The organism is Jeotgalibaca ciconiae (assembly GCF_003955755.1).
Classification (GTDB): Bacteria; Bacillota; Bacilli; order Lactobacillales; family Aerococcaceae; genus Jeotgalibaca; species Jeotgalibaca ciconiae.
This window is the reverse complement of record NZ_CP034465.1, coordinates 1,211,102-1,326,444: the sequence shown is the minus strand read 5'-3', so window position 1 is coordinate 1,326,444 and position 115,343 is coordinate 1,211,102. Positions and strand designations below refer to the sequence as shown.

Genomic DNA, 115,343 nt, shown 5'->3' with positions numbered 1-115,343 from the left:
CAACTTCAGGAATCCTCGCTTGTTTTTTCGGCTCTTGTGGCGCTTCTTCGAATAATTTTTCAGCGTCCCAAACATCAAATTGCTCTATTGTTTTTGTGGTTCCATCAGCAAAAGGAGCTACAAAAAGAGGCAGTGTTTTTTCAATTGACCGTTCACCGTCTACGATGCTCATTTCACTCTTTTGAACATTCTGAATATCGGGAATGACTGGCCGGACATGTTGGAATTGCAGCAGTGTCTTCGTTGCTTCTGCCATTGCTTTTTCCATATCTTCTTCATTTTCTGATTCAGATGTTTGTATGAATGTGACATCTTGTTCTTCTGACTTCAACTGTTCAGTTGGCTGTTCAAGAAACTGATGCAACAATTCTTGAAACTGATTGGCATCAGGAGACGGGATCACGGATACTTTTTCTCCTGAAAACTGAATAAACGGGTTTATCGACACACTTTCCAGTTTATTTCACCTCCTTTCAAAGGAAAAATCATACAGGTGAAGGTCTTTCGCTGTATTATTTTTCCTAGCCTACAATGCTCTTTGCTTATAATTCATCGTTGCGAATTCATCTAATTGCATTTGTTCAAGCCTTTTCATCGTTTCTTCGGCTGCAGTAAGCTCTTTTTCTTTTAATTTTTCCATTGCTCTACGATTTTTATGAGCATCAAGCAATTGTTCTTGTGCTTTATTTATTTGTGCTTGTGTAGAATCCATCTGATTTTTTTGCTGAACAATTTTTTCGTCAATGACCATTTTATAATAATCGTTATAGCGTAATGTTTGGATTTGAGTATTTTTCAAGTTGTCGTTCTTCACTTTGATATTCTCTTGAATCAAGCTTTGAAGTTGCAGGTTCTCTCTGTTCCATTTATCTTGTAGATTCGAAAGTTGTAACCTTGCTTCGTCCTCTAAATCAAAACGCCACCCTAATATTTTCTCCATGGAAAATTTATGACTTGCCAATTCTTTTCACCTCAACTGTTTTCTAAGCTAATGTCTTTGTTAAAAATTGCAGGGTTTCAGAAAAACGAAACGGTTCTTCTACTTGCTGTTTTAAAAAAGTCTTGATTGGATGGTGCAATTGAATTGCTCGATCTACAGAAGGATTCGACCCTTTTTGGTAAGCTCCTACATCAATCAAGTCTTTTGACTCAGCATATACAGCCATATTTTCTTTTAGTTTTCCGGCTGCTTGATAATGTTCGTCACTCACAATCTCTTTCATCAAACGACTGATACTATTTTGAATGTCAATGGCAGGGTATTGATTCTCGGAAGCAATCTTCCGGGAAAGGATGATATGACCATCCAAAATCCCTCGAACTGTATCTGCAATGGGTTCGTTCATGTCATCCCCTTCTACCAATACCGTGTAAAAAGCGGTAATAGAGCCTTTATCCGACATACCGCTTCGTTCTAATAAACGAGGCAAGGTGGTGAAAACAGAAGGTGTGTAGCCTTTCGTCGTTGGTGGCTCCCCAGTTGCCAAACCGATTTCACGTTGCGCCATCGCAACACGAGTAACAGAGTCCATCATCAAGACCACTTTTTTCCCTTGATCGCGGAAGTATTCAGCAATTGCTGTTGCTGTAAAAGAGCCTTTTAAACGAACCAGCGGCGGCGAATCAGATGTTGCACAAACAACAACCGACTTCTTGTACCCTTCTTCGCCCAAATCATTTTCAATAAACTCAAGCACCTCTCGCCCACGCTCACCAATCAAGCCGATGACAATGACATCGGCTTCACAATATCGTGCAATCATACCAAGCAAGGTACTCTTTCCAACCCCACTACCGGCAAAAATACCGACCCGCTGTCCTTCTCCGATCGTCAAAGCACCATCGATCGCTTTTATCCCGGTTGGAATAACCGTTTCTATTTTATTCCGCTTAAAGGGATCGGGAGCCTCGCCATTTACTTCCTGAAGCCTGCCATTTATCTGCCTATTATGAGACATGGGTCTGCCCAGTCCATCAATGGTTGTCCCTAATAATTCATCAGAAACTTCCACCTGAAGTGTTTTTCCAGTTGGCCTTACAAGACAACCTGGCCCAATCCCATCCAGATTATCTAGCGGCATGAGTAAAACGGTCTGTTCTACAAAACCCACAACTTCACTGAGGACGATTTTTTCAGTAGCTTTCAAAAAAATTTCGCAAACTTCTCCGATAAAAGCCTCTAGTCCTTCTACTTTAATGATTAATCCTGTGACTTCCGAAACTTTTCCTTTTGTTTGAAAGTAATTTTTCTTTTTTAGTTGCTTTTGATAGCAATCAAAAGGAATCTGGAACATTTTTTTCACCTACAACTCTTTCAAATCGGCAACCATTGCTTCTAATTGCTGCTTTATTTGTAAATCAACAATGGCATGAGAACTTTCAATCACACACCCATTTTTTTCTAAGGTTACATCCGCTAAAACAACAAAACGGAAAAGTGGGTATTCCGTTTCTAATTTTCCAAGATTTTTCTTCATCGCTTCCTGTAACTCAGGATTGACAGTGATCGTGATAAAGGTATCTTTTTGTTCCATTCGACTTAGAATGGGCGCAATTAATGCAATCAGCTTCTCATCAGAGCTATCAATTTTTTCATGGATAATTTTTTCAGCCATCTGTGCTGCCAGTTCAATCATTTCTTTTTTCTTCTCTTCATAAAACAACGCTACTTGTTTCTCTGCTTCTGCAAGGATTTGATTTGCGTTCTCTTTTACTTCTTTCGCTTCTTCTATGGCCGATTCCAGCCCTTTTTGATAGCCTGACCGGAATCCTTCTTGAACACCTTTTTTTTCGCCAATTTGATAACCTTCTGTTTCAGCCTTTGCTTTCAATTCTTCTGCTTCGGCTTTCGCAGCAGATAAAACTGCTTGTTTCTCTGCTCTTGTTTCTTCCATAATGGCTTCTATTTGTTGGCGTTCTGCCTGGTAAGCCTCTTTAACAGGATTTTTTTCCTCTGCTCGAGCAGCTTGTATTTTCGGCTGCCAAGTCGTTGTCACCGGCGCATGTTCAATAGGTGCCGACGAATTACCTGCCTTAATAATTCTATGAAATGATGGCATCTTGATCACCTCTTCTTATATAAATCTCACCCGATTCATCCAAGGTTCGAATAATCGCCACAATTTTTTGTTGTGCTTCTTCTACTGCGGATAGTCGAGCAGGTCCCATAAATTGCATATCTTCTTTGATTGTTTCTACTGCACGAGAAGACATATTTTGGAAGACGAAATTGCGGATTTCATCTGACACACCTTTCAATGCCAACATTAAATCATCATTATCAACGTGACGTAAGACTTTTTGAACATCGGATGCGTGCAGAGCAATGATATCTTCAAAGGTAAACAAGTTCGCCTTCACTTCATCTGCCAACTCAGGCTGTCTTTCTTCCAACACTTGAATAATATTTTTCTCCGTACTTCTGCCTACGGAATTCAAAATTTCTACCAGCGCATGAACTCCACCAACTGTTTCAGTGTCATTCTCTACATAAGAAGAGAATTTATTTTCAATTACTTTTTCGATTTTTTCAATAACTGCAGGAGAAGTACTGGTAATCGTACCAATTCGCTCTGCAATCTCTGTTTGCAGTTCTAAAGGAAATTGTGCTAAAATTTGCGCAGCTTTATCTGGCTGCATGTAGCACAATACTAATGCAACTGTCTGAGGCTGTTCACTTAATAATAAATTTTTCAGCTGCATGGGATCAGCTTTCCTGGCAATATTGAAAGGACGCTCACGTAATTGAATTTGATTCAATAAATCAATGACTTCTTTTGCTCGTTGTGCGCCCAATGCCCGATTCAGAATTTCACGGGCATAATCAACACCGCCATCTATGACATACTGGCGGGCTTGAGACATTTCTAAAAATTCATTTAGTATTTCTTCTCGCTCTGTTGGATTCACATAATCAATGTTGGCAATCTCATAACTTACTTTTTGGATATAGCTTTCCGGTAAAAGTCGTAGTATTTCGGCTGAAGTTTCTGCACCGAGAGAGATTAAAAGGATTGCCGCTTTTCTAATTCCAGACACATCTTCCATTACCTTACTCATCCTTCATCCACATTTTTATTAAATCCGCTACTATTTCCGGACTGTCTTTTGCTTGCTGGTAAGCTGTTGATTCTTTTTCAAGTTTTTCATTTTGAATTTTTTCTTTTAACATATTTTTCGTTTCTAGTTCAATATCACGTGTTGCTTCTTGCTTTTCTTCTGCTAAAAGAGCTTCAAACTCTTCTTCATTAGCTTTTCTACGGCGATTTCCACTAACAATAACGGAAATAATGAGTGTAAACAGAATCAAAGCCATACCCGCAATAATATACAACTGGTATTTCGCCCATAGACCTTCAACTGTATTGGAATCATCCGGCAGCCCGTTTTCTGTTACACCTGTTTGTTTATGGAAGTTTGTGGAAAATACTTGAATATTATTTGCATCGGGAGCCCCAATAATATTTTTGACTGTATCTCTCACTTGCCCTTCATTTAATCCCGGTATGCCTGTATTAAACAGCACTGAAGCAGAAATTTCTTCTACTCGGCCGGTTTCAAAAACGGTACGAGTCTTCTTTTGATCCAATTCATAGTTTTTGGTGCTGTTATAAGAAGCAGCATTACCGGCCTCTCCTTCAACAACACTATTAATTGCTAATTCATTTTCATTCAATTCCTCGGTAGTAATTTCTCCGCCTGCCGCATTCACGATTTCACTTCTTACTTTACTGTCGATTTCTTCATCGGTGTCGACCGCTTCTTGTCCATATAAAATAGTTTCTTCTTCGCCCACATCAAAATTCATTTTGACATTAACGGATACTGATAGATTTTCTACACCATAAATCGGGGCCAAGGTAGTCATTACTTTTTGCTCAAGTTCTTTTGCGTAATTTTTCTCAATTTCACGATTACGAGATGCTTCATCAGAAGCAAATAACGAACCGCCATCTTCTTGAAGGAAGGCACTTAGTAAGCTTCCATTTTCATCAATAATGCTTACATTTTCCATAGGCAGATTATCAACGGCCCCTGAAGCAAGTGAAGCAATTCCTTGAATGGAGGAAATAGGTAATTCTCTACTACCGCTCTTAACGAGCATGATGGAAGCAGTCGCTTGTTCTAACTCTTCCGGTCTAGTAAACACGCTATTCTCAGGAAAAGAAAGAATCACTTTGGCACTATCGATTCCTTCTAATGCACTAATTGCCCGTTCCAACTCGCCTTGAATTGCACGTTGCTTTTTAATTTCACGGTCCTTATCTGTATCCATCATCCCGGAATTATCAAATATCTCAAATCCGATTGAATTACTTGGCAGCATATCATTCACCGCTAATTCGATCCGATATTTATCTACATAATCTTTATCGATATAAATGCTTGTTCCATTATCTTCCAAACGGTAAGGAATCTTTTTTGCTTCTAAATCATTCACGATATTGCCTGAATCAGCTTCTTCCATACCACTAAACAGCAGTGCATATTCAACTCTTTGTGATGCAAAATAAACCACTAATCCAATGATTAAAGTAAGAACAGAAACACTTACAAGTCCAATGCGTTTCCCTCGAGATAAGCTGTTCCATCCCGATTTCATTGAATCCCCTATATTTTTTACAACATCCATTTTTCTTGTAGTATCTCCTTTTCTCTAATTGCTCATACAGTTAGAATTGCATATTTTTAATATCATTGTATGCTTCTAAGCATTTATTTCGTACTTGGATGGCTAGTTCCAAGGACAATTGAGCCTCCGTTGTTTGGATCATAATATTATGCAGCGCAACGTCATCTCCAACAACAAGAGACTCCACTGCTTGGTCACTCAGTTGTTGAGATGTCGTAAAACTATTCAGTGCATCATTAAATATAGAAGAAAATTCATCATTTTTTACTTCGGTTGTATTCGGTATACTCATGGAATCCAAAGTATTTACTTTATTTATTACATTGGTGTATGCTTCAATATTCAAAATCGATTTCTCCTTTCAAATCATTCGAGATTATTTCGCTGAAATGGTTAATGCTTGCTTCAACATGTCTTTCCCTGCTTCAAGAGAGGTAGCATTTGCTTCATAAGCACGGATTGTTGTCATTAAATTAATCATTTCGTCAGCCATGTTCACGTTTGACTGCAATACATATCCCTCTTCATCCGCGTCAGGATGTTCCGGATCATACTCACGAATTTCTGTATCATCTTCCACTAGTCCAGTCGCCCGAACTCCAAAACTTTTTCTGCTTATTCCAATATTTAAACTCTGGTTGCTTTGCTTAAAGGCTTCTTCAAAAACTACTTCCTTCTTTTGATAAGGTCCGCCTTCTTCCGTACGGGTGGTATTCACATTCGCAATATTGGTCGAAATCGTGTCTAGTTTCAAGCGTTCTAAACTCAAACCACTGGCACTAATATTCAATGAATTAAAAATAGTCATATCCTTCTACTCCTTTCTCTTATATAAGTCCTTATTATCCATTGATTACTGTGTTTAATCGTGCATATTGTGCATTTAACTGAGCAGTAAGTGCTTGGTATTGAAGATTATTTTGCGTTTGATTCACCATTTCCATATCGATATCAATATTGTTCCCATTTTCTTTAACAGCCGTTCCAGTATTTTTACTCAAAATCGGATTAATCTCCGTTAACTCATTCGCTCCACCCAAATGAGAAGCATGGGTAACCTTTAAAGAGCTTCCTTCTTTTGCTTGCTCCAAGAGTCTTTCAAACTCTAGTTTGTTTGCTTTGTAGTTAGGTGTATTGACGTTTGAAATATTACTTGCGATTAATTCCTGGCGCATGCCGACTACATCCAGCGATTTTTTTAACAAAGCAAGATTCATATTCTCCATTTCTTGAAAACCTTCTTTCTCTATGCAAAAACTATTTAAAATGTATAACATAATGAAATAAGTATATTGATTTTTGATAAAAAACTAAAAAACATAAGTTTATTTTTAGAAAAATTAGTGATATAGCTGTATTTTCCTTAATGACTTATGTTCTTCATTAAACATTAATTAACCTACGTTATACATTTTACACGAAGCATGTAAATTTAGTGAATAAAGTTTTATTAACATATATGTTAAAATTTATCTATATAAAATGAAATAAAAGCGTTCACCGATCTAAAAAAAGATCGACAAACACTCTTGTGGCAACACAAAATAGCGTTAAATTTGGTTCCAAGTATCCCGTAATTCTTCGATAAGTTTTTGAGAATTCTTTATTTTTGTGACATCTTTTTGAACATTTGCTTGTAAAGCTTCATTTGTCAAAAAGCTATACAGTGCATCTAGATCCTGAGCGATTTCTCCGCCCTCTTCTAAATTAAGTGTTCTTTGAAGTTCTCCTAAAATGTCTTGATGTTTAATCAAGGATTCATTGACTTTTTGATAATCACCTTTTTCCAGACTCAATTCAGCGATTCTTAAGTTTTTCAAACTACCTTCATAAAGAAGTGTAACTAACTTTTTAGGAGATGCTGTTAAAATTTGATTTTGTTGGTAAATATTTTTTGCTTGCTTGTTGTACATTTCATTACTCCTTCTTTACGCTGATCCAGTTTCATAGCTCTTGATTCACAAAAGTAGGCGTTTTTTGCGGATAGACATAATTTTGGACGATGGCCTTGTTCTTATTCATGCCTCTCAATTCTTGCGCAATCTCCTCTTTTGCTACTTCCATTACCGCTACGATTCGTGTTTCTTTCTTATAAATCTCTCTCAATAGCTGCTCTTCTTCTAATGTAAGAGGCAGCTCTTGCAATTGCTGTACTTCATGAATAAGAGTTTTCATTTGCGAAATGATTTCTGGACCGGTTTCGGGAGTTCCATTCCAAGAATCGAGAACAGTGTTCATTTCCTCAAATAAAGAGAAACGATTCTTTTTAAATTCTTGATTTTCTTGCATGGTTAGCCTCCCTTTTTATTGTTTATCCATTATTTGAACCTGAATTATTATTGAACTGGCTCATCATATAACTTAGTTGCGATTCTGCTTCCATCATCGCAATATCCAGTGCCGTAAACTTGGCAATGTATTGCTCACGCTTTACTGCTAAACGATCATTGAATTTTTCAATACTTCCTTTAATATCTTTGATTAACTTATCGTACGTTTTATTCTTTGTAGCGATAATTCCATCTTTTGAATCTGTAAAGCTGTTAATGAGCGTTTCGAATTTTTGTCCAATTCCAATATCTTCTTCTACCGTCTCACCAGCTTCATTAACTGATGTTTGTGTAAATTGAAATAATTCACGGACTTTATTGCTGTCTTTTTTTAAGGCTTCTTGAAGTTTTTGAGCATCCAGTGTAGCTACACCATCCCGATCTACTTCAATTCCAATCGATTCAACTGTATTGGCTCCCGTGTTCCCATTATCTATCGCATTGGTTAACAGGGAACGTAACTGTGTTTGCAGACGCATCAAGCTGCTATCTCCTGTTAAAGCACCTGTCTTATTGTCTTCTTGTGATGGATCGCCCACGTCCAACAATCCACTGATAAATGACATCGTAGAATTGTATTGATCTACAAATTCTTTAATTGCTTTTTCAGTAAACTCTAAGTCATCCGTAACTTCTACTTTGATTGGTTCTGTTGTGACAGCTTTTAAATCGAGGGTTACACCATCCATAACATCGGTAATTTGATTGCTGTCCCGTTCAATATTGATGCCATTTACAGTTAATTTTGCTGATTGTCCAGCTTTTATGTTTCCAGGATCGTTAAAGCCGAATTCTTCAGCTAGACTGCCTTCTACATCAATCGCATGGTTTCCATAAGCTGTGTTTTGTAGAACGATCCGGTCATCAATCGCAACTGCAGAAACGCCACTATCTTTTGTTTTTTCGTTAATTTTATTGATAATCTTTTCTAAATTATCTCCAGCGTCAATCTTTATCTCAATTGATTCTGGTTCACCATCTTCATTTTGGCCAGGGAATATAAGCGTTCCTTCTGTCTGCCAAGTTTTCTTGTCGTCTAGAGTTAATTTATTTCCCGTCACTTGTGTGCGTGTTGCAAGCCGTTCTACCTCTATCGAATAATCTCCAACGATTGCTTTTGTTCCAGCTGAAAAAGTAAGCTTTCCTTCTTTAGAAAGAACTACCTTCTTCGATTCAAATGTCTCTGGCTTTGCGATTGCTGTCATTTTATTTGATAAGCTTGTCAGACGTGTTTGTATATCTTTCCATGCAGTCTGTTCTTTTTCAATAGACGTCTGTTTATTCTGATAAGAAGTTATTTTAGTTGATTCTGCTTGAAGCAGTTGTTCGATCGTTTCCATGGTAATCCCTGAATAAGATCCCATGAAATTAATACTTGATGCCATGCCCTCACTCCGTTCTGTCGATCAAAATACCCGCTTGTTCCCAAATTTTAGCGATAACATCCAACATTTCACTTGGCGGGTATTCCTTAATCACTTCATCTGTCACCAAATCACGCATCTGAACAATCGTACGATTTGTACCTTCATGCGTCAATACTTGAAAGTTCACGTTTAAACCCAACACATATCCATTTGCTTCTTCCACGATGTTTTTTAATTCAGTATCTGAAATAAGATTCTCCTTGTAATCACCTTTGCTTACTTCAGTAATATTCCTGATTTTATTAATTATTTCTACGCGATCGTGGTTATTGGTATCAAAGACGATTCGATTTATTCCATGTATATCCATACACTACACCTCCAATGTCATTAATAGAAACCGAGAGCCGACCCAGTCGACTCTCCGGTTATGAAACATTTGAATAAGAATAAAATGAAGCTTATTGTAATAGTTGCAATACACCTTGTGGCATTTGGTTAGCTTGTGCCAACATTGCTGTTGCTGCTTGTGACAAGATGTTTGATTTCGTAAAGCTCATCATTTCTTCTGCCATGTCAACGTCTACGATACGTGAATTAGCTTCTGACAAGTTTTCTTTAGTTGTTGATAGGTTTGAGATTGTGTGGTCTAGACGATTTTGTACTGCACCTAGGTCTGCACGTTGTGATGATACTGAACTAATTGCATCATCAATTTTCGTCAATACTGCATCGAATGAAGTTGCATCTGCATCTTCTGCACTAACGTTAGCTGGATTAAATCCATCAACTTTTGCTTTGGCAGCTTCTAAAGTTGTTTCTAAGCCTTCAGTTATACCTTCATCTAATCCATCATCATCAGCTAATGCTTTTTCTGCAGTAGCAAGTTCCTCTTTAGCTGTATTTAATGCACCTTTGTCTACACCAAACAAGCCTGATGTACTCATATCCTTGATAGATACATTGATTTCTTGACCTGCATTTGCGCCAATTTGGAATGTAAATGATTTACCTGCGTCGCCACCATTTAACAATTCTTGCTTATTAAATTCAGTATCTCCAGCAATACGGTCGATTTCTGCTGTTAATGAATCCATTTCTTTTTGAATTGCATCACGATCTTCTGTTGTGTTTGTACCGTTTTTAGCTTGTAATGTCAAATCACGCATACGATTTAAAATTGTGTGTGTTTCTTTCAATGCGCCTTCTGCTGTTTGAATTAATGAAATACCATCTTGTGCGTTACGAGTTGCTTGAGTCAACCCTGATACTTGGTTTTTCATTTTTTCTGAGATTGCTAAACCTGCTGCGTCATCCCCCGCTTTGTTGATGCGTAGACCTGATGATAATTTTGCTAATGAACCAGATTTTGATGCATTAGCTGATGTTAGACGTGAGTATGTATTCATTGCTGAAATATTTGTGTTAATTCTCATTGTTTGTTTCCTCCTAATTTTTACTATTTTGTTAAGGCCTTGCCTCTATTTTAATTATCGGCTGCAGATAAACTTTGTTAAGTACTTTTGTCATTTTTTTTGTAATACTATCAACTTTTTTTATCATTGATTCTATAATTTTAATTGTTAGTGGATGCATACAACTGCATCGTTGGATTTTTTGAAGGAATAAGGATTGCTTATAACCATAAACAAGAATTCACTAGGAACTACAAAATATTAGTGTTTTAGCACTTGCTCTTTGTCCTAGACTTGAAAGCTTGAAGACTACAAGATTCAGCCGATTCCCTAAACCCGTCCATATCGAAAGAAATTTCATTTGAAGCCCCTACACCAGATAAAAAACAAAAAAAAAGACCACCTTTTTACAGGTAGTCCAAAATAGTCGTTTGCAATACTCTTGTTCCCATTTGCAGAGAAGCTTGGTAAGCGACAAACTCCATATTAAATTGCATATATTTTTCAGCAAAATCAATATCCTCTTTGGAAGATAGCATTTCACTTAAACCTAGCTCTTGGCTTTCATTTCGTGCTAGAGCTGACTTCATACGATTCGTAACTGCTCCAATTTCTGTACGGCTGGTTACCACGTTATCAATCTCTTTATCAAGCTTTCCAAGGCTGTCTCTCATAGCATCCGCATTATTATTATCCAAGCCTTGTAGAACATCTGACAATAACGAACCTAAATTCGTTCCATCTGCTTGTTCATTCAACAATCCGCCCCCACTTGATGGAATTTGGACTGTAACGCCAGACGCAATCTCGCGGCTAATGTTTTCATCTGTTCCCTGATAACTGATTCCAGTCATCTTGCCATCTGCATCTTTTTCAATGACAAATGGTACAGTCGTTGTTTCAGTTCCGCCAAAAATGTGGCGACCGCCAAATTCTGTATTCAAAGCATCCACAAATGTAGCAATTTCTGTTTCAATTTCTGCTTTTACTGCCGTACGGCCTTCTTCACTCATCGTGTCATTCGCTGCCGACTGAACAAGCGTTTTAATACGCATTAATGAATTAGATGCATTGCTTAATGCTGAATCTTGCATGCTTGTCCAGCTGATTGCGTCTTCAATCGTTGTTTGATATTGCTCATTTTGCGTAATACTTGTTTTTAAGTTCATAATTTCTGAAACGAGTAACGGGTTATCAGAAGGTTTTGATACTTCTTTCATGGAAGAAAGTTGATTTTGATATTTTTGGACGTTTTGTTGGTTTCGAGACAAATTTCTTAAATAGCTCGATGTCATCATACTATCTGTGATCCGCATCATTACACTCCTGTTCGATTAATCAATGTATCCAGCATCTCATCCACTACAGAAATAATTCGAGCGTTCGCTTGGAATGCACTGCTGAATTTCATCATATCTACGACTTCTTCATTCATTGAAACGCCAGAAATAGAACCTCTTCTATTTTCTAAAAAGGTTAATACTTCCGCCTGACTGGCAGTCATATTATCAGCTTGTTCTTTCATGATTCCCATACTCGTTACCATATCGTTATAAGCACCAGCTGTTGTAGAGCCGCCTGCTTGAGCGGTAAAGCTCATGGTATCTTCATTGTATTCGGCGCTAAAGGCATCGCTGAAATAATTAATTTTTGCAGTTGCTAAAGCAGAAATCGCTGTAGCTCTTGAACCATCTCCCGATGCAGAATTCTCTATTGACTTTCCCGCATTGATTTTAGATGAGTCAGCCATAATTTCAGCGTTTACTTTTAAGCTTTTTGCACTATCCGTTTGCGACACTTCAAAAAATGGAATTCCTTCTCCATCATTACTGTGGATTTGGTTTACTGCAGTTGCGAAAGAATAGACCATTTGATTCAATTCTTTCATTTTGTCATTTACGATTTCCAACGCTTCTTGAGAACCTTTGATACTGCCGTTTTCTACAGAAACTGAAGAGTAAGTTCCATCTTCCGAAGCAATAACTACTTGACCAATGGCAAAGTTCCCCGTTTGTTGAACTGTTTTGCCCGATCCATCCGTGATAACCATATTTCCATCCACATCGTGATCAGAAACCATTGCTAATTTTTGAACACTGTTTTCACCCAGCATTTCATGACCGTCCAATTTCACTTGGACACGTTGGAATGAATCATAGCTTAATTCAACATCTGCAATTCCTGCTAATTCTGTTGTTAAGCGATCACGTTGGTCTAGTAAGTCATTTGGAGTATCACCTTTTACGGTTACATTGAAAATCTGTTGATTCAATGTGTGCAACTGTTCCACTTTATTATTAAAATCCAACACATCTTTTTCAATGGCATAACTAGTATCTGTTTGAACATTTTCAATTTGATTCGACATATGTGTTAATGTATCAGCTAAGCTTTGTGCCTCTTGACTCACCATTGTTTTTGCAGTCGGTAATTCAGGGTTAGAACCGAGGTAATTCCATGAGGAATAAAAACGGCTAAAGCTGCTGCTCAGTCCTGTTTCTGATGGTTCATTAAAAATCATTTCCAGTTTTCCGAGTGTATCTGCTTTTTGTCCATATCGATTAAGTGAAGAATTTTCTTGTTGAATCTGTTTTGTAACGTAGTCGTCAATTACCCGGACAACTCCAGACAGTTTGACACCAGTTCCAATTTGTCCTACTCCACTTAATGTATAAGGATTTGCTGCCTCAAAATTTACGCGTTGGCGTGTGTAACCAATGGTATTCATATTCGCTAAATTATGACTCGTTGTTTGCAGTGCTGTCTGAGAGGCAGCCATACCCTTCGTACCTATATTTAATGTTCCAAATAATCCTGACATGGTCTTCCTCCTATAACGACTGGTTCAACAAGTTTGCTTGTGACGCGCCTGTATGATGTCCATCCTTAGAATATGTTTTGTTTGCTTTTTTTACCCCATCGTTAAAAGCATCCATTACACTTTCAATGAATCGAATGCTTTGTTTCGTTAGCAAAAGATTCGTTTTTTGTAGTTCCTGTATTTCAGCTACAGCCTGTTCCACTTTTTTGCGGTCTTCCTTACTAAAATCGATTGTTGGAAATACTTCTACAAAAACTTTTTTTTCTTCTATTATTTTCGAGATTTCTTTACTGTCGTTGTTCATTAAAGCTGCTTTTTCTGTTTCTAATAACGTAATAAAATCTTCTAAAAAAGCAATATTTTTATCTGCCATTATCGATTACCTTTTTTCTGTGCAGCCATTGTATCAACGATTCCGTTTGCTATCTTTTCAGCAGATACTTGATAACTGCCGTCTTGAATCGCTTTTTTAATTGCCTCTATCTTTTCAGTGGAAGCAATGCTCATCTTCGCTTCGGATAGTTTTTTGGCTTCGTCTGAAATTTCGACAGATACATATTCTTGATTGCTTGTTTTTTTAATCGATTGCTTTTGGCTCTCAGCAGATAAGTTTTGTGTGTTACGAACATTCCTTAAATAATGTTGGTGACCATTAGTAATTTTCATTTTGAAGAGCCTCCTTTTTTATATACTTCTCTACATTTTGAGGATAAAATCCCCGCTCTTTTATTATATCGGAACACTTTAATTAAATTTAATAGTTTTTTCTATTTTATTAGAAAAACAATTCCATTAGCAAGCTCTTCTGAATATAAACAAAAATATAATAAAAAGCACGCAGGAAATATCTCCCAGCATGCTTTCACCATCATAAATTATTTATACGGCTTTCTTTACTTAATATATTTGTAATTCGAATACCGAAGTTCTCGTTAATCACAACAACTTCGCCTTCCGCAATCATTTTCCCATTTACATAAATACTTAATGGCTCTTCTGTCATTTTATCCAATTCAACGACTGAACCGGTACCTAGCGACAAGATATCCCTTATAGTCTTCTTGCTTTGTCCCAACATGACGCTCAATTCTAACGGAACATCCATAATCAAATCTAGGTTTTTCGGGCGATGTTTTACATCGGAATCTTCCAACATTTGAAATTCAGGCTTTTTAACCGAAACTTTTTCTTCTTCCGCTTCTGGTGCTTGTACGACTACTTGGGATTCTTGTACAGTTACTTCCTCGATAACAGTAGCTTCATCTTCCAACATTAGACGTGTCATATCCCGCACTGCATCAAGTGTGAATACCTGCATAATCGTACTCTTGAGAATCGATTCAACTTCCAGTTCAAATGAAATCTCACAAACTGAAATATCTAATTGATTTTCATCAATCGAAACAGTATTTTTTTCATCCCATAAAGACACTTCTGGAGGAAAAATATCAACAGTTCTTCCAAACATGGTTGCCATCGCTGTAGACGCTGAACCGATCATTTGATTCATCGCTTCGGCTACGGCACTCATTTCAATCTCCGTCAAAGTCTCTGATTGAACCAGGCCATCGCCACCCATCATTAAGTTGGCAATTTTCCCAGAATCACTCACATCTAGCATCAACATGTTATTGCCAGTAATTCCTTTTTTAAATTCAATGGAAGTAATAACTTTTGGTCTATCTGATTCTGCTAAGATACTCTTCATATTGGTAGATTTTACCCGAGGCGTTGTAATACGGACCTTATATCCCAATATTTCAGATAAAGTAGTGGCAGCTTGTGACATAGAAATATTTCCAACTTCGCCAATGATATCTTTATCCATTTGGCTCAATTCTTCAGCCGGTTCTTCCGGAGCAGATGACAAACTTGCCATCATTTTATCGATTTCTTCTTGTGTTAACGCTGAATCGCTCATTCTTCTTGATTTCCTCCTATATCCTCTAGCACTTCTACTGCCATTTTATTCTCTATTATGCCCGGTTTTACTAAATAATATGGCTGCTTTTCAATCGAAAGAACAAGCGGATCATTTATTTTTTCTTCAAGCGGAATAATATCTCCTAACTCTAATTGAAGAAAATTATCCAGACTAATTTGTGTTTTTCCTAGTGTTACTTCTAAATCTAAACGAACACCTTGAATGTTTTTCGTTAACTGATCTTGATCAGAGGCATCTGTACCTTTTCCTGAATGAAACCAATTACGGAGACTTAATTTATCTAACAATGTTTCAAAGAAAACATAAGGAATACATAAATTCATAAAAGAAGAGTTTCCCATCATTTCAATTACGAAAGTAATTAACGTAACTGGTTCATTAGGAGAAATGGCTTGTATCATTTGCGAATTATGTTCCATTGAATCCATATTCACTTCAAGAGGAACGATGTCACGCCAAGCATTTTGAAAAGCAACTCCAAATTGACGAATAACATCTTCCAAAATAGCTAGTTCGATTTCTGTAAAATAATCTTTGGTGACTTCTTCTGAGAAGACTCTTTCTTCTGAACTTCCACAAAGTATTTCTATCAATTGGAAACAAATTTGAGGATTTAATTCAACAATTTGGATTCCCGGTTGCGGGTCAGCATGAAACATTCCCATCATTGTAAAACGAGGAACTGAATGTAAAAACTCATCAAAACTGACTTGTTCGATAGATTTTAATTCCAACGAAACGTTGGAGCGTAGTTGCGTCGTTAACAAATTACCAGCGGTTTTTGCATATTCTTCAAAAACCATGTTTAAAGTAGACACATATTCCTTAGAAAGGCGTATCGGTCTTCTAAAATCATAGCTTTTTACTTTTGGTTGCTCTTTTTCTTCTATCTCGGCTACATTAATTTGACCGGTCTTCATACCTTCCATCAGCGCATCGATTTCTTCTTGTGACAAGACTGGATTCACGTTTACCCCTCATTTTCAGAAAATAAAGTCGGTAAATTGATAAGATTTATAACACGATCGTTTCTTAACAATACTCCTTCAACTGCATCGTTGACTTGTTCATCCATTAATTGAATGTGACTTTCATCTACATCAACCACTTCTTCCACGTCTCCTAATGCCAAGGCTACTTTTCTTTTACCGCTTTTTATAATAACGGTATTATTGTAGCACAATTTCTCTTCTTGTTGAGTATTTCCGTGATTGTTCAGAAATTTGTCAAAATCGATTAGTGAAAGAATGTTTCCACGAAGATTAATTAATCCAAGTACCCATTGTGGGGCTTTAGGGACTTCTGTCCATTTTTGCGGCCCAGTAATTTCATCCACTTCACTTGATTGAACGGCGTATAATTTATCTTTTAGAGAAATTATCACAAGTTGCAAATGTATCCCTCCAATTAAATAGTAACTTTACTTAATGACTTAATCACTCGAGCTGTATCGAACGGTTTTACAATAAAATCGATGGCTCCCATTTTTATTGCTTCCATAACCATTCCTTGTTGTCCCATTGCGCTACACATAATGACTTTTGCATTCGAATCAAAGGCTTTGATTTGTTTTAGCGATTCAATCCCATCCATTTCTGGCATGGTAATATCCATTGTTACTAAGTCTGGTTTAACTTCTTTATATAAATCAACTGCTTCTATTCCGTTTTGTGCTTCACCCACTACTGTATAACCATTTTTCTCTAAAATATCTTTCAATTTCATTCTCATGAATGCTGCATCGTCTACAATTAAAATATTTTTCGCCATTTTTAAATACCCCTTTTACTATTTTATCTTTGAAATTATATTTTCTAATATTTCATCTTGAGGAACAAAATAAAGAGATGATTCCCATTTATTATCCTCAATCCAATATTCATTTTTAAAAACCCATAGATTTTCATCATACTGGAACTCTTCCAAATAAGCACTTGTTAATAACGATCCAAACATATCTTCCATAATGTATGGAACATCCGTTTGAATATCTAATTCTAAAAATTTCGCAATTGCATTAACAAAATTATTAACAAGAATATTAACCAACTCACAAACAGCTGACTCTGCTATCTCTTGGCTTTCTTCATAACCTCGAAGAAGTTCTGTCGTAATATCATTGAAACCAAATTCATTCAAAACGAATAAAAACATTCCTGCCATGTCTCCTGAAGTTTGAATCTGAACGGCTTTTACAATCGTATCAGCCGGCATGATTTTTTCGAAAACGACATCATAACTCATTTCTTGAATCGTTGGAACTTTCATGTTGACCTTTTTATCTAATAATTTTGAAAGACTTGTTGCAGCGTTTCCGCCGCCAATATTAATAACTTCTTTCAAAATATCTAACTGGTTTGCGGTATATTTCTCAGTCATTTGTCAACCGGTTCCTTTCTAAACAAATTGTTGTGGTATCAAGAATCAAGGTAATACTTCCATCCCCCATGATTGCTGCACCCAAATATATATTATTGTTACTGATTTCTGATCCTAATTCTTGAATCACAATTTCTTGTTGGCGAATAATGGAATCTACTGCTAATGCATACGTTTTTCCTTCAATCGTTACAAAAACAAGATGACTCGCTTCTTGCTCATCGTTCAACATCTCCAATTGTTCTTCCAACCGAATAACAGGTATCGCTTTATCATTTTCCATCAATACTTCACCATCATGGGTTTGTTTAATCGCATCTTTATTTATACGAACAACTTTATTGATCACACTCAATGGAATAGCTAAGGTATGTCGTTCAACTTTGACTAATAATGCTGGAATAATGGATAAGGTCAATGGCAGGCTTAAACGGAAGGTGCTTCCTTTATTCGGCTCACTGACAATATCAATTGTTCCGCCGAGTTCTTGAATCTTCGTTTTGACAACGTCCATTCCCACTCCACGTCCCGATACTTTCGTAACTTCTTGCTTGGTAGAGAAACCTGGATGGAAAATAAGTTCTTGAATCTGTTGATTGGATAAACCTTCTGTAGATAAGCCTTTTCTTTCAGCACTCGCCTTAATCGCTTGGGAATCCAAGCCTTTTCCATCATCAGATACAGAGATCAATACACGATTTCCTTCTTGGTAGGCCGTGATTTTTATCGTCCCTTTTGGATTTTTCCCTAATTCAATTCTGCGTTCGGATGGTTCAATTCCGTGATCCGCGCTATTTCGAATCAGATGAATTAATGGCTCCCCTAGCTCTGATACGATTGTTCGATCTAATTCAGTATCATCGCCTTCAATCACTAACTCCATCGGTTTACCGGTATCTGTACTTAAATCCCGCACTAAACGTGGAAAACGATTCGTTACAGTGTGAAGAGGCTGCATTCGTATGTTTATTACCAAGCTCTGCAATTCATTGGTAATTCTAGAAACATAGGACAACGTCTCTTCTAGCTTTTTATTGGCTGTTTTTTGACTGATATCTTCTAGCTGTGTCCGATAAACGACTAATTCTGACACGAGATTCATAAAGGAATCTAATTTTTCAATGTCAACCCGAATGGAGTGATTTGGATGGTGAGATGCAGTAACTGTCTTTTTAGTAACCATTTTTTCTTCATTTGTTAATTTTGTCGCTTCTTGTTTTTTTAATGGTTCAACAAGAGCAGCTTCCACTTCACTCACTAGGTGAATTGTTTCTAGAATTACCTCACTTTCTAATTCTGAAAGATAGAGACATTTAAAAATATGTTCGAAATCTTCTGCTTCCAAAATATCAGGTGAAGGTTCTGTTTTAATAATTTCACCAAATTCTTCTAGCTTACTCATCACTAAAAAGGCGCGAGCATTTGCCATCATACTATCTTCTTCTATCTTTACAGCTATTGCGTAAGCTTTATAGCCCTCTTTTTCAGCAGCTTCTGCAACTTCCCAATCTGATTCATCCAACGTCTCTAAAGTTGAATGGAAGGTATTAATTTCTGGTTTCTCATCTACTTGTGTCATTTCTTGAGAACCTTCTGCTGTAATTCGATCACACATTGCGGTGATATCTGAATAATCACGATTTTCTTCTTCACTGTTGCGAATATCTTCAACGATTTCAGCTAAAGCATCCAAACTTTTGAAAACAAGAGAAATAATTTCTTCATTTGCAGATTTATTTTTATCTTTCAAATAAGAAAACACATTTTCCAGTTTATGAGTTAATTCTGTCATAGTTGTAAATCCCATTGTAGCTGCCATTCCTTTTAAAGTATGGGCAGAACGGAAAATTTCATCAACGATTGTTGTATCGGTTGGACTTTGTTCCAAGTCTAAAACCAAGTCATTTAATTTCAGTAAGTGGTCATCTGTTTCTTCAAAAAACATTTCTAAATACTGAGTATTATCATCCATTTCTCATCCTCCTTTGTTCCTTTATTCAATCTTTTGATACAGAAAGGAACCGACTTTTCTTAATCCATACTTTGCAGGATTATAAATGGTTTCTGTCGCTCCAATAAAGAAAATCCCTCCTGGAACAAGTGCGTCGCTCATCTTTCGATATAAATTGTCTTTAATCTCATCATTAAAATAAATAGTAACGTTTCGACAAATAATAACCTGAAAATCGTTCTCGTATTTCCCCAAAATTAAGTCATGTTGCTTAAAGTTCACTAATTCTTTAATGTCTTTGTTTAAATGATAAAATGGTTCTTCCGCTTTAAAAAATCGCTGTAGATCAGTTTGATCGACATTCTTAATATCCGCGTCACGATAAATTCCTTCGCGTGCTTTTTGCAAAATTGTCAGATCGATATCTGTACCAATAATCTTACTTTTTTTCTCTAAATTTTTCTTTTTTAATGCAATTGCGACAGAGTAGGCTTCCGCCCCTGTTGAACACGCCGCACTCCATATTTTTAAATTCGGAAATTTTTGCGGTAATTCCTGCGTAAGAATGTGTTCAAACTCTGTGAAAATGTCCTTATTACGGAAAAACTCTGTCACGTTAATAGTAATATAATCCAAGAAATCATTTTTCACCTGTGCATCCGCCATTATTTTTTCAGCGTAGCTTGCTAAATCATTTGCGCCGCTTTTTTTCATGATGGTTGTAATTCGACGCTGCAGCTGCTTTTGTTTATACCCATCTAATTGAAGATTTAATTCTGATTTTGTCCAATCATAAAATTCCTCGAATCGCAATGTCATTTCCTTACCCTCGCAATTTTATTTATCATGTCAGAAATCCCTGTTAAATCCGTACATACATCTACAACGCCTGCATTAATAGCACTTCCTGGCATTCCAAATACAACACAAGATTCTCTATCTTGTGCTATTGAGAAGCCACCCATTTTTTTGATTGCTTTCATTCCATTTGTTCCGTCTTTTCCCATTCCTGTTAAGATAATTGATAACAGATTATTTTTGTATAGAAGCGCCGCTGATTCAAATAGATGATCAACAGCTGGACGGACACCGTTTCTTTTTTCTGTCTGCGTCAACATAATTTCGTCTCCATGTATCTGCATATGATAATTACCGGGGGCAATATAAACTGTTCCTGCTTTTATTTTTTCACGGTGTCTGGCCTCTAATACCGGTACTTTTGCGCTATCGTTTAATCTTTTGGCAAAGGACGCTGTAAATCCTTCCGGCATATGTTGAACAATAAAGACAGGAATCGCCAGTGATTGTGGTAACTTTTGAATCAGCTGCATCAATGCTCTCGGTCCGCCTGTTGATGCTCCAATGACAATCGCTTCCATGTCTTGATTGAGCATATCTTCTACCTCTCGTGGTTCACTATCCTTTAATTGAGTTACTTCATCATCGTTTTGAACCACTGATTTTAGATGATAGGCTAACTCTCTTTGGAAATCTGCCGCATTTTGCAGAAGGTTGCGTGGCTTTTCAATAAAATCAGTCGCTCCTGATTCTAAAGCAGCAATCGTTATCTCTTTTCCTTGAAGGGAACTCAACATAAAAACAGGTAAATCGCTTTTTTCTCTAATTTTTTTTATGGTTTGTAAGCCGTCCATTCCCGGCATTTCAACGTCTAATGTCATAATATCTGGTCGAAGAAGTTCCATTTTTCTTAACGCATCTTCACCGCTTCGAGCAGTTCCAATTACTTCAAAACCTTCAACAGCAGAAATTTGTTCCGTCAATATTTTCCGCATGAATGCAGAATCATCTACAACTAAAACACGTGTAGTCACCCTTTTCATCCTTCCTCATCTATAAATTGAGATATTGACGTTGAGCTGTTCGGATTCTAACTGTTAAGTCCTCTAAATCCAGCCACATCGTTCTACCATAATCTTCTCCAGTATGTTCACCGACAATCGGAATCTGCATTTCAGCAAGTACTTTCTTCACTGCAGCAATATTTCGTTGTCCGATTTGTTCTTTCGCGATGGTATTTTTCAACTTAAACATACTTGCGCCACCCGCAATTTTTGCTTCTAATTTAGAAGATGCGCCAATTTTTAACAGCTCTTCTACTAAAGAAGGTATGGCTAAATCAGCAAACTTCTCTACTTTTTTCTCTCCTCGAAAAGCAGTACTGTCCGGAAGCATAATGTGGCTAAGTCCTCCAACTTTTGAAACGGGATCATAAAGTGCAATCCCAACGCATGAACCTAATGCGACGGTAATTAATGAATGGGGAGAATTAGCTACTTTATAATCACCGATTCCCACTTTAATTGCTTCCTCTTGCATGGCTCTCTCCCCTTCATTTTTCTAGAACGGTAATAATCTCTCTAGAAGCTTCTTCTGAAAATAGGTTTTCAACATCCAGGTGAAGAACAATCTCTTCTTGTAATTGAAATGTCTCTACTATATATTTTGTTTTATTATCATCCATCTGCTTTTTATCTTGGCCCGATTCAAATTTTTGAACGGTCGTTACTTGATCTACTGCCAATCCTATTTTTTTGTCTTTCCAATCTACAACAATAATTTTACTGTCTTCAGTAGCTTCTATTGTTTTATTAAAAAGGCGGCTATTCATATCAATTAAGACAATATTTTCTTCATTGTAGCGATGTAAACCCATTAAATAATCAGAAGTATCCGGCATTGCGATTCCTTTATCGAATTCAATGATTCGTTCAACCACATGAATGGGCAAAGCAATTTTTTGATTATTAGACATAAAAAGAATAAACTGTTCCATCATAATCCTCCTTCTCGCTATGGGAATAATTGAAATTTTTGAACAATTTGGTTCATTTCTTCAGCTAATTTTGCAATTTGCCCTGCATTTACAGAGACTTCTTCCATTGTGCTATTAATTTGTTGAGAAGCTGCAGAGGTTTCTTCTACTCCAGCCGCAGACTCTTCTGATACAGACGCAATTTCAGAAATAGAATGATTCATTTCTTGTCCTGTTTCTGTTAATCCTTGTAGATTATTGCGAATATCGTTGATGTTTACAACAACATTTTGAAGCGAGTCAGTAATTTCATCGAACGTATCACTTGTTGCCTTGATTCCAATCAATCCTTCTTCAGCTTCTTTATAACCTTCTTGGAGTGAGTCGCTGACATCATTTGCTTCGCGATTAATATTTTCAACAAATAAAGTAATTTCTTTTACTGAATCAGCTACTTGTTCTGACAATTTACGAACTTCCTCAGCAACGACCGCAAACCCTCGACCATGTTCTCCTGCTCTAGCTGCTTCAATAGCGGCATTCAAAGCCAGTAAATTGGTTTGTTTTGACACACTTTGGATAATATCAACCAACTTGCTGATTTCTTTTGTCCCTTTGTCTAATTCACTCATTTTTAAAGTAGCATCTTGAACAATTTCATTGATTTTTTCCATTTGTTGACTGGAAGAATTCATCAATTCTTTCCCTTTTCCAGAAAGATTCAATACATCTTCAGAATACTCTGTTACCTTACCGCTGTTTTCATATACATCTGTAAATTTCTCATTATATGATTCCATATTAGCGGCTAGAGTACTTGCAGAATGAGCTTGATTTTCTGTACCGATTGACAATTCTTGCATGGTAATAGCAACTTGCTCTGAACCTGACTTTACTTCATTAGAGGATTGAGATAGTTCTTCACTTTGTTGTGCGAGATCCTCCGCTCCCAAGCTGACAATTGTCATAATTTCATATAAACTTTCTTGTAGTGCATTTGCCGAGTGTCCTAATTCGGCAAGTTCCCCTGCACCTTCCACCTCAAGTAATTCTTGATTTAGCAAACCGTCTTGGAGAGATTTCAAACGGATAACTACGCTGCTGATTGCTTTTGAAAAATAATTAGCAAAGAAAATAGCCACTGCTATGGACAAAAGAATAATTACGATTACAGCAATAATCATTGTATTTATGGAGCGATCTATCGTTTTCATAAGAGCATTGATTTCTAACCTTATTTCAGCCGATTTAGTGGTTGCTCTTCCTGCAATATCACTAATAATTTGTTCTGCCTTAGGATTCACATTTCCATTCATGTTTAACATTGCTTCCGCACGATTTCCATCCGCTACTAAATCAAATACATTCTCCTGAACGGTTTCATTCCAAGTATTCATTGTTGCAAATAAATTTTGGTTAGAAATTGAATTATCTAATTTGCTGATAAGTTCTTCATTTTCTTTGCTCCACTGCTTATAATTATTGAATTCTACAATATAGCTTTCTCTTCCAGTCAATAAATATCCTCTAACTGCCGAAATTCGCTGAGCCATGTAATAGGAAATTTTGTCATAGTTTTGCTGCAAAACAAAATCTTCTTCAACAATTTCTCCTATACTCTCATTTACACGATTAAAAGTAATATAATTTCCAATTCCCAATGCAATCATGAATACAATGACTAAGGAAAAACTAAAAAGCAATCTTACTCGAATCGTTTGGTACTTTAATCCAAACCTTCTCCATTCTAATTGTTTGAACTTATCTTTTATCTGACCCCAATCAATTTTTTTCTTTTCTTTTTTGATTTTTTCTGTTGTATCCAACCCTTACACTCCTTTATTGACTGCACTATATCAATAGTACAATGTTTTTCTACTAGCTTCTATATCGGTTCATTATTGAAAATATTTAGTTTTTATTCGCAAATAGTTTTAGATAATGAAATTTTTTTGACGAATGATCAGAAATAAAATATAGTTAGACTCATATTGAATAATGAAAGGCGGCTTCAAAACATGCTTGTTGTACTTTTACCGGGATTGCTGGTCAGTATCCTTATTTCGATCATCAGTCAATTCCTTGCAATTTATATACCAAATTTAGGGGCTGCTTTAATTGCGATTCTACTTGGAATGATTGTGGGTAATACAATATTGACTCATCCAAGATTAAATCCAGGTACACAATTTTCAGAAAAACGCTTATTGGAATTTGCGATTGTTTTAAATGGTCTTACCTTGGATTTTCAAATGATGAAAGGGATTGGCTTTATGGGTCTTTTATTTGTTTTTCTTCAAATGACGTTCACCATTATCGTTGCAATCCTGCTTGGCAAGTTATTTAAGTTCACCAAAGTTTTTTCTTTATTAATGGCTGCTGGGAATGCGGTCTGCGGAACAGCTGCAATCGGAACCGTTTCACCCGTTTTGGATGCAAACAGTAAAGAAAAAGGGATGGCAATCACAACTGTCAATGTAGTTGGTACTGTACTAATGATGATTCTTCCAGTCATCAGTTTACTTCTATATAATAACGAGACCATTGCAAGCTCCGCTTTAATTGGCGGTGTAGTTCAATCGGTTGGTCAAGTGGTTGCCTCTGCAAAACTAATTAATGATGATGTAGTGAACCTTGCGACAGTCTTTAAATTGATTCGCGTGCTAATGATTGCAGTAGTGGCTATTGTTTTTGGAAGATTAAACTTGGAAGAAGGCAAGGGACTTTTTAGTGAAACGAAACAAAAAGATAACTCTCAATCTGCTGTCAAAATAAAAATCCCGTGGTTTATTATTGGATTTCTTCTGTTATTTATTATTAGAAGTTTAAATATTTTACCAGCTGATGCTATTGTGACTACGAAAAGCATCAGCACACAATTTGAGGTCACAGCTTTAGCTGCGATTGGCATGCGTGTAAATTTTAAAGATATTGTCAAAGAAGGACCGAAAGTCATGCTATATGGGTCATTTATTGGCGTGCTTCAAGTAGTAATGGCTATTTCTTTAATTGCTTTTCTATTTTAATTTTTATCATATAAAAAACGTCCTCTTTGGAGGACGTTTTTGTATTTAATACTTATTACTTGCTAGCAGCAACTGCAGCACGAACCCCTAATAAATAACTTTCTTCTCCAAAACCAGAAATCTGTCCAGTTATAATCTCTGCAAAAACAGATTCATGACGGAATGCTTCTCGCGCGTGAATATTAGACATATGAATTTCAACAACGGGTACCGTTAAAATAGCTAAAGCATCCCGAATGGCATAGCTGTAATGGGTCCACGCGCCTGCATTGATAATGACACCATCCAATTTATTCAAGAAAGCCTCGTGAATTTTTTCAACCATCTCACCTTCATGATTCGTTTGAAAAGTTTCCACTTCTACATTTAATTCTTGCGCTAATTTTTGGATGCTTTCGTCAATCTCATCTAGCGTAATCGTCCCATATTGCTTTGGATCACGTTTTCCGAACATATTATGGTTCACACCATGCAACATAATGAATTTTTTCATAGGCTATTCTCCTTCAGATAGTATCGTATTCATTTCACTATTCGATTTCTTAAAGTATAACCTAAATAATTGATTCATAACGAGCGATTTTGATAGATTTGGAGAGTTCATTAGAATGTGTAAGCTTCAGATATATTTTACCCTTTGAAGCTTGCACTTTTTTAAAAAGAGACACCTTCACAATGTTTTTTAAGCTTGAAGCTTGCACTTAGGACGAAAGTGCCAGCTTCAGCAGCTTATATAGAATCGAAGCTTGCACTTTGTGTAAAAAGCGAGCTTACTGCGCAATCGGCGATTTACCTACTTTCCGAGAGGCAGACGTGGAAAGCTAGATATCGAGGGCAGAAAAAATTATATTACTCTCTCCATAAGAAAAGACCGAAATCAAAAGATTTCGGTCTTTTCTAACTTACTATTCTGCTATTTCAACTACTAAGTAACGATGTGGTTCTTTTCCTTCTGAGTGAGTCGATAGTCGATCATTTTTACTGATGCGAGCGTGGATTTGTTTTCTTTCAAAAGCAGGCAGCGGCTCTAAAAATACCGGCTGTTTCGTACGGAATACTCTTTCAGCCGTCCGATCTGCAATATTTTCTAGAATTTTTGCTCGACGCTCACGATAATCCCCAACATTTACTACAATAGAAACGCGTTTGCGTTCGTTTTGCTGGTAAACAGTTTGTGCCAATGTTTGTAAAGCATTGATAATTTTCCCATGCTTTCCAATAATGAGTCCTGGCTTATCGCTCTCAATATTAAACGTAATGATATTTTGTGTTTCTTCTACCGATACAGTTGCAGCGGCACCATATACCTCTACAGTTGTTGTTAAATAATCTATTACTTTGCTAATTGCTTCTTCTCGAGAAGATTCTGAATTCGAATCCTCTTCCTCAGAAAAATCTTCTTCAAAGTCTTCGTCGTCATCATTCTCAATCTCGTCTTCATCTACTGTTTCAAATTCAATCGAGTCTGAGTAGCCGTATCCTTCTTCTTCCGCATCCAGGTTCTCTTCCTCGATGTTTTCTGAAATGTAATCTGCACGTTCTTCATTCTCAAAAACAGAAATATTTCCTGGTTCTTTCATTTCGGGAAGATGTTTGGGTGTCAATTCAACTTCTGCATCTTTTTGACCAAAACCAAACAGACCTTTTTTTCCTTCAGAAATGATTTTGATGTCAACATCATGGGTTCCTAAATTAAGTTGAGCTAACCCTTTGCTGATTGCCTTATCAACCGTTGTATCTCTTACTACAATTTTTTCATTTTCCATTGTTGTTCCATCCTTCCATTTCAAAAAAGTTTATTTTCTTCTTTTCTTTTTCGGATTTTTTGCTTTTTCTAGCGCTTTTTGCAATTCTCGTTTTTTACGCTCTTCTTCCTGGCGCTCCTTAATAACTTTGTAAGGATTGTTCATCATTAATGTTTGACCAACTGAGAAAGCGTTACTTACTGTCCAGTAAAGAGAAAGGGCACTTGGTAAACTACTCCCCATAAATAAAATCATCGCGGGCATTGTATACATCATTGCTTTTCCTTGACCGCCGCCATCAGGCTGGGTCATCATCGTTAGCTTAGAAGTATAGAACGTTAGAATCGCCGCTAGAATTGGAAAAATAAAGTATGGATCTCGTTCCCCTAAGTTCACCCACAAAAATGTTCCCGAGCTTAAAACTTCTGTACGGCTGATCGATTGATACAATGCAATCATTACCGGCATCTGAACAATTGCAGGGAGACAACCCATATATGGGTTGACATCATTTTCGGCATATACTTTCGAAATTTCTGCTTGTAACAATTCTTTTGTTTGAGTATCTTTCGATGCATACTTTTCTTGCAGCTCTTTTATTTGCGGTTGTACAGTTTGCATTTTGCGGGTACTTTTTGTTTGAAAATAATTCAATGGAATTAAAATAACTCTTATAATGAGCGTAAAAACAATAATCCCCATTCCGTAACTTCCGAAGAAAATATCAGAAAGCCAGATAATCATTCGGGAAAAATTATAAATAATGATTCCATCCCAAAATCCAGTACTTTCAGAAGTAATTGGTTCAGTACTTCCACATGCTGACAATACCATTACAACAGCAACTAATCCGAGTGTTAAAAGTAATCGTTTTCGCTTTGACAACGATAGTTCCTCCTTAAAACTATTTAATAATAGTTACCTATATTACATGAGTTAATTTTAACACATGTATGAGACTTTTTTTAATCTCTTCTGTAGACATTTTTGAAGTGGGCGGGCGAGCAATTACAATAAAATCAATCTCTGCTTTAATATCTGGTTTTATTTCTAGTAAAGCCTGTCGAATTTTTCGTTTAATTGCATTACGCATAACAGCATTTCCCATTTTTTTCCCTACAGACAAACCGACACGAAAATGTGGTTGTCCTTCTTTTGGCAGAACATATACCACAAACTGCCGATTTGCTTTTGAAGAGCCATGATGGAATACACGCTGGAACTCTTTTTCTTTTTTTACTCGAAAAGATTTTCGCATCCTGTACCCCCACTTTCTTTGCATTTCTTTCTTTTTATCCAACATTTTGTAAAAAAAAAGACCACTGACGGTCAGTGATCTTATGCAGACAATACTTTTCTTCCTTTGCGGCGTCTACTTGCTAATACATTGCGGCCGTTTTTTGTACTCATACGTTTACGGAATCCGTGAACAGTTTGACGTTTACGTTTTTTTGGTTGGAATGTTCTTTTCATTACTCGTACACCTCCTGGCATTTCTTTTCTTCTATTATGGCAAATTAATATCCTATAGACAGTCTCCGATATTATAAAGAAACAAAGACATCTCTGTCAAGTAAAAAGTAATTTTTAAACTCACTTGAATATAATAGCATATTTATCCTCTAAGAGAAAGAATTTTCTACATTTATTTGTAATTTATTATCCACAGGCTTTTTATTTCTTTACACAAGCATTTGTATAACAAAAAAAGTGAAAACACTAATCCTCAAGTAATCCAGAAGTTTTCCACAAAGGAACATGATGTGTATTCCTATCTTTGGATAAACTGTTCAAGTTGTGCATAAGTATGCAAAGCCCTTTTAACACAATCTTTCCCTTACCTAACTTATCCACATTTTAATTTTAAATTATACTGTATTACTTTTTTGTCCACATCTGTTTTTCATCCTGTGGAAAACTTTTTACCCACCCTTTTATATGTTTATGCACAACAAAAACTCTTGTGGAAAACTTTTCTTTATAATGCTAAAATAATAAGGACCTGGTATTTTAAGTAAAAATTGTACCTTGATTAAAAAAAATTAGAAAAGGAGGAAGCTCCTATTGGAAGACATATATTCACTATGGCAATACCTGCAAGAAAAATTCAGAGAAACTCTCTCCAAAGTTAGCTATGATACATGGATCGATAGTGCTGCGCCTATTCGATTAACCGAAACGAATATCATTATTGAAGTGCCATCTTCTCTTCATAAAGACTATTGGCAAAATAATTTGGCTACGCGAGTAGTAGAAGGAATTTATGAATTTAGCGGCAGAGAAATTTCACCTATTTTTATGATTAAGAACGAAGAGATGCCTGCTCTATCTCAAGATTCACCCAAAAAAGATGGCAAAATTCCCTTTAAACAAGCACAGTTGAATACAAAATATACCTTTGATACGTTTGTTATTGGAAAAGGAAATCAGATGGCCCATGCTGCTGCGTTGGTTGTGGCCGAAGAACCTGGAACGATTTATAATCCGTTATTCTTTTATGGAGGTGTTGGGCTGGGTAAGACCCATTTGATGCACGCAATCGGCCATCAAATGCTTCAATTACGTCCCAATGCAAAAGTAAAGTACGTCAGTAGCGAAACTTTTGCCAATGATTTTATCAATTCCATCCAAAATCGTACGCAAGAACAATTTCGTAACGAATATCGAAGCGTGGACTTACTGTTAGTAGATGATATCCAATTTTTTGCAGATAAAGAAGGAACGCAAGAAGAATTTTTCCATACATTTAATGCTTTATATGATGAAAGAAAGCAAATTGTTCTAACAAGTGACCGTTTGCCAAATGAAATTCCAAAACTACAAGAACGATTAGTATCTCGCTTTGCGTGGGGTCTTTCAGTAGACATTACGCCCCCAGATTTAGAAACAAGAATCGCTATTTTAAGAAACAAAGCAAATAGCGAACGATTAGAAATTCCAGATGATACACTCAGTTATATTGCTGGTCAAATCGATTCCAACATTCGCGAGCTCGAAGGTGCTTTGGTTCGAGTCCAAGCTTTTTCAGCAATTCAAGGAAAAGATATTACTACCAGCCTAGCAGCAGATGCCTTAAAAAGTATTCTGCCTACCGATAAACCAAAAGCATTATCGATTTATACCATTCAGCAGACTGTTGCAAAATTTTATCATTTAACAATAGAAGAATTAAAAGGGAAAAAACGTACAAAAGGGATTGTTGTCCCGCGGCAGATTGCTATGTTCCTGTCACGAGAACTAACAGACAGCTCTTTACCAAAAATTGGTACTGAATTCGGCGGCAAAGATCATACGACTGTTCTTCATGCTTATGACAAAATTTCGAAAACCATAGGAAAAGACGTTACTCTCAAACAAGAAATTGATACAATAAAAGAAACACTGAAGAATATGTAGCAAGTTTCATAGTTGTGCCCATGTGGATATCTATGGCTAAACCCATAAAGTTACACACACCTTATCCACAAGTGGAAAACTTTATATTTCCAAGCGTTTTATTTGTTTTCCACAATATCAACATGCCCTACTACTACTACTAATCTTTATTAATATAATTTAAACGGAGGGAAGCAAAAAAATGAAGTTTACTATTAATCGTCCAGCTTTCATAAAATACCTATCAGATGTTCAAAGAGCTATTTCTTCAAGAACGACCATTCCAGTATTAACAGGAATAAAAATGGTTGCCGATAAAACTGGTTTAATGTTAAGCGGTAGTGACTCAGATATTTCAATAGAAATTTTTATACCGGCAAATGATGATATAAATGATTTGGAAATTTTAGAAGAAGGTGGAATCGTTCTTCCTGCTCGAATCTTCAATGATATCGTTCGTAAAATGTCAGATGAAAAAATAACCATTGATGTTGGAGAAAATTTTCAAACAAACATTACATCTGCAAATGCTTCATTTAAGATTAACAGTATCAATGTAGATAATTATCCAAATTTCCCAATGATTGATTCGAATGAGGTAATTACACTTCCAACAAACTTATTTAAACAAGTAATCCAACATACTGTTATTGCAACATCAACACAAGAAAGTCGTCCAATTCTTACAGGGGTAAATATAACCATTGAAAATAATACGTTAAAAGCTGTTGCAACAGACAGTCATCGTTTAAGTCAACGAATTATTCCGATTACAACACCTGATAATTTGAGAGAAAATAGTTATAAAGTTATTATTCCAGGAAAAAGTTTAGTGGAATTATCTCGTATTGTAGAGGACCAAGATACGATTGATATGATGGTCACTGAAAACCAAGTTCTTTTTAAAGCAGAGAATTTATATTTCTATTCGCGTTTGTTAGAAGGATACTATCCCGATACTAATCGTCTGATACCTACTAGTTCTTCGACAACGCTCGTTATGAATGCTGCTGATTTATTACAAGCAACTGATCGTGCTTCATTACTGTCACACGAAGGAAAAAATAATGTAGTAAAACTTTCAATCTCTGCGGATAAAGTGGAGTTGTCAGGAAATTCTCCAGAAATTGGAACAGTAGAAGAAGAACTGCAATATCAGGAAGCCACTGGAGATCCATTAGTTATTTCCTTTAACCCGGATTATTTGAAAGATGCATTACGTACTTTCGGACACCAAGATGTTTCTGTTAGCTTTACAGCACCTATTCGTCCCTTTACAGTAGTGCCTCTAGATGATAATACTGAAATCGAACAAGCGTTCATTCAATTAATCACACCTGTTCGTACTTATTAGACAGACAAATCTAAAAGGAAGTTGCACATTTTTTTGCAACTTCCTTTTTTTACTTCTCTTCAAATATCCCTAATTTTACACCTATATACTGTTTTTGAACTATTTAAAGGTATTTGTCGTTTATATATAAAAAACGTAGGAATGGCGTTTTTTTAGCATTTAGTTGAATTATTACTAAAAAAATAGTATAATATATAAGGAAAGTATACTTGCGTGGATTTTATTTATTCCACGCTTATTTTAATGGAAATGGGTGAAATCCTTGAAAAATATTGTTTATATTGATGATGATTTCATTACGCTCGGACAATTACTCAAGCACGTAAATGTTATTTCAAGCGGCGGAATGGCAAAATGGTATCTATCGGAGTATGCCGTATTGATTGATAATGAAAAAGAAAATCGCCGGGGGAAAAAAATATATCCAGGTTCTATGGTGGAAATTCCAGATGAAGGAACTTTTTTTGTCCAGAAAAACGAAGAAAAAGCGGATAATGGACCGATATCATGATTCTAAAAGAGATTACATTACGTAATTTCCGAAACTACTCTGATTTAGCTCTTTCTTTTTCGAATGGAATCAATGTTTTTTTAGGTGAGAATGCACAAGGGAAAACAAATTTAATGGAAGCAATTTACGCTCTTTCGATGGCGAGAAGTCCTCGTACATCGAATGAAAAAGAAATGATTCAATGGCAAAATGAAGGCGCTCGGATTTCAGGACAAATAGAAAGACGAAATGCTGATTACCCATTGGAACTTTTTTTTTCAAAAAAAGGAAAAATTGCTAAAATTAACCATATTGAACAAAAACGGCTAAGTGATTATGTAGGGACATTAAATGTTGTATTGTTTGCTCCTGAAGATTTAGAACTAGTAAAAGGTTCACCAAATAGACGTCGAAAATTCCTTGATATGGAACTCGGTCAAATGAGCCAGATTTATCTCCATAATTTGGTTGAATACCAGCGTTTGTTGAAGCAGCGTAATCTATATTTAAAACAATTGCTCATGAGAAAAGCGAACGATCTTGTTTATTTGGACGTTTTAACGGAACAAGTAGCCACTTTAGGTGCAACAATTATTGAAGCACGATTGCATTTTATCCAACAATTGGAAAAATGGGCGGATCCGCTTCATTATCAAATTTCAGATAATAAAGAACATTTACATATTCGCTATAAATCTCCTGTTCCCTTCGAAGAAATAATGAGTAAAGAGGAAATATACTTATTGTTGATGGAAGAACAGGAAAGAGTAAAACAAAGAGAACGTGAACAAGGCACAACTTTATTTGGTCCCCATAGAGATGATTTAGTTTTTTATGTAAACGACAAAAATATCCATCAATTTGGCTCTCAAGGACAGCAGCGTACGACTGTCTTGAGTTTGAAATTAGCAGAAATAGAATGTATGAAAGAGGTTTTGGGCGAGTATCCAATTCTTTTATTAGATGATGTTTTATCCGAACTAGATGATAATCGACAAACACATCTTTTAAAAACAATTGAGAAGAAAGTGCAAACCTTTTTAACGACAACAAGCTTAGATGGAGTGAAGCGAAATAAAATTGAAGAACCGACAGTTTTTCATATAGAAGCAGGTACGGTAGAAAAGGAAGGTGCGTAAAAGCATGGCAGATTATGAAAAAAATAAAGCAGAATTGGCTCAAGAATACGATGCAAGTCAGATTCAGGTTTTAGAAGGACTAGAGGCAGTTCGCAAACGTCCTGGTATGTATATTGGTGCAACGAGCGCTGCAGGACTTCATCACTTAGTATGGGAAATCGTTGATAACTCAATCGACGAGGCATTGGCTGGATTTGCTTCTACGATAAAAATATTCATTGAAAAAGATAACAGTATCAAAGTTTCAGATGACGGACGCGGAATTCCTGTAGATATACAAGCAAACACTGGACGCCCTGCTGTTGAAACCGTATATACGGTTCTTCATGCAGGTGGTAAATTCGGCGGGGGCGGCTACAAAGTTTCTGGAGGACTTCACGGTGTAGGTGCCTCGGTTGTAAATGCGCTTTCTAAAAAATTAGTGGTGCAAGTCTACAAAAATGGAAACATTTACGAGCAACATTACGAACGTGGAGCAATTATGACGGATCTTACTGTGGTTGGAGAGACTGAGGAACATGGCACAGTCGTTCAATTTTGGCCAGATCATGAGATTTTTACTGAAACAACGGAATTTGATTTTGAAAAATTATCCGTACGTGTTCGTGAATTAGCTTTCTTGAATAAAGGATTAAATATTTCAATAACAGACAAGAGACCGGAAGAAGAAGTGGTGAATAACTATCACTATGAAGGTGGTATTAAAAGTTATGTAGAGTATTTAAACCAAAATAAAAAACCGCTCTTTGATGAGATTATTTACGTAGAAGATATTCAAGATGATATTCAAGTAGAAGTTGCTCTGCAATATACTGATGGTTACCATACTAGTTTATTTAGTTTTGCAAACAATATTCATACCTATGAAGGTGGTACGCATGAATCCGGAGCAAAAACTGCCCTGACACGTGTAATCAATGATTATGCAAAAAAATCAAAAATTTTGAAAGAAAACGAAGAGAATTTAACCGGTGAAGATGTCAGAGAAGGATTGACGATGGTTCTTTCTATCAAACATCCGGATCCTCAATTTGAAGGGCAAACAAAAACGAAGCTGGGGAATTCAGAAGCTCGTACAATTACGGATCGGCTCTTCTCAAGCACGCTAGATAAGTTCTTAATGGAAAATCCCCAAGTCGGCCGTCAAATCGTCGAGAAGGGAATTTTAGCAGCGAAGGCGCGTCTTGCGGCTAAGCGTGCACGTGAAGTAACTCGTAAGAAGAGTGGATTAGAAATAAGTAACTTGCCTGGAAAATTAGCAGACTGTTCCAGCAAAGATCCATCGGTATCTGAATTGTTTATTGTTGAGGGAGACTCTGCGGGAGGATCTGCCAAACAAGGTCGTTCTCGTATTTTTCAAGCAATTCTACCCATTCGAGGTAAAATCTTGAACGTTGAAAAAGCATCGTTAGATCGTATCCTTGCAAATGAAGAAATTCGTTCTTTATTTACAGCTATGGGAACAGGATTTGGCGCTGAGTTCGATGTAAGCAAGGCACGTTATCACAAGCTGGTTATTATGACTGATGCTGATGTTGACGGCGCTCATATCCGTACATTGTTGCTTACTCTGTTTTATCGTTATATGCGTCCTTTAGTTGAAGCCGGCTATGTTTATATTGCGCAGCCACCTTTGTTCCAAATAAAACAAGGTAAAAAAGAAACGTATCTGCAAACACAAGAAGAACTGGATGAATTTTTAGCTACTATCCCTTCTAGTCCTAAGCCCTCTCTTCAACGGTATAAAGGTTTGGGAGAAATGGATGCAGAACAATTATGGGAAACTACAATGAATCCCGAAAATCGCCGTTTTGCTCAAGTAAGTGTAGAGGATGCAATTGAGGCAGATTCTGTATTAAGCATGTTAATGGGTGAAAAAGTAGAACCACGTCGTAATTTTATTCAAGATAACGCGGAATATGTAGAAAATCTCGATGTATAGGAAGGAGTACGAAGAATAAATGAGTGAAGATAATACAAATAAATTAGATTCTGGAATGGAAGTTCGTGAATTAAGTAAGGAAATGCGAACTTCATTCTTGGAATATGCCATGAGCGTTATTGTTTCTCGTGCCCTTCCAGATGTGCGTGATGGACTAAAACCTGTTCATCGTCGTATCTTATATGGAATGAACGAATTAGGAATTACCCCAGATAAATCGCATAAGAAATCAGCACGTATTGTTGGGGATGTTATGGGTAAATACCATCCCCACGGTGACAGTGCCATCTATGAATCAATGGTTCGAATGGCGCAAGATTTCAGCTATCGCTATCCTCTTATCGACGGGCATGGAAACTTTGGATCAGTTGATGGAGACGGTGCTGCGGCAATGCGTTATACCGAAGCGAGGATGTCTAAATTAGCATTAGAAATGCTGCGGGATATCAATAAAGATACAATTGATTACCATAATAACTACGATGGAAGTGAAAGAGAGCCGGATGTATTACCCGCTCGCTTCCCTAACCTCTTAGTAAATGGTGCTTCTGGTATTGCTGTTGGGATGGCTACCAATATTCCTCCCCATAACTTAACCGAAGTAATCTCTGCTTTACATATTTTGATGAAAGACCCCGATGCAACCACTGCTGATCTGATGGAAGCCCTGCCCGGCCCAGATTTCCCTACTGGCGGAATCGTTATGGGTAAATCCGGTATTCGTAAAGCTTATGAAACTGGTAGAGGTTCTATTATTGTTCGCGGACGCGTTGAAATTGAAACACTAAAAAATGGAAAAGAACGAATAATCGTTACAGAATTGCCTTATGTTGTCAACAAAGCAAAATTAGTAGAGCGTATTGCTGAACTCGCTCGAGATAAAAGAATTGAAGGAATTACCGATTTAGCAGATGAATCAGATCGAGAAGGTATGCGAATTGTAATTGATATACGAAGAGACGTAAGTGCCTCTGTTGTATTGAATAATCTGTACAAATTGACCCCTCTTCAATCTTCATTTGGCTTTAATATGCTTGCAATTGTTAATGGCGTTCCGGAAACATTAAGTTTGAAGAGTATTCTTCTTCACTATTTGGACCATCAAAAAGTAGTTATCCGCCGTAGAACTGAATACGATAAGAAAAAAGCGGAAGCACGTGCTCACATATTAGCTGGATTGAAGATTGCTTTAGATCACATTGATGAAATTGTAAATATCTTACGCAGTTCTCCAAGTGGAGATGTAGCGAAACAAAAATTCATAGATGATTATGGCCTTTCTGACCGACAAGCTCAAGCAATTCTTGATATGCGGATGGTTCGTCTTACTGGTTTAGAACGTGAAAAAATTGATGGAGAATACGATGGATTAATGGCTTTAATTAGCGATTTAACTGACATTCTTGCAAGTGAACAACGAATTTTCGAAATTATTGAAGAAGAATTGTTAGAAATTCAGACGCGTTTTGGAGATGAAAGACGTACAGAATTATTAATCGGAGAAGTACTTTCACTAGAAGACGAAGATTTAATCGAAGAAGAAGAAATTGTTATTACCTTGACCCATAATGGCTATATTAAACGTTTGCCTAGCAGTGAATTCCGTGCTCAACGTCGCGGCGGTCGCGGTATTCAGGGAATGGGTATACATGATGATGATTTTATTGAAACATTAATTACTGCATCAACTCATGACAACCTGCTTTATTTCTCTAATCAAGGGAAAGTTTATCGCAATAAAGGATATGAAATACCTGAGTACAGTCGACAAGCAAAAGGGTTACCAATTATTAACCTTCTGAACTTAGATGCAAATGAAAAAATTCAAACGATTATTAATTTACAGGGAAGCGTTCCGCAAGATGGAGAAAATCTCTTCTTCGCTACTCGACTCGGCGTTGTAAAACGTACAGAGACAACTGAATTCCGTAATATTCGTCAAAATGGTTTACGTGCGATTAATCTAAACGAAGGTGATGAGTTAATCAAGGTTGCTCTCACAGATGGAACGAAAAATATTATCATTGGAACGCATTTTGGTTATTCTGTCAGCTTCAACGAAAATGATGTCCGCGCAATGGGAAGAACAGCAACTGGCGTACGTGGAGCTAAACTACGTGATGGAGACTATGTGGTTGGCATGGATCTTCTTGAAGAAGGAACGAAAGTTCTTGCTATTACGGAAAATGGTTATGGAAAACGCACTTCCATCGATGAATATGCTATCAAAGGCAGAGGCGGAAAAGGAATTAAAACCGTGAACGTCACTGAGAAAAATGGTAACTTGGTTGGCCTTGCAACTGTTCGGGAAGATGAAGATATCATGATTATAACCGACTCTGGGGTCATGATTCGATTCCATGCTAAAGATGTATCGCAAATCGGAAGAGCTACCTTAGGAGTCCGTTTAATGCGTCTAGATGACGGTTCAACTGTTTCAACGATGGCAATTGTCGAACCAGAAGAAGAAAATGGAGAAAACAACGATGCAAAAGTTATTACAACGGAAACGGTTCAAAAAGATTCCGAACAAATAAATGCCGACATGAAAAATTTTGCAAATGAATTGTTTGAAGAAACAGAAGATAGTGAAGAATAAAATAACGTTCAAAAAAAGCTGGTTACGACCAGCTTTTTTTGATGATTTCATTTATTACGCCCTCTTTTAGTTTTTTTGAAAAATGTTTGCATTGTGCTAAAAAAGGTGCTATAATTTTAAGACGTGAGTATTTTAGAAATACTCTCCTTGCTCTTACAAGAGTAAGAGCCAAAGTCCATAAGGAGGTGACAGTCATAATGACTCAATACGAAATTAACTACATTATCCGTCCTAATATCGATGAAGCAGCTAAAGCAGAATTGGTTCAACGTTTTGACGCTATTTTAACTGATAATGGTGCAGAAATTATTGAATCAAAAGACTGGTCAAAACGACGTTTAGCATATGAGATTAACGATTTCCGCGAAGGTATTTACCATATCGTGAAAATCCAATCTGAAACTGCTGAATCGATTCAAGAGTTTGACCGTTTAGCGAAAATCAATAATGATATTCTTCGTCATATTATCGTTAAAGAAGAAGCATAAAATGTTCCACGTGAAACATTTTAAGGGGGTAAGCATTTAATGATTAATAATGTTGTACTAACAGGAAGATTGACTCGAGATGTAGATTTGCGCTATACGTCAAGTGGCACAGCAGTAGGTTCATTTTCTATGGCCGTTGATCGTCAATTTAAAAATCAACAAGGCGAAAAAGAAACTGATTTTATAAACTGTGTGATTTGGAGAAAAGCTGCGGAAAACTTTGCGAATTTCACTAGAAAAGGTTCTTTAGTTGGAATTCAAGGTAGAATTCAAACAAGAAACTATGAAAACCAACAAGGTCAACGTGTATATGTTACTGAAGTGGTGGTAGAGAACTTTACTCTGCTTGAATCAAGAAGTGTTACAGAACAAAGACCTAGAGGAGAATCTTCGGATAATTCTTATGGAAATAATTCTTTCCAATCTAACCAAAGTAACAACCAATCTAATAATCAATCTTACTCTAACCAATCTCAAAATAACTTTAGTGACTATAATTCGAATGAAGATCCATTCTTATCAAGCGGGCAATCCATTGACATTTCAGATGATGACTTGCCATTCTAATAAAACTTGAAAAAGATGGATAAAAAAGGAGGAAAACAACATGGCTCAACAACGTGGTGGCCGTCGCGGAGGACGTAGACGTAAAAAAGTATGTCATTTCTGCGCAAATCACATTGATCATGTAGATTACAAAGACATTGATCTATTAAAACGATATGTATCTGAAAAAGGTAAAATCTTACCTCGTCGTGTAACAGGTACATGTGCAAAACATCAAAGAACTTTAACAGTTGCAGTAAAACGTGCTCGTATTATTGCATTGATGCCTTTCACAATTGCAGAATAATTAAATTTAAAACTTTTCAAGAAGCTGAGATATCCTGTCTCAGCTTCTTTTAGTTTTAATATAAAAGATTTATAAGCTATTTTCTCTTGATTATATTGGTTCCATCGATTTTAGTGTTGGTACAATTCTAACATCACTAAAAAATAGAGAGGCAATATATTTTAATCACCTACCCTACTCTAATACATCTTATAGTTCTTTATGGTGTCAGTAGCTCAAAGAGAGAGTACACGCTGATACGCCTAATCTACCGATTGTAATGGTTGTGGTTGTTTTAGCAACTTACAAACATGAAACTCTTGGAATCCTGCCACTGTGTTTCTTTCGAACAACTCTTCCTGTGGCTACAAGCTATTCCTATTCAGTCAGAAATTTCAAAATGGTATTTGCACGATTCTACCTACACTAAAAATAGATACTGTGACGAATCGTAATCTCGTTTTTAACAGGAATCATAATAGTAGGATGTTTTTTTCTCTTAAAATTGAAATATTTCTGTAAAAGACATTAGTTTATAGGAGTTTATATTGTCAAAATGTAAATCCTGCAACTTCTGATATAAAAATCTCAATTCACGATTATAAACATAATTGGTTTCTCCAAATGAACTGTTAATAATATAGAGTTGACCAAGATATCCACATGTTAATAAAGTAAAGGAGTATGATTAGGACAAAGGCTGACATATGTTTTAAAAAGTTATGCACAGGATTATTTTATTGTTGGGGATAACTTTAAATATCAGCTAAACGACTTGTGATGTTTACTACAAAGTGAGAATTCTAATTTACTATAATTGAATTAGAAATACACTTGTTCTAACATAAAGTATAGGAAGATATAAATTACGCAGCTAAACATTTGATTGAGAGATACAAGAGTTGAGTTATTAGTTTTGTCGGTTCTGGCTCTTATTGCTAATATAACCTGAGTAGCTATATCAATGTATTATTAGTGGCAATTTGAAAGTACACTCACTCCTTATTTTGTTACTATTTAACAATGCTTATTTCATCTGAAAAAATCTTAGGCAGTGTTAAGTTGATTCATTACTAGAAGGAAGATATGTACATGTATATATCTTCAAAAAGAAAAATGAGCAAAACCAACTACATCCATTATATGAGGAGCAGGATGAGATTTAAAGACTCCCCGTAACAACAAAATGTTTCACGTGGAACATTTTGGAAGAAAGGAAGGAAAGGAATGTTCCACGTGAAACATTATTGTAACAGGAAGTGATGTGGCTATTAAAACAGCGATATGGTAAAATATAAAGACAAATCCAATAAAATTAAGAAAAGGAGCAACAATGAAAATAAAGGAAAAAGTGTCAAATCTTCCTCCATTCATACGTGCAAACCAAATAAAAATTCCAACATATATTTTATTAGTTTCATTGGTTCTGTTTATCGTTCTGACTTTCATTGCAAGTTGGAAAATTGGTGTAGTTTTACTATTAATAATTATGTTAGTTATATGGCTGTTTTATTATTCTATTGATTACTTAATAGATGAAACAAATAAATATGTTTCAGATTTATCTTACAGGATAAAAAAAGGTGAACAAGAAGCTCTTATCCAAATGCCGATAGGTATCCTGCTATATAATGAAGAACAAAAAATCCAGTGGACGAATCCTTATCTATTAAAGTATTTTAAAAACAAAGATTTACTTGGACGAAGGATTGAAGACGTTGATGCTGAGTTACACGGATGGATAGAGAAATATAAGAGTAATGAAATGACAAAAGTTAAATGGGGAGATCGATATTTTGAAATGGTTATTCAAGAAAATATAGGTGTTCTCTATTTGATGGATATAACTGATTATGCAAAGATTGAAGCAAAATACCAGGAAGAAAGAATTGTGTTTGGGAATATCATTATTGATAATTATGATGAAGCTGTTCAATCTATGAATGACCGTAAAAAATCAAATGTAAACAACTATATTACCAATCAATTAACGAACTGGGCAAATATTAATAACGTTTATTTAAAAAGAGTTGATGATGATCGCTTTATAAGTTTGATGAATAAGAAAGCTCTTGAAAGACTTGAAAGCAATAAATTCGAAATTGTAGATCAAATAAGAGAACGAACTTATAAACAAAATTTCCCACTGACATTGAGTATGGGGTTTTCATATGGAACTGGTACAGTCCAGATGAAATGGAGAGACGTCGCTCAGCTGGCTCAGGCAAATGTAGATTTAGCTTTGGCAAGAGGTGGAGACCAAGTAGTTGTTCGAGCTGAAAATGAAGAAGCCCGTTTTCATGGTGGGAAAACGAATCCCATGGAAAAACGAACCCGTATTCGTGCAAGGATGATTAGTCACGCATTAGAAGAGTTAATTGTTAATTCCGATAATGTATTTGTTATGGGACACAATTACCCAGATATGGACGTAATTGGTTCTTGTTTAGGAATACGAAGAATTGTCCAAATGAATAATAAAGAAGCATGGATTATTTTGAAATCTGATCAATTGTCGAAAGATGTTAAACGCATGATGGAAGTGATTGATAAAGATTCTAATATTTCAAAATACATTATTGGCCCTGAAAAGGCAGAAGAAATGATAACAGAGAATTCTTTGATCGTGATGGTGGACGTTCATAAACCATCCATGATACCTGCACCCGAACTGATGGAAGTTTCTAATAATGTTGTTATTATCGACCACCATCGTAGAGGTCAAGAATTCCCAGAAAATCCTGTACTCGTTTATATTGAACCATATGCATCTTCTGCATCAGAATTGATTACCGAACTATTTGAATATCAATCGAATGATATCGATACCATTAATAAAATTGAAGCAACTGCGATGTTGGCTGGTATTATAGTAGATACACGTAATTTTAGTTTACGGACAGGTTCTCGAACTTTTGATGCAGCAAGTTATCTCCAGTCGAATGGTGCCAATACATTGTTGATACAAGAAGCTTTGAAAGAAGACTTAGAGACTTATCTATTAAGAAGTCATTTGTTAGAAACAATGGATTTTGTGGAGCCAGGGATGGCAGTTGTTAATGGGGAAGAAGGAAAGATATACGATACGGTTCTCGCTGCACAGACTGCAGATACCATGCTTTCAATGGAGGGTGTAGAGGCTTCGTTTGTTATCACAAAGCGTTCTGATGGAAGAGTCGGTATTAGTGCTCGTAGCTTAAGTAAAATTAATGTACAACGAATTATGGAGAAACTTGGCGGCGGAGGTCATCTATCAAATGCTGCTACACAGATAGAAGATATTACTGTGACTGAAGCAAAAGAAAAACTAGTGAAAGTCTTGAAAAATGAAGATGAGGAAGGAGAAATAAAATGAAAGTAATTTTTCTTGAAGATGTAAAAGGTAAAGGTAAAAAAGGTGAAATTAAAAATGTAGCGGATGGTTATGCAAATAACTATCTGATAAAAAATGGACTTGCAGAAGAAGCAACTAGTTCAAGTGTTTCAGCTTTAAAAGGACAAAAGAAAGCTGAGGAGAAAAAAGCTGCAGAAGAACTAAAAGAGGCAAGTGATTTGAAATCATTTTTAGAAAAAGAAGATACAGTTATTACTATACCGGCTAAATCCGGAGAAGACGGACGATTGTTTGGTTCTATTACGAGCAAGCAAGTTGCAGATCAATTAAAAAAACAATTTAAAGTGAAACTAGATAAGCGTAAGATCAACTTGCCAAATCCAATTCGTTCTCTAGGATTTACCAAAATGGACGTACGTCTTCACTCAGACGTGACAGCTGCTTTAACGGTTCATGTTGTAGAAGAATAATGATAAAATCAAGATACAACCGATTGCCTCATTGAGGTAGTTGGTTGTATTATTTTTTACTTCGAAAAGGGAACAAGCGTTCCAGAAAAGAAATTGTTTTAGCTGTTTTTTTAGAGTACAATAAGATAGCAAGAGAGAGAGTTCTCTTTGAGTAATTAGTAGAAGGATGAAGATATATATGGAAGATATTTTCCAAAATCGAATACCTCCCCATAGTGTAGAAGCAGAGCAGTCTGTATTGGGTTCTATTTTTCTTGATCCAGAATCAGTTGTTACTGTACTTGAGTATTTAGTAGCTGTAGATTTTTACAAAAAAAGTCATCAGCTTATTTTTGATGTAGTTGTTCTATTATACAATCGCAATGAGCCAATTGATGTAGTAACTGTTACAAACGAACTTGAAAGCAAGGATCAGCTAGAAAATATCGGTGGTATGGAATATCTTGCAGAAATAGCAACATTCGTGCCTACTGCTGCTAACGTTGAATACTATGCAAAAATTGTAGAAGAAAAATCAATACTGAGAAATTTAATTCATTCGGCAACAGATATTGTAAAAAGTGGCTATGAAGAAGCAGACCAAGTTGCGGTAATATTAGATACTGCGGAACAAAGCATTTTACAAGTTTCGGAGAGAAGAAATCGATCTGGTTTTATTCGAATTTCTGACGTAGTTAATACTTCTCTTCAAAATATTGAAGCACTGTCTCAACAATCAGGTGATGTTACAGGTATTCCGACTGGATACATTGCATTAGATAAAATGACAGCTGGCTTGCAGAAAGAGGAGTTAATTATCCTTGCTGCACGTCCTGCGGTTGGGAAAACGGCGTTTGCTTTGAATATTGCTCAAAACGTTGCAACAAAAGCTGATGAAGTGGTAGCAATCTTTAGTTTGGAGATGGGAGCAGAATCATTAGTAAACCGGATGCTTTGTGCGGAAGGAAATATTGATGCAGGGCATTTACGTACTGGACAAATGTCAGAAGAAGAATGGTCGAATTTGATTATGGCAATGGCTACGTTAGGCCAATCAAAAATCTTTATTGACGATACTCCAGGTATTCGCATCGCCGAAATAAGAGCAAAGAGTCGTCGCCTATTACAAGAACAAGGGAAGCTGGGATTAATTGTAATTGATTATCTTCAGTTGATTGAAGGAAATAATCGTGAAAGCCGTCAGCAAGAAGTATCTGATATTTCACGTCAGTTGAAGAAATTAGCAAAAGAATTAAAAGTTCCTGTAATTGCACTTTCTCAGTTATCGCGTGGAGTAGAACAAAGACAAGATAAACGACCAGTGCTGAGTGATATTCGGGAATCGGGTTCGATTGAACAAGATGCGGATATCGTCGCTTTTCTTTATCGTGAAGATTATTATGAGCGAGAAGGGGCAGAAGAAAGTAGCGAGAGTGAATTTGAAAATAATATAGTGGAAGTAATTATTGAAAAAAACAGAAGTGGAGCACGCGGAACAGTTAAGTTATTGTTTAAAAAAGAATTTAATAAGTTCTCTTCTGTTTCCTATGTGCCAGAACCAATGTAAGTTGAGAGAAGTAGTTTTTATTATAATTAATAGAAGCTGCTTCTCTTTTATCTATTTAATGATAGAAAAAAAGAAAAAATCTAATAATAAATTCTTGCATTTTATTTCAATGAGGAGTAGAATTTATTTTGTTAGCCAAACGGGTTATTAGCTCAGTCGGTAGAGCAGCTGACTCTTAATCAGCGGGTCGTGGGTTCGATCCCCTCATAACCCATACATATAAGCCTTACTATAACAAAGAAAGAGTTTGTTATAGTAAGGCTTATTTATTTTAAAGGAAGTTGAGAACTTTAATCGAACATACTATAATGATATAAAAAAGTTTTAAATGTTAGAAGAAATAAAAATTATTTAGAAGAATAGGAGACTTAATTTGTTAGTAGGAGCAATCGAAGCAGGAGGCACAAAATTTGTTTGTGCAATAGGAAATGAAAAAAATGAGATAATCGAGCGCGTTTCTTTTCCAACAACAACTCCAGAAGAAACATTAAGAAGTGTTTTCAACTTTTTTGATCAATATAGTCTAGCAAGTATTGGAATTGGATCGTTTGGTCCGATTGATATCAATGAATCTTCTGATACATATGGTTATATCCTTTCTACTCCCAAAATACCTTGGAAAAATTTTAACTTTCTAGGAGCAATGAAGGAGAGATATTCTATTCCAATCGGGTGGACCACAGATGTGAATGCTGCTGCATTAGGAGAGTCAAAACTTGGAGCGGCAAAAGGACTTAAAAATACAATGTATATCACAATCGGAACAGGAATTGGTGCTGGAGCGATTGTTAATGGGGAATTATTAGCTGGAATTGGCCATCCTGAAATGGGCCATCTGTTAGTTCGCCCACATGATAAAGATGGATATGAAGGATTCTGTCCGTATCATGGAAACTGTTTAGAAGGAATGGCTGCCGGACCGTCCATAAATGGTCGTTTAGGGAGAGCTGGAAAAGATGTTGATGTAGATCATGAAGTATGGGGATTTATGTCCTATTATATTGGGCAAGCTCTAGTAGCTTATACAGTTATTCTTCGTCCTGAACGTATTGTATTAGGCGGAGGGGTCATGAACGCACCCGGTATGCTGGAAAAAGTAAAAAAACAATTCTCTTCCTTATTAGCAAATTATGTTCCTATTCCTGAATTAGATAATTACCTGGTAAAGCCAGGGTTAAGAGATAATGCAGGAATAACTGGTTCAATCATTTTAGCTAATGAAGTAAAATAAAAAAATATTTCATACTGAATCTGCCGATGTTTGGAATACTCGGTATGGATAGCAGAAAAAAATGCATAAAAGGTTACAAATAAAAAGAATCGAGAGGGAAAATCTCTCGATTCTTTTTATTAACTGTTTTTTGGACCAGGATTGGAAGCAATAATCTCTATATCTCCCTCTATTACCCATTTTGTGATAGGAGCAGGAAGAATGAGATGATCTCCTTTATTTAGGGGATATTTTATATTATCTACTATTAAGGATCCTTTTCCTTCTATAACACTCACTAATGTATAGGATGCCTTTTTTCCAAAATAGACTTCTGAATGAATATTCCAACGGTATACTGAAAAATAGTCACTTTCAATCAAAGTAGTTATTTCATTATCTGCTTGTACTTCAGTTTGAATAGATAGTTCAGGATCTCGATGAGGAATAGTAGTGACGTCTATTGATTGTTGAATGTGTAATTCACGGGAATTTCCTAGGTTATCCTTACGGTCATAATCATAAACGCGATAAGTTGTATTACTGCTTTGTTGTGTTTCAAGAATCATAATTCCTGCGCCTATTGCATGAATTGTCCCGCTCGGAACAAAGAAAAAGTCGCCAGCTTTTACCTTTACACGTCGCAATAAGTCATCCCATTGTCCGTTAGAAATCATTTTAGAAAATTCTTCTTTATTTTTTGCTGTATGTCCGTAGACAATCTCTGAATCCTCATCTGCGTCAATAACATACCAACATTCAGTTTTCCCAAGATCATTTTCATGTTTCAACCCATAAACATCATCAGGATGAACTTGAACCGATAAATCTTCTGTTGCATCGATTATTTTAGTTAATAAAGGAAAAACAGGAGAAGAAGGATTGCCAAACAATTGAGGTTCCTTTTCATAAAGTTTATTTAAAGGCATACCCGCATATGTACCTGAAGAAATGGTTCCTACTCCATCTAGATGTGCACTGATAGCCCAACACTCTCCAGTATGATCGCTAGGAATATCGTAGCCATAAATATCACGCAGCTTTGTTCCACCCCATATTTTTTCTTGTAATTTTGGTTTTACAAACAATGGTTCTTGCATATTTGCCCTCCTAGTATAAACTGAAATCGTTTTACGTATCTATTATAATCAAAAAGTCTAAGTTTAACAGCAAGAAGTAAAAATAGCCTCCGGAATTAATATAAACATATTTAGTTAATATGTTTATCCGTATATTTGTTGACGTTTTTCGAAAGAGGTGGTATTATATCCAGGTTGCTTCTTTTAGCAGCGGAAAAACAACTTTTTATTTTTTAAAAAACTTTTTTAAAAAGTGTTGACAAAAAATAAAACAGTTGGTATTATATAGAGGTTGTCACGAAGAAACATACACGTAACACGTGATAACAGATTTGACCTTTGAAAACTGAACAAAGAATGAACGAACCAAACGTGCAGGGCATCTTTTCGAAGATGCACACAATAAAGCCGGTACTTTGTACCGCAAACATTAAGTCAGCAAAAAAAGAGCTATTCAGCTTATCATGTCGGATTTCTGTACAAGAGTCCACATTTAACATGAGAGTTTGATCCTGGCTCAGGACGAACGCTGGCGGCGTGCCTAATACATGCAAGTCGTACGAACCGAAGGGGAGCTTGCTCCCTGGACGTTAGTGGCGAACGGGTGAGTAACACGTGGGTAACCTGCCCTTAAGCGGGGGATAACATCCGGAAACGGGTGCTAATACCGCATAGTTTCCCTCTCCACATGGAGGGGGAAGGAAAGACGGCCTTTGTGCTGTCGCTTAGGGATGGACCCGCGGCGTATTAGTTAGTTGGTAGGGTAACGGCCTACCAAGGCGATGATACGTAGCCGACCTGAGAGGGTGATCGGCCACATTGGGACTGAGACACGGCCCAAACTCCTACGGGAGGCAGCAGTAGGGAATCTTCCGCAATGGACGAAAGTCTGACGGAGCAACGCCGCGTGAGTGAAGAAGGTTTTCGGATCGTAAAACTCTGTTGTCGGAGAAGAACAAGCAGGAAAGGAACTGTTCCTGCCTTGACGGTACCCGACCAGAAAGCCACGGCTAACTACGTGCCAGCAGCCGCGGTAATACGTAGGTGGCAAGCGTTGTCCGGATTTATTGGGCGTAAAGCGAGCGCAGGCGGTTCCTTAAGTCTGATGTGAAAGCCCACGGCTCAACCGTGGAAGGTCATTGGAAACTGGGGAACTTGAATGCAGAAGAGGAGAGTGGAATTCCATGTGTAGCGGTGAAATGCGTAGATATATGGAGGAACACCAGTGGCGAAGGCGACTCTCTGGTCTGTAATTGACGCTGAGGCTCGAAAGCGTGGGGAGCAAACAGGATTAGATACCCTGGTAGTCCACGCCGTAAACGATGAGTGCTAAGTGTTGGAGGGTTTCCACCCTTCAGTGCTGCAGTTAACGCATTAAGCACTCCGCCTGGGGAGTACGGCCGCAAGGCTGAAACTCAAAGGAATTGACGGGGACCCGCACAAGCGGTGGAGCATGTGGTTTAATTCGAAGCAACGCGAAGAACCTTACCAGGTCTTGACATCCCTTGCCATTCCCAGAGATGGGAGGTTCCCTTCGGGGACAAGGTGACAGGTGGTGCATGGTTGTCGTCAGCTCGTGTCGTGAGATGTTGGGTTAAGTCCCGCAACGAGCGCAACCCTTATTGCTAGTTGCCAGCATTCAGTTGGGCACTCTAGTGAGACTGCCGGTGACAAACCGGAGGAAGGTGGGGATGACGTCAAATCATCATGCCCCTTATGACCTGGGCTACACACGTGCTACAATGGATGGTACAACGAGCAGCGAACCCGCGAGGGCAAGCGAATCTCTGAAAGCCATTCTCAGTTCGGATTGCAGGCTGCAACTCGCCTGCATGAAGCCGGAATCGCTAGTAATCGCGGATCAGCACGCCGCGGTGAATACGTTCCCGGGTCTTGTACACACCGCCCGTCACACCACGAGAGTTTGTAACACCCGAAGTCGGTGGGGTAACCCTTACGGGAGCCAGCCGCCTAAGGTGGGATAGATGATTGGGGTGAAGTCGTAACAAGGTAGCCGTATCGGAAGGTGCGGCTGGATCACCTCCTTTCTAAGGAATTTAACGGAACCTGCCGAAGTTCATCATTCTTGTTCAGTTTTGAGAGGTCAACTCTCAATGAATCTTTGTTCCTTGAAAACTGAATAGCATAACATGAAATACAAAGTAAGAAACCAAAACATTTTACCGCGTTACACGTTGGACGATTTTTTAACGAAAACGTTCGATAGTAAAGGCCAGCAATGGCCGAAGCTTGACCACAGGTTAAGTGAATAAGGGCGCACGGTGGATGCCTTGGCACTAGGAGCCGATGAAGGACGGGACGAACGCCGATATGCTCCGGGGAGCTGTAAGTAAGCATTGATCCGGAGATTTCCGAATGGGGCAACCCAATATCTTTGATAGGATATTACAAACACGTGAATACATAGCGTGTTTGAGGTAGACGCAGGGAACTGAAACATCTCATTACCTGCAGGAAGAGAAAGAAAAATCGATTCCCTGAGTAGCGGCGAGCGAAACGGGAAAAGCCCAAACCAGAGAGCTTGCTCTCTGGGGTTGTAGGACTGGGACGTGAGACTGCAATGGATAGCAGAAGCCGGCTGGAAAGCCGCGCAAGACAGGGTAACAGCCCCGTATGCGAAATCCAACGCAGCTCTACCAGGATCCTGAGTACGGCGGAACACGAGAAATTCCGTCGGAATCCGGGAGGACCATCTCCCAAGGCTAAATACTCCCTAGTGACCGATAGTGAACCAGTACCGTGAGGGAAAGGTGAAAAGCACCCCGGAAGGGGAGTGAAATAGTACCTGAAACCGTGTGCTTACAAGTAGTCAGAGCCCGTTAAGGGGTGATGGCGTACCTTTTGTAGAATGGACCGGCGAGTTACGATCCCATGCGAGGTTAAGCCGAAAAGGCGGAGCCGCAGCGAAAGCGAGTCTGAACAGGGCGAATGAGTATGTGGTCGTAGACCCGAAACCAGGTGACCTACCCATGTCCAGGTTGAAGGTGCGGTAATACGCACTGGAGGACCGAACCCACGTACGTTGAAAAGTGCGGGGATGAGGTGTGGGTAGCGGAGAAATTCCAATCGAACCTGGAGATAGCTGGTTCTCTCCGAAATAGCTTTAGGGCTAGCCTCGGATCAACGAATCGTGGAGGTAGAGCACTGTTTGGACTAGGGGCCCTTCTCGGGTTACCGAATTCAGATAAACTCCGAATGCCATGGATTCAAGTCCGGGAGTCAGACTGCGAGTGATAAGATCCGTAGTCGAAAGGGAAACAACCCAGCCCACCAGCTAAGGTCCCCAAGTATCTGTTAAGTGGAAAAGGATGTGGGGTTGCACAGACAACTAGGATGTTGGCTCAGAAGCAGCCATCATTTAAAGAGTGCGTAATAGCTCACTAGTCGAGTGACCCTGCGCCGAAAATTTACCGGGGCTAAACAGATCACCGAAGCTGTGGATGGAACCCATTGGGGTTCCGTGGTAGGAGAGCGTTCTAAGGGCAGAGAAGCCGGACCGTGAGGACCGGTGGAGCGCTTAGAAGTGAGAATGCCGGTATGAGTAGCGAAAGACGGGTGAGAATCCCGTCCACCGAATGACTAAGGTTTCCTGGGGAAGGCTCGTCCTCCCAGGGTTAGTCGGGACCTAAGCCGAGGCCGACAGGCGTAGGCGATGGACAACAGGTTGATATTCCTGTACCAGTTGTTTTTGTTTGAACGATGGAGGGACGCAGGAGGCTAAGGAAAGCGTGCGATTGGAAGAGCACGCCCAAGCAGTGAGTCCGGGGGAGAGTCAAATGCTTTCCCCCGCACGGATGAGCTGTGACGGGGAGGGAAATTGAGTACCGAAGTTCCCGATGCCACACTGCCAAGAAAAGCTTCTAGTTAGAAACCAACTGCCCGTACCGCAAACCGACACAGGTAGTCGAGGAGAGTATCCTAAGGTGAGCGAGCGAACTCTCGTTAAGGAACTCGGCAAAATGACCCCGTAACTTCGGGAGAAGGGGTGCTGACCGCAAGGTCAGCCGCAGTGAATAGGCCCAAGCGACTGTTTATCAAAAACACAGGTCTCTGCAAAATCGAAAGATGACGTATAGGGGCTGACGCCTGCCCGGTGCTGGAAGGTTAAGAGGAGAGGTTAGCCGCAAGGCGAAGCTTCGAATTGAAGCCCCAGTAAACGGCGGCCGTAACTATAACGGTCCTAAGGTAGCGAAATTCCTTGTCGGGTAAGTTCCGACCCGCACGAAAGGCGTAACGATTTGGGCACTGTCTCAACGAGAGACTCGGTGAAATTATAGTACCAGTGAAGATGCTGGTTACCCGCGACAGGACGGAAAGACCCCATGGAGCTTTACTGCAGGTTGATATTGATTGTTTCTGCCACATGTACAGGATAGGTAGGAGCCGTAGAAGTCGGGACGCTAGTCTCGATGGAGGCGCCATTGGGATACTACCCTTGTGGCAGGAACACTCTAACCCGCTGCCCTTATCGGGCAGGGAGACAGTGTCAGTCGGGCAGTTTGACTGGGGCGGTCGCCTCCTAAAATGTAACGGAGGCGCCCAAAGGTTCCCTCAGAATGGTTGGAAATCATTCGCAGAGTGCAAAGGCAGAAGGGAGCTTGACTGCGAGACAGACAAGTCGAGCAGGGACGAAAGTCGGGCTTAGTGATCCGGTGGTACCGCATGGAAGGGCCATCGCTCAACGGATAAAAGCTACCCTGGGGATAACAGGCTTATCTCCCCCAAGAGTTCACATCGACGGGGAGGTTTGGCACCTCGATGTCGGCTCGTCGCATCCTGGGGCTGTAGTCGGTCCCAAGGGTTGGGCTGTTCGCCCATTAAAGCGGCACGCGAGCTGGGTTCAGAACGTCGTGAGACAGTTCGGTCCCTATCCGTCGCGGGCGTTGGAAATTTGAGAGGAGCTGTCCTTAGTACGAGAGGACCGGGATGGACACACCGCTGGTGTACCAGTTGTTCTGCCAAGAGCATCGCTGGGTAGCTATGTGTGGAAGGGATAAACGCTGAAAGCATCTAAGCGTGAAGCCCCCCTCAAGATGAGATTTCCCATCATTTTAAATGAGTAAGACCCCTGAGAGACGATCAGGTAGATAGGCTGGAAGTGGACGCGCAGCGATGTGTGGAGCGGACCAGTACTAATCGGTCGAGGACTTAACCAAGAAACAGACGGTAAGGCGGAAGAATGGTTTCTTTCCGGTAGATCATGTTGGCTATTCAGTTTTGAGGGAACGAAGTTCCTTTGAAAACAAGATATGTGCGGTGGCGATGGCAAGAAGGTCACACCTGTTCCCATCCCGAACACAGAAGTTAAGCTTCTTAGCGCCGATTGTAGTGAAGGGTTTCCCTTTGTGAGAGTAGGACGCTGCCGCGCAAAAATGTTTTTAAAATTATTTTACTATAGTTAAAGTTTTTACTTGCAGAGCAACTCAGAATATTGTATTATATTCAGGAACTCTTGTTTACATATTTTTTACATTATGGAGGTTTAGCTCAGCTGGGAGAGCGTCTGCCTTACAAGCAGGATGTCAGCGGTTCGATCCCGTTAACCTCCATTGTCATGCTTATTGTTGCGTTAGCAGCTTACGAACATGATGAACTTAGGAATAGCTTACAGTATTTCCTTTGAGTCATTAGCTCAGTTGGTAGAGCATCTGACTTTTAATCAGAGGGTCGCAGGTTCGAGCCCTGCATGACTCATTTCTTTTTATCATAAATATAAGAAGAAACGCGGGTGTGGCGGAATTGGCAGACGCACTAGATTTAGGATCTAGCGCCGCGAGGCGTGGGGGTTCAAGTCCCTTCACCCGCACTTGTTTTATAAAAAATATATGCCGGCTTAGCTCAGTTGGTAGAGCATCTGATTTGTAATCAGAGGGTCGAGGGTTCAAGTCCTTTAGCCGGCATCTGTTTGCGGAAGTAGTTCAGTGGTAGAACACCACCTTGCCAAGGTGGGGGTCGCGGGTTCGAACCCCGTCTTCCGCTTCATAAGGAAGTAAGAATCCTTATATTTTAATATTATACTGCCGGGGTGGCGGAATTGGCAGACGCACAGGACTTAAAATCCTGCGGTGAGTTTTCACCGTATCGGTTCGACCCCGATCCTCGGCATTTTTCTTATGCACCCATAGCTCAATTGGATAGAGTACCTGACTACGAATCAGGCGGTTGCAGGTTCGACTCCTGCTGGGTGCATTTTTATTAGTACGGGAAGTAGCTCAGCTTGGTAGAGCACTTGGTTTGGGACCAAGGGGTCGCAGGTTCGAATCCTGTCTTCCCGATTTAATAATAACTCAACATTATTATTGTTTTTTGGCGGTGTAGCTCAGCTGGCTAGAGCGTCCGGTTCATACCCGGGAGGTCGTGGGTTCAATCCCCTCCGCCGCTATTTTTACAAAATGGACGTTCAGAAAAGGTTACACTTAAGAGCCTGGACCTTTAGCTCAGTTGGTTAGAGCAGACGGCTCATAACCGTCCGGTCGCAGGTTCGAGTCCTGCAAGGTCCATTGCAGCATGAAATTGCAGCAAAGAAAATCAGTCTTTGATTGGGGAAGTACTCAAGTGGCTGAAGAGGCGCCCCTGCTAAGGGTGTAGGTCGTTTCATAGCGGCGCGAGGGTTCAAATCCCTCCTTCTCCGTTTTCTTTTATGAAATTATGATTGACATTTTTAAAGGCCCGTTGGTCAAGCGGTTAAGACACCGCCCTTTCACGGCGGTAACACGGGTTCGAATCCCGTACGGGTCATTATCATGATTGTTTATAACTATGATAAAGTATGCTATTTTAATTATTTACTTCGGAGGATTACCCAAGTCCGGCTTAAGGGAACGGTCTTGAAAACCGTCAGGCGTGTAAAAGCGTGCAAGGGTTCGAATCCCTTATCCTCCTTTGCCTTAATCGGCTTATCATTTTTATTATCGCGGGGTAGAGCAGTTGGCAGCTCGTCGGGCTCATAACCCGGAGGTCGCAGGTTCAAGTCCTGCCCCCGCAATTAGCATGATTGTTAGTTTGATAACTTACAATCATAGCATACTTGGATGTTAGTCCAAGGAATATTCTTAATAAATATTTTTACGCAAAGTGGTTCCGTGGTGTAGGGGTTAACATGCCTGCCTGTCACGCAGGAGATCGCGGGTTCAAATCCCGTCGGAACCGCCACGCGGGTGTAGTTTAGTGGTAAAACTACAGCCTTCCAAGCTGTTGTCGGGAGTTCGATTCTCCTCACCCGCTTTTAAATAGTAAGGGCCTATAGCTCAGCTGGTTAGAGCGCACGCCTGATAAGCGTGAGGTCGATGGTTCGAGTCCATTTAGGCCCATTATTTTTTAGGCCCGTTGGTCAAGCGGTTAAGACACCGCCCTTTCACGGCGGTAACACGGGTTCGAGTCCCGTACGGGTCATTACCATAAAGTTATCGTTTTAACGATGCAAAAGTATGGTATACTTAGACATAAGTCTATCGTGTTTCTTTTTTTAATATTTATTGGAGGTTTAGCTCAGCTGGGAGAGCGTCTGCCTTACAAGCAGGATGTCAGCGGTTCGATCCCGTTAACCTCCATTGGTTCCGTGGTGTAGGGGTTAACATGCCTGCCTGTCACGCAGGAGATCGCGGGTTCAAATCCCGTCGGAACCGTTTATTTTAATTGAGTGAAAGCTCAGAGTAAACCTTATATTTTTGGCTTGGTAGCTCAGTTGGTAGAGCACTTGATTGAAGCTCAAGGTGTCGGCGGTTCGATTCCGTCCCAAGCCACCTTGGAGGGGTAGCGAAGTGGCTAAACGCGGCGGACTGTAAATCCGCTCCTTCGGGTTCGGCAGTTCGAATCTGCCCCCCTCCATTTTTTACGTCCTTAGGGGTATAGTTTAAAGGTAGAACAACGGTCTCCAAAACCGTTGGTGTGGGTTCAATTCCTGCTACCCCTGTTTTGGATTGTGGCGATTGTGGCGAAGTGGTTAACGCACCGGCTTGTGGCGCCGGCATTCGTGGGTTCGATTCCCATCAGTCGCCCTTTTTTTATTGGGGTATAGCCAAGCGGTAAGGCAACGGACTTTGACTCCGTCATTCGTTGGTTCGAATCCAGCTACCCCAGTATTTCGGCGGTATAGCCAAGTGGTAAGGCAGAGGTCTGCAAAACCTTCATCACCGGTTCAAATCCGGTTACCGCCTTTCCCAAAAGGGATGAAAAATTTGCATAAATAATATCTTGCCGGCGTGGCGGAATAGGCAGACGCGCTGGACTCAAAATCCAGTGCCCGCGAGGGCGTGCCGGTTCGACCCCGGCCGCCGGTATTATTAAAATGTTTTGAAAGGAGTTTACACACTGAATTCAGTGTGTAAACTCCTTTTTGTGTTTCTTCTTTTTTAAAAAACAGAAATGCTTGATATTATACTCTCCATTTGATTAAAGTATAAAATTAAAATTTGGTGGTTGACAATTATCGTTATTAACCATATAATTTCATTTATATCTAATTGAATTTTCATTTTAACAAAAATTAAACGTTGAAGAGAAGAGTAGCTTATAAAGTCAGGCAAGAGAACCCGGTTCGGTGAGAAAGGGTACTGAGTGAGTAGGTGAAGATGAGCTCTGAGTTTTCAAAAAGGTTCACGCCTTTTGAACGGTCGCAACCGTTATATTGCGCGATTTCAATAGGAATCGTTGAGATGTTATTCGCGAGAATAACATGAACTAGGGTGGTAACACGGAATTAATCCGTCCCTTTGTTGTACAAGTATGTATGACAGAGGGACGGTTTTTTTATTGAAAAAAATAACATTCATTAATTGGAGGAAATAAAAATGACAATACAAACATTTACAGAACGTAAAATCTCTCCGTTTCGCTATGATACAGTGGGAAGCTTCTTAAGACCAGAAGAATTGAAAGAAGCAAGAGTTAAATTCAATTCAGGCGAGATATCAGCGGAAGAATTAAAAGAGGTAGAAGATAAAGAAATTATTAAATTAATCAAAAAGCAGGAAGAAGCAGGATTGAAAGCCGTTAGTGACGGAGAATTTCGCCGCAGCTGGTGGCATTTAGACTTTTTCTGGGGATTACAAGGAGTAGAGTTTAAAATTCCAGCACAGGGTTATTTATTTCATGGTGAAGAGACCCGTCCAGGAACAGTAACGATAAGCGGAAAAATTAGTTGCGAGAATCATCCCTTTGTAGAGGATTACAAATTTGTTCGTGACCATGTGAGTAAGGGTATACAAGTAAAACAGACAATTCCCGCGCCTGCACAAATCTTGGTGGAATTATTCCGAGATGACAATTTAGAAGACGTTCGAAAATTCTACGCTACAAATGAAGAACTGATAGCAGACTTAGTTGCTGCATACAAACAAGTTATTTTAGATATTTACAACGAAGGAGCACGTTCAATTCAGTTAGACGACTGTACTTGGGGAATGTTAGTTGCACCACTTCCAGCAGGAATCCCAGTTCCAGAAGGACAAACAGAATTAGACGTTCGCATCGCTTCTAAGGAATTGTACTTATCCGTTAATAATGCAGTGATTGACGGGCTTCCAGATGACTTAATTGTGAATACACATGTTTGTCGTGGAAATTACCATTCTACATATGCTTCTGCTGGTCCATACGATTTTGTAGCGGATCCTTTGTTTAATAAAGAAAATGTACATGCTTATTATTTAGAGTATGATTCTGATCGTTCAGGTGGATTCGAACCATTAAAATTAGTCAGTCCAGATAAGTTGGTTGTATTAGGTTTGATTACCTCAAAAGATGGAGAACTCGAGGACCGTCAAACAATTATTAATCGTATTCATGAAGCAGCGCAATATATTGATTTAAATCAATTAGCGTTAAGTCCACAATGTGGCTTTGCTTCAACCGAAGAGGGAAATATTATTACTGAGGAACAACAATGGGCTAAAATTGCTCTAGTGAAATCAATCGCACAAGAAGTATGGGGAGAGTAGGTAGAGAATATGGCTATTGATGCATTTGTTGATCGCTATCAAAAAGAGCGTCGTAATACAGAATCTTTGAAATGGGACGCCTTAGAAGAACGATTTGAAGATGCTGATTTACTGCCGCTGTGGGTCGCAGATATGGAGTTTCAAACGCCAGAAACTGTGACAAATGCACTAATTAATCGAATCCAACATGGGGTTTTTGGTTACTCTCTAGATAATGCAGATTACTTTCGTTCTTTTTCAGCTTGGCAAGAAAAGCGTCATAATATTCATCTTCAAAAAGAGTGGCTTCGCTTCTCAACTGGCGTTGTACAATCCCTTTATCATTTAATCCAATGTTTTTCTGAAAAAGGCGACGGAGTGCTTATTCAACCGCCAGTATATTATCCATTCTTCCATGCTGTTAAAGATACGGAAAGAAAATTAGTCGTTTCTCCTTTAAAATCTGAAAATGGGCAGTATCGATTTGATTTAAAAGATTTTGAAGAAAAATTAAGAGTCGAAAAGCCAAAGTTGTTTATACTTTGTTCACCTCATAATCCAGTGGGAAGAATATGGGATGAGGATGAATTGTTGGAAGTTTTGTCACTTTGTAAAAAGCATGGTGTGTTAGTAATTGCCGATGAAATTCATCAGGATTTTGGAGTTGGAAACAAGAAGTTTGTATCGACCTTGAATATTGCTGATGGTAGTTTTCATGATTGTTTGATTCTTTGTAATGCACCATCTAAAACTTTTAACTTAGCAAGTTTATTACATTCACACATTATCATCCCTGATGATAAATTACGAAGACAGTTTGATCAGCGGATTATATTTTATCAACAAACGGAAAATAATTTGTTAGGTCAGCTGGCAGGTCAGACAGCCTATGAAACAGGAGAAGAATGGCTGGATGGTTTGTTAGGGGTCATTCGTTTAAATTATGAAATATTAATTAATCGTCTCAAGAAGTTTCCAGCCATTATAGTATCTCCATTAGAGGGAACCTATCTCGCTTGGATTGATTTAACGACGGTTATTCCTAGAAAAAAAATAAAAGAAATTGTACAAAAAAAGGCACAGCTAGCGGTTGACTATGGCGAATGGTTTTCTGAAGAATGTGAAGGTTTCATTCGGCTGAATTTGGCAACGACACCGACAATATTGAAACAAGCAGTCGATCAGTTGGTGGAGGCGTTAGAGAGTTATGAGGGGGAGTTTAATTGAGTAATTTTAATACTTTTTTGGCACAGATAGGAAATCATGAAGATCCAACGACAGGCGCTGTGAGTCCTCCTATTTATTTATCGTCTACCTTTGCTCATCCGGGATTAGGGCAGAGTACGGGCTATGATTATACGAGAACCAATAATCCGACGAGAGATATTTTAGAAAAAGGACTCTCTGTATTAGAGGGAGGGACACAGGCAGTTGCTACCAGTTCTGGCATGAGTGCGATTCAACTAGTCTTTCAATTATTTCCCGCAGGATCTGAGTTTTTAGTATCGAGGGATTTGTATGGCGGAAGTTTTCGTTATTTTAAAGAACTTGAAGATAAAAGGATTGCAAAATTTCATTATTTTACTAGCTTGGAAGATTTGAAAAATCTATTGACCTCAGAAATTGATGCTGTTTTTGTAGAAACTCCCACGAATCCATTAATGCAAGAAATTGATTTGGAAAAAGTGAGTGTACTCGCAAAGGAAGTAGATGCCATACTGATTGTTGACAACACTTTCTTAACTCCTTTGAGACAACGTCCACTTGAATTAGGCGCTCAAATCGTCGTTCATTCTGGAACAAAATATTTAACGGGACACAATGATGTACTTGCAGGAGTTGTTGTAACAAACGATGAAACGATTGGGGAAAAGTTACAGTGGCTCTCAAATACAACTGGACCTACTTTGTCAGCTTTTGATTGTTGGTTGTTCATTCGTAGTTTGAAAACTTTGCCTTTGCGGTTAGATCGTCAAGAGAGTAACGCGCAGAAGATTGTTGATGCATTAAAAAAACATCCACAAATAAAAGAAGTTCTGTATCCTGGAAAAGGTGCTATGATCAGCATTCGACTTCAGGAAGAAGAGCGAGTTGCTTCTGTTTTATCATCGATTAAGGTATTTACTTTTGCAGAAAGTCTTGGCGGTGTGGAAAGTTTGATTACTTATCCTACTACTCAGACACATGCAGATGTACCGAAAGAACTGAGAGAATCTTATGGATTAACAGAGGATTTATTGAGAATTTCGGTTGGGATTGAAGATGCAGATGATTTAGTGGAAGATTTAAAGCAAGCACTAGAAAGCAAGTAAAGAATACACCAGCGTCTCGAGAGATTCGTTGGTCTATTTTTTTGACTGATTTACTGGTGTTCTAAGTGAAAAAAAGTTATCGTAGTACTGTAAATAGATGTTGTCCTTACTATAATGAGGAGTGGTTTAAATGAAAAAGAACGATCATCGCAGTCAATATTTTCTTTTACTTATTCTTTTGCTATTTTTCTTAGCTGGTTGTCAAAGAGATGATTCTAGTAATGAACAAAGTAGTTCAACTATCTCATCGGTAGAAAGTTCGATTGAAGATGAATCATCAGAATCAGTTGAATCAAAAGAAACAACGGATCCTGAAAATAACAATGAGGACCGTGCTCAAGTGATTTTAGAAGACCTATCTCTTGAAGAGAAAGTCGGCCAAATGTTCTTAGCAAGGTTGCCGGATGAAGATGCTGATTACTTGGCACAACAATATCATTTAGGAGGTTATATTTGGTTCGCAAAGGACTTTAGTGAAAAGATACCAGAAACCGTTGCAGAAGAAATACAAGCAATACAGAATTCGATGCCAATCGATTTATTTATGGCGGTGGATGAAGAAGGCGGAGAAGTAACTCGAGTCAGTTCTTTTGAACAATATCGCTCTGAGCCGTTTCTTTCACCACAAGAAGCATTTGTATGGGATGGATGGGAAGAGATAAGAGCGCAGGAGCAAGAAAAAGCATTACTTTTGAAGGAACTGGGATTAAATATGAATTTAGCTCCAGTAGCAGATGTTCCTCTTGAAGAAACAGATTTTATTTATAGTCGTGCTTTTTCAATGGATCCCAATGAAGTGGCTGAATTTGTGAAAACAGCAGTCAAGCTGTCTCAAGATGAAAAAGTTGCCAGTGTAATCAAACACTTTCCTGGTTATGGAAATAACATGGATACCCATACAGGGATTGCTTATGACGAACGGGACTTTCAAACATTTATCGAACGGGACTTTTTACCATTTCAAGCTGGAATTGAGGCCGGCGCCTCAGCTGTATTAGTTGCGCATAATGTCATTACGAGTGTGGATGAAACCATGCCTGCGTCGCTTTCTCCTGAGGTCAATCAATTGTTGCGGGAAAATTTGTCATTCGATGGGATTGTTATGACGGATGATCTGATTATGGATGGTTTACGTTTGTTTGCGGAAACGGAAGAAGCTGCTGTATTAGCGGTTTTAGCTGGGAACGATATATTGATTAGTTCAGAGTTTCCTGCTCAAGTATCAGCGGTTATTTCTGCTGTTGAAGAAGGAAGAATAGCCGAAGAACAAATTAACGAAGCAGTATTGCGTATTTTGAAAATTAAATTACAATTAGAAATAATTGAATAGCTTTTGTGAAAAGGATATTTTGATGAGAAAGTCTGTGGTATAATGCATTCAATCTATTTATGTTGAAAAGCGAGGAGAAATGATGAAAGCAATTATTACGGTAACAGGTAAGGATCATAAAGGAATTGTAGCAAGTGTGAGTACGAAGTTGGCGGAAGTAGAAGTGAACATCTTGGATATTTCCCAAACTTTAATGGAAGAATACTTTACAATGATTTTGTTATGTGACTTTTCGGGTTCTTCTTTAACGATTCCAGAAGTACAGGAACAAATGAAAGCAGTAGAAGAAAGAGAGCAGCTTGTCATCCGCATTCAGTCTGAAGAGATTTTTAATGCGATGCATAGCTTGTAAAGTAGGTGGAAAAATGAATCGTCAAGAAAATATTTTAGAAACTATCCAAATGATTGCAGAAGATAAATTGGATATTCGTACGGTCACAATGGGGATCTCCCTTTTAGATTGTGCGGACTCTGATGGGGAAAAGGCAAGAGAAAAAATTTATAACAAAATAACCTCTTATGCAAGAGATTTAGTGGCTGTTGCAACTGAGATTGAACAGAACTTAGGTATTCCGATTATCAATAAACGAATTTCGGTTACACCAATTGCACTTGTGGCAGGAGCTTCACAGGACACTGATTATGTAGCTTTTGCGAAGACATTGGATAAAGCTGCAAAAGAAGTTGGTGTAGACTTCATTGGTGGATTTAGTGCACTCGTTGAAAAGGGATATACGAAGGGCGATCGTATCTTGATTGACTCCATCCCACAAGCACTGGCGGAGACATCGGTGGTTTGCTCTTCTGTGAATATTGGTTCTACAAAAGCAGGAATTAATATGGACGCTGTTGCAAAAATGGGTGAAGTGATTAAAGAAACGGCAGAACTAACAGCTGATGCCGATGGCTTAGGAGCTGCAAAATTAGTTGTATTCGCAAATGCGGTTGATGATAATCCCTTTATGGCAGGAGCTTTTCACGGTGTAGGAGAAGCTGATGTTGTTATCCACGTTGGCGTGAGTGGTCCAGGCGTGGTAAAACGCGCCTTAGAAAAAGTAAAAGGGGAGCCTTTTGACATTGTGGCTGAAACAATTAAAACAGCTGCTTTTAAAATCACCCGTATGGGACAGTTAGTTGGTACGTTGGCAGCTGAAAAACTGGGAGTTCCCTTTGGCATTGTTGACTTATCACTGGCTCCAACACCTGCGGTTGGCGACTCGGTTGCTTATATCTTACAGGAGATGGGCGTAGAACGTGTTGGAACTCATGGGACAACGGCTGCTCTTGCAGTATTGAATGATGCAGTGAAAAAAGGTGGATTAATGGCTTGTGGGCATGTAGGGGGATTATCTGGTTCCTTTATACCGGTCTCAGAAGATATTGGGATGATTGAAGCTGTTGAGCTAGGAGCGATTACAATCGACAAATTAGAGGCGATGACAGCGATTTGTTCGGTTGGACTGGATATGGTTGCTATCCCAGGAAAAACGACTGCAGCGACCCTTTCAGCGTTGATAGCTGATGAAGCAGCGATTGGAATCATGAACCACAAAACAACGGCCGTTCGTTTAATTCCTGTTCCAGGAATGGATGTAGGAGATGAAGTAGAATTCGGTGGTTTATTAGGAAGAGCGCCTATTTTGGGAGTAAGTGAGTTCTCTTCCTTTGATTTGATTGCAAGAGGCGGAAGAATACCAGCTCCACTACATTCATTTAAAAATTAGAGTGTGAGGAAAAGCGTTTAGAAGCGAACTGGTGGACCGGAAAAGCAAAAAAGGTACGAGGGAAAAATTTCCTCGTACCTTTTTTGGATAATAGAAAGATTCTTAATTCACATGTACTTTAATCTGTGAGGCTGTATTGGCGCTGATCCTTTTTTGATTACCTTCTTCATCTTCCAATAGTAAAGCCCCTTCGTATTCCTCTATTTCAACTAAGTAATATTTATCATGAAGTGTGATATTTTTTTGAAGTAAGTAATTTAAAAAAGCAGTATTGTCTGAAACTTCCGTGATAATAAAAGATTTTCCTGCTTCTAGCTCATTTAATGGTAAAGAAGTAGAACTTTCAACCTCGCCTTCTGCATTTGGAATGAATTCGCCATGGGGATCCATCGTAGGAAATCCTAAAAATTCATTTAATCGTTCAATTAAGAAATCAGAGGAAGCGTGCTCCAATAAATCAGCATCAGCATGAACTTGGTTCCAGTTATAACCAAGTTTCTCATATAGGAAAACTTCCCAAAGACGGTGTTTTCGAATCAGTTTATTTGTTTCTCTTCTGCCGGTTTCTGTAATCTTGATGCCTTTATAAGGAATGTAATTAATATATCCGTCATCCATTAATTTAAGGGCCATATCAGTCACAGCTGCAGAAGAGATTCTTAATTCTTTTGCTAAATCTTTGTTGTTTACACGACGTTCTCCACCACCAAGTTTAACAATTGCTTTCAAAAAATCCCCTTTGCTTGGAGTCATAATGCCATTCCTCTCATACGTGATCTATATCTATCAGTATACGTATTATTTTAAATTAGAGCAACGCAAAGATTTTATTCAATCAGAAAGGTTGACTTAATTATAAATTTAAGTATACTTAAATTTATAATTAAACAACTTCAGGAGTGAAAACAATATGAAAAAAATAATAGGATTACTACTAAGTCTGGCTTTCCTTTTAGCTGGATGTGGGAATGGAGCAACAGAAAGCACACAAGAAGATGGAAAGTTACAAGTAGTTGCTACGACAACAATGTTGACTGATTTATTGAAGGAAATCGGCGGAGACAAGCTTCAAGTAGAAGGATTGATGGGACCGGGTATTGATCCACATGGCTATCAAGCCTCTTCTTCAGATGTTACCACGTTAATGAATGCAGATATCGTTGCTTATAATGGTTTGCATTTGGAAGGTAAAATGGGAGACGTTTTTGAAAACTTAGTAAAACAAGATAAGACACTTTTTGTCTTGGAAGAAGCAATACCTGAATCAACTTTATTAGAATCAGAAGAAAACGGAGGAGCTGTAGACCCACATATTTGGTTCAGTGTAAATAATTGGAAGTTAGCCGCAGACTATATAACCACAGAATTAAGTAAAGTAGATGTCGAAAATGCGGAATTATATCAAGAAAATAACGAACGCTATCAAAAAGAATTGGATGAGTTGATCGTCTATATCGAAGGGCGTATCGAGGAACTTCCTGTTGAACAACGTTATTTAGTAACTGCTCATGATGCCTTTAGTTACTTTGGTAATTCTTTTGACTTTGAGGTAGTTGGTTTACAAGGGGTCAATACGCAAACAGAGGCTGGAACAGGAGATGTCAGCTCATTAGCAGGATTTATTGCAGAAAAGAAAATTAAAGCAATCTTTATCGAAAGTTCTGTACCGACAAAGACAATTGAATCTTTGCAAGAAGCTGTTCGAAGTAAAGGCTGGGAAGTTGAAATTGGCGGAGAACTATTTTCGGATGCGCTTGGAGATGAATCACAAGATGCAGAGACATATGTAAAAATGTATCACCAAAATATTGATACAATTGTGGATGCATTGAAATAAAGAATGTTGTGAAAGGAAGTTAGAACGAAGTGGAAAAAGTTATTGATTTAAATCACCTTACCGTTGCTTACGGTGCAAAGCCCGTTTTATGGAATATCTCTACATCCTTTAAGGAAGGAGCTATGACTGCGATAATTGGGCCCAATGGTGCTGGTAAATCAACAATGATGAAATCAATGTTGGATCTCATCAAACCTCTGAATGGAACCGTTGATTACTATTTAAATGGCAAAAAACATCTATACCATGATGTGAAGAAAAAGATTGCCTACGTACCACAAAATAATAGCGTAGATTGGGATTTTCCTGCTACTGTTTTAGATGTAGTTGTTATGGGCAGATATGGTCATTTAGGGTGGTTAAAACGTCCTCGTAAAAGTGATTATGATTTGGCCCGGACGATGTTAGCGAAAGTGGGCATACCTACTTTCGCTAACCGCCAAATTAGTCAGTTATCAGGTGGACAACGTCAGAGAGTCTTTTTAGCACGTGCTTTAGTACAAGAAGCAGATATTTATTTGATGGATGAACCATTTGCTGGAGTGGACAAAAAGACAGAAGGTATTATTATGGTCTTGCTAAAAGAATTACGAGAAGCTGGAAAATCAATTCTAGTCATCCATCATGATTTGCAAACTGTGGAAGAGTATTTTGATGAGGTAGTATTTGTAAACCGTGAAATTGTGGCAAATGGACCGGTTGAAGAGGTATTTACAGAGGAAAATATTGAGGAAACATATCGAGTAGATCATAACTTAGGAGAAGAAGGTGAAGAAGATGTGGGAATTGTTCAATAATCTCCTAACTGATTATACCTTCCAAACCGTTGCTCTTGGAACCGGCTTTCTAGGTCTGTTCAGCGGTGTGATTGGAACTCTTGCGACATTGAAACAAGAGAGCTTGCTTGGAGATGTACTGAGTCACTCAGCGCTTCCGGGTATTGGACTTGCATTTCTTTTCTTAGGTGAAAAGAATCTTGTTGTGATGTTAGTGGGCGCAGCCATCGCCGGCGGTTTTGCTACTCTATTGATTAACTGGATGAAAAATAAAAGTATTATTAAAGGCGATGGAGCTATGGCCCTAACGCTTTCCAGTTTTTTTGGTTTAGGTTTAGTAATCATGACTTACATACAAAAACGACCAAATGGAAATCAAGCGGGCTTAGGAAATTTTATATATGGGCAAGCTTCTTCTATGCTCGTGAAGGATGTCCGTCTTTCAGTCGTTTTAGGGAGTATTATGTTACTTTTGTTAATTATTTTTTGGAAAGAAATTAAGTTATTTATTTTTGATCCTGTTTTTGCTCATACAGTAGGATTTTCAAGTAGATTTTTAAATAGTTTGATTTCATTAATGATTGTTGTAACAGTTGTGATCGGATTAGAATCGGTAGGGGTTGTATTAATGAGTACCATGCTTATTGCTCCCTCAATCGCTGCACGTCAATGGTCAAATCGCATGCATATTGTAACAATCATTGCGGGAATATTTGGCTTTTTATCAGGGGTAATTGGTTCTTTCATTAGTTCTGTTGGAGTGAAGATACCAACAGGGCCAACAATCGTATTAACTGCAAGTTTATTTGTCTTGATTAGTATTTTATTTGCCCCACAACGAGGTTTGGTTGCACGTCAATTACGCCATCACAGAAATAAACAAGAACTTTTGAAAAAAGCAAAAGAGTTAGACGATGGGAAAGAAAGGGTGACAACATGAGTATGATGGGCGAAATTATGCTAGTTGCAATCGTTGTATCGATTGCTTGTTGTTTGCCTGGTGTGTTCTTAGTACTTAGAGGAATGACAATGATGTCGGATGCTATTACTCATTCGGTGTTATTAGGGATTGTCTTGAGCTTTTTTGTGACACAAGATCTCAGTTCCCCTTTGCTATTTCTTGGGGCCGGAATAATCGGAATATTGACTGTTTGGTTGACAGAAGCACTGCAACAAACACAATTAATGAAAAAAGATGCTGCGATTGGCCTTGTATATCCACTGTTCTTTAGTATTGCGATTATCTTGATCACTCGTTACGCAGGAAGTGTACATTTAGATGTCGATAGTGTCATGATGGGAGAAATTGGATTTACTCCTTTTACACGCTTTTCATTATTCGGAATGGACTTAGGGCCGCAAGCCCTATGGATTAATTTAGTCATTCTTGTTTTAAATGGATCATTGATCTATCTTTTCTTTAAAGAATTACAAGTTTCGACTTTCCATCCTGCTTATGCAGCTGCTTTAGGTTTCTCGCCAGCAATTTTACATTATGGGTTAATGACTTCTGTATCGATTACAGCGGTAGGAGCATATGATTCAGTAGGATCGATTTTGGTGGTTGGATTTATGGTAGGACCTGCTTTAACCGCCTATTTATACAGTAAGAACTTGAAGCAAATGATTGGAATAGCGATGATCGTTGCGACTTTTAATAGTATCGTAGGCGTTTATCTCGCCTTTCAATTCGATGTGGCAATTGCAGGGATGATTGCAGTTGTAACAGGGATAACGGTATTCCTCGCTTTTATTGGAACCTTGATAGGTCGCAGAACGAACAAAAAAAATTCGAGAAATGACTATATGTTAGAAACGAAATAAGAAAATATATTACCATGTAAAAAGGCAATCATTCCTTTAGAGGAACGGTTGCCTTTTTGTGTGTAGATTTTCTTCATCAACGATTATTCTCCAATTTTAAAATGAAACATTTGATCTGAAGATGTATCGTTTTTCTTGTACGTCCGTTCAAGAAAGGTTACTTGATCATCGTAATCGACTAGAAGGAGTGTGGTAGAGCGTGTCCCAAATCCTTCTGTCTTAATAAAAGGCGCTGAAGTTTTTCTTCTTAAATCAAGCGGAAGAGCAGCGGCATATTGCAATTCATCGTCTCTAGCTGGTATTTGATCCATCATCATTTCAAATAAAGATTCAATATAGTGATCTTCTCCCTTAAGAATACGGTCGATTTGTTTTTTTGTTTTTCTTACTTTTGGCCAAGGTGTATCAAGGCTAGCATTGCTGATACTATGCGTTCCTTTGTGTAGTTGCACAAAAGATTCTTCTTGCGAATTGAAGTGGTAGAGGGCATCTGCGTTTCCCAATAGAATATTAAAAGGCTGATAAGCATGTTTTTCTTTTATTAGTTCATGCAGGTAGATTTCAGGTTGTTTTTTTGATAAAAGGTAGTCGGTAATGATTTTACCACGAGATTTTTTAGGTGAATCAGCTGTATAAGTAATTTGTTCAACTTTATCGGTTCCCTCGTGGCAGTTAGTAATCGCAGCAATTCGCCCATCTTTTGTTATACCTAACCAAGTACCGTTTGCTTCTAAATCTTTGCCTGCTAATAGTTGAGGATGCTCCGACCAAAAAGAAGCCATTTCTGTAGGTCTTGCATAAGCTTCATCTCGATTAGCAGCCAGGATTAATTTATACTTTGGATGATTCGCGATACGAAATGTAATCAAACACATATCCAAACCCCTCTCTTTTTGCTTTGTAATAATCAGTATAACAGGATAAACAAAAAAGACCGAGATAAGAATCTCAGCCTTTTCGGTAATAGATATATCCGCTAATAAATATACACGCACAAACAATAAGGAAAATAGGTACAAAAGTAGGATTGGAAACAATTCCGCCAATAACGATAACAGCAGAACCAAGAATTCCTAGAATCGGGAAGAGCTTACCGAAAATCGGACTGCTAATTTTTCCTTCTTTGTTCATTTGTATAACCTTATAGTATAAGAATACATAGGTGATATAGCTAAAAACAATTGCAATTTCACTCACATCACCGCCTGAAAGAATCTCCGTTTTTTGAGTTAGATAGTGAACGCACATCCAAATCAATGAAATAATAATGGAAGTCAGTGCGGCATAAGGAGATAATTGTGTACGCAAATCGATTTTTTTAATTTTTGTACTATTGGGAATCATTTCTTTTTGAGCTAAAGATTGTGGTAAGCGCAAATTACCTAACACTAATCCATTTACTACTCCCAGTACTGCAATCAAGATAAAGAAAAGAATCAACTTACCGCCATATGTGCCAAACAACATCGTGCCAATGTCATAAATGGTTGAGTCTTGGTGTTGCAAGATATATTCCGGTCCTACCATCGCGACCATACCAAGAAAATAAGCAACATACACGCCTAATACGATTAAAGGCCCAATCGTCAGAGCAAGCGGCATGGTTCGTTTTGCGTTTTTAACTTCGTGGGTAATACTTGTCGATACAACCCAACCATCAAAGGAGAAGGCAATAGGGGCTAAAGCAGCCAACCAGCTCCAACCGACTTCTTGAACAGGAACAATTAATTCTTGTGTTGTTTCAGGATAAGGAGTATTCCAAAAAATGCCAATAATCCCGATTCCAATTAAAGGAATTAATTTCATGATGGTAGCTATATTTTGAAAAGAACCACCTAATTTGATCGAATAGTAATTTAAAATATGAAAGGATATTAAATACACCGTTCCAATTCCTACTTGGACTTCTAATGTACTGGGCAAGTTCAATAACATTGTCGTGTAAATACCTGCGACCCAGCTTACCACTACTGATATGGATGGATAATAGGCAAACATCTGGAACCAACCAAATGCAGAAGCTGCTTTTGGAGAAATAAATTCTTCAAAATAAGCAACAACTCCGCCAGAACGATCTGTTAATGCAGCTAATTGTGAGAGAGTGATACTGCCAAAAATAACGCAAAAAGCACCGATAAAGAATACAAGAACACTTAATCCGACATGTCCTCCCGTATAGCTTAGAATATCATCTGCTTTAAAGAAAATTCCTGATCCAATACAGATTCCAACAATCATTGAAATGGCTGTACTTAATCCATAGTGCTTTTTCTCTGTTTCCAAAAATATAAACTCCATTCATTTTGATGTTGTAACCGTCTTATTTTCCTTAATGATTGTACTATAAAAAAAAGATTTTTTGGGAAGTATTTTACTTTCTAAAAAGAAGTGTTATAATAAATATTGTTTGAATTAGAAATATCCACTTTGGAGGTAATATCATGCAAACAAATGTTATTGATTTATTAAAAAAACGTCGTTCCGTCTATAATATAGGGAAAAAAGTTGAAATTTCTGACGAAGATATTGCGACTCTTGTAAAAGAGGCAGTAAAAGAAAGCCCAACTTCTTTTAACTCACAAACTTCACGTGCAGTTATTTTATTTGGGGATGCACACCTAAAATTGTGGGAAATTACAGAAAATAAACTTCGCAATGAAGTTCCAGACGAAGAAGCTTTTAAAGCAACTCAAGCAAAATTAGATTCTTTCCGTGCAGGATATGGAACAGTTCTTTTCTTCGAAGATCAAGATGTTGTTCGTGGACTTCAAGAACAATTCGCTCTATATGCAGAAAACTTTCCAATCTGGTCTGAACAAAGCTCAGGAATCGCAAGCATGAGTGTATGGGCAGCATTTACTGATAACAATATTGGAGCAAGCCTCCAACACTACAATCCATTAATTGATGCCGATGTGCAAAAAGAATGGGACTTACCAGAAAGTTGGAAACTACGTGGCCAAATGCCATTTGGCTCAATTGAAGCAGTAGCCGGCGAAAAAGAATATATGGATGATGAAGAAAGATTCCGTGTATTTAAATAATCGAATGTAATGAATTCGATTAAGATATTTATATTCTAAAAAATTTATATTTTAAGCTGACAGACGTAAAAACCTGTCAGCTTTTTTTTGCATTTATTATATAAAAAGCTTGTATTTACAATACTTTTAGAGTATGTTAGAAAACATAACATAAGATGTAAAGAAAATTTTGACGTATGGAACATTGTGCTTTATCCTAAGTAAGTATTCACAATTAAACGACATTTAAGCAACTAATTACAACTTTGTGACATTTTTTCATAAAAATGGAGGTGGACTTATGAAAGAGAAAGAACTGCGTCGTTCAATGGCTGTGTTTACAATTGGAACTGTCATGAAGTTGACCAATTTGACTGCTCGTCAGATTCGGTATTATGAAGAACAACAAATTGTACAGCCTCAGAGAACAGAGACAAATCGCAGGATGTATTCCCTCAGTGATGTAGATCGTCTCTTAGAAATAAAAGATTATCTTTCTGAAGGACTAAATATTCCGGCGATTAGACGAATTTATGACGAGGAAAAACAAAAAACAGCGAAATTTCCTGAAGAAAAAGAGCACCATCTGACGGATGAAGATGTTCGTCGTATTCTTTATAAGGAAATATTAGACGCTAGCGGTTTTAATTCATTGGACAAGAATACTTGGAAACGATAAAAAAATGGATAAAGAGGAATGAACCATGACAAAGTATACACGGGAAAATATCATCAAGATGGCAGAAGAAGAAAATGTTCGATTTTTACGACTCATGTTTACAGATATTTTAGGAACAATCAAAAACGTGGAAGTACCGATCAGTCAGTTAAACAAAGTTCTCGATAATAAAATGATGTTCGATGGTTCTTCGATTGAAGGCTTCGTTCGTATTGAAGAGAGTGACATGTATCTTCATCCAGATTTAGACACATGGCTTGTATTTCCTTGGGAAATAAAGCAAGGGAAAATTGCACGTTTAATTTGTGACGTTTACCAGCCAGATGGCACTCCTTTTGCTGGAGACCCCCGCAGTAACTTGAAAAGAATTTTGAGTGAAATGCATGACTTAGGATTTACAGAGTTTAATTTAGGGCCAGAACCAGAATTTTTCTTGTTTAAATTAGATGAAAACGGCAGACCTACAATGGACTTGAATGATGAAGGTGGTTATTTTGACTTAGCACCTACGGATTTAGGAGAGAATTGTAGACGAGACATCGTATTGGAACTAGAAGCGCTTGGCTTTGAAATCGAAGCTAGTCATCATGAAGCAGCAACGGGACAACATGAAATTGATTGGAAATATGCGGATGCTGTCGAAGCTTGCGACAACATTCAAACCTTTAAACTAATCGTCAAAACAGTTGCTCGTAAACATGGCCTGTATGCGACCTTTATGCCGAAACCTGTTTTTGGAATTGCTGGTTCAGGTATGCACTGTAATATGTCTTTATTTAATGAAGAGGGAAATGCTTTTTACGATGAGTCGGATGAACGTGGTCTTAGTGAAACAGCTTATCAATTTTTGGCAGGACTATTAAAGCATGCGTCTGGATATACGGCGATCTGTAATCCAATTGTTAATTCGTATAAACGACTAGTGCCTGGTTTTGAAGCGCCTGTCTACATTGCTTGGAGTACTCATAACCGTTCTCCGTTGGTGCGTATTCCTGAATCAAGAGGTCTATCGACCCGTGTAGAGTTACGGAGCGTAGATCCATCTACAAACCCGTATCTGGCTTTATCTGTCTTACTGGCAGCTGGATTGGATGGAATTAAAAATAAGTTAGATGTTCCTGCACCAATCAATCGTAATATTTATCGAATGAATAAAGAAGAACGTCATGAAAATCATATTCATGATTTACCTACGAATCTAGAAGACGCTTTAATTGAATTGCAGAAAGATCAATTGGTACTAGATGCGTTAGGAGAACATATTAGTAGAAGTTTCCTAGAAGCAAAAGAAATAGAAGTAGCAACTTATCTTTCTCAAGTTACAAACTGGGAACTCGATCAATACTTACGAGCTTACTAAGAAAAAGATCCGGGAAAATTAATCCCGGATCTTTTTCTGTATGTCATTACTGCTATCCATCACAAAGAGTTAAAGTGATTCTTCCGTTAAATATTTATCAATTTGGTAAGAAACTTCTAACACTTGATTGAGTACTTTTTTCGTATTCTCAGCTTTCACTAAATTCTTATCGCTCATTTCTGCTGATTGCTCAGAAGCTGCTGTTACTTCTTCTGTTGTTGCGGATAAATGCATGATGTTTTCTACGATTTGATTATTGGCTTCTGAGAGATTATTCAGCATTTTGTCGATCCCGCCGATATCTGTGATAAGTTTTCTGAAGTTCTTATCCATGCATTCAAAACTTTCAGAGGCTTTATTCACGGAAGCATCTTGTGTCTGGGTCGCAGAAACTGAATTGTTAACCGCTTCAGCTACTTCTTCGGCTTCTTGCGACAACTCTTCAAGAATCACTCCGATACTTTCCGTTTCTTCTCTTGTTTCTTCTGCTAATTTTCGAATCTCTTCTGCAACCACCGCAAAACCTTTACCCGCTTCTCCAGCTCTAGCACTTTCAATTGAGGCATTTAAGGCAAGCAGGTTCGTTTGACTGGAGATAGAGTAAATAACATCCGCAATGCTTTTAACCTTATTCGTTCTTTCTTGAAGCTTATCCATGGATTTTGAAACATCAGAATTTATGTCTGAGATCATTGTAGATTGTTGTTTTATTTCATGTATGAGTTCTAAATTCTGACTATTCAACTTATCGGATTCATTCGCTACCAGAACCATATTTTCAGATCGTTGTAAGGTATCTGTAATGGCATCTTGAATGCTGTTTGTCATAATGGTTTGGTTTTGAATATCTTCGGCTGTACTTTGCGTACTTTCTGAAATGTCTCGAACGGAGCGATTTACTACATCGGTAGAATCATTTAGCTCAGTGACAATACTCATAGCATTTTCTGTTCCTCTTCTAACTTCTTCTGCTACACTTACGATATCATCTAACATCTTCTTTTGGCTTGCTTTTTCTTCTTCTAATCTTCCAATCGCATCTTCATTGAAACGTCTTCCTACATCAACGGTTACATATAGAAAGACCATAAACATCACGATCGCCAATGTGGCGCACCAATTATCAATAATCGCTTCGCCCGTGTATTCATTGAGTATAGAAGTTTTTAAGAAAGTTACTATAATATTTATTGCACTATTTATCATTCCGAATCTTGCAAAAAACTTTTTATCATAGGAAAGAACATTTAATGTAAACGGAATAACCGCCATAAATCTCATATAGTAATTATCGAAAGCAAAAGCTACTAAGAAAGTTACAATCATTAGCCCAGAACTGGTGATATATTTAATCCTAGAATCATATTTATTTTTATTAAACATGATAACTGTCAAAGAAATGACCAATAACACAATGGATGCCATTGCTGCTGTATAACCAGACGAACGTATTCCACGAAAATAGGAAATAACTACAATAGCCAAAACAAATAAATAAAATATTATATAACCGATTACAAGTAATTTGTTTGCACTTCTTAATTGTTCATTCTTATCTGCATACAAATATTTATTTCTATCTTCCATAAACTTCTCCTTTTTCTGTCAAATACGACTATATATTAAATAAATGATTGATTTTTATTATATGACCTAACTATATCATCGGTATCTTTCTTGGAAAATTAAGTGATAACTCCAGCATAAAAGGAAGTAATTGAAGTTTATCCCTCATTTCCTCCTTTAGAAATCCTTCCCGAAAATAAAAATATGCTAAAAATTTATTTTTTGAAAGGATTCCTTATGCTCAATCGTATGAATAGTGAACAAGAATCATTATAGATTAAGAATAGGGGCACATAAAAATGAAAAAGAAAATCTTCGTTTTAACTGCAGGAGCTTTATTAGTAACAGCGGGAACAACTGTCTATGCGGCATCAACGCAAGATGGAAATCATCAATCTCAAAATCAAAACTTTTATAATGGGGAACATTTTCATGGTTGTTTGAAAACCGAAGTTAAGGAAAGCATGAAAGAACAGATGGGAAATCATCAACATGAAATGAATCGATTTCATTCTAATGACTCTTATCGTGATTATGGTATGATGGGATCGCTAAGAGAGGGGAAGTGAAATCTCCTTACTGTTTTGGTTGATAGAATAATAAGTCAGGCTGGAGAAGGATAATGAGAAGTGAAGAAGAAGTAAGAAAAGCGATACAATTTATATGGGGATTCTGTTAAGCGAGTATGTATGGTTTATTTGAAGAATTCAGCAGATACTGAAGATATTTTTCAAAATGTTTTTATTAAATATACCATTCGTTCTCCCTACTTTGAAACAGATGAGCATGAAAAAGCTTGGATTATTCGGGTAGCTATCAATGAATGTAAAGATTTTTTAAAAAGTTTTTACAAAAGAAAAATGTTACCTACTCGTCCAGACCTTCTTCTTCATCAACAAACCACTTCCTTTTCTACCGGACAGAGTGAAGTACTAGAAGCCGTTTTAACCCTGCATAGAAAATACCGGGAAGTTATCTACTTGTTTTATTACGAAGAATATTCAGCAGTTGAAATAGCAGAAATTCTTAAAAAAAATGTCAATACGGTCTACACAAGATTAGCCAGGGCGAGAGATAGGTTACAAGCAAGGTTAGGGGATGAAGTAAATGAATAAAGAAATTAAGGAAGCTTTTGATCGTGTTACCGCTGACAATGAATTAAAAGAGAAAGCAGAAGATTATGTCCTCCACTATATGAGCAACCATGATGAAAAGCAGTCCCCTAAGAGAAAGCCCCGCAAAAAACTGATAGGCTTGGTCTTTTCCTTGGCACTAGTCTTCATAGTTATTGGCTCTTTCGTTTACCAACAACCTGTTTCAGCCATTTCAATCAACAGTACATCTTCCATTGAGATTTATTTCAATCGATTTAATCGGCTTATTGATGTCGTCAAATACGATGAAAATGGCGAACCAAGCTCTGAAAAAATAATTATTGATAATAAAAAATTTGCAGATGTAATGGATGAAGTTCTAAGTGATGTGGAATCAGAAGAAATATATATTACCGTTGCAAGTAACGATGAAAAAACATCCGAACAAATGATGACTGATCTCAGTCACCATCAAGAAATGATGGGAAATATGCACCTTTATCAATCGACAAAAGAAGTCATGCAAGAAGCCCAGGCATATGGAACCTCTATGGGACGCATGCATGCCATGCACCAATTACAAGAATATGATAGCAACAATACTCAATCGGATATAGAAAATGAATCCACTCAAAATTTAATGGAAGCCGTTGAAAAACATCATCAAGAAATGATGGAAGGCAATGGAACGCACCATCACCATGGCGGGCATATGAAATATCGAAGATAAGGAGAAGGGAAAAAATGCAAAAAGCACACACTCAAATGAGAATGTGCTTTTTCATAAACTAAAGAAATATAAGTTCTGCCATCAATGTCTAGCTGCCAAGTCCGGCCTAGTATTTTTCAGTGGCAGTAGGCAGTTAGCCAAATGTTAAAAATAATATAGCTGCGATGATCAATGCATAGGAAAGTTTCTCTAGATTCTTTTTCTTTCCAAGTTCAATTTCAATGCCTGCTCGCTGCTGTTTAATAATCCATAGATTAATAGCTAAACTACATAATGAAATGAGAATAGCGGTTATATATTTATTCAAAAGCAGATCCTCCTTTTGGGATAGTTAAAATCATATCTAAATGAGGTATATTGTCTTCTAAATAGATTTCTGAAATGGGGTGAAACCCGAAAGATTGGTAAAAATTCAGTAGATATGCTTGAGCTTGAATGTGAATTGGTAAGGACGGATTTCTTTTTTGAATAACATCAATCGCAAAGTTTACTAGTTCCTTTCCGAGTCCTTTTTTTCGCTCAGAAGGGTGGACAGCGATCCGCCCGATTCGTATGATCTCATCTTCGGCAATCACTCGCGCATATGCAATAATTTTCCCATCCTCTATTTTATAAAGATGCAAGCAGTCTAGATCGTTCTCATCCACTTCTTGGTATGGACAGTTTTGTTCAACGACAAATACTTGTATCCGCAAGCTGTATATCGCATGCAATTCTTTCGTAGTTAAATCCGAAAAATTCTTGATAATCCACATAGGCGCCTCCAGTCAATTAAAATTCTTTCCTCATTATAACAAAAAACCTTGATAAGCAGTATCGCTTATCAAGGTTTTGAGTTCTTATTAGATATTAATTACCCAATCGAGTTCTGCCATCGGAATCAAAGGAAGAGTAAGATGGAACTCTTTACACTTTTCTTTGTATTCCTCTACAGAAAATGGCCCATTTACAACTTCTCTATTACGATTAATAATAAAATATTCATTGTTTTCTTTACGTTCTTTTTCAAGAACAATAAAATCCTCGTTCCAATTTAGGCTGATAAAGTAGCCGGGTATATTTCCTGTAGGATAGCGATACGAAGCAGGTAAATGGAAAAGATTCCTACCTGAGGCACATTGACGAAGAAAAAGTTCGCCTTCTACGGGAATTTTATATTTTACAGCTCTTGCTAACTCAGTGAATAAAAGATTCCTCTCCATATTCTCACCACCTTTTTTATGATAGAAATACACTTCATTCCAACAACAATTTGTTAAAATGATTATTTTTAAAGCGTTTCCATTGTTGATATAATTACTAGTATACTTGCTTTTAAAAAGAAAGTACAGGCTTATTAGGAAAAGGATAAAATTTAATATTTCTGTAATATTCGTTACAAATATTAGTCAATTATTCTTTTACAAAAGCATAATTATAAGGAATATCTCGTATAAGAAAGTAGATTGTTTTACATCAATCCTTTTTTTATTTACAATGGGATTAAGGAAGCCCTTTCGTAAGAAAGAGTTTCAAAAGAATTAGAGCAAGCCAACTGAAGGAGGAACTAGAATGAAGCAACTAAGTAAATTTCCGAATGAAGAATTATTACGTGCAGAAGGCCCGTTCGTTACCATCTATCAGTCAGTAGAACTTTCACCGCCTAACGCGGAAGCAGAACAATTAAAATTCAAGAACCAAGTAAAAAATGCCCAAACGCAAGTAAAGAATGAATGTGTGGGACCTACTTGTGAAGGTCTCTTAAATCAATTGGATCAAGTTCCCAATGATAAGAGATTTTGGTCTGTAAATAAAGGAAGTGTGGCCTTTTTCTTTACCCCATCAGAGACTTACTATTATCGTCTTCAAACGCAATTAAAAGATTTAATTGAATTTGGTGAGAGACCAACTATTTTACCAATTATAGAAGAATTTCAATATATCGAGAACTATTATTTATTATGTTTAAGTAATCGTGAGTTTAAATTATATCGTGGGATTTTAGATCGGGTCGAGGCGGTGGACTTACCAGAGGATGCTCCTACAACACTTGAAATTGCCTTGGGAGATGAAATAACTCGTGGTAAACAACTTAATACAGGTGGCCCTAGTGGCGTGATTCATGGAGTGAACGAGAAAAGTGATGAATTAGATATTGATCAAGAAAATTACTATCGAGCTGTCGATAAATATGTTTTTGAGAACTATAGTCGTCCACAACAATTACCCTTAGTTTTATTTGCTCTACCAGAAAACCAGGCCGTATTTAGAAATTTAACAAAGAATAATTTCTTACGAGAAAATAAAATTGAAACTTCTTCAACGCAACTGAATGAGAATGAGATCCAAAAAGAAGTTAATAAATTGATTAATCAACTTTTAACGGAACGTCATAGTGAAATCATCCAGCGTTACGAAGAAACAACTCCGCAATACAAATTAGGCGATCAATACCAAGATTTAACAAGCGCTAGTTTAGAAGGGCGGATTGAATTACTCTTTATTGAGAAAGATGCGGAAATAAAAGGATCTATTGACGAAAATGGACAGCTTGGTTATGAAGGAAACGAAAACTTCTTAAACCAATTAGCATTGAATGTTTTAGCAACTGGCGGAAAAGTCTATGTATTGGATCGCGCTCAGATGCCAGGATTGAAAGACGTCGCAGCTATTCTGCGCTACTAATATAAACTCAAATAATAAAAGCCGTCAGGATATAAATTCCTGACGGTTTTTATTGCGGCCAACTTTTCTTTGTGTAGAATTCAATCTCGATTAAGAAGCCTTCATATAATTTTGGCTCATCGAAGGTTTTGGTAAGTGTTAAGCCTTTTTCAATATACGTATGGGCGTGTGTTTCTCCTATTAAGTCTAGAGCAATGCCTTTACGAATGTAAGCGAAGGAGAGGAGGTAATAATTTTGCTTTTCTTTTAATCGAACAATTGATTTGTTCAAGTGGCTAATGGCAATTTCGTACTCTTTATTTCTTATCAACTGTAAGGCTAGATTGATTTGAATATTATTTAGAAGAACGGTACTTTCCCGTGATTGATACTCCTCTAAAATTGATACAATTCTTTCAGAAATACTGATGGCTGTTTCAATTGGGAAGATAAAGAGAATGGTATTAATTAAGCGGATTTCCATCAAAAACCAACGATCAAACTGCTCCAATCGTCTCCAGACTTTATTGGCATAAATAATTGCTTGCTCGTAGTCTCTTTTTTCATTAATTAAAATCAAAGCCTCACAAATATAAGCGACATCTTGCAAAACATAATCGTTGTTTTTTTCTAAGTAAGTGAGGATACGCGTTTGAATATTTTTTAAATCAGAACTGTCATTATAATTGAGCAGAAAAAAATCATGGACAATTTGTTCGCGCGTATCAATTTTCTCATCTTTCGATAGATAATTGAATTCTTCCGGGCTGACATCTAAGCGCTTGAGGAGGCTCATAAATTTAGAATAAGTGGGTTCTACTTCTCCACGTTCAATTTTAGAGTAAGTCGACTGTCCAATAATTCCTTCAGTTACAAACTTTTGTGTGTATTTTTTACTGATGCGAATTTTTTTTAAAGTTTCGCCTGTAGTAAAAGCTTTAAAATCCTTATTTTTCATGGATTATCACAAACTTTCTATAAAAAATATTCATATATGACTATTTGGTCAGAAAAGCAAACTTTTGTATTATAATAGAGGTATATTAAAAAACCCCATAAAAAGGAGGAAGATTCATATGAAAAAACTCGTTAAAAAAGGCAAACGTTTCATAGCTTTAGCAAGTGCATTAGCATTGGTTGCTTCTCCAATTTTAATTAATGTTGCATCTACAACGGCAATGGGTGGCGGAGATATTTGGTTAATTGGTGGTTGGTAAAATATTTTGTAGTAGCAAAAGACAATCGATAATGGCAATGATCGAAAGTAAATAAAGAAGCATCCTCCCCTCTAACAGAAACATTCATGGCAAAATGTAAAAATGGGGAAGGTGCTTATAGTTGTATTTTAACTGATAAATGACAAAAACAAAAGAATTAAAGGAGAGATTATGATGAGTGCTGAATATACAGAAATAAGTCACGAAGAAGTAAAATCTCTCTATCATACTATTGAGAGTATTAAATCCACTCAAACGGATTTAACATTTACGATTGAAGATATAAATACTAAACTTCGTGAATTAATTAAATGTGGTTATTATAACCGTGTAAGTATAACTTTTCGTACACGCATCTACGAAACAATATTGTTTTATCAAGAAACAATTAATGATTTACTTGCGGTGATTGACGAGATGGGACAAAAAGTGAGGCCAATGCATCTTGAGACGTTAGCTACCATAGCAAAAACCGCAAATAATTTAAATACTTCCCTTCGTTTCACATGGAAAACAGATTCCTATCCAGATGACTTTTCTGAGCAGCGCTTTTTGGTGTTGGCTCATGTATATAAAAACTGCGCAAGCATGTTTACAAGTTTAGAGAACTTAGAAACGATTGCAGAAAACTTAGAAGAATACGTTGGAAAATAAAAACATCTTGTACAGAAAGTTAAGAAAAGCGGACAAGTCCGCCTTGGCCTATGAAAAAATAGGAAATTTGACCCTGAATTGTCAGGAGACTTCACGCTTCAGCGGGTTAGTCGAATGATATGCGTTAGCGAGCAGCGAAGCGCGCAATGGGGCAAATTTCCTATTTTTTTCACTAGGTCAGGACTTGGGAGCTAGACATTGATGGCTGAACTTATAATCCCCTAGTCTATTAGAAAACCGAGAAAATTTCTCGGTTTTTTATTTTTACTTATTTTATGACAATGATAGAATAAAGGGTAGAAGAAAAGAACGGAGGATGTTACATGCAAACTTTTATTCAAGAAAAACATAAACAAGATGCGATTGAAGCTTTAAAAACAATTGTTTCTTATCCATCTTATTTACAAGAAGATTCATCAGGAGTAACTCCTTTTGGAAAAGATATACAAGCTGTACTTGAGAAAACGATTGAAATATGTGAGGGGCTAGGTTTTCGAACCTATATCGATTCTGAGGGCTACTATGGGTATGCTGAATTTGGTGAGGGAGAAGAGTTATTAGCTATTTTATGTCACCTGGACGTAGTGCCGCCAGGTAATCTTGATTTATGGAATAGTGGGCCTTTTGATCCAATTGTGAAAGATGGTTTTATCATTGGGAGAGGAACACAAGATGACAAAGGTCCCTCAATTGCTGCTTTGTATGCAATGAAATCATTGATGGATGCGGGCGTTACTTTTAACAAGCGTGTTCGTTTTATATTTGGAGTAGATGAAGAAAACCTATGGAGATGTCTATCAAAATATAATGAAAAAGAAGAAAAAGCAACGATGGGCTTTGCACCTGATTCAACGTTTCCGGTTACCTATGCAGAAAAAGGGTTGCTGCAAGTCAAGTTACATAGCAAAAAAGCTTCTGCTTATACATTAAAAGCTGGCGAAGCAATGAATGTTGTTCCAGAAGAAGCTGCTTATGAAGGTGAATGGGCTGCAGAAATTGCAGAGCAATTGAGCAAAGATGAAGTAGATTATGTACAAAATGGCCAAAAAATAACAGTCAAAGGAAAGTCTGTACATAGTAAAAATGCTCCAGATGGGATGAACGCTATTGTTCGCTTGGCAAAGGCTTTGCAACCATTCGACGAGTCTGCTGCATTGAAATTCTTGAGTGAAGCAATCCAAGAAGATGCCCGTGGATTAGCAATATTTGGTGAAGTGGAAGATGATGTATCAGGTATACTGACTTGTAATGCAGCAACTTTATCAATTGGCGAAAAAGAAACAGTTATCGGAATTGATATTCGTTACCCGGTGACTATTGAGAAAGAATTCATTGTGAATCATTTAAGAGCGGCAGCTGAAAAATATGATTTAGAATATGACGAGTATGATTATTTAGGACCATTATACGTACCTGTCGATACACCATTAGTAGAAACATTGATGGCTGTTTATCAAGAAAAAACAGGAGATAAACGTGAAGCAATGGTTTCCGGCGGTGCAACTTATGCCCGTACTATGGAAAACTGCGTCGCTTTTGGTGCTCAAATGCCGCATGCCGAAGCAACCTTGCATGGTCCAAATGAGCGGATGGCGTTAAAAGATATTTATGCTGCGATGGGTATATATGCTGAAGGAATTTATCGTCTAGCATGTGAATAGTAAAAAAGAGAGATGAAGCCTCCGCTTCATCTCTTTCTTAATTCATATTCAGTTCTTTTGGTACATTCATGTTATGTTTTGAAAAAGCCGCTTTTATTTCCTGTGTCACTGTCTGATTTTTTTCATTGTTTGTCACTTCTGTAACGAAGGCAACATCTTGAATATAGTGATTGTCTTTCGTTAGAGTGATAACAACATCGTAAGTTGTTCCTGTTGACGGGAATTGTTGAAGAATTTCAGAAACTTCTCTTTGAATTTCTTCATCTATACCATAATAAGAAATCACATAGGCATCTTTTGTTTCAGTAACCCTTCCTTTTTGTTCAAATAAGGTTGCTATTTTCACAAATGTTTCATAAGGATAGACTTCTATAGTGGAATATAGCGGGCCTACCGTTGCTGAAGGGAACCATTCTCCGCTATTGACTTGTTGGTATGCGGCTTCTTCACTCCCATAGATACTTGTTTTAGAGGGAGTCAGGGCAGAACCTTTTTCTATACGAGAGCCATAACCAATGGTATCTTCAGGAAAAAGCGTAGCTTCTGTTACTGAATAAGTATAGTTCGTTTCTGGAATACCTGTTTCATTTACAGATTCTGTTTCATTTTTTAAAGATATAATTTGATGATAGTTTTCAATATTACTAGAGACAGTCAACGAATCAGTAGAAAGATGATCGCTCGCTGAAACTTGTTGACAAGCAGATAAGATGACTACCGTTGGAAGTACGAATGAGCATATACGTTTATAATTCAATGGACCCGGCCTCACTTTTTAACATCATTGTCTTAATTCTACATAAGAAACGAATGTTTTGAAAGGGTTTTTTAGAAAAAATTGAATTAAATAAAATTAGCTACTTATTTCATCCAGTGAACATCAAAAAAAGTGTCACTAGAAGAATAAACATAGATACATAAAAGAAAGACCTCGAAACCGAAGTCTTTCTTTATAGGCTAGGGGATTATAAGTTCAGCCATCAATGTCTAGCTCCCAAGTCCTGACCTAGTGAAAAAAAGATAAATTTGGCCCATTGCGCGCTTCGCTGCTCGCTAACGCATATCATTCGACTAACCCGCTGAAGCGTGAAGTCTCCTGACAATTCAGGGTCAAATTTCCTATTTTTTCATAGGTCAAGGCGGACTTGTCCGCTTTTCTTATTAAATCAAAATTTATGCTTTGGGCTCAAAACCAAAATATTCTTTTTCAAAGTTTTTTGTACTACGAACCGTGTCGAAGTGACGAACCAATTTTTCGATTTCTTCTCGGTGGTTACGGAATTTTGGAGGAAGAGCCAATGTTTCTCCAAGGATTTCGTAAGATTCCTCATCATCAATAAAGCCGGGTTCATCTGTGGCAAATTCAAATAGAATACCCTCTGCAATAACAGCGTAGAGTGATTCAAAATAGAAGCGGTCAACATAACCAGAGGTACGGAAGTTGAAACTACTCATACGCTCAATCCATTCTTCTAAGTGTGCGCGATTTTCTACACGGAAAGCCATATGATGAACACCACCAAAACCTTGGACTGCTTGAGGAATGGTCGTATTATGTTCTACAAGCATAGCAGCGCCATTGCCGCCTTTACCAGTTTCGAATAAATGTAGGGATTCTTCTGTTGCTGTTTCTGTAAAACCAAGTACATTTTCTAAAACCTGTTTGTAGAAAGAAAAATCAGCGATACGGACATGGACTCTACCTAATCCACTAATTCCAAATTCAGCAGGTACGGGCCCATTTTTCCAAGGTGTTCCAGTTTCTACACCAGAATCATTTTCATCGGAGATTAATTGATACAATTGTTCGTCAAAGTCTTCAAAGTCGATTACCTTTCGCCCAAATTGTTCATAAATTTCAGAGTGCTTTACATCATAATAATCAAAGCGTTTCAACCAGTATTCTAATGCTTGGTCACTTGGTACTCGTAATCCTGAACGGAAAATTTCATTTGTTCCTCGTTGTGCTTTTGTGATTCCCGGGAAATCAAAGAAGGTAATATCAGTGCCTGGATTTCCTTTATCATCTGCAAAGAATAAGTGGTATGTTTGGATATCATCTTGATTAATTGTTTTCTTAACTAAACGCATACTTAGTATATTTGTAAAGAACTCATAGTTTTTTTCTGCGCTACTTGTAATGGCTGTAATATGGTGAATTCCGATTAATGGTTTCATAATGTTCCCCTTTCGAATTATCTAATAGAAAATACTTCTAATTCGTAACAAACACATTGTATCTCGAATTCGAAGTAATTGCAAGTAGGAGGGTTTATTTGATTTAGTGGACGAATAATATAATTTTTAAAGGATAAACTGCTTCTCATGGTTGTATTTCCAAACCCGGCATACCTCAAAAAGGTATTTAAATTAAAAATAAGGTATAATAAAGTATCTGATTAAATTTTAACAAGATGATGATAGCACCTTTTACTATAAGGGAGAGTGTAGGAAAATGCTTGAAAACGGGATAATTATGCAATATTTTGAATGGGAGCTGTCGAATGATGGTCAGCTATGGAATCAGTTAAAGAAAGATGCTGCTCATTTGAAAGAATTGGGTGTTAGTGCAGTTTGGTTACCTCCTGCTTATAAAGGAACGGGTCAAGAGGATGTTGGCTATGGTGTGTATGATTTATATGATTTAGGAGAATTTGATCAAAAAGGTACAGTTCGTACCAAGTACGGGACGAAGGAAGAGTACTTAGCAGCAATTGAGGCTCTTCATGAATTGGATATTTCGGTTTATGCAGATGTTGTGCTGAATCATAAAGCTGGTGCAGATGAGACAGAGCGGTTTTACGCTGCAGAAGTAGACCCGAATAATCGACAAGAAAAAGTCAGTGATTTTTATGAAATCGAAGGATGGACAAAATTCACTTTTCCTGGAAGAAAGAATAAATATTCTGACTTTAAATGGGATTGGGAACATTTTACGGGAACAGACCTTAACAAAGAAAATGACAAAGAAGCCATCTATCTCATTAAAGGAATCAACAAAGGGTGGAGCGAAGATGGCTTTGTGGATGATGAGTTTGGTAATTTTGATTATTTGATGTATGCAGATATTGATTATGGAAACTCAGAAGTAGTCGAAGAAATAAAAAAATGGGCGCAATGGTATATCGATGAAACAGGTGTAGATGGTTTTCGTCTGGATGCCATCAAACATATTGACCGCCGATTCATAAAAGATTTCGTATACGCTATACGCGAAAATGATCGACCTGATTTTTTTGTTGTAGGTGAGTATTGGAAAGCGGATTATGATACCATTCAAGAATATTTAGAAGCGACGGAATATGCTGTTGATTTATTTGATGTACCGCTCCACTTTAATTTCCATACCGCTTCTGTCGTGGGCGGGGAGTATGATTTGCGAGATTTATTTAACAACTCGCTGATCGCAAATGCGCCTGTACAGGCAGTTACATTTGTAGATAATCATGATTCGCAGCCCGGGCAGGCTTTAGAGTCCTTTGTGGCCTCTTGGTTTAAACCGATGGCGTATGCTTTCATTTTATTGCGCCGAGAAGGGTTTCCTTGTTTGTTTTACGGTGATTACTATGGAATTAATGGAGAAAATCCCGTTGAACCGATGACAGAAATGCTTGATAAATTATTGTATGTAAGAAGAAACCATGCTTATGGGGAACAAAAGGATTACTTTGACGATGCTCACTACGTTGGCTGGACACGTCTAGGTGATGAAGAACATCCTTTTGGTCTTGCTGCGATTATCGCTAACCAAGATGTAGATGGAGTGAAAGAAATGTATGTCGGTGAACAATACGCAGGAGAGACGTTTGCTGATTACATGGGGAATTTTGACAAAAGAGTGACCATTGACGAAAATGGCTGTGGGAAATTTTTAGTACGTGGAAATTCTGTATCTGTATGGGTTAAGGATGCCGTAACACCGGAAGAAGCCTTCGTGGAAGATGCAGAAGAGAGCGAAGAATAAGTTGCATTTAAAAAGCGTTCAATGGCTGCCAGCGGCGTCGTTGAACGCTTTTTGCGTTTGAATTTAAATTTTTGTATCGTACGGACGACAAAAAAACTCTGCACTATAGAGATTAGAGAAAAGAAAAAAAGCTGGGACATTTGTCTCAGCCTTTTTTCGGGTGGAGGATGGTATATAGTAAGAAAATAGAGATAACGAATTAAGGAATTGTGATTACTTCTTCTGTTTCTGAATCGAAGAAGTGAATCTTATTCATATTGAATGCAAGCTCTATTACAGAACCTGGTTCATGGTAGTCACGAGCGTCTACACGAGAGATAAACTCTGTATCCCCAACTCTACTGTACAACATTGTTTCAGCACCAAGTAATTCTGATACAGAAACTTCTGCTTTAACAGTGGAACCTGGGTTTGCGTCGATTACTACTTGTTCACTTTGAATGTCTTCTGGACGAATACCAAATACAACTTTTTTGTTGTTGTATCCTTTTTGTTCGAGTACTTTCCATTTACCTTCAGGAAGTTTCAGGTTTAATCCTTTTCCATCTGAAATGACACCATCTTTCAATGTAACATTGAAGAAGTTCATTGCAGGGGATCCGATGAATCCAGCCACGAATAAGTTCACTGGTGTATCATAAACTTCTTTTGGACTACCAATTTGTTGAATGAATCCGTCTTTCATGATAACAATACGGTCAGCCATGGTCATCGCTTCTGTTTGGTCATGGGTAACATAAATAGTTGTTGTATTTAAGCGGCGGTGTAATTTTGCAATTTCAGCACGCATCGCTACACGTAGTTTTGCATCCAAGTTTGATAAAGGCTCATCCATTAAGAAGACTTTTGCATCACGAACGATTGCACGTCCTAAAGCAACACGTTGACGTTGTCCACCGGATAAAGCAGCTGGTTTACGGTCTAGATATTCACGAAGTCCTAGAATATCAGCAGCATTTTCTACACGTTCCTTGATTTCTTCTTTTTTGTATTTACGAAGTTTCAAACCAAAAGCCATGTTATCGTATACAGTCATATGTGGATATAGAGCGTAGTTCTGGAAAACCATCGCGATATCGCGATCTTTTGGTGCAACGTCATTCATTACTGTTTCGCCAATTTTTAGTTCGCCTTCTGTAATATCTTCCAATCCAGCAATCATACGTAATGTGGTAGATTTTCCACAACCGGATGGTCCAACAAATACGATGAATTCACGGTCTTTTACATGTAAGTTAAAATCTGTTACAGAATAGTTTTCTGCATTATCATACATTTTGTGTATATTATTTAGTTCCATATTTACCATTGTTAAGTACCTTCCTTTTTGAAGAGTTTGTTTACAATTCCTATAGTAAATGAAAGCGGATAACATTGCTAAGTCATTGTGCCTGAAAATGAAAGCGATTTTTTGTGCAAGTTGACCAAAGCCGCAAAAAAGACGAAAACAGAAAATAATTATGAGAAAAACAAAGAGATTTCAGAGCTTTCTTACGTTATTTCATGCATTCTTTGCTATAATCTAATCAGTCTATAAAATTGAAAAGATAGAATAAGCAATTGCGTTGAAAGGAAGATTAAATGAGAAGCAGAGGATTTGAAATCGTAAGTAAATATGAGGGAAAGGGGTTATCTTTACCGAAACGGGCGACTGCTCATTCAGCAGGCTATGACTTTGAAGCATCGGAAGATACTCTGTTGCCATCAATCTGGAATACATTCTTTAAACATGACCGCGATGCTTCCACGAAAGGAATTACTCCTGTACTTGTTCCAACGGGCATCAAAGCATATATGGAAGAAGATGAATATTTGCAATTAACTAACCGTTCGAGCAATCCATTGAAACGATTTTTAGTATTGCCGAATGGCGTGGGTGTTGTGGATGCTGATTATTATAATAACGAATCAAATGAAGGAGAGATTTTTTTCCAATTAATGAATTTTGGTTTGCGAGATAAAGTAATCAAAAAAGGCGAACGGATTGGTCAAGGTATCTTTATGAAATTCCTAAAAGCAGATAATGACATAAGCAACGGCCAAGATAGAGTTGGCGGTTTTGGATCATCCGATGATGAATAGTTTCTTTAACTATTTTTCTATCTTGATTTAAGACTAGCGCAGTATCGTGTTTGCTAGGTTATGTGCTAAAATGTTAATAAGCATAGGAAGTAATAGAGGAGAGGAATCGATGGCAAAAAAACGATCAATTAAATACGTATGCCAAGCGTGTGGATATGAATCTCCTAAATGGTTAGGAAGATGTCCAAATTGCGGTGCTTGGAATCAAATGGAAGAAGAAAAAGAAGCCGTTATTTCCAAGACACACCAACCTCGCGTGAACTTTACAGGGAAAACAGCAGAAGCAGTAGCTATTCAAGATATTAAAATAGAAGACATTCCTCGAACGCCTACTGATATGGAGGAAGTGAACCATGTTTTAGGAGGCGGAATTGTTCCCGGTTCTTTGATTTTAATCGGAGGGGATCCTGGAATTGGAAAATCTACTTTGTTGTTACAGATATCGGCTCAAATCAACAATAAAAATATTCCGGTTCTATATGTTTCTGGAGAAGAGAGTTCGGGTCAGATTAAGATGCGGGCGGAACGCCTAGGGGTAAAGGGTTCTGATTTTTATATTTATCCGGAAACGGATGTGGATTCGATTAACGAAACCATTGAGAGGTTAAAGCCAAAGCTCGTGATTATTGACTCCATTCAGACAATGATAAAAGGAAGCAATGATAGTGCGGCGGGAAGTGTTTCCCAGGTTCGCGAAGCAACACAAGAATTTATGAGAATTGCAAAGACGAATAATATTGCGATTTTTATTGTTGGACACGTAACGAAAGAAGGAAATATTGCCGGTCCCAGAATGTTGGAACACATGGTAGATACTGTTTTATATTTTGAAGGCGATCGCCACCATACTTTTCGAATTTTGCGTGCAGTAAAAAACCGTTTTGGGTCTACGAATGAAATTGGTGTATTTGAAATGAATGAAGGAGGGCTGCGGGAAGTTTCAAATCCTTCTGAAATGTTTTTAGAAGAGCGTCTTGCTGGAGCATCTGGCTCTGCGATTGTAGCATCGATGGAAGGGACGCGCCCCATTCTAGCGGAAATTCAATGTCTTATTACACCAACTGTATTTGGAAATGCACGTCGAACTGCAAGCGGACTTGATCATAATCGTGTATCGTTAATTCTAGCGGTATTGGAAAAAAGAGCGGGACTCTTGCTTCAAAATCAAGATGCTTATTTTAAATCTACTGGTGGAGTAAGGTTGGATGAGCCTGCAATTGATTTATCATTGGCGGTCAGTGTCGCATCCAGTTATTGGGATACCGATACATCTGCTACGGAATGTTTTGTTGGGGAAATTGGATTAACCGGAGAAATTCGTCGTGTAAATCGTATTGAGCAACGCGTAAACGAAGCGAAAAAACTTGGTTTTACAAAGGTTTATATTCCAAAAAATAATCTTTCGGGATGGCGACATCCAGAAGGGATTGAATTAATCGGTGTTGCTTCTGTCCAGGAAACGCTACGAAAAGTGTTTCCGAATCGAAACTAAAAAGAAAGGAGGAAGGAAATGAAGAAAAGAATTATCTCGTTTATATTTTTAATTATTGGGGGAAGTATTGGTTTAACCCTTATGCCTTATTTTTGGGAACTATTAAACATTGAAAACTCTACCTTCAATAATCAATTCGTCAACTTCGGCATTGGCGCACTTATATTCTTGTTACTTTCTTTACTCATGACGAATTTTATTTTAGATGTTTTCAAAAAAATAGAAAATTATTTCAGCAAACAATCAGCAAGTTTCCTGTTGTTTGGTGCTTTAGGGATTATTATTGGGCTCATTCTTGCGTGGTTAGTAGGAATTCCCTTAGCAGCATTTAATATTTCTATTATTAGTAATGTTGTTCCATCTATTCTTTCCATCGTATTTGCCTATCTTGGTTTTTATATAGGTACCACGCGAATTGAAGATTTTCGCAAACTGTTCACGCCAAAAACAAAGCGTCCCGATGAAGGTGTCTTGTTAGAAAGAAAAGCAGACAATGATTTTCGTAAATATAAGATTTTAGATACGAGTGTTATTATTGACGGGCGTATTTATGAAATCGCAAAAACAGGCTTTCTAGAAGGTGTATTGGTTATACCGAACTTTGTTTTAAGAGAACTACAATACATCGCCGATTCATCCGATAGCTTGAAACGGGTTCGCGGCCGCCGTGGACTGGATATTCTAAACAGTCTGCAAAAAGAAGAAGTAATTCCGGTGGAGAGTTATGATGGTGAGTTTGAGGAGATTGCAGAAGTGGACAGCAAACTGATCCGCCTAGCAAAATTAATTGATGGTGTCATCATAACCAATGACTATAATTTGAATAAAGTAAGTGAATTTCAAAATGTGCCGGTATTGAATATTAATGAATTAGCAAATGCAGTAAAACCAGTCGTGATTCCTGGAGAAAACATGACAGTCACAATCGTTAAGGCTGGTACCGAGCGGAACCAAGGAGTAGCTTATCTGGACGATGGGACAATGATTGTTGTAGAAGATGGACAGCATTATATGAATAAAACAATTGGTGTTGTAGTGACAAGCGCCTTGCAAACTGCTGCTGGTCGAATGATTTTTGCTAAACCCGCACACTCACAAAAAGGAATCAAAAATAACTAATGAATCTTGAAAAGAATGAAGGAGAGTAAACTAATGACTAAAAAAATTCGCGTTCGTTATGCACCAAGTCCAACAGGACATCTTCACATAGGAAATGCACGGACAGCCCTTTTTAACTACTTATTTGCCCGACATAATGATGGAGAGTTTATTATCCGTATTGAGGATACTGACCTGAAACGAAACATTGAACATGGGGAAGAAAGTCAGTTGGAGAACCTTCAATGGTTAGGAATTGACTGGGATGAAGGTCCTGACAAGCCTGGAGAATATGGACCGTATAGACAATCGGAACGTAAAGATATTTATGATTCAATGATTGACCAATTATTATTGTCGAACCGGGCCTATAAGTGCTATTGTACGGAAGAAGAACTAGAGGAAGAAAGAGAACAACAACGTGCTCGCGGAGAAATGCCGCATTATGGTGGACGTTGCGCTCATTTGACACCAGCAGATCAACAAGAAAAAGAAGCGCAAGGAATCGAACCTGTTATCCGTTTCCGTGTTCCAAAAGACAATACTTATTCTTTCAATGATATTGTAAAAGGTGAAATTAATTTTGAAGCAAGTAGTGTAGGAGGAGACTTCATTATTCGCAAACGCGACGGTTTCCCAACCTATAACTTCGCTGTTGTCATCGATGATCATTTGATGGGCATTACTCACGTATTACGCGGAGACGATCATATTGCCAATACACCAAAACAAATGATGATTTATGAAGCATTTGAATGGACAGTGCCGGAATTTGGACATATGACATTAATTATCAATAGTGAAACAGGGAAAAAACTAAGTAAACGTGATGAAGCAATCCTTCAATTCATCAGTCAGTATCGTGAATTGGGTTATCTGCCGGAAGCAATGTTTAACTTCATCACATTACTAGGCTGGTCTCCAGTCGGTGAAGATGAAATCTTCAGCCGCGAAGAGTTGATAAAGATTTTTGATCCAGCTCGCTTAAGTAAGTCACCCGCTGCTTTTGATTCTAAGAAACTAGAATGGGTAAACAATCAATATATGAAGGAAACGGATTTGGATCAGGTAGTTCCTTTAGCAATTGAGCATCTTGTACAAGCAGGACGTGTCCCTGAAAATGCATCAGAAGAGACACAAGGATGGGTTAAAAAATTAGTTTCTTTATATCATGAACAAATGAGTTATGCGGCTGAAATTGTGCCGTTATCAGAATTATTCTTCTCTGAAATATTGGAATTAGACGAAGCAGAAAAAGAAATATTGACTGGAGAAACGGTTCCTGTAGTATTAGAAGCTTTCAAAGCTTTGTTGCCGGAAGTAGAGCCTTTTGAAGAAGCAAACATTAAAGCTGCAATTAAACAAGTTCAAAAAGACACGAAAATAAAAGGTAAAAATTTGTTCATGCCGATTCGAATCGCGATCAGTGGAGAGATGCACGGACCTGAATTAGGAAAAACGATTGAAGTTCTTGGAAAAGAGAAGAGTTTGAATCATTTAGAACAAGTATTAACATTATTGAAAAAATAAAAATGTTTATTGAATAGAATGCGGACTCTTTTCATGTAGGGAAAATTCCTTTAAATATGAGGGATTGAAATATCTCTATGAATAAGAAGGGTCCGCTTCTATTAAAACTAAACAGAAAGGAGCGACGGATGATTAAAATATATAATACGCTAACCCGGAATAAAGAAGAGTTTCAACCAATAGAAACAGGAAAGGTGAAGATGTACGTCTGCGGACCCACTGTCTATAATTATATCCACATTGGGAATTCCCGTAGCACAGTAGCATTTGATACAATTCGCCGATATTTTGAGTACCGTGGTTATGACGTTAATTTTGTCTCCAATTTCACTGATGTCGATGATAAAATCATCCGAGCAGCAAAGGAAATGAAACTCTCCCCTGCTGAAGTTGCTGATAAATTCATAAAAGCTTTTGAACACGATACAGAAGCTTTAGAAGTGAAGGCGGCAACCTTGCATCCTCGAGTGATGGATAATATTCCTGATATTATCGCCTTTATTCAAGTTCTCGTTGATAAAGGGTACGCCTATGCAGTGGAAGGCGATGTCTATTATCGAACAGAAAAATTTGAGGGATATGGGAAGTTAAGCGATCAATCCATCAAAGATCTAAAAATTGGCGCAAGTGAACGCCTTGAAGAAGAGGAAAACCGCAAAAAAGAAAATCCGATTGATTTTGCTCTTTGGAAAGCAGCGAAAGAAGGCGAAATATCTTGGGATTCTCCTTGGGGCGCAGGACGTCCAGGTTGGCATATCGAATGTTCTGTAATGGCTACAAAGTATTTGGGGGAAACGATTGACATTCACGGTGGCGGACATGATTTGACATTTCCGCACCATGAAAATGAGATTGCCCAAAGTGAAGCAAAAACAGGTAAAACTTTTGCGAACTATTGGATGCACAATGGCTTTGTAACCTTGGGTGAATCGGGCGAAAAAATGAGTAAATCACTTGGAAACTTTGTATTAGTGCATGATATTTTAAAAGAATTGGATCCTCAAATTTTACGATTCTTGTTAGCAACGTCTCACTACCGTCGGCCAATCAAGTTCGGTGAAAAGGCCATTGAGGAAGCGACCATTAACTTAGATAAGATAAAACATGCCTATCTCAATGCGGATTATCGTAAAAGCGATGCAGTGGAGTCACTGGATGGGGACCCACAAGACGTGACTCATTTCAAAGATTTGGAACAACGTTTTGTTAAGGAAATGGACGATGATTTTCAAACAGACAATGCTATGACCGTTATTTATCAATTTGCAAAAGAATTAAATCTTTATACCGAACGAAAAACGGTTTCGCTTAACGTTTTAACTGAGGCAGTGCGGGTTTTACAGGAAATCATGAGTATTTTTGGCATCAAGCTGGAACAGGAAACGATGCTGGATGAAGAAGTGCATGCATTGATTGAAGAGCGGATAGAAGCAAGAAAAAACAAAGATTTCGCTCGTAGCGATGAAATTCGAGATTACTTAAAAGATCAAGGCATTATCTTGGATGATACGCCGCAAGGAACTAGATGGAGACGAGCATGACAGAAAAGCAATGGGATTTATTAAACGGCTTAGCGCTGGCTTATATAGGTGACGCAGCTTATGAAGTTTTTATTCGTGAACATTTGTTAGAAAAGGGTTGGACGAAGCCGAATGACCTTCATCGGAAAGCTACTCATTACGTTTCTGCAAAAGCACAAGCAGTGTTGATGCAAGATATGCTAGAGGATGAAACTTTTCTAACAGAGGAAGAGACACTGATATACAAACGAGGACGCAATGCCAAAAGCCATACAACCGCGAAGAATGCGGATGTCACAACATACCGGATTTCTACCGGTTTTGAAGCATTGATGGGTTATTTACATATGACCAAGCAGAAAGAACGTCTTCAAGAACTTGTCCAATGGTGTATAAAACGAGTTGAGGATGAAAATAAATGAATAAACAAAACAGAAAACCAAATCGTTCAGATGATCCAAAAAAACGGAAACAGAAAAAACAGCCGCAACGTTCTTTTGAAAAGGGGAAAGTCGAGAGAGCAGAACAGCAGTCTGAGGACTTTGTAATCGGCAAGCATGCCGTTTTGGAGACATTAAAATCAGAACGCGATATTAATAAGTTGTTTTTACAAGAAGGTATTGGCGGCGAGAGAATTGGTGAAATTTTAGAATTAGCGAAAGAGCGCCATATTCAAATTCAAGTAGTTCCAAAAAGTAAACTGGATTTACTATCTGACAATGGAGTTCATCAAGGAATCATGTTAGCTACGGCAGCTTTTCAGTATGCAACGTTAGATGATTTATTTGATATTGCTGCTGAAAAAGGCGAAGATCCATTTTTTCTTATCTTGGATGGAATCGAAGATCCGCATAATTTGGGGTCGATTCTACGTACGGCGGATGCGAGCGGCTGTCACGGGATTATTATTCCGAAGCGCCGTGCAGTGGGTCTGACCGGTACCGTTGCAAAAGCTTCAACCGGAGCAATTGAACATGTACCCGTTGTTCGTGTAACGAATTTAAGTCGTACAATTTCTGACTTAAAAGAACGCGGTGTTTGGGTCTACGCAACGGATATGGAAGGACAGACTTATCAAAAATGGGATACGACCTTACCTTTAGCGCTGATCATTGGCAATGAAGGAAAAGGTGTTTCTCGTATTTTAAAAGACTCAGCAGATGGATTGCTTACTATTCCAATGGTTGGACACGTACAAAGTCTAAATGCGAGTGTAGCTGCTGCTTTAATGATGTATGAAGTATTCCGTAAACGAAATCCATAAAAAGTAGAATTTTAAAAGAAAAGAGGTGAGATCATGAAGAAAAAGGACATCTTAGTTGTGGATGGGTATAACATGATTGGAGCGTGGCCAGAATTAGTAAAATTAAAGAACCGTGATCTCATCGAAGAGGCACGAGATCGTCTTCTTGTAATTCTTTCGAATTATCAAGAATTTGAAGGACGAGAAGTATGGGTCGTGTTTGATGCCCAATTTGTACCTGGTATTACGAAAGAATATACCAAATATAAAGTAAGAGTCGTCTTCACTGCACAAGGTGAGACGGCTGATACTTTTATTGAAGGCATTGTAGACAAACTGAAGAATGTCCTAACCGAAGTGACAGTGGCGACAAGCGACCTAGCTGAGCAACAGCTTGTCTTTGCCAGAGGTGCTAATCGTATGTCAGCCAATGAGCTTTACAAAGAAATCAAGCGTTCTACGCAAGCAATTCAGCTGGAAAGCCGCCATTTCCGAGCGGCCTCACAGAAAAAACGCGGTTCTTTGACAGAAGAACAATTGGACTTGTTGAAAGACTTGCGGGATTTTTTGAATGAAGGGTAAGTTTTAAAAAATAGATTTGGGGGGGAATTTACATGCAAGAAAACAGTCAAAATGATAGCGGTTTCACAATTGAGGAGATGGTAGATTTATTAAAGAAAGGGAATATGCAATACTTTGATGTACTTTTCAAACGTTTTTATCCATTAATATTTAAGTTTGAAAAGACCTATCACCTCAAAATGCTGGAAAGAGAAGATTTTTTTCAAGAAGCAAGAATCGTTTTGTATCGATCTATAAAGGAGTACGATGAAAAGCGTGGGATGCAGTTTGCTGGATTTTATAAATTAATGTTACAGAACCGCATTTTTAGTTTAATTCGTAGAGAGTCAGCTTTGAAACGTAAAAGTGAAAAGAATACAACTTCGTATACACGAGTGGGAGATTTAGATTTTGCGGACAAGTATGTTTCAGAAACCCGTAAAATAGAAGCAGAAGGTATCGATAGTATTATCCATGTTCGTGAAATGTCTTATAGCTACTTTGAGACTTTGTCAGCTTTTGAAAAGGAAGTTTTTCGCAATTATATGAAAGGTGACGATTATGAAACCATTGCACAAAAAACGAATAAGAGTGCAAAGCAAGTGCAGTATGCCTACGATCGATGCCGACAAAAAATGAAAAATCTCTTAGAATAAAGTGCAAAGAAATACATCCTCTTTCGTATCTCTTTGTTCTGTATCAAAAAGAAGTATGCTAAACTAGGATATGAAAAGTTATTTAAATGTAGGAAGCAAAGGTTACTGTGATGAATAAAAATAAAAAATTAATATATATATCCTTATTAGCAGCGCAAGGCGTTGTGATTACGTTGTTGGAGCGTTCCATACCGTTTCCCTTTGCCTTTGCTCCAGGCGCGAAATTAGGGTTGGCAAATATGGTAACCATACTCGCTTTGTTTACTTTACCTTATAAAGAGAGTCTAACTGTAGTGTGGATGCGGTTGATTATTTCCACTTTTTTGGGTGGAACATTGTCAACCTTTCTATATAGTTTTGCGGGAGCTTTTCTAAGTTTCTTTGGAATGGTTTTTGTCAGGCGCTTGGGGCCAAGTCGAGTGAGTTTAATCGGTGTGAGTGCTACAGGCGGTATTTTACATAATGTCGGGCAGCTGATTGTTGCAAGCACTATCGCTCATTCTTTTAGTGTTATGTTGTATTTGCCCGTGTTAGCTTTTACTGGTATCTTCTCCGGAATTGCCGTGGGAATTGCCGCCAATTATTTAATGGAGCATGTTGTGACCATTCAAAAGTTCCAAAGAGAAGGAGCACGGACAGATCGTTTGACAAGAGCATGGTATGAGGCAAGTTATACAGAAGAATACCAGAATTTGGAATAGATAAAAGTCTTCATTGGCATCTTTTAGGTCAACGAAGGCTTTTTGAGTGCTTGTAAAGTAATCGGTATCAATTAAAAAGTCTTAATAATTAAGTTTTCATTGATATTTTTCATGGACATATTTTCACAAGTGCTTTATAATATTGGGGTGAGTTGATAAATAGTAAGTAGATTCAACTTTGTTAAAAAAAATACATGTAAAAGTTATCATAGGACTTATTTACTTTATAGATAATAGAGGGAGAATATACAATGGCAAAAACGAATATTGTTGTGATTGGCGCTGGTTTTGCTGGTGTTGCAGCTACTAAAAAGCTAGCGAAACATTTTAAAAAGAACGACGACGTTTTAATTACATTGATTGATCGTCATTCTTATCAAACGTATATGACTGAACTTCATGAAGTGGCAGCTGGCCGTGTAGAACCGGATGCAATTCAATATGACTTGAAGCGTTTATTCAATCGTAATAAAAACGTGGATATCGTTACAGATGAAGTTAAACATGTGGACCATGATAAAAAGGAAGTAACAACTGAGAAAACAGTTTTCCAATATGATCATTTGATTATTGCAATGGGCGGCGAGCCTAACACCTTTAACATTCCTGGTGTAGAAGAACATGGATTCACATTGTGGTCTTGGGAAGATGCAAATACTTTGCGTCGTCACATCAAAGACACGGTAGAAGCTGCGGCAATCGAGCATGATAAAGAGAAACGTAAAGCAATGTTGACTATGGTTGTTTCTGGTGCTGGTTTTACTGGTGTGGAAATGATCGGAGACTTAATGGAATGGAAAGATCGTCTGGCTGAAGATAACAAACTTGATCCAGAAGAATTTAGTTTCCATTTAGTTGAAGCTGCTCCAATTATTCTAGGAGTAGTAACTGAAAAAGAATCTTCTAAAGCTGAAAAATACTTGAAGAAGAATGGCGTAAACATTATTAAAGGAAACGGTGTTGCGAAAGTTGAACCAAATTTGATTGAGTTAACAGATGGTACTGTCATTCCTACTCATACACTGATCTGGACAGCTGGAGTAAAAGCGAATTCTGATGTAGCTGAATATGGCATCGAGCGCGCACGTGCTGGACGTCTTGTTGCAAATAAATACATGGAAGCTCAAGGAGTGGAAGATGTTTATTTAGCAGGAGATATTGTTTACTACGAAGAACCTGACAAAGATAATCGCCCGGTTCCTCAAATTGTTCAAAGTGCCGAACAAACAGGACATACGGCAGCAGCCAACATCATTGCAACGATTGATGGAAAAGAAAAGACAGAACATAAAGGAAATTACCAAGGCTTCATGATTTCAATCGGTTCTCGCTATGGTGTAGCGTACTTAATGGATAAAATTCATTTGAGTGGTTTCATTGCAATGGCTGTGAAGCATTTAATTAACTTGTTCTATTTCTTGACAATCGGTTCCTTGTTCTATTTTGTGAAGTATATTCACCATGAATTCTTCCATATTAGAGATGGCCGTAGTATTTTCCGTAAACATCTATCAAGATACGGAAATGTTCTTTGGAATCTTCCGTTGCGAGTATTTTATGGTAGTATGTGGCTCTTTGAAGGTCTGAAGAAAGCCTTTGGTCTCTTCGGCTCTACGTCTTGGTTTGGCAATGATGTTGTTTTACCATTCTCATGGTTGCAAGATCCAACATCTGGCGCAACAGAAGCAGTCGAGGAAGTGTCACATGCGGTATTCGGATTGAACTACGTTTATGGTGAAGAGCCGATGATGGTATTGAAAGAAATGCCAGGCTGGTTCTCAAAAATCATGGAATTTATGATTCCTAACGTAGAAGTAGCTTTGTTCTTCCAAAAATTCATGACTCTTGTTGAAATTGCAATTGGTCTCGCAATCATTGTCGGACTATTTACTTGGTTAGCAAACGCAACAACAGTAGCGTTAGTTGTTTCATTCTCCTTATCTGGGATGTTCTATTGGGTAAACATGTGGTTTGTTCCTGTAGCAATTTCCTTAATGAATGGTTCAGGACGTGCAGTTGGATTGGATTACTATGTCATACCATGGATACAGAAAAAACTAGGTAAGTGGTGGTACGGCGATATTAAATCGATTTACGAACCAGGCGTTGAAAAATAGATTGAATAAAACTCAGCAGAGGTTAAGGTAGGGAAACTTGCCTTACTCTCTTTTTTTGTTTATCTTGTAAGAAAGAAAATCCTCTAGAGGAGGCAAAAGATTTCATGATGAAATATATAAAAATGATTCGTCGTGGAGATGTAATCATCGTTTTGTTATTAATGATGGCATCTTTTTTACCGTTAGGAGTGTTTACCTACTATCAAGCCAAAGCGAATGATTCCGATTTGCAGGCAATTGTGAAGGTTGACGGTAAAGCAATGAAGGTCTTTGATTTAGTAGATGATGGAGAAACTGAAGCGTTCTACTATGTTGATGATCACGGTCACGAAAATGTCATCGTTCGAACTGGTACATCGGTTGAGATAACTGAAGCGAACTGTGGTGACCAAGTGTGTGTACGCATGAATGCAATTGATGCTGTGGGAGAGACGATTCTTTGTCTGCCGCATCGTTTGTTGGTCGAAGTAACATCCGATCAGCCAGTCGATAATATAGATGGTTTAGATGTCATTTCGTAAAAAAGGATTGAGACAGGGAGTGTGAAGGAAGCATGAAGATTCATCCAATGTGGGATGAGTATCCGGCCCTACGCAATGAGCTGGAAGCAACAATTTCGCTGATTGAAGAACATATTAGGATTAAAAATATAGAAGTACAAAATAAAATAAAAGAAATGTTGTTTTCTGGCGGAAAGTTATTACGTCCAGCCTACACCATTCTATTTTCACAATTTTCGAGCAAGCAAAATGTTGAAAAATCCAGAGCGCTCGCAGCAGCTGTTGAAGTACTGCATATGGCGACCTTGATTCACGATGATGTCATTGATGAATCGAATATTCGTCGCGGTCAAGCAACAATGAACGCTGCTTATAATAATCGGATCGCTGTTTATACAGGAGATTATCTATTTACAGTTTGTTTTAGGTTGCTTCAAGATTATGTGAATGAAGCAGGAGAAGTCCCCTTGGATACAAAAGGGATGGAGACCATTTTAATTGGTGAGTTAAATCAGATGTCAAAAAAATATGCGGTTAAAATGCGGATGCGGGACTACCTCAGTCAAGTAAAAGGCAAAACTGCGCAGCTGTTTGCTTTAAGTTGCTATTCCGGAGCATACAGCCGTGATGAGAAATTCGCTAAACAGGCTTATCAGATTGGAAATAATATTGGTATGGCCTTTCAAATTACTGATGATATTCTAGATTATTCTTATGATGCTAAAAAAATTGGCAAACCGCCTATGCAAGATTTACGAAACGGTATTTATACTGCCCCATTACTGTATGCGATGGAGACGAAGAAAAAAGAAATCGAACCGTATCTTCTGAAAAAAGAATCCATTACGGATGAAGAATTATTGCAAGTTCTTAAGATTGTAGAAGAATCGGGCGGCATTGAAAAAGCACGTGAATTAGCAGCGAAATATACCAATAAAGCTTTGAAACAAATCAAGAATTTACCGGATGTTGATGCGAAGATATCGATATCGCGTATTACTGAGCAAATGCTGCAAAGAAATTTTTAGGGAAATGCAGAAAAGAAAAGGGTTTATATTTTTCAAAGTGAGAATTTAATAAAAAAACAGAAAAAAATAACGCTGTTTTTCTCATCCTTTAGAGATTTTAATTGCAATGGCTTCTTGTAGATGGTAATATAACGGTGTAATGAATTTGTGAAGTTTTTGGCAGGTGGGCCACTGGCTTTACAACAAAAATAAAAAAGGTGGTATTTACATGGCTTTTAATAAAAAACTATCCGTATGGACATTAACTTTAGCATCTACTCTTCTTTTAGCAGCTTGTGGAAGCGGAGATACTGAAACAGATACTGGTACTGTTTCAGATTCATCAGCAGAATCAGCAGTAGGTACTGATGAAGTAACAGGTTTGCAAGATGGTACTTATAAATTGGTAGAAAAAAACTTAGATGACAATGGTTGGAAAGTTGACTTCACAATTGAAGTGACAGATGGAGAAATCTCATCATCTGATTATGACTACTTAAATGAAGCTGGCGAAAAGAAATCTGAAGACGAAGGTTACCAAACAGCTATGGCTGACAAAGTTGGTACTGGTCCACAAGATTACTTGCCAGAATTAAACGAACAATTAGTTGAAAAACAAGATCCTGCTGAAGTAGAAGTTGTAACTGGAGCTACACATTCTTCTGAAAACTTCAAAGTATACGCACAACAATTAGTTGATGCAGCTAAAGAAGGAAACACAGAAACAATCGAAATCGATAACTAATTCTATTTTTAACAAATAGTAAAAGTAAATACAAAGATTTGAAGAGGGCTGGGACATTTGTCCAGCTCTTTTTTGCGGTGAAGATTTTATAAATTTGATAGAAAGTGGGACTTGTCCTGCTTTTCTAATTTGCGTGTTAGAATTAAGCAACAGATTTTTTAATAAGGAGTGGATGGAATGCGAAATTCTCGCAGTGTTTCTCGATTATTTCTAGCTCTTATTCTTATTGCGGTTGTCTTAACCGGATGCGGTGGGAATAAGACAGAAAAACTACGCAAGCAAGCATATGAAAATACAGAGTTTTTGATGGGGACGTATGTTACGTTACGTATTTTTAATGAAGGAAAAGAAGAAACATTAGAAAAGGGCTTTGCTCTTGTTCGCGATCTTGCTGATAAAATTACAGGTGAGACAATGGATTCAGAAATATCCGCAATTAATGAGGCGGCAGGTGAGCATCCTGTTGCCGTTTCGGAAGAAGTCTATGAATTATTGAAGATTGCGGATGAATACAGCGACGAAGTGGGTGGCCAGTTTAATTATGCGATTGGTTCCATTACGAACTTGTGGCGCATCGGTTTTGATGATGCTCGAAAACCATCCCAAGAAGAAATCGATCAGGCTTTACAATCAATTGATTTTACAAGAGTAGAATTTAATGATGAAGACCATTCTGTTTTTTTGCCGGATGAAAATATGGAACTTGACTTAGGCGCGATTGCAAAAGGCTATATGACTGATCAGGTTCACGAGTTGTTTTTAGAAGAGGGTATTACAAGTGCCATTATTGATTTAGGCGGGAATGTGTTTGTGATGGGAGGCTCTCCAAGTCGAGATGGAGAAGTTTGGAATGTGGGAATTCAAGATCCACTCGCAGAGCGCGGTGAAAGCATCGGTTCCACTCAACAAACAGATCGATCCATCGTTACTTCTGGTATCTATGAGCGCTATATAGAAGTGGACGGTCAAGTTTATCATCATCTCATGAATCCAAATACAGGTTACCCTTTTGATAACGAAATTGCAGGAATTTCTATTATTTCCGAAAAATCCGTTGACGGTGATGCTCTTTCGACCTTGGTATTCGGCTTAGGACTGGAAGCTGGGCTCGATTACGTGAATGGCCGCAACGATGTTGATGCAGTCTTTATTACAAAAGATAAAGAAGTTTACCTTTCCGATGGAATAAAAGAGAACTTTCAATTAACAAATGAAGCATACACATTAATGGAAGAGTAGGTGTATAAATGTTAACTTTGCCAATTTTTTTAGAACTTGTGGAAATAAAAACGAAATTAGCTAGTCTTTTTCCTTTTTTATTAGGAATGCTATATGCTTCTTATCATTTTTCTTCTTTTAATTTTTTTAATACCTTACTATTTTTTATAGCGATGATTGTGTTTGATATGGCGACAACTGCGATTAATAACACAATGGACTATGTCAAAGCAAAAAATACGCTGTATCGTAATGAAGAGAATATTTTAGGGAAAGCGGGCATTTCTGTTAAGAAAGCAACGCAATTAATTATTGGAATGGTGAGCTTTGCAGCTGTTGTCGGCTTGGTGCTTACCTACCGTACGAATGTATTGTTGCTTATATTAGGGATAGTTTGCTTTTTAGTAGGGATTTTTTATACATTCGGTCCTTTTCCGATATCGCGAATGCCGTTAGGTGAAGTGTTATCTGGGATTACGATGGGATTTGGTATTTTCTTCATCGCAGTATTTATTAATGTACCGGAGAGTTATTTAATGTATTTGAGCGTAGATTGGCCGCTTTTCTCTCTAGAAGGAAATATCGTCTCCGTTTTAGTCGTATTCTTAAACTCTTTGCCGTTAGTTTTTACAATAGCGAATATTATGTTAGCGAATAACATTTGTGATTACGAAACAGATATTAGCAACCATCGTTACACGCTTGTCTATTATATTGGTAAATCGATTGCTTTGAAGGTGTATGCAATTTTATACTACAGCGTCTTTGTGGCCATTGTGCTAGCAGTGTTATTAGGAACCACTACACCATGGATGCTTGCAGTTTTATTACTTTTTCCGCTGATTCAAAGAAACATCAAGCGTTTTGTAGCAAATCCTGATAAGGCGACAACATTCGGCATTGCAATAAAAAATCTTGTTTTGCTTCACTCCTTACAGATCGTCTTATTGATCATTGGGATTATTTTTAGTTAAGAGAAAAAGTTGATTGACAAGAAAGGCTGATACCTCTACTATTAAAGGGTATCTTTATTTACCTAAAGAAATTTATAAAAATCCGATTAAATAAAAAACTTTCGTAAGTTTTGTAATTAATGAAGAGAGGTGAGCGACGATGGTTCACAAAAACGCTGCGCTAGCTTGTACTGTATGTGGTTCAAGAAATTACACCATTACACCTACTGAAAAAAGTCGCACAAAACGATTAGAAGTTAAAAAGTTTTGTAGATACTGCGCAAAACATACCCTGCATAAAGAAACGAAATAATTTTAAAAGAGGAGTGAGTACTCTATGAAATTCTTGAAAAGCGTTAAAGACGAAATGAAGCAAGTAACTTGGCCAACTGGAAAAGAACTTTCTAAATACACAAGTACAGTAGTGGTAACGGTTCTGCTATTCGCTGCCTTTTTTGCAGTTGTGGATTTTGGGATTACTGAATTGTTAGGTTTAATTATGAATTAATTTTACTCCCGTTAAATAGGGAAATATGGTAAAATGATGTTTGTTTTGCTATAATATGGACGATAAAGAAAAACCTTTCTAAAACTGAAAGGTTTTTTTATATACGATAAATCAATACTAACTAGCTGACAAATAAAAGAAAGAAGTGAGATTATTGGAAACTGTTGAGAACGAAAAGAGTTGGTATGTTTTACATACTTATTCTGGATACGAAAATAAAGTAAAAATGAACCTTGAGTCTCGTGCACAAAGTATGAACATGGAAAATCATATTTTTCGTGTGGTTGTGCCGGAAGAAGAAGAAGTAGAAATAAAAGATGGGGAAGAAAAGAAGAAAGTTCACAAAACTTTCCCAGGTTATGTGCTAGTTGAGATGATCATGTCGGATGAATCTTGGTATGTGGTACGTAACACACCAGGTGTAACAGGATTTGTTGGCTCTCACGGCGCGGGAAGCAAGCCGGCTCCTCTATTACCTGATGAAATTGAGTGGATTCTAAAACGCATGGGTATGAGTACGCGTATACATGATACAAACTTCGAAAAAGGTGAGAGTGTGACAATCACTGAAGGAGCATTCAATAACTTGTCAGGTATCGTAGAAGAAGTAGATTCTGAAAAAGGTAAATTAAAAGTACTAATCGAAATGTTCGGCCGGGAAACGATTGCTGAATTAGATTACGATCAAGTAGATAAAATATAAAAACAAAGAGGCAGGAGGAAGGCATTTTATGTTTTCTTCCTGTTTGTATCTATGCTTTGAAGTTTTGACAAGACTCGTTTACACAGTTAATAAAAAAATGCTTAAATACTTGCAAAGCGAAAAAAAATCTGCTATAATTCATCAGTGCGTTTAGGCGTATGATAAGTGTGGGAGGGGAAATCTTAACCCCATTAAACCACATCACGAACAATCAAGGAGGTATGTATCGTGGCTAAAAAAGTTATGAAATTAGTTAAGTTGCAAATTCCTGCAGGTAAGGCATCCCCTGCTCCACCAGTAGGTCCTGCATTAGGTCAAGCTGGCGTGAACATTATGGGATTCTGTAAAGAATTTAATGCTCGCACTCAAGAACAAGCAGGAATGATTATTCCGGTTGTAATCACTGTGTTTGAAGATCGTTCATTCACATTCATTACAAAAACTCCTCCAGCTCCAGTGTTACTTAAAAAAGCAGCTGGATTGGATAAGGCATCCGGAGAACCAAACAAAAATAAAGTTGGCTCTGTAACTCGTGATCAAGTAAAAGAAATTGCTGAAGTAAAAATGCAAGATTTAAATGCAGCAGACGTAGAAGCTGCTATGCGTATGGTCGAAGGTACTGCTCGTTCAATGGGTATTACTATTCAAGACTAATAATCAAGCAGCTTCTCATGCAGCTTTTTGCTTATCTTCTATTATAGTAAGAAGGCAAAAACTGTAAGTGGGAGGTAGAACCGTTAAAACCACAATCAAGGAGGAAATAACATGGCTAAAAAAAGTAAACAATTCCGTGCTGCTCTTGAGAAAGTAGAAAAAACAAAAAATTATACTGCTGAAGAAGCATTAGCATTGGTAAAAGAAGTTGACTTTGCTAAATTCGATGCAACAATTGAAGTTGCATACCGTTTAGGCATTGACACTCGTAAAAATGATCAACAAATCCGTGGGGCAGTTGTATTACCGCATGGTACTGGTAAAACACAACGCGTATTAGTGTTTGCTAAAGGCGAAAAAGCTAAAGAAGCTGAAGCTGCTGGAGCAGACTACGTTGGAGAAGCAGACTTGGCTCAAAAAATCCAAGGCGGCTGGTTCGACTTTGACGTTGTTGTAGCAACCCCTGATATGATGGGTGAAGTAGGCCGTCTAGGTCGCGTATTAGGACCTAAAGGCTTAATGCCAAACCCTAAAACTGGAACAGTTACAATGGACGTAACAAAAGCTGTTGAAGAAATCAAAGCTGGTAAAGTTACATACCGTGCTGATAAGCAAGGTAACATCCATGTTCCAATCGGAAAGGTATCTTTTGATAACGAAAAATTAATTGAAAACTTCCGCACAATCCATGATGTAGTTTTGCGTGCTAAACCAGCATCTGCAAAAGGACAATACATCAAAAACTTGAGCGTTGCTTCTACGTTTGGACCTGGTGTCAAAGTAGATTCAAACTCATTTGGTAAATAATTTTAAAATATAACTTGACCTAGGTGGTTGTCTCTGGTACAATCATCTAGGTTAAAATATATGTCTTGCCGAAGACAGCAGGGGGCAATTGCCTTAATCATCCTGCCGAGGAAGAATCCAGTTCATAAACAATGGATCCTCTATGTCTAGGTGGCATAGAGTTTTTTGTTTTACAAAAAATTCTATTCGAATCTCAGGAGGTGAACGATAAGATGAGTGAAGCTGCTATCGCTAAAAAACAACTACTAGTTGAAGATGCTACAGCTAAATTGCAAGAATCTGCTTCAGTTGTCGTAGTTGATTACTTAGGTCTTACTGTTGCAGAGGTGACAGATCTAAGAAAACAATTGCGTGATGCTGGCGTAGAAATGAAAGTGTTGAAAAACTCAGTTATTTCTCGTGCTGCAGAAGCTGCAGGTCTAGAAGGAATGGGAGACATTTTTAAAGGACCTACTGCTGTTGCATTCAGTACAGAAGATGTTGTAGCGCCTGCTAAAATTATTGCAGATTTTGCTAAACAAGCAGATAATTTAGAAATCAAAGGTGGCGTTATCGAAGGCAAAGTTTCTTCTAAAGAAGAAATCGAAGCTCTTGCTAAATTGCCAAACCGCGAAGGAATGTTGTCTATGTTGCTTTCAGTATTACAAGCACCTGTACGCAACTTTGCATTGGCTGTTAAAGCAGTATCTGAAAAAGATAACGAAGCTGCATAACAAAAAGTGTGTTCAAAAAGGAACACATCAACAAGCTTGTTTTATTTAAACAAGTAAAAATACAAATCCTATAAAAAAACGAAAATAATGGAGGAAATTAAAAATGGCATTGAATGTAGAACAAATTATTGCTGACATTAAAGAAGCAACAGTTCTTGAATTGAACGACTTAGTTAAAGCAATCGAAGAAGAATTTGGTGTAACGGCAGCAGCTCCTGTAGCAGCAGCTGGTGGCGCTGGTGAAGCAGCAGCTGAAGAACAAACAGAATTTAACGTAGAATTAACTTCTGCTGGAGATTCTAAAATCAAAGTTATTAAAGTTGTTCGTGAAGCAACTGGCCTTGGCTTGAAAGAAGCTAAAGCATTAGTTGACGGAGCACCTGGCGTAATCAAAGAAGGTCTATCTAAAGAAGACGCTGAAGCTTTGAAAGCTCAATTAGAAGAAGTTGGAGCAGGCGTAGAAGTTAAATAATCTTCTGCTTGCAACTAGGGCTGGAACCCATGTTCCAGCCCTTCTTTTTGGACTAAATTCAATCTGCAGGTTAATATTATTTCAAATGAGAATGATTCTGGTAAAAGGGAGTGAAAGTGATGTCTGATCATTACTATACAAAAAATCCAAATGCCAAAAGCGATGAAACAACATGGACCTTTTCATTACGAGGAAAAGAGTTTCGTTTTATAACGGACTCAGGTGTTTTCTCTAAAAATACGGTAGATTTTGGATCTCGTTTGTTAATTGATTCTTTTGAGCTGGCAGAAGGAACGACAGGCAATCTTTTGGACGTTGGATGTGGATATGGGCCAATCGGCCTTTCGCTTGCAACACTGTATCCGAAAAGAACGATTGAAATGGTAGATGTGAATGAGCGTGCGTTGGATTTAACTCGTCGAAATGCTCAAGCTAATCAAGTGGCGAACGTAAAAATTTATGCTTCATCCATGTATGACCAAGTAAATGAGAAGAGCCGTTTTGCGGCAATCATAACGAACCCTCCAATTAGAGCTGGGAAAAAAATCGTTCACGAGATTTTAAGTAAAGCCTATGATTACTTAGAGGATAATGGAACCTTAACTGCTGTTATCCAAAAAAAACAAGGAGCACCTAGCGCTCAACAAAAGATGCAAGATGTTTTCGGTAATGCAGAAGTGGTTGCTCGCGATAAAGGTTACTGGATTATTCGAAGCCAAAAAGTTGTTGACAATCATTGATAAATGCTATATTATAGAAATACTGTAGACACATTAGATATGAGTGGAATTCGGTTGAAATATTGTCCAACCGCGATTCTTGAAGACAAAAAACAAAAGACAGAGTAATTTTTCATTGAAATTGCATCGTTCTTTTGGTTTTTTTTTGTCAAAAATCAGGTCGTTACAGTCGATTGTTAGCTGAATGTAACATTTGTAATGAAAATGTAATGTTTAGTTTTAGTATCTCTAGTCAAATTTTATGAGGGGTGAAGAAGTTGTTAGGACACAATGTTAAATACGGGAAACATCGTACCCGCAGAAGTTATTCACGTATCAGTGAAGTTTTAGAACTTCCCAACCTGATTGAACTTCAAACGGATTCTTACCAATGGTTCTTAGAAAAAGGACTACGAGAAATGTTTAGTGATATTTCTCCAATTGAAGATCATACAGGTAACTTAGCCTTAGATTTTTTGGATTATGAACTGCATGAACCAAAATATACAGTAGCAGAAGCGCGTCAACACGATGCAAACTACTCAGCTCCTATTTATGTGAAGCTTCGTTTAATTAATAAAGAAACGGGCGAAATTAAAGATCAAGAAGTATTCTTTGGTGATTTCCCACTAATGACAGAAATGGGGACATTCATTATCAACGGTGCGGAACGTGTTATCGTTTCTCAATTGGTACGTTCTCCAGGAGTCTACTTCCACAACAAGATTGACAAAAATGGAAAAGAAACATTCGGAAATACCATGATTCCCAACCGTGGAGCGTGGATGGAATTTGAAACTGACGCAAAAGACATTTCTTATGTTCGTATCGACCGTACGCGTAAAATTCCATTAACGGTATTAATCCGTGCACTAGGATTTGGATCAGATGATCAAATCTTAGAGATTTTTGGTAACAACGACAGCTTAAAACTAACAATCGAAAAAGATGTTCATAAAGTTTCTTCTGATTCAAGAACCGAAGAAGGCTTGAAAGATATCTATGAGCGTCTTCGTCCAGGTGAGCCGAAAACGGCAGACAGCTCGCGTAATCTCCTTTATGCACGTTTCTTCGATCCAAGAAGATATGACTTAGCGCCTGTTGGACGTTACAAATTAAACAAAAAATTAAATATCAAAACACGACTTTACAATCAAATTCTTGCTGAAACACTAGTTGACCCTGAAACAGGAGAAATTCTTGCTGAAAAAGGTACCGAATTAAACCGTGAAGTAATGGATAAACTAGGCAGTTATTTGGACAATGGTCTAAACGAAGTTGTCTTGCATCCATCGGAGGATGGTGTAGTAACTGAACCTGTTCATGTTCAAGTAGTAAAAGTTTATTCAAAAGCAGATCCTGAGAAAGAAATTAATATTATTGGGAATGGTGAAGTTGCAGAAGATATTAAACATCTAACAACAGCAGATGTTTTTGCTTCTATCAATTACTTCTTTAATCTTTATGAAGGTTTAGGAAATATTGATGATATTGACCACTTAGGGAATCGTCGTATTCGTTCAGTAGGTGAATTATTACAAAATCAATTCCGTATTGGATTATCCCGTATGGAACGTGTGGTTCGTGAAAGAATGTCTATCCAAGATGTTTCAACAATTACCCCTCAACAATTGATTAATATTCGCCCTGTTGTTGCTTCAATCAAAGAATTCTTTGGTTCTTCCCAGTTATCTCAATTTATGGACCAAACCAATCCTTTGGGTGAATTGACGCATAAACGTCGTCTATCTGCACTGGGACCTGGTGGTTTAACGCGTGACCGTGCTGGATATGAAGTTCGTGACGTTCACTATTCTCACTACGGCCGCATGTGTCCGATTGAAACTCCTGAAGGACCTAACATCGGGTTAATTAACAGCTTGTCTTCTTATGCGAAAATTAACGACTATGGTTTCATTGAAACTCCTTATCGCCGTGTTGATTGGAATACCCACAAAGTTACGGATACAATCGATTATTTAACAGCTGATGAGGAAGATAATTTTGTGGTTGCCCAAGCAAACTCTTTGTTAAACGAAGATGGCAGCTTTGCAAATGATATTGTTATGGCTCGTTATATTCATGATAACTTGGAAGTTCCGATTGAACGCGTCGATTACATGGACGTTTCTCCAAAACAAGTTGTTGCCGTTGCGACAGCGTGTATTCCTTTCTTGGAAAACGATGACTCCAACCGTGCGCTAATGGGAGCGAACATGCAGCGTCAAGCTGTTCCATTAATCAATCCTAAGTCTCCGCTTATTGGAACAGGGATGGAATATAAAGCAGCTCATGACTCTGGTGCGGCTCTTTTGTGTAATAACGATGGCGTTGTGGAGTATGTAGATGCAAACGAAATTCGCGTACGCCGCGAAGATGGCGCGTTAGATAAGTACAATGTAATTAAGTTCCAACGTTCAAACTCGGGTACTTGTTATAACCAACGTCCAATTATTAGCGTGGGCGAAGAAGTTGAAAAAGGCGATATTTTAGCGGATGGACCTTCTATGGAACAAGGCGAAATGGCTTTAGGACAAAATATACTTGTTGCCTTCATGACATGGGAAGGTTACAACTATGAAGATGCCGTTATCATGAATGAACGTCTAGTAAAAGATGATGTTTATACATCGATTCATATTGAAGAGTATGAGTCAGAAGCTCGTGATACAAAGCTTGGACCGGAAGAAATTACTCGTGAAATTCCTAACGTTGGGGAAGACGCTTTGAAGGACTTAGACGAACGCGGTATTATCCGTATTGGTGCGGAAGTTCGCGATAATGATATTCTAGTAGGGAAAGTAACACCTAAAGGGGTAACAGAACTTTCTGCAGAAGAACGTCTGTTACATGCCATCTTTGGTGAAAAAGCTCGTGAAGTACGTGATACCTCACTTCGTGTTCCACACGGGGGCGGCGGTATTGTTCATGATGTGAAAGTCTTTACTCGTGAAGCAGGCGATGAGTTATCTCCAGGTGTGAACTTATTGGTTCGTGTTTATATCGTTCAAAAACGTAAAATCAGCGAAGGAGATAAAATGGCTGGGCGACATGGTAATAAAGGGGTTGTATCCCGAATTATGCCGGAAGAAGATATGCCTTATATGCCAGACGGCACGCCAGTTGATATTATGTTGAATCCACTTGGGGTTCCATCACGTATGAATATTGGACAAGTATTAGAACTGCACTTAGGAATGGCTGCTCGTCAACTAGGTATTCATATTGCAACTCCAGTTTTTGATGGAGCAAATGAAGAAGATGTATGGGGAACTGTAGAAGAAGCTGGAATGGCGAAAGATGCAAAAACAGTTCTTTATGACGGTCGTACAGGAGAACCGTTTGACAACCGTATTTCTGTCGGAATCATGTATTACTTGAAACTCTCCCATATGGTGGATGACAAGCTGCATGCTCGTTCAACAGGGCCTTACTCTCTGGTTACACAACAACCACTAGGAGGAAAAGCACAATTTGGTGGACAACGTTTTGGAGAAATGGAAGTTTGGGCATTGGAAGCATATGGTGCTGCTTATACCCTTCAAGAAATTCTAACTTACAAATCAGATGACGTTGTTGGTCGTGTGAAGACATACGAAGCGATTGTTAAAGGCGAGACAATTCCGAAACCTGGTGTACCAGAATCTTTCCGTGTGTTGGTAAAAGAGTTACAAGCACTAGGATTGGATATGAAGGTATTAGATGAAAATAAAGAAGAAATCGAATTGCGCGACATGGACGAAGAAGATGACGTGGTAAACTTCGAACGGTTAAACAAGCAAACAGAAGTTAAAAAAGAATCAGAAGAAGAGTAAGTATCGTTGAACAAGGAACCTGAAGATGTTCCTTGTTCCTATCCTGTTTTTCGTGCAGTAAACTTCAGTGCACATGATAAGTAAGATGAGCATATTGGGCAGCTCAACAGAAAAGGGAGGGAAGCCCCTTGATAGATGTAAATAATTTTGAACAAATGCAAATCTCTTTGGCTTCACCTGATAAAATCCGTAGCTGGTCTTACGGGGAAGTCAAAAAACCAGAGACAATTAACTACAGAACATTAAAACCCGAAAAAGAGGGTCTTTTCTGTGAAAGAATCTTTGGTCCACAAAAAGACTGGAAATGTTCTTGTGGAAAATATAATGGGATTCGCTATAAAGGAATCGTCTGTGACCGTTGTGGAGTAGAAGTTACTCGTTCAAAAGTACGTCGTGAACGTATGGCTCACATCGAATTAGCAGCTCCTGTTACACATGTATGGTACTTTAAAGGAATTCCAAGTCGTATGGGTCTTGTATTGGATATGAGTCCTCGTGCGCTAGAAGAAATTATTTATTTTGCGAGTTACGTTGTAATTGAACCAGGTGACGCTACTTTAGAAGCGAAGCAATTACTGACAGAACGTGAATACCGTGAAAAACGTGCACAATATGGAAATAGTTTCCATGCAGCAATGGGTGCGGAAGCAATTAAACAGTTGCTTCAGCGTGTAGACTTAGAAGCAGAGTGTGAAGAGCTGAAAGAAGCTTTGAAAACTGCAACGGGTCAAAAACGTACACGTGCAATCCGTCGTTTAGATATATTGGATGCATTCCGCGTTTCCGGTAATAAACCGGAATGGATGGTAATGGACGTTGTTCCAGTTATTCCTCCGGATCTACGTCCGATGGTTCAATTAGAAGGTGGACGTTTTGCAACAAGTGATTTGAACGATTTATATCGTCGTGTGATTAACCGTAACAACCGTTTGAAACGTTTGTTAGATTTGAATGCACCTAATATTATCGTGCAAAACGAAAAACGTATGCTTCAAGAAGCAGTTGATGCCTTGATTGATAATGGTCGCCGTGGCCGTCCAGTTGTTGGACCAGGAAACCGTCCATTAAAATCCTTATCTCATATGTTGAAAGGGAAACAAGGTCGTTTCCGTCAAAACTTGCTAGGTAAGCGTGTAGACTATTCCGGTCGTTCCGTTATCGTTGTAGGACCATTCTTGAAAATGTATCAATGTGGTCTGCCAAAAGAAATGGCTTTGGAATTGTTCAAACCATTTTTGATGAAAGAGCTTGTTCAACGTGAGTTAGCTGGAAACATTAAAAATGCGAAGCGTAAGATTGAGCGTATGGATGATGATGTTTGGGATGTATTAGAAGAAGTGATTCGTGAACATCCTGTACTTCTGAACCGTGCACCTACTTTGCATAGATTAGGTATCCAAGCTTTTGAGCCTGTACTTGTTGAAGGAAAAGCGATTCGTTTACATCCGTTAGTGTGTGAAGCTTATAACGCTGACTTTGACGGGGACCAAATGGCGGTCCACGTTCCACTAAGTGAAGAAGCACAAGCAGAAGCACGATTGTTGATGCTTGCCGCACAAAACATCTTGAATCCAAAAGATGGAAAGCCAGTTGTTACCCCTTCTCAAGATATGGTTTTAGGAAACTATTACTTAACAATGGAAGAAAAAGGTGCAGTTGGGGAAGGAATGATTTTCTCTACTCCAAACGAAGTGGAAATGGCTTATCGAAATGGTTATGTGCATTTGCATACTCGTATTGCTTTGTATACAAAATCATTGCCTGCCAAACCATGGAAAGAAAATCAAAAAGATAAATTATTAGTAACAACAGTTGGGAAAGTTATGTTCAATGCAATCATGCCGGACGAATTCCCTTATCTAAATGAACCAACACAAGGCAACTTAGAAGAAGCAACTCCTGATAAATACTTTATTGATTCAAGCGTGAATGTAAAAGAATTTATTGAAAATCAAGAAATTATTGGACCATTCAAGAAGAAAAATCTCGGGAATATCATTGCTGCTGTGTTTAAGAAGTTCCAAGTAACGGAAACTTCGAGAATGCTGGATAAGATGAAAGACTTAGGCTACAGCATTTCTACTCGTTCAGGTATTACAGTAGGAATGGCGGACATTATCGTTCTTAAATCGAAAAAAGAAATCATTGATAAGGCTCATAAACAAGTAGAAGCTACTACAAGACAATTCCGTCGTGGTTTGATTTCTGACGATGAGCGTTACAACAATGTTATTAATACTTGGAACCAGGCAAAAGACTTAATTCAAGCAGAACTGATGAAGTCCTTGCGCCAAGAAAATCCAATCTTTATGATGAGTGACTCTGGAGCTCGTGGGAACATCTCGAACTTTACTCAGCTTGCAGGTATGCGTGGATTGATGGCATCTCCAAGTGGGAAAATCATGGAATTGCCGGTTATTTCAAACTTCCGTGAAGGACTATCTGTTTTGGAAATGTTCTCCTCTACTCATGGGGCTCGTAAAGGTATGACTGATACGGCTCTGAAAACCGCTGACTCGGGTTACTTAACTCGTCGTCTGGTTGATGTGGCGCAAGATGTAATTGTTCGTGACGATGATTGTGGTACAGATGGTGGTTTAGATATTACTTCAATTCGTGAAGGAAACGAAGTAATTGAATCATTGGAAGAACGTTTGATTGGTCGTTATGCACAAAAAGCAATTAAGCATCCAGAAACTGGAGAAGTATTGGTTGCGCATAATGAATTAATTACAGAAGACAGAGCAAGAGAAATTGTTGATGTCGGTATTGAAAAAGTAACGATACGTTCTGTATTTACATGTAATACACGTCATGGTGTATGTAAGTATTGTTATGGTATGAACTTAGCTACTGGTAACGAAGTTGAAGTTGGAGAAGCAGTTGGTACAATTGCTGCTCAATCAATTGGTGAACCAGGTACTCAGTTGACCATGCGTACTTTCCATACGGGTGGGGTTGCCGGTGATGATATCACTCAAGGTTTACCTCGTATTCAAGAAATCTTTGAAGCACGTAATCCAAAAGGACAAGCTGTTATTACAGAAGTTACGGGTGATGTCATTTCAATCGACGAGAATGCTGCAGAACGTTCGAAAGAAGTAACCGTTAAAGGTATCACCGATACACGCACTTACTCTGTTCCTTTTACAGGACGTATGAAAGTGCAAGAAGGCGACTTTGTTCATCGTGGAGATCCATTGACAGAAGGGTCGATCGAACCGAAAGAACTATTACGGGTACGTGATGTGTTATCTGTTGAAACTTACTTGCTGCGTGAAGTACAAAAAGTATATCGTATGCAAGGGGTAGAGATTGGCGACAAACACGTTGAAGTAATGGTTCGCCAAATGTTGCGTAAAGTACGTATCATGGACCCAGGTTCAACTGAAATCTTACCAGGTACATTGATGGATATTGCTGACTTTACTGATCGAAATGCTGCAAGTATTCGAGCAGGCGAAGTTCCTGCAACTGCCCGTCCAGTATTACTAGGTATAACGAAAGCTTCCTTGGAAACAAACAGCTTCTTATCTGCTGCATCCTTCCAGGAAACAACACGTGTTCTTACTGATGCTGCATTACGTGGTAAGACAGATGATTTACTAGGTCTAAAAGAAAATGTTATTATCGGGAAAACAATCCCTGCTGGTACGGGTATGGCTCGTTACCGCAAGATGTCTCCTCAGCCTGTTAATACAGGAACTTCAAGTGTTTACAGCATCAATGATGCAAAAAATAATGAAGCTTCTCTAGCAGCGACAGATAACATAGAAGAATAAACTAAAACTCCTATAAAGTGGTACGCCACTTTTATAGGAGTTTTTTTGTAGACTAGGGGATTATAAGTTCAGCCATCAATGTCTAGCTCCCAAGTCCTGACCTAGTGAAAAAAAGATAAATTTGGCCCATTGCGCGCTTCGCTGCTCATTCAGGGTCAAATTTTCTATTTTTT

Annotated in this window: 106 protein-coding genes, 28 tRNA genes, 3 rRNA genes, 1 pseudogene and 2 other annotated features (1 of these 140 cut by a window edge); of the genes and pseudogenes, 92 read left to right on the top strand and 46 right to left on the bottom strand. The window is 37.9% G+C overall.

Features of this window, described 5'->3' with window-relative positions; genetic code table 11:
• The 29 genes from EJN90_RS06260 to EJN90_RS06120 all read right to left on the bottom strand — a co-directional run.
• Positions 1-403, bottom strand: partial view of a flagellar hook-length control protein FliK gene (locus tag EJN90_RS06260; RefSeq protein WP_126109531.1) — the beginning only. The gene continues 866 nt to the left of window position 1, outside the view; 403 of the gene's 1,269 nt are visible here — the first part of the coding sequence; its start codon is at positions 401-403; its stop codon lies off the left edge, out of view.
• 123 nt (positions 404-526) lie between these two features.
• Positions 527-961 (bottom strand): flagellar export protein FliJ, encoded by a 435-nt coding sequence (fliJ, locus tag EJN90_RS06255; protein ID WP_126109529.1) that lies wholly within the window; start codon positions 959-961, stop codon positions 527-529.
• Positions 962-983: 22 nt separating this feature from the next.
• Complete coding sequence (gene fliI, locus EJN90_RS06250; protein WP_126112328.1) at positions 984-2,294, bottom strand: flagellar protein export ATPase FliI; 1,311 nt, start codon at positions 2,292-2,294, stop codon at positions 984-986.
• A gap of 9 nt (positions 2,295-2,303) precedes the next feature.
• On the bottom strand, positions 2,304-3,059 hold the full coding sequence (locus tag EJN90_RS06245) for a FliH/SctL family protein (protein WP_126109527.1): 756 nt from the start codon (positions 3,057-3,059) through the stop codon (positions 2,304-2,306).
• Entirely contained in the window at positions 3,043-4,047 is a 1,005-nt protein-coding gene (gene fliG / locus EJN90_RS06240) for a flagellar motor switch protein FliG (RefSeq protein WP_126112326.1), read from the bottom strand. The genes EJN90_RS06245 and fliG overlap by 17 nt, the downstream gene beginning before the upstream one ends.
• 4 nt (positions 4,048-4,051) lie before the next feature.
• Complete coding sequence (gene fliF, locus EJN90_RS06235) at positions 4,052-5,632, bottom strand: flagellar basal-body MS-ring/collar protein FliF (protein WP_126109524.1); 1,581 nt, start codon at positions 5,630-5,632, stop codon at positions 4,052-4,054.
• A gap of 40 nt (positions 5,633-5,672) precedes the next feature.
• Complete coding sequence (fliE, locus tag EJN90_RS06230) at positions 5,673-5,978, bottom strand: flagellar hook-basal body complex protein FliE (RefSeq protein WP_174919272.1); 306 nt, start codon at positions 5,976-5,978, stop codon at positions 5,673-5,675.
• A gap of 30 nt (positions 5,979-6,008) precedes the next feature.
• Entirely contained in the window at positions 6,009-6,440 is a 432-nt protein-coding gene (gene flgC, locus EJN90_RS06225) for a flagellar basal body rod protein FlgC (RefSeq protein WP_126109520.1), read from the bottom strand.
• 34 nt (positions 6,441-6,474) lie between these two features.
• Positions 6,475-6,858: a flagellar basal body rod protein FlgB gene (gene flgB / locus EJN90_RS06220; protein WP_126109518.1), complete on the bottom strand. Its 384-nt coding sequence runs from the start codon at positions 6,856-6,858 to the stop codon at positions 6,475-6,477.
• A gap of 324 nt (positions 6,859-7,182) precedes the next feature.
• Positions 7,183-7,545, bottom strand: a complete 363-nt coding sequence (gene fliS / locus EJN90_RS06215) for a flagellar export chaperone FliS (RefSeq protein WP_126109516.1) — start codon at positions 7,543-7,545, stop codon at positions 7,183-7,185.
• Between the two features lie 31 nt (positions 7,546-7,576).
• On the bottom strand, positions 7,577-7,921 hold the full coding sequence (locus EJN90_RS06210) for a hypothetical protein (RefSeq protein ID WP_126109514.1): 345 nt from the start codon (positions 7,919-7,921) through the stop codon (positions 7,577-7,579).
• A gap of 22 nt (positions 7,922-7,943) precedes the next feature.
• Complete coding sequence (gene fliD, locus EJN90_RS06205; RefSeq protein WP_126109512.1) at positions 7,944-9,347, bottom strand: flagellar filament capping protein FliD; 1,404 nt, start codon at positions 9,345-9,347, stop codon at positions 7,944-7,946.
• Positions 9,348-9,351: 4 nt separating this feature from the next.
• Positions 9,352-9,699 (bottom strand): flagellar protein FlaG, encoded by a 348-nt coding sequence (locus tag EJN90_RS06200; protein WP_126109510.1) that lies wholly within the window; start codon positions 9,697-9,699, stop codon positions 9,352-9,354.
• Positions 9,700-9,790: 91 nt separating this feature from the next.
• Positions 9,791-10,765, bottom strand: a complete 975-nt coding sequence (locus EJN90_RS06195) for a flagellin N-terminal helical domain-containing protein (RefSeq protein ID WP_126109508.1) — start codon at positions 10,763-10,765, stop codon at positions 9,791-9,793.
• 386 nt (positions 10,766-11,151) lie between these two features.
• Positions 11,152-12,060, bottom strand: coding sequence for a flagellar hook-associated protein FlgL (gene flgL / locus EJN90_RS06190; RefSeq protein WP_126109505.1), 909 nt, complete (start codon positions 12,058-12,060; stop codon positions 11,152-11,154).
• A gap of 2 nt (positions 12,061-12,062) precedes the next feature.
• The gene (flgK, locus tag EJN90_RS06185) at positions 12,063-13,565 is read right to left on the bottom strand and encodes a flagellar hook-associated protein FlgK (protein WP_126109503.1); all 1,503 of its coding nucleotides are present in this window, start codon (positions 13,563-13,565) and stop codon (positions 12,063-12,065) included.
• Positions 13,566-13,575: 10 nt separating this feature from the next.
• Positions 13,576-13,938, bottom strand: coding sequence for a flagellar export chaperone FlgN (locus EJN90_RS06180; protein WP_126109501.1), 363 nt, complete (start codon positions 13,936-13,938; stop codon positions 13,576-13,578).
• On the bottom strand, positions 13,938-14,231 hold the full coding sequence (gene flgM, locus EJN90_RS06175; RefSeq protein ID WP_126109499.1) for a flagellar biosynthesis anti-sigma factor FlgM: 294 nt from the start codon (positions 14,229-14,231) through the stop codon (positions 13,938-13,940). The genes EJN90_RS06180 and flgM overlap by 1 nt, the downstream gene beginning before the upstream one ends.
• Before the next feature lie 202 nt (positions 14,232-14,433).
• Positions 14,434-15,486 (bottom strand): flagellar motor switch phosphatase FliY, encoded by a 1,053-nt coding sequence (gene fliY / locus EJN90_RS06170; RefSeq protein WP_126109497.1) that lies wholly within the window; start codon positions 15,484-15,486, stop codon positions 14,434-14,436.
• Positions 15,483-16,478, bottom strand: coding sequence for a flagellar motor switch protein FliM (fliM, locus tag EJN90_RS06165; protein ID WP_126109495.1), 996 nt, complete (start codon positions 16,476-16,478; stop codon positions 15,483-15,485). The genes fliY and fliM overlap by 4 nt, the downstream gene beginning before the upstream one ends.
• 2 nt (positions 16,479-16,480) lie before the next feature.
• Positions 16,481-16,894, bottom strand: coding sequence for a chemotaxis protein CheW (locus tag EJN90_RS06160; protein WP_227872609.1), 414 nt, complete (start codon positions 16,892-16,894; stop codon positions 16,481-16,483).
• A 23-nt stretch (positions 16,895-16,917) separates the two neighbouring features.
• Positions 16,918-17,280: a response regulator gene (locus EJN90_RS06155; protein ID WP_126109491.1), complete on the bottom strand. Its 363-nt coding sequence runs from the start codon at positions 17,278-17,280 to the stop codon at positions 16,918-16,920.
• A gap of 18 nt (positions 17,281-17,298) precedes the next feature.
• Positions 17,299-17,889, bottom strand: coding sequence for a chemotaxis protein CheC (locus EJN90_RS06150; protein WP_126109489.1), 591 nt, complete (start codon positions 17,887-17,889; stop codon positions 17,299-17,301).
• Positions 17,882-19,861, bottom strand: coding sequence for a chemotaxis protein CheA (locus EJN90_RS06145; RefSeq protein ID WP_126109487.1), 1,980 nt, complete (start codon positions 19,859-19,861; stop codon positions 17,882-17,884). Before EJN90_RS06145 ends, EJN90_RS06150 begins: the two co-directional genes overlap by 8 nt.
• Before the next feature lie 21 nt (positions 19,862-19,882).
• The gene (locus EJN90_RS06140) at positions 19,883-20,659 is read right to left on the bottom strand and encodes a CheR family methyltransferase (RefSeq protein WP_126109485.1); all 777 of its coding nucleotides are present in this window, start codon (positions 20,657-20,659) and stop codon (positions 19,883-19,885) included.
• Positions 20,656-21,672 carry a protein-glutamate methylesterase/protein-glutamine glutaminase gene (locus EJN90_RS06135; RefSeq protein WP_126109483.1) on the bottom strand — a complete coding sequence of 339 codons (1,017 nt, stop codon included), beginning with the start codon at positions 21,670-21,672 and terminating at the stop codon, positions 20,656-20,658. Before EJN90_RS06135 ends, EJN90_RS06140 begins: the two co-directional genes overlap by 4 nt.
• 19 nt (positions 21,673-21,691) lie before the next feature.
• Positions 21,692-22,177 carry a chemotaxis protein CheD gene (locus EJN90_RS06130; protein WP_126109481.1) on the bottom strand — a complete coding sequence of 162 codons (486 nt, stop codon included), beginning with the start codon at positions 22,175-22,177 and terminating at the stop codon, positions 21,692-21,694.
• A gap of 13 nt (positions 22,178-22,190) precedes the next feature.
• A complete protein-coding gene (locus EJN90_RS06125) occupies positions 22,191-22,634 on the bottom strand; it encodes a chemotaxis protein CheW (RefSeq protein WP_164544020.1) in 444 nt (147 codons plus the stop codon).
• 17 nt (positions 22,635-22,651) lie between these two features.
• Positions 22,652-24,439, bottom strand: coding sequence for a methyl-accepting chemotaxis protein (locus EJN90_RS06120; protein ID WP_126109477.1), 1,788 nt, complete (start codon positions 24,437-24,439; stop codon positions 22,652-22,654).
• Positions 24,440-24,631: 192 nt separating this feature from the next.
• Here EJN90_RS06120 and EJN90_RS06115 point away from each other — a divergent pair, with 192 nt between their 5' ends.
• Positions 24,632-25,639, top strand: a complete 1,008-nt coding sequence (locus tag EJN90_RS06115) for a YeiH family protein (protein ID WP_126109475.1) — start codon at positions 24,632-24,634, stop codon at positions 25,637-25,639.
• Between the two features lie 55 nt (positions 25,640-25,694).
• On the opposite strand, the gene aroQ is transcribed toward EJN90_RS06115, so the two are convergent.
• From aroQ to rpmH, 5 genes are all read right to left on the bottom strand, one after another.
• Complete coding sequence (gene aroQ / locus EJN90_RS06110) at positions 25,695-26,132, bottom strand: type II 3-dehydroquinate dehydratase (RefSeq protein ID WP_126109473.1); 438 nt, start codon at positions 26,130-26,132, stop codon at positions 25,695-25,697.
• A gap of 412 nt (positions 26,133-26,544) precedes the next feature.
• Positions 26,545-27,405 (bottom strand): RNA-binding cell elongation regulator Jag/EloR, encoded by an 861-nt coding sequence (jag, locus tag EJN90_RS06105; RefSeq protein WP_126109471.1) that lies wholly within the window; start codon positions 27,403-27,405, stop codon positions 26,545-26,547.
• A gap of 30 nt (positions 27,406-27,435) precedes the next feature.
• Positions 27,436-28,269 carry a membrane protein insertase YidC gene (yidC, locus tag EJN90_RS06100; protein WP_126109469.1) on the bottom strand — a complete coding sequence of 278 codons (834 nt, stop codon included), beginning with the start codon at positions 28,267-28,269 and terminating at the stop codon, positions 27,436-27,438.
• 37 nt (positions 28,270-28,306) lie between these two features.
• A complete protein-coding gene (gene rnpA, locus EJN90_RS06095; protein WP_126109467.1) occupies positions 28,307-28,642 on the bottom strand; it encodes a ribonuclease P protein component in 336 nt (111 codons plus the stop codon).
• A gap of 80 nt (positions 28,643-28,722) precedes the next feature.
• Positions 28,723-28,857, bottom strand: a complete 135-nt coding sequence (rpmH, locus tag EJN90_RS06090; RefSeq protein ID WP_076767859.1) for a 50S ribosomal protein L34 — start codon at positions 28,855-28,857, stop codon at positions 28,723-28,725.
• A gap of 591 nt (positions 28,858-29,448) precedes the next feature.
• Between rpmH and dnaA the strand changes: the two genes are divergently transcribed.
• The 14 genes from dnaA (at position 29,449) to EJN90_RS06020 (ending at position 46,184) form a co-directional block, all read left to right on the top strand.
• Positions 29,449-30,780 carry a chromosomal replication initiator protein DnaA gene (dnaA, locus tag EJN90_RS06085; protein WP_126109465.1) on the top strand — a complete coding sequence of 444 codons (1,332 nt, stop codon included), beginning with the start codon at positions 29,449-29,451 and terminating at the stop codon, positions 30,778-30,780.
• A gap of 181 nt (positions 30,781-30,961) precedes the next feature.
• The gene (gene dnaN / locus EJN90_RS06080; RefSeq protein ID WP_126109463.1) at positions 30,962-32,113 is read left to right on the top strand and encodes a DNA polymerase III subunit beta; all 1,152 of its coding nucleotides are present in this window, start codon (positions 30,962-30,964) and stop codon (positions 32,111-32,113) included.
• A 262-nt stretch (positions 32,114-32,375) separates the two neighbouring features.
• The gene (yaaA, locus tag EJN90_RS06075) at positions 32,376-32,624 is read left to right on the top strand and encodes a S4 domain-containing protein YaaA (protein WP_126109461.1); all 249 of its coding nucleotides are present in this window, start codon (positions 32,376-32,378) and stop codon (positions 32,622-32,624) included.
• Positions 32,621-33,742: a DNA replication/repair protein RecF gene (gene recF, locus EJN90_RS06070; protein ID WP_126109459.1), complete on the top strand. Its 1,122-nt coding sequence runs from the start codon at positions 32,621-32,623 to the stop codon at positions 33,740-33,742. The genes yaaA and recF overlap by 4 nt, the downstream gene beginning before the upstream one ends.
• Before the next feature lie 4 nt (positions 33,743-33,746).
• Positions 33,747-35,684: a DNA topoisomerase (ATP-hydrolyzing) subunit B gene (gene gyrB, locus EJN90_RS06065; protein ID WP_126109457.1), complete on the top strand. Its 1,938-nt coding sequence runs from the start codon at positions 33,747-33,749 to the stop codon at positions 35,682-35,684.
• Between the two features lie 19 nt (positions 35,685-35,703).
• Complete coding sequence (gene gyrA / locus EJN90_RS06060) at positions 35,704-38,283, top strand: DNA gyrase subunit A (RefSeq protein WP_126109455.1); 2,580 nt, start codon at positions 35,704-35,706, stop codon at positions 38,281-38,283.
• Between the two features lie 197 nt (positions 38,284-38,480).
• Positions 38,481-38,771: a 30S ribosomal protein S6 gene (rpsF, locus tag EJN90_RS06055; RefSeq protein WP_126109453.1), complete on the top strand. Its 291-nt coding sequence runs from the start codon at positions 38,481-38,483 to the stop codon at positions 38,769-38,771.
• A 39-nt stretch (positions 38,772-38,810) separates the two neighbouring features.
• Positions 38,811-39,338: a single-stranded DNA-binding protein gene (gene ssb, locus EJN90_RS06050; RefSeq protein ID WP_126109451.1), complete on the top strand. Its 528-nt coding sequence runs from the start codon at positions 38,811-38,813 to the stop codon at positions 39,336-39,338.
• A gap of 40 nt (positions 39,339-39,378) precedes the next feature.
• Complete coding sequence (rpsR, locus tag EJN90_RS06045) at positions 39,379-39,624, top strand: 30S ribosomal protein S18 (protein WP_126109449.1); 246 nt, start codon at positions 39,379-39,381, stop codon at positions 39,622-39,624.
• Between the two features lie 1,312 nt (positions 39,625-40,936).
• A complete protein-coding gene (locus EJN90_RS06040) occupies positions 40,937-42,958 on the top strand; it encodes a DHH family phosphoesterase (protein WP_126109448.1) in 2,022 nt (673 codons plus the stop codon).
• Positions 42,955-43,407, top strand: coding sequence for a 50S ribosomal protein L9 (gene rplI, locus EJN90_RS06035; protein ID WP_126109446.1), 453 nt, complete (start codon positions 42,955-42,957; stop codon positions 43,405-43,407). Before EJN90_RS06040 ends, rplI begins: the two co-directional genes overlap by 4 nt.
• Before the next feature lie 178 nt (positions 43,408-43,585).
• Positions 43,586-44,953 carry a replicative DNA helicase gene (dnaB, locus tag EJN90_RS06030; protein WP_126109444.1) on the top strand — a complete coding sequence of 456 codons (1,368 nt, stop codon included), beginning with the start codon at positions 43,586-43,588 and terminating at the stop codon, positions 44,951-44,953.
• Positions 44,954-45,094: 141 nt separating this feature from the next.
• Positions 45,095-45,167 (top strand) — tRNA-Lys (locus tag EJN90_RS06025).
• 159 nt (positions 45,168-45,326) lie between these two features.
• Complete coding sequence (locus EJN90_RS06020; RefSeq protein ID WP_126109442.1) at positions 45,327-46,184, top strand: ROK family protein; 858 nt, start codon at positions 45,327-45,329, stop codon at positions 46,182-46,184.
• Between the two features lie 119 nt (positions 46,185-46,303).
• On the opposite strand, the gene manA is transcribed toward EJN90_RS06020, so the two are convergent.
• Entirely contained in the window at positions 46,304-47,263 is a 960-nt protein-coding gene (gene manA / locus EJN90_RS06015; RefSeq protein WP_126109440.1) for a mannose-6-phosphate isomerase, class I, read from the bottom strand.
• 473 nt (positions 47,264-47,736) lie between these two features.
• Here manA and EJN90_RS06010 point away from each other — a divergent pair.
• The 36 genes from EJN90_RS06010 to EJN90_RS05835 all read left to right on the top strand — a co-directional run bounded on the left by EJN90_RS06010 (position 47,737) and on the right by EJN90_RS05835 (position 62,546).
• A 16S ribosomal RNA gene (locus tag EJN90_RS06010) occupies positions 47,737-49,290 on the top strand.
• A 211-nt stretch (positions 49,291-49,501) separates the two neighbouring features.
• A 23S ribosomal RNA gene (locus EJN90_RS06005) occupies positions 49,502-52,419 on the top strand.
• Between the two features lie 96 nt (positions 52,420-52,515).
• Positions 52,516-52,631: ribosomal RNA gene (rrf, locus tag EJN90_RS06000) — 5S ribosomal RNA — on the top strand.
• The 16S, 23S and 5S rRNA genes sit together here with 27 tRNA genes alongside, the layout of an rRNA operon.
• A 108-nt stretch (positions 52,632-52,739) precedes the next feature.
• Positions 52,740-52,812 (top strand) — tRNA-Val (locus tag EJN90_RS05995).
• Positions 52,813-52,884: 72 nt separating this feature from the next.
• Positions 52,885-52,957, top strand: a tRNA-Lys gene (locus tag EJN90_RS05990).
• Positions 52,958-52,987: 30 nt separating this feature from the next.
• A tRNA-Leu gene (locus EJN90_RS05985) sits at positions 52,988-53,069 on the top strand.
• 21 nt (positions 53,070-53,090) lie between these two features.
• A tRNA-Thr gene (locus EJN90_RS05980) sits at positions 53,091-53,163 on the top strand.
• Positions 53,164-53,170: 7 nt separating this feature from the next.
• Positions 53,171-53,242, top strand: a tRNA-Gly gene (locus tag EJN90_RS05975).
• A 40-nt stretch (positions 53,243-53,282) separates the two neighbouring features.
• A tRNA-Leu gene (locus tag EJN90_RS05970) sits at positions 53,283-53,368 on the top strand.
• 10 nt (positions 53,369-53,378) lie between these two features.
• A tRNA-Arg gene (locus EJN90_RS05965) sits at positions 53,379-53,452 on the top strand.
• Between the two features lie 12 nt (positions 53,453-53,464).
• Positions 53,465-53,538 (top strand) — tRNA-Pro (locus tag EJN90_RS05960).
• Between the two features lie 33 nt (positions 53,539-53,571).
• A tRNA-Met gene (locus EJN90_RS05955) sits at positions 53,572-53,645 on the top strand.
• Between the two features lie 44 nt (positions 53,646-53,689).
• A tRNA-Ile gene (locus tag EJN90_RS05950) sits at positions 53,690-53,763 on the top strand.
• Positions 53,764-53,804: 41 nt separating this feature from the next.
• Positions 53,805-53,894: transfer RNA gene (locus EJN90_RS05945), tRNA-Ser, on the top strand.
• 35 nt (positions 53,895-53,929) lie between these two features.
• A tRNA-Glu gene (locus EJN90_RS05940) sits at positions 53,930-54,001 on the top strand.
• Positions 54,002-54,055: 54 nt separating this feature from the next.
• Positions 54,056-54,145: transfer RNA gene (locus tag EJN90_RS05935), tRNA-Ser, on the top strand.
• A gap of 30 nt (positions 54,146-54,175) precedes the next feature.
• Positions 54,176-54,248 (top strand) — tRNA-Met (locus EJN90_RS05930).
• A 91-nt stretch (positions 54,249-54,339) separates the two neighbouring features.
• Positions 54,340-54,415 (top strand) — tRNA-Asp (locus EJN90_RS05925).
• Position 54,416: 1 nt separating this feature from the next.
• A tRNA-Gly gene (locus EJN90_RS05920) sits at positions 54,417-54,487 on the top strand.
• Positions 54,488-54,499: 12 nt separating this feature from the next.
• Positions 54,500-54,573 (top strand) — tRNA-Ile (locus EJN90_RS05915).
• Positions 54,574-54,583: 10 nt separating this feature from the next.
• Positions 54,584-54,655, top strand: a tRNA-Glu gene (locus tag EJN90_RS05910).
• 85 nt (positions 54,656-54,740) lie between these two features.
• A tRNA-Val gene (locus tag EJN90_RS05905) sits at positions 54,741-54,813 on the top strand.
• 2 nt (positions 54,814-54,815) lie between these two features.
• Positions 54,816-54,888, top strand: a tRNA-Asp gene (locus tag EJN90_RS05900).
• A 44-nt stretch (positions 54,889-54,932) separates the two neighbouring features.
• Positions 54,933-55,005: transfer RNA gene (locus tag EJN90_RS05895), tRNA-Phe, on the top strand.
• A 4-nt stretch (positions 55,006-55,009) separates the two neighbouring features.
• Positions 55,010-55,090, top strand: a tRNA-Tyr gene (locus EJN90_RS05890).
• 14 nt (positions 55,091-55,104) lie between these two features.
• A tRNA-Trp gene (locus tag EJN90_RS05885) sits at positions 55,105-55,175 on the top strand.
• A 12-nt stretch (positions 55,176-55,187) separates the two neighbouring features.
• A tRNA-His gene (locus EJN90_RS05880) sits at positions 55,188-55,260 on the top strand.
• A 10-nt stretch (positions 55,261-55,270) separates the two neighbouring features.
• Positions 55,271-55,342, top strand: a tRNA-Gln gene (locus EJN90_RS05875).
• A 6-nt stretch (positions 55,343-55,348) separates the two neighbouring features.
• Positions 55,349-55,419, top strand: a tRNA-Cys gene (locus EJN90_RS05870).
• Between the two features lie 39 nt (positions 55,420-55,458).
• Positions 55,459-55,542: transfer RNA gene (locus tag EJN90_RS05865), tRNA-Leu, on the top strand.
• 204 nt (positions 55,543-55,746) lie between these two features.
• Positions 55,747-55,977, top strand: a binding site (T-box leader).
• A 75-nt stretch (positions 55,978-56,052) separates the two neighbouring features.
• A complete protein-coding gene (locus EJN90_RS05860; RefSeq protein ID WP_126109438.1) occupies positions 56,053-57,201 on the top strand; it encodes a 5-methyltetrahydropteroyltriglutamate--homocysteine S-methyltransferase in 1,149 nt (382 codons plus the stop codon).
• A 9-nt stretch (positions 57,202-57,210) separates the two neighbouring features.
• Entirely contained in the window at positions 57,211-58,407 is a 1,197-nt protein-coding gene (locus tag EJN90_RS05855; protein WP_126109436.1) for a MalY/PatB family protein, read from the top strand.
• Positions 58,404-59,492: a PLP-dependent transferase gene (locus tag EJN90_RS05850; protein WP_126109435.1), complete on the top strand. Its 1,089-nt coding sequence runs from the start codon at positions 58,404-58,406 to the stop codon at positions 59,490-59,492. The genes EJN90_RS05855 and EJN90_RS05850 overlap by 4 nt, the downstream gene beginning before the upstream one ends.
• A 130-nt stretch (positions 59,493-59,622) precedes the next feature.
• Positions 59,623-60,822 carry a glycoside hydrolase family 3 protein gene (locus EJN90_RS05845; RefSeq protein WP_126109434.1) on the top strand — a complete coding sequence of 400 codons (1,200 nt, stop codon included), beginning with the start codon at positions 59,623-59,625 and terminating at the stop codon, positions 60,820-60,822.
• Between the two features lie 79 nt (positions 60,823-60,901).
• Complete coding sequence (locus EJN90_RS05840) at positions 60,902-61,174, top strand: ACT domain-containing protein (RefSeq protein ID WP_227872595.1); 273 nt, start codon at positions 60,902-60,904, stop codon at positions 61,172-61,174.
• Between the two features lie 13 nt (positions 61,175-61,187).
• Positions 61,188-62,546 (top strand): PFL family protein, encoded by a 1,359-nt coding sequence (locus EJN90_RS05835; RefSeq protein WP_126109433.1) that lies wholly within the window; start codon positions 61,188-61,190, stop codon positions 62,544-62,546.
• Positions 62,547-62,648: 102 nt separating this feature from the next.
• Here EJN90_RS05835 and EJN90_RS05830 read toward each other — a convergent pair whose 3' ends face one another.
• Positions 62,649-63,299, bottom strand: coding sequence for a metal-dependent transcriptional regulator (locus EJN90_RS05830; RefSeq protein WP_126109432.1), 651 nt, complete (start codon positions 63,297-63,299; stop codon positions 62,649-62,651).
• A gap of 157 nt (positions 63,300-63,456) precedes the next feature.
• On the opposite strand from EJN90_RS05830, the gene EJN90_RS05825 reads away from it, so the two are divergent.
• Genes EJN90_RS05825 through EJN90_RS05810 form a run of 4 tightly spaced genes read left to right on the top strand, consistent with a single transcriptional unit; the run spans position 63,457 to position 66,983 of the window.
• Positions 63,457-64,383 carry a metal ABC transporter solute-binding protein, Zn/Mn family gene (locus tag EJN90_RS05825; RefSeq protein ID WP_126109431.1) on the top strand — a complete coding sequence of 309 codons (927 nt, stop codon included), beginning with the start codon at positions 63,457-63,459 and terminating at the stop codon, positions 64,381-64,383.
• A gap of 29 nt (positions 64,384-64,412) precedes the next feature.
• Complete coding sequence (locus tag EJN90_RS05820; RefSeq protein ID WP_126109430.1) at positions 64,413-65,180, top strand: metal ABC transporter ATP-binding protein; 768 nt, start codon at positions 64,413-64,415, stop codon at positions 65,178-65,180.
• Positions 65,161-66,099, top strand: a complete 939-nt coding sequence (locus tag EJN90_RS05815) for a metal ABC transporter permease (RefSeq protein ID WP_126112322.1) — start codon at positions 65,161-65,163, stop codon at positions 66,097-66,099. The genes EJN90_RS05820 and EJN90_RS05815 overlap by 20 nt, the downstream gene beginning before the upstream one ends.
• On the top strand, positions 66,096-66,983 hold the full coding sequence (locus EJN90_RS05810) for a metal ABC transporter permease (protein ID WP_126109428.1): 888 nt from the start codon (positions 66,096-66,098) through the stop codon (positions 66,981-66,983). Before EJN90_RS05815 ends, EJN90_RS05810 begins: the two co-directional genes overlap by 4 nt.
• Positions 66,984-67,066: 83 nt before the next feature.
• Here EJN90_RS05810 and EJN90_RS05805 read toward each other — a convergent pair whose 3' ends face one another.
• Both EJN90_RS05805 and EJN90_RS05800 read right to left on the bottom strand, forming a co-directional pair.
• Positions 67,067-67,858: an NRDE family protein gene (locus tag EJN90_RS05805; RefSeq protein ID WP_126109426.1), complete on the bottom strand. Its 792-nt coding sequence runs from the start codon at positions 67,856-67,858 to the stop codon at positions 67,067-67,069.
• Between the two features lie 73 nt (positions 67,859-67,931).
• Complete coding sequence (locus EJN90_RS05800; RefSeq protein ID WP_164544019.1) at positions 67,932-69,266, bottom strand: APC family permease; 1,335 nt, start codon at positions 69,264-69,266, stop codon at positions 67,932-67,934.
• Between the two features lie 158 nt (positions 69,267-69,424).
• On the opposite strand from EJN90_RS05800, the gene EJN90_RS05795 reads away from it, so the two are divergent.
• The 3 genes from EJN90_RS05795 (at position 69,425) to glnA (ending at position 72,045) form a co-directional block, all read left to right on the top strand.
• Positions 69,425-70,027, top strand: a complete 603-nt coding sequence (locus EJN90_RS05795; RefSeq protein ID WP_126109422.1) for a nitroreductase family protein — start codon at positions 69,425-69,427, stop codon at positions 70,025-70,027.
• Between the two features lie 280 nt (positions 70,028-70,307).
• The gene (locus EJN90_RS05790; RefSeq protein WP_126109420.1) at positions 70,308-70,685 is read left to right on the top strand and encodes a MerR family transcriptional regulator; all 378 of its coding nucleotides are present in this window, start codon (positions 70,308-70,310) and stop codon (positions 70,683-70,685) included.
• A 25-nt stretch (positions 70,686-70,710) separates the two neighbouring features.
• On the top strand, positions 70,711-72,045 hold the full coding sequence (glnA, locus tag EJN90_RS05785) for a type I glutamate--ammonia ligase (RefSeq protein ID WP_126109417.1): 1,335 nt from the start codon (positions 70,711-70,713) through the stop codon (positions 72,043-72,045).
• 69 nt (positions 72,046-72,114) lie between these two features.
• Here the strand turns inward: glnA and EJN90_RS05780 are convergent, their stop codons facing one another.
• A complete protein-coding gene (locus tag EJN90_RS05780) occupies positions 72,115-73,632 on the bottom strand; it encodes a methyl-accepting chemotaxis protein (RefSeq protein ID WP_126109415.1) in 1,518 nt (505 codons plus the stop codon).
• A gap of 278 nt (positions 73,633-73,910) precedes the next feature.
• Between EJN90_RS05780 and EJN90_RS05775 the strand changes: the two genes are divergently transcribed.
• The 3 genes and pseudogenes from EJN90_RS05775 (at position 73,911) to EJN90_RS05765 (ending at position 75,435) form a co-directional block, all read left to right on the top strand.
• Positions 73,911-74,180, top strand: coding sequence for a hypothetical protein (locus EJN90_RS05775; RefSeq protein WP_126109413.1), 270 nt, complete (start codon positions 73,911-73,913; stop codon positions 74,178-74,180).
• Between the two features lie 96 nt (positions 74,181-74,276).
• Positions 74,277-74,726: pseudogene (locus EJN90_RS05770) on the top strand (sigma-70 family RNA polymerase sigma factor); the annotation flags it as partial.
• The gene (locus tag EJN90_RS05765; protein WP_126109411.1) at positions 74,719-75,435 is read left to right on the top strand and encodes an anti-sigma-I factor RsgI family protein; all 717 of its coding nucleotides are present in this window, start codon (positions 74,719-74,721) and stop codon (positions 75,433-75,435) included. The pseudogene EJN90_RS05770 and the gene EJN90_RS05765, both read left to right, overlap by 8 nt.
• Before the next feature lie 133 nt (positions 75,436-75,568).
• Here EJN90_RS05765 and EJN90_RS13865 read toward each other — a convergent pair whose 3' ends face one another.
• The 3 genes from EJN90_RS13865 to EJN90_RS05755 form a co-directional block, all read right to left on the bottom strand.
• Positions 75,569-75,742, bottom strand: a complete 174-nt coding sequence (locus EJN90_RS13865; RefSeq protein WP_164544018.1) for a hypothetical protein — start codon at positions 75,740-75,742, stop codon at positions 75,569-75,571.
• Positions 75,735-76,190: a GNAT family N-acetyltransferase gene (locus tag EJN90_RS05760; RefSeq protein ID WP_126109409.1), complete on the bottom strand. Its 456-nt coding sequence runs from the start codon at positions 76,188-76,190 to the stop codon at positions 75,735-75,737. The genes EJN90_RS13865 and EJN90_RS05760 overlap by 8 nt, the downstream gene beginning before the upstream one ends.
• 87 nt (positions 76,191-76,277) lie before the next feature.
• Positions 76,278-76,637, bottom strand: coding sequence for a hypothetical protein (locus EJN90_RS05755; protein ID WP_126109408.1), 360 nt, complete (start codon positions 76,635-76,637; stop codon positions 76,278-76,280).
• Positions 76,638-76,986: 349 nt separating this feature from the next.
• On the opposite strand from EJN90_RS05755, the gene EJN90_RS05750 reads away from it, so the two are divergent.
• Positions 76,987-78,099 carry a baeRF6 domain-containing protein gene (locus EJN90_RS05750; RefSeq protein ID WP_126109406.1) on the top strand — a complete coding sequence of 371 codons (1,113 nt, stop codon included), beginning with the start codon at positions 76,987-76,989 and terminating at the stop codon, positions 78,097-78,099.
• A gap of 49 nt (positions 78,100-78,148) precedes the next feature.
• Here EJN90_RS05750 and EJN90_RS05745 read toward each other — a convergent pair whose 3' ends face one another.
• Complete coding sequence (locus EJN90_RS05745) at positions 78,149-79,036, bottom strand: helix-turn-helix domain-containing protein (RefSeq protein ID WP_126109404.1); 888 nt, start codon at positions 79,034-79,036, stop codon at positions 78,149-78,151.
• Between the two features lie 118 nt (positions 79,037-79,154).
• Between EJN90_RS05745 and EJN90_RS13860 the strand changes: the two genes are divergently transcribed.
• From EJN90_RS13860 to EJN90_RS05735, 3 genes are all read left to right on the top strand, one after another.
• Positions 79,155-79,295 carry a hypothetical protein gene (locus EJN90_RS13860; RefSeq protein WP_164544017.1) on the top strand — a complete coding sequence of 47 codons (141 nt, stop codon included), beginning with the start codon at positions 79,155-79,157 and terminating at the stop codon, positions 79,293-79,295.
• Positions 79,296-79,469: 174 nt separating this feature from the next.
• Positions 79,470-79,949, top strand: coding sequence for a hypothetical protein (locus tag EJN90_RS05740; protein WP_126109402.1), 480 nt, complete (start codon positions 79,470-79,472; stop codon positions 79,947-79,949).
• Positions 79,950-80,272: 323 nt separating this feature from the next.
• Positions 80,273-81,610 carry a M20 family metallopeptidase gene (locus tag EJN90_RS05735; RefSeq protein WP_126109400.1) on the top strand — a complete coding sequence of 446 codons (1,338 nt, stop codon included), beginning with the start codon at positions 80,273-80,275 and terminating at the stop codon, positions 81,608-81,610.
• Positions 81,611-81,647: 37 nt separating this feature from the next.
• On the opposite strand, the gene EJN90_RS05730 is transcribed toward EJN90_RS05735, so the two are convergent.
• Positions 81,648-82,367 carry a DUF6612 family protein gene (locus EJN90_RS05730; protein ID WP_126109398.1) on the bottom strand — a complete coding sequence of 240 codons (720 nt, stop codon included), beginning with the start codon at positions 82,365-82,367 and terminating at the stop codon, positions 81,648-81,650.
• 416 nt (positions 82,368-82,783) lie between these two features.
• Positions 82,784-83,788 carry a VOC family protein gene (locus tag EJN90_RS05725; protein WP_126109396.1) on the bottom strand — a complete coding sequence of 335 codons (1,005 nt, stop codon included), beginning with the start codon at positions 83,786-83,788 and terminating at the stop codon, positions 82,784-82,786.
• A 277-nt stretch (positions 83,789-84,065) separates the two neighbouring features.
• Between EJN90_RS05725 and EJN90_RS05720 the strand changes: the two genes are divergently transcribed.
• Positions 84,066-85,574, top strand: coding sequence for an alpha-amylase (locus EJN90_RS05720; protein ID WP_126109394.1), 1,509 nt, complete (start codon positions 84,066-84,068; stop codon positions 85,572-85,574).
• 199 nt (positions 85,575-85,773) lie between these two features.
• Here EJN90_RS05720 and EJN90_RS05715 read toward each other — a convergent pair whose 3' ends face one another.
• Positions 85,774-86,883, bottom strand: coding sequence for an ABC transporter ATP-binding protein (locus EJN90_RS05715; protein WP_126109393.1), 1,110 nt, complete (start codon positions 86,881-86,883; stop codon positions 85,774-85,776).
• A gap of 272 nt (positions 86,884-87,155) precedes the next feature.
• On the opposite strand from EJN90_RS05715, the gene EJN90_RS05710 reads away from it, so the two are divergent.
• From EJN90_RS05710 to rpoC, 26 genes are all read left to right on the top strand, one after another.
• On the top strand, positions 87,156-87,656 hold the full coding sequence (locus tag EJN90_RS05710) for a dCTP deaminase/dUTPase family protein (RefSeq protein WP_126109391.1): 501 nt from the start codon (positions 87,156-87,158) through the stop codon (positions 87,654-87,656).
• 109 nt (positions 87,657-87,765) lie between these two features.
• The gene (gene radA, locus EJN90_RS05705; RefSeq protein ID WP_126109389.1) at positions 87,766-89,148 is read left to right on the top strand and encodes a DNA repair protein RadA; all 1,383 of its coding nucleotides are present in this window, start codon (positions 87,766-87,768) and stop codon (positions 89,146-89,148) included.
• 18 nt (positions 89,149-89,166) lie between these two features.
• Positions 89,167-90,267 carry a PIN/TRAM domain-containing protein gene (locus EJN90_RS05700; RefSeq protein ID WP_126109387.1) on the top strand — a complete coding sequence of 367 codons (1,101 nt, stop codon included), beginning with the start codon at positions 89,167-89,169 and terminating at the stop codon, positions 90,265-90,267.
• Positions 90,268-90,300: 33 nt separating this feature from the next.
• Positions 90,301-91,776, top strand: coding sequence for a glutamate--tRNA ligase (gltX, locus tag EJN90_RS05695; protein WP_227872593.1), 1,476 nt, complete (start codon positions 90,301-90,303; stop codon positions 91,774-91,776).
• Between the two features lie 128 nt (positions 91,777-91,904).
• On the top strand, positions 91,905-93,317 hold the full coding sequence (gene cysS / locus EJN90_RS05690; RefSeq protein WP_126109383.1) for a cysteine--tRNA ligase: 1,413 nt from the start codon (positions 91,905-91,907) through the stop codon (positions 93,315-93,317).
• Positions 93,314-93,718 carry a Mini-ribonuclease 3 gene (locus EJN90_RS05685; RefSeq protein WP_126109381.1) on the top strand — a complete coding sequence of 135 codons (405 nt, stop codon included), beginning with the start codon at positions 93,314-93,316 and terminating at the stop codon, positions 93,716-93,718. The genes cysS and EJN90_RS05685 overlap by 4 nt, the downstream gene beginning before the upstream one ends.
• The gene (gene rlmB / locus EJN90_RS05680; RefSeq protein WP_126109379.1) at positions 93,715-94,560 is read left to right on the top strand and encodes a 23S rRNA (guanosine(2251)-2'-O)-methyltransferase RlmB; all 846 of its coding nucleotides are present in this window, start codon (positions 93,715-93,717) and stop codon (positions 94,558-94,560) included. The genes EJN90_RS05685 and rlmB overlap by 4 nt, the downstream gene beginning before the upstream one ends.
• A 33-nt stretch (positions 94,561-94,593) precedes the next feature.
• Positions 94,594-95,121, top strand: a complete 528-nt coding sequence (locus EJN90_RS05675) for an NYN domain-containing protein (RefSeq protein ID WP_126109377.1) — start codon at positions 94,594-94,596, stop codon at positions 95,119-95,121.
• A gap of 32 nt (positions 95,122-95,153) precedes the next feature.
• Positions 95,154-95,756 (top strand): sigma-70 family RNA polymerase sigma factor, encoded by a 603-nt coding sequence (locus tag EJN90_RS05670; protein ID WP_126109375.1) that lies wholly within the window; start codon positions 95,154-95,156, stop codon positions 95,754-95,756.
• Between the two features lie 110 nt (positions 95,757-95,866).
• A complete protein-coding gene (locus tag EJN90_RS05665) occupies positions 95,867-96,457 on the top strand; it encodes a Gx transporter family protein (protein ID WP_126109373.1) in 591 nt (196 codons plus the stop codon).
• Between the two features lie 251 nt (positions 96,458-96,708).
• The gene (locus EJN90_RS05660) at positions 96,709-98,574 is read left to right on the top strand and encodes an FAD-dependent oxidoreductase (RefSeq protein ID WP_126109371.1); all 1,866 of its coding nucleotides are present in this window, start codon (positions 96,709-96,711) and stop codon (positions 98,572-98,574) included.
• A 104-nt stretch (positions 98,575-98,678) separates the two neighbouring features.
• A complete protein-coding gene (locus EJN90_RS05655) occupies positions 98,679-99,095 on the top strand; it encodes a NusG domain II-containing protein (protein ID WP_126109369.1) in 417 nt (138 codons plus the stop codon).
• Positions 99,096-99,127: 32 nt separating this feature from the next.
• Complete coding sequence (locus EJN90_RS05650; protein WP_126109367.1) at positions 99,128-100,102, top strand: polyprenyl synthetase family protein; 975 nt, start codon at positions 99,128-99,130, stop codon at positions 100,100-100,102.
• A 208-nt stretch (positions 100,103-100,310) separates the two neighbouring features.
• Positions 100,311-100,826 (top strand): FMN-binding protein, encoded by a 516-nt coding sequence (locus EJN90_RS05645; protein ID WP_126109365.1) that lies wholly within the window; start codon positions 100,311-100,313, stop codon positions 100,824-100,826.
• Positions 100,827-101,003: 177 nt separating this feature from the next.
• Positions 101,004-102,065 (top strand): FAD:protein FMN transferase, encoded by a 1,062-nt coding sequence (locus EJN90_RS05640; RefSeq protein ID WP_126109363.1) that lies wholly within the window; start codon positions 101,004-101,006, stop codon positions 102,063-102,065.
• A gap of 8 nt (positions 102,066-102,073) precedes the next feature.
• On the top strand, positions 102,074-103,018 hold the full coding sequence (menA, locus tag EJN90_RS05635) for a 1,4-dihydroxy-2-naphthoate polyprenyltransferase (RefSeq protein WP_126109361.1): 945 nt from the start codon (positions 102,074-102,076) through the stop codon (positions 103,016-103,018).
• Positions 103,019-103,157: 139 nt separating this feature from the next.
• Positions 103,158-103,310 (top strand): 50S ribosomal protein L33, encoded by a 153-nt coding sequence (gene rpmG, locus EJN90_RS05630; protein ID WP_126109359.1) that lies wholly within the window; start codon positions 103,158-103,160, stop codon positions 103,308-103,310.
• Between the two features lie 24 nt (positions 103,311-103,334).
• Entirely contained in the window at positions 103,335-103,505 is a 171-nt protein-coding gene (gene secE, locus EJN90_RS05625; RefSeq protein ID WP_126109357.1) for a preprotein translocase subunit SecE, read from the top strand.
• Between the two features lie 154 nt (positions 103,506-103,659).
• A complete protein-coding gene (nusG, locus tag EJN90_RS05620; protein ID WP_126109355.1) occupies positions 103,660-104,208 on the top strand; it encodes a transcription termination/antitermination protein NusG in 549 nt (182 codons plus the stop codon).
• 228 nt (positions 104,209-104,436) lie between these two features.
• Positions 104,437-104,862 carry a 50S ribosomal protein L11 gene (gene rplK / locus EJN90_RS05615; RefSeq protein WP_126109353.1) on the top strand — a complete coding sequence of 142 codons (426 nt, stop codon included), beginning with the start codon at positions 104,437-104,439 and terminating at the stop codon, positions 104,860-104,862.
• 111 nt (positions 104,863-104,973) lie between these two features.
• Entirely contained in the window at positions 104,974-105,669 is a 696-nt protein-coding gene (gene rplA, locus EJN90_RS05610) for a 50S ribosomal protein L1 (protein WP_126109351.1), read from the top strand.
• Positions 105,670-105,719: 50 nt separating this feature from the next.
• Positions 105,720-105,846: a sequence feature (ribosomal protein L10 leader region), on the top strand.
• 35 nt (positions 105,847-105,881) lie between these two features.
• Complete coding sequence (rplJ, locus tag EJN90_RS05605; protein ID WP_126109349.1) at positions 105,882-106,382, top strand: 50S ribosomal protein L10; 501 nt, start codon at positions 105,882-105,884, stop codon at positions 106,380-106,382.
• A gap of 103 nt (positions 106,383-106,485) precedes the next feature.
• Positions 106,486-106,854 carry a 50S ribosomal protein L7/L12 gene (gene rplL, locus EJN90_RS05600; RefSeq protein ID WP_126109347.1) on the top strand — a complete coding sequence of 123 codons (369 nt, stop codon included), beginning with the start codon at positions 106,486-106,488 and terminating at the stop codon, positions 106,852-106,854.
• 119 nt (positions 106,855-106,973) lie between these two features.
• A complete protein-coding gene (locus EJN90_RS05595; protein ID WP_126109345.1) occupies positions 106,974-107,594 on the top strand; it encodes a class I SAM-dependent methyltransferase in 621 nt (206 codons plus the stop codon).
• A 248-nt stretch (positions 107,595-107,842) separates the two neighbouring features.
• Entirely contained in the window at positions 107,843-111,388 is a 3,546-nt protein-coding gene (rpoB, locus tag EJN90_RS05590; protein WP_126109342.1) for a DNA-directed RNA polymerase subunit beta, read from the top strand.
• Between the two features lie 128 nt (positions 111,389-111,516).
• Entirely contained in the window at positions 111,517-115,170 is a 3,654-nt protein-coding gene (rpoC, locus tag EJN90_RS05585) for a DNA-directed RNA polymerase subunit beta' (protein WP_126109340.1), read from the top strand.
• Positions 115,171-115,343 lie beyond the last annotated feature (173 nt).

What these genes read in the sequence shown, in the direction of transcription:
- fliI (WP_126112328.1), bottom strand. Translation starts at nt 2,294, where the DNA reads ATGTTCCAGATTCCTTTTGATTGCTATCAAAAGCAACTAAAAAAGAAA.
- EJN90_RS05640 (WP_126109363.1), top strand. Translation starts at nt 101,004, where the DNA reads ATGCGAAATTCTCGCAGTGTTTCTCGATTATTTCTAGCTCTTATTCTT.
- EJN90_RS06125 (WP_164544020.1), bottom strand. Translation starts at nt 22,634, where the DNA reads ATGGAACAGTTTATTCTTTTTATGTCTAATAATCAAAAAATTGCTTTG.
- EJN90_RS05750 (WP_126109406.1), top strand. Translation starts at nt 76,987, where the DNA reads ATGAAGCAACTAAGTAAATTTCCGAATGAAGAATTATTACGTGCAGAA.
- EJN90_RS05860 (WP_126109438.1), top strand. Translation starts at nt 56,053, where the DNA reads ATGACAATACAAACATTTACAGAACGTAAAATCTCTCCGTTTCGCTAT.
- rpsR (WP_126109449.1), top strand. Translation starts at nt 39,379, where the DNA reads ATGGCTCAACAACGTGGTGGCCGTCGCGGAGGACGTAGACGTAAAAAA.
- flgK (WP_126109503.1), bottom strand. Translation starts at nt 13,565, where the DNA reads ATGTCAGGATTATTTGGAACATTAAATATAGGTACGAAGGGTATGGCT.
- rplL (WP_126109347.1), top strand. Translation starts at nt 106,486, where the DNA reads ATGGCATTGAATGTAGAACAAATTATTGCTGACATTAAAGAAGCAACA.
- gyrA (WP_126109455.1), top strand. Translation starts at nt 35,704, where the DNA reads ATGAGTGAAGATAATACAAATAAATTAGATTCTGGAATGGAAGTTCGT.
- recF (WP_126109459.1), top strand. Translation starts at nt 32,621, where the DNA reads ATGATTCTAAAAGAGATTACATTACGTAATTTCCGAAACTACTCTGAT.
- EJN90_RS05835 (WP_126109433.1), top strand. Translation starts at nt 61,188, where the DNA reads ATGAATCGTCAAGAAAATATTTTAGAAACTATCCAAATGATTGCAGAA.
- EJN90_RS05675 (WP_126109377.1), top strand. Translation starts at nt 94,594, where the DNA reads ATGAAGAAAAAGGACATCTTAGTTGTGGATGGGTATAACATGATTGGA.
- EJN90_RS06155 (WP_126109491.1), bottom strand. Translation starts at nt 17,280, where the DNA reads ATGGCGAAAAATATTTTAATTGTAGACGATGCAGCATTCATGAGAATG.
- flgL (WP_126109505.1), bottom strand. Translation starts at nt 12,060, where the DNA reads ATGCGGATCACAGATAGTATGATGACATCGAGCTATTTAAGAAATTTG.
- EJN90_RS06140 (WP_126109485.1), bottom strand. Translation starts at nt 20,659, where the DNA reads ATGACATTGCGATTCGAGGAATTTTATGATTGGACAAAATCAGAATTA.
- EJN90_RS05755 (WP_126109408.1), bottom strand. Translation starts at nt 76,637, where the DNA reads ATGGAGAGGAATCTTTTATTCACTGAGTTAGCAAGAGCTGTAAAATAT.
- rnpA (WP_126109467.1), bottom strand. Translation starts at nt 28,642, where the DNA reads ATGCGAAAATCTTTTCGAGTAAAAAAAGAAAAAGAGTTCCAGCGTGTA.
- EJN90_RS06145 (WP_126109487.1), bottom strand. Translation starts at nt 19,861, where the DNA reads ATGGATGATAATACTCAGTATTTAGAAATGTTTTTTGAAGAAACAGAT.
- rpsF (WP_126109453.1), top strand. Translation starts at nt 38,481, where the DNA reads ATGACTCAATACGAAATTAACTACATTATCCGTCCTAATATCGATGAA.
- EJN90_RS06115 (WP_126109475.1), top strand. Translation starts at nt 24,632, where the DNA reads ATGCTTGTTGTACTTTTACCGGGATTGCTGGTCAGTATCCTTATTTCG.
- EJN90_RS05845 (WP_126109434.1), top strand. Translation starts at nt 59,623, where the DNA reads ATGAAAAAGAACGATCATCGCAGTCAATATTTTCTTTTACTTATTCTT.
- EJN90_RS05795 (WP_126109422.1), top strand. Translation starts at nt 69,425, where the DNA reads ATGCAAACAAATGTTATTGATTTATTAAAAAAACGTCGTTCCGTCTAT.
- EJN90_RS05780 (WP_126109415.1), bottom strand. Translation starts at nt 73,632, where the DNA reads ATGGAAGATAGAAATAAATATTTGTATGCAGATAAGAATGAACAATTA.
- EJN90_RS05765 (WP_126109411.1), top strand. Translation starts at nt 74,719, where the DNA reads ATGAATAAAGAAATTAAGGAAGCTTTTGATCGTGTTACCGCTGACAAT.
- EJN90_RS06040 (WP_126109448.1), top strand. Translation starts at nt 40,937, where the DNA reads ATGAAAATAAAGGAAAAAGTGTCAAATCTTCCTCCATTCATACGTGCA.
- fliF (WP_126109524.1), bottom strand. Translation starts at nt 5,632, where the DNA reads ATGGATGTTGTAAAAAATATAGGGGATTCAATGAAATCGGGATGGAAC.
- EJN90_RS05830 (WP_126109432.1), bottom strand. Translation starts at nt 63,299, where the DNA reads ATGACTCCAAGCAAAGGGGATTTTTTGAAAGCAATTGTTAAACTTGGT.
- rplA (WP_126109351.1), top strand. Translation starts at nt 104,974, where the DNA reads ATGGCTAAAAAAAGTAAACAATTCCGTGCTGCTCTTGAGAAAGTAGAA.
- EJN90_RS05740 (WP_126109402.1), top strand. Translation starts at nt 79,470, where the DNA reads ATGAGTGCTGAATATACAGAAATAAGTCACGAAGAAGTAAAATCTCTC.
- jag (WP_126109471.1), bottom strand. Translation starts at nt 27,405, where the DNA reads ATGGAAAATGAAAAAATTGTAGTAAGAGATACAACGGTTGATAAGGCA.
- EJN90_RS05655 (WP_126109369.1), top strand. Translation starts at nt 98,679, where the DNA reads ATGATGAAATATATAAAAATGATTCGTCGTGGAGATGTAATCATCGTT.
- rpmG (WP_126109359.1), top strand. Translation starts at nt 103,158, where the DNA reads ATGGTTCACAAAAACGCTGCGCTAGCTTGTACTGTATGTGGTTCAAGA.
- gltX (WP_227872593.1), top strand. Translation starts at nt 90,301, where the DNA reads ATGACTAAAAAAATTCGCGTTCGTTATGCACCAAGTCCAACAGGACAT.
- EJN90_RS05745 (WP_126109404.1), bottom strand. Translation starts at nt 79,036, where the DNA reads ATGAAAAATAAGGATTTTAAAGCTTTTACTACAGGCGAAACTTTAAAA.
- EJN90_RS05760 (WP_126109409.1), bottom strand. Translation starts at nt 76,190, where the DNA reads ATGTGGATTATCAAGAATTTTTCGGATTTAACTACGAAAGAATTGCAT.
- EJN90_RS05685 (WP_126109381.1), top strand. Translation starts at nt 93,314, where the DNA reads ATGACAGAAAAGCAATGGGATTTATTAAACGGCTTAGCGCTGGCTTAT.
- EJN90_RS05815 (WP_126112322.1), top strand. Translation starts at nt 65,161, where the DNA reads ATGTGGGAATTGTTCAATAATCTCCTAACTGATTATACCTTCCAAACC.
- EJN90_RS05735 (WP_126109400.1), top strand. Translation starts at nt 80,273, where the DNA reads ATGCAAACTTTTATTCAAGAAAAACATAAACAAGATGCGATTGAAGCT.
- EJN90_RS06245 (WP_126109527.1), bottom strand. Translation starts at nt 3,059, where the DNA reads ATGCCATCATTTCATAGAATTATTAAGGCAGGTAATTCGTCGGCACCT.
- dnaN (WP_126109463.1), top strand. Translation starts at nt 30,962, where the DNA reads ATGAAGTTTACTATTAATCGTCCAGCTTTCATAAAATACCTATCAGAT.
- EJN90_RS05595 (WP_126109345.1), top strand. Translation starts at nt 106,974, where the DNA reads ATGTCTGATCATTACTATACAAAAAATCCAAATGCCAAAAGCGATGAA.
- EJN90_RS05720 (WP_126109394.1), top strand. Translation starts at nt 84,066, where the DNA reads ATGCTTGAAAACGGGATAATTATGCAATATTTTGAATGGGAGCTGTCG.
- EJN90_RS05715 (WP_126109393.1), bottom strand. Translation starts at nt 86,883, where the DNA reads ATGGTAAATATGGAACTAAATAATATACACAAAATGTATGATAATGCA.
- EJN90_RS06130 (WP_126109481.1), bottom strand. Translation starts at nt 22,177, where the DNA reads ATGCAAGAGGAAGCAATTAAAGTGGGAATCGGTGATTATAAAGTAGCT.
- menA (WP_126109361.1), top strand. Translation starts at nt 102,074, where the DNA reads ATGTTAACTTTGCCAATTTTTTTAGAACTTGTGGAAATAAAAACGAAA.
- EJN90_RS05810 (WP_126109428.1), top strand. Translation starts at nt 66,096, where the DNA reads ATGAGTATGATGGGCGAAATTATGCTAGTTGCAATCGTTGTATCGATT.
- EJN90_RS05670 (WP_126109375.1), top strand. Translation starts at nt 95,154, where the DNA reads ATGCAAGAAAACAGTCAAAATGATAGCGGTTTCACAATTGAGGAGATG.
- EJN90_RS05650 (WP_126109367.1), top strand. Translation starts at nt 99,128, where the DNA reads ATGAAGATTCATCCAATGTGGGATGAGTATCCGGCCCTACGCAATGAG.
- ssb (WP_126109451.1), top strand. Translation starts at nt 38,811, where the DNA reads ATGATTAATAATGTTGTACTAACAGGAAGATTGACTCGAGATGTAGAT.
- EJN90_RS05825 (WP_126109431.1), top strand. Translation starts at nt 63,457, where the DNA reads ATGAAAAAAATAATAGGATTACTACTAAGTCTGGCTTTCCTTTTAGCT.
- EJN90_RS13860 (WP_164544017.1), top strand. Translation starts at nt 79,155, where the DNA reads ATGAAAAAACTCGTTAAAAAAGGCAAACGTTTCATAGCTTTAGCAAGT.
- flgB (WP_126109518.1), bottom strand. Translation starts at nt 6,858, where the DNA reads ATGGAGAATATGAATCTTGCTTTGTTAAAAAAATCGCTGGATGTAGTC.
- rpmH (WP_076767859.1), bottom strand. Translation starts at nt 28,857, where the DNA reads ATGAAAAGAACATTCCAACCAAAAAAACGTAAACGTCAAACTGTTCAC.
- EJN90_RS06210 (WP_126109514.1), bottom strand. Translation starts at nt 7,921, where the DNA reads ATGCAAGAAAATCAAGAATTTAAAAAGAATCGTTTCTCTTTATTTGAG.
- fliY (WP_126109497.1), bottom strand. Translation starts at nt 15,486, where the DNA reads ATGAGCGATTCAGCGTTAACACAAGAAGAAATCGATAAAATGATGGCA.
- manA (WP_126109440.1), bottom strand. Translation starts at nt 47,263, where the DNA reads ATGCAAGAACCATTGTTTGTAAAACCAAAATTACAAGAAAAAATATGG.
- EJN90_RS05660 (WP_126109371.1), top strand. Translation starts at nt 96,709, where the DNA reads ATGGCAAAAACGAATATTGTTGTGATTGGCGCTGGTTTTGCTGGTGTT.
- EJN90_RS06150 (WP_126109489.1), bottom strand. Translation starts at nt 17,889, where the DNA reads ATGACTGAGAAATATACCGCAAACCAGTTAGATATTTTGAAAGAAGTT.
- EJN90_RS05775 (WP_126109413.1), top strand. Translation starts at nt 73,911, where the DNA reads ATGAAAAAGAAAATCTTCGTTTTAACTGCAGGAGCTTTATTAGTAACA.
- EJN90_RS05805 (WP_126109426.1), bottom strand. Translation starts at nt 67,858, where the DNA reads ATGTGTTTGATTACATTTCGTATCGCGAATCATCCAAAGTATAAATTA.
- secE (WP_126109357.1), top strand. Translation starts at nt 103,335, where the DNA reads ATGAAATTCTTGAAAAGCGTTAAAGACGAAATGAAGCAAGTAACTTGG.
- EJN90_RS06180 (WP_126109501.1), bottom strand. Translation starts at nt 13,938, where the DNA reads ATGGCAGATAAAAATATTGCTTTTTTAGAAGATTTTATTACGTTATTA.
- EJN90_RS05645 (WP_126109365.1), top strand. Translation starts at nt 100,311, where the DNA reads ATGGCTTTTAATAAAAAACTATCCGTATGGACATTAACTTTAGCATCT.
- fliS (WP_126109516.1), bottom strand. Translation starts at nt 7,545, where the DNA reads ATGTACAACAAGCAAGCAAAAAATATTTACCAACAAAATCAAATTTTA.
- fliD (WP_126109512.1), bottom strand. Translation starts at nt 9,347, where the DNA reads ATGGCATCAAGTATTAATTTCATGGGATCTTATTCAGGGATTACCATG.
- EJN90_RS05665 (WP_126109373.1), top strand. Translation starts at nt 95,867, where the DNA reads ATGAATAAAAATAAAAAATTAATATATATATCCTTATTAGCAGCGCAA.
- gyrB (WP_126109457.1), top strand. Translation starts at nt 33,747, where the DNA reads ATGGCAGATTATGAAAAAAATAAAGCAGAATTGGCTCAAGAATACGAT.
- EJN90_RS06200 (WP_126109510.1), bottom strand. Translation starts at nt 9,699, where the DNA reads ATGGATATACATGGAATAAATCGAATCGTCTTTGATACCAATAACCAC.
- glnA (WP_126109417.1), top strand. Translation starts at nt 70,711, where the DNA reads ATGACAAAGTATACACGGGAAAATATCATCAAGATGGCAGAAGAAGAA.
- rplJ (WP_126109349.1), top strand. Translation starts at nt 105,882, where the DNA reads ATGAGTGAAGCTGCTATCGCTAAAAAACAACTACTAGTTGAAGATGCT.
- EJN90_RS05855 (WP_126109436.1), top strand. Translation starts at nt 57,211, where the DNA reads ATGGCTATTGATGCATTTGTTGATCGCTATCAAAAAGAGCGTCGTAAT.
- cysS (WP_126109383.1), top strand. Translation starts at nt 91,905, where the DNA reads ATGATTAAAATATATAATACGCTAACCCGGAATAAAGAAGAGTTTCAA.
- rplI (WP_126109446.1), top strand. Translation starts at nt 42,955, where the DNA reads ATGAAAGTAATTTTTCTTGAAGATGTAAAAGGTAAAGGTAAAAAAGGT.
- EJN90_RS05725 (WP_126109396.1), bottom strand. Translation starts at nt 83,788, where the DNA reads ATGAAACCATTAATCGGAATTCACCATATTACAGCCATTACAAGTAGC.
- EJN90_RS05840 (WP_227872595.1), top strand. Translation starts at nt 60,902, where the DNA reads ATGATGAAAGCAATTATTACGGTAACAGGTAAGGATCATAAAGGAATT.
- rlmB (WP_126109379.1), top strand. Translation starts at nt 93,715, where the DNA reads ATGAATAAACAAAACAGAAAACCAAATCGTTCAGATGATCCAAAAAAA.
- EJN90_RS05700 (WP_126109387.1), top strand. Translation starts at nt 89,167, where the DNA reads ATGAAGAAAAGAATTATCTCGTTTATATTTTTAATTATTGGGGGAAGT.
- flgM (WP_126109499.1), bottom strand. Translation starts at nt 14,231, where the DNA reads ATGAAAATTACTAATGGTCACCAACATTATTTAAGGAATGTTCGTAAC.
- EJN90_RS05790 (WP_126109420.1), top strand. Translation starts at nt 70,308, where the DNA reads ATGAAAGAGAAAGAACTGCGTCGTTCAATGGCTGTGTTTACAATTGGA.
- EJN90_RS05710 (WP_126109391.1), top strand. Translation starts at nt 87,156, where the DNA reads ATGAGAAGCAGAGGATTTGAAATCGTAAGTAAATATGAGGGAAAGGGG.
- flgC (WP_126109520.1), bottom strand. Translation starts at nt 6,440, where the DNA reads ATGACTATTTTTAATTCATTGAATATTAGTGCCAGTGGTTTGAGTTTA.
- dnaB (WP_126109444.1), top strand. Translation starts at nt 43,586, where the DNA reads ATGGAAGATATTTTCCAAAATCGAATACCTCCCCATAGTGTAGAAGCA.
- fliG (WP_126112326.1), bottom strand. Translation starts at nt 4,047, where the DNA reads ATGGAAGATGTGTCTGGAATTAGAAAAGCGGCAATCCTTTTAATCTCT.
- aroQ (WP_126109473.1), bottom strand. Translation starts at nt 26,132, where the DNA reads ATGAAAAAATTCATTATGTTGCATGGTGTGAACCATAATATGTTCGGA.
- EJN90_RS06195 (WP_126109508.1), bottom strand. Translation starts at nt 10,765, where the DNA reads ATGAGAATTAACACAAATATTTCAGCAATGAATACATACTCACGTCTA.
- radA (WP_126109389.1), top strand. Translation starts at nt 87,766, where the DNA reads ATGGCAAAAAAACGATCAATTAAATACGTATGCCAAGCGTGTGGATAT.